101 protein-coding genes and 1 pseudogene (2 of these 102 only partly in view) are annotated in these 113,758 nt (G+C 71.3%); 49 read left to right on the plus strand and 53 right to left on the minus strand.

Annotated features, from left to right (window positions below):
• The 3 genes from ACFY36_RS30640 to ACFY36_RS30650 form a co-directional block, all read left to right on the plus strand.
• Positions 1–576: the 3' portion of a nitroreductase family protein gene (locus ACFY36_RS30640; protein WP_499749380.1), read on the plus strand. Its footprint begins 57 nt before the window's first position; only the last 576 of its 633 coding nucleotides appear in the window; its start codon lies beyond the left edge, outside the window; the stop codon is at positions 574–576.
• Positions 573–905, plus strand: a complete 333-nt coding sequence (locus ACFY36_RS30645) for a VOC family protein (RefSeq protein WP_498700457.1) — start codon at positions 573–575, stop codon at positions 903–905. The genes ACFY36_RS30640 and ACFY36_RS30645 overlap by 4 nt, the downstream gene beginning before the upstream one ends.
• A gap of 66 nt (positions 906–971) precedes the next feature.
• The gene (locus ACFY36_RS30650; RefSeq protein WP_499749381.1) at positions 972–1,622 is read left to right on the plus strand and encodes a hypothetical protein; all 651 of its coding nucleotides are present in this window, start codon (positions 972–974) and stop codon (positions 1,620–1,622) included.
• On the opposite strand, the gene ACFY36_RS30655 is transcribed toward ACFY36_RS30650, so the two are convergent.
• The gene (locus tag ACFY36_RS30655) at positions 1,609–3,375 is read right to left on the minus strand and encodes an ABC transporter ATP-binding protein (RefSeq protein ID WP_499749382.1); all 1,767 of its coding nucleotides are present in this window, start codon (positions 3,373–3,375) and stop codon (positions 1,609–1,611) included. The genes ACFY36_RS30650 and ACFY36_RS30655 overlap by 14 nt on opposite strands.
• Positions 3,376–3,459: 84 nt before the next feature.
• On the opposite strand from ACFY36_RS30655, the gene ACFY36_RS30660 reads away from it, so the two are divergent.
• A complete protein-coding gene (locus ACFY36_RS30660) occupies positions 3,460–3,879 on the plus strand; it encodes a MarR family winged helix-turn-helix transcriptional regulator (RefSeq protein ID WP_499749383.1) in 420 nt (139 codons plus the stop codon).
• Here the strand turns inward: ACFY36_RS30660 and ACFY36_RS30665 are convergent.
• The 6 genes from ACFY36_RS30665 to ACFY36_RS30690 all read right to left on the minus strand — a co-directional run bounded on the left by ACFY36_RS30665 (position 3,834) and on the right by ACFY36_RS30690 (position 9,459).
• Positions 3,834–4,709 carry a tetratricopeptide repeat protein gene (locus tag ACFY36_RS30665; RefSeq protein ID WP_499749384.1) on the minus strand — a complete coding sequence of 292 codons (876 nt, stop codon included), beginning with the start codon at positions 4,707–4,709 and terminating at the stop codon, positions 3,834–3,836. The two genes, ACFY36_RS30660 and ACFY36_RS30665, sit on opposite strands and share 46 nt — an antisense overlap.
• Positions 4,710–4,762: 53 nt before the next feature.
• Positions 4,763–5,530, minus strand: coding sequence for a cytochrome c oxidase assembly protein (locus tag ACFY36_RS30670; protein WP_499749385.1), 768 nt, complete (start codon positions 5,528–5,530; stop codon positions 4,763–4,765).
• A complete protein-coding gene (locus tag ACFY36_RS30675; RefSeq protein ID WP_499749386.1) occupies positions 5,527–6,006 on the minus strand; it encodes a DUF2243 domain-containing protein in 480 nt (159 codons plus the stop codon). Before ACFY36_RS30675 ends, ACFY36_RS30670 begins: the two co-directional genes overlap by 4 nt.
• Positions 6,007–6,071: 65 nt before the next feature.
• Entirely contained in the window at positions 6,072–8,264 is a 2,193-nt protein-coding gene (locus tag ACFY36_RS30680) for an FtsX-like permease family protein (protein ID WP_499749387.1), read from the minus strand.
• Complete coding sequence (locus tag ACFY36_RS30685) at positions 8,261–8,938, minus strand: ABC transporter ATP-binding protein (protein WP_499749388.1); 678 nt, start codon at positions 8,936–8,938, stop codon at positions 8,261–8,263. The genes ACFY36_RS30680 and ACFY36_RS30685 overlap by 4 nt, the downstream gene beginning before the upstream one ends.
• On the minus strand, positions 8,935–9,459 hold the full coding sequence (locus tag ACFY36_RS30690; RefSeq protein WP_499749389.1) for a PadR family transcriptional regulator: 525 nt from the start codon (positions 9,457–9,459) through the stop codon (positions 8,935–8,937). Before ACFY36_RS30690 ends, ACFY36_RS30685 begins: the two co-directional genes overlap by 4 nt.
• A 138-nt stretch (positions 9,460–9,597) precedes the next feature.
• Here ACFY36_RS30690 and ACFY36_RS30695 point away from each other — a divergent pair, with 138 nt between their 5' ends.
• A complete protein-coding gene (locus ACFY36_RS30695) occupies positions 9,598–9,783 on the plus strand; it encodes a hypothetical protein (RefSeq protein WP_499749390.1) in 186 nt (61 codons plus the stop codon).
• A gap of 26 nt (positions 9,784–9,809) precedes the next feature.
• Here the strand turns inward: ACFY36_RS30695 and ACFY36_RS30700 are convergent, their stop codons facing one another.
• A complete protein-coding gene (locus ACFY36_RS30700; RefSeq protein WP_499749391.1) occupies positions 9,810–10,289 on the minus strand; it encodes a MarR family winged helix-turn-helix transcriptional regulator in 480 nt (159 codons plus the stop codon).
• A 73-nt stretch (positions 10,290–10,362) separates the two neighbouring features.
• On the opposite strand from ACFY36_RS30700, the gene ACFY36_RS30705 reads away from it, so the two are divergent.
• Positions 10,363–12,354, plus strand: a complete 1,992-nt coding sequence (locus ACFY36_RS30705; RefSeq protein ID WP_499749392.1) for an MMPL family transporter — start codon at positions 10,363–10,365, stop codon at positions 12,352–12,354.
• Here ACFY36_RS30705 and ACFY36_RS30710 read toward each other — a convergent pair.
• Positions 12,323–13,234: a LysR family transcriptional regulator gene (locus ACFY36_RS30710; protein WP_499749393.1), complete on the minus strand. Its 912-nt coding sequence runs from the start codon at positions 13,232–13,234 to the stop codon at positions 12,323–12,325. The two genes, ACFY36_RS30705 and ACFY36_RS30710, sit on opposite strands and share 32 nt — an antisense overlap.
• 68 nt (positions 13,235–13,302) lie before the next feature.
• Between ACFY36_RS30710 and ACFY36_RS30715 the strand changes: the two genes are divergently transcribed.
• Positions 13,303–14,196, plus strand: a complete 894-nt coding sequence (locus tag ACFY36_RS30715) for an EamA family transporter (protein ID WP_499749394.1) — start codon at positions 13,303–13,305, stop codon at positions 14,194–14,196.
• Here ACFY36_RS30715 and ACFY36_RS30720 read toward each other — a convergent pair.
• The gene (locus tag ACFY36_RS30720; protein WP_499749395.1) at positions 14,135–15,286 is read right to left on the minus strand and encodes an LLM class flavin-dependent oxidoreductase; all 1,152 of its coding nucleotides are present in this window, start codon (positions 15,284–15,286) and stop codon (positions 14,135–14,137) included. The genes ACFY36_RS30715 and ACFY36_RS30720 overlap by 62 nt on opposite strands.
• 48 nt (positions 15,287–15,334) lie before the next feature.
• On the opposite strand from ACFY36_RS30720, the gene ACFY36_RS30725 reads away from it, so the two are divergent.
• Positions 15,335–16,597, plus strand: coding sequence for a sulfite oxidase (locus ACFY36_RS30725; protein WP_499749396.1), 1,263 nt, complete (start codon positions 15,335–15,337; stop codon positions 16,595–16,597).
• A 374-nt stretch (positions 16,598–16,971) separates the two neighbouring features.
• On the opposite strand, the gene ACFY36_RS30730 is transcribed toward ACFY36_RS30725, so the two are convergent.
• From ACFY36_RS30730 to ACFY36_RS30755, 6 genes are all read right to left on the minus strand, one after another.
• Positions 16,972–17,850 carry a hypothetical protein gene (locus tag ACFY36_RS30730; RefSeq protein ID WP_499749397.1) on the minus strand — a complete coding sequence of 293 codons (879 nt, stop codon included), beginning with the start codon at positions 17,848–17,850 and terminating at the stop codon, positions 16,972–16,974.
• A complete protein-coding gene (locus ACFY36_RS30735; protein ID WP_499749398.1) occupies positions 17,847–18,722 on the minus strand; it encodes a hypothetical protein in 876 nt (291 codons plus the stop codon). The genes ACFY36_RS30730 and ACFY36_RS30735 overlap by 4 nt, the downstream gene beginning before the upstream one ends.
• Positions 18,723–19,038: 316 nt before the next feature.
• Entirely contained in the window at positions 19,039–19,923 is an 885-nt protein-coding gene (locus ACFY36_RS30740; RefSeq protein ID WP_499749399.1) for a TauD/TfdA dioxygenase family protein, read from the minus strand.
• A complete protein-coding gene (locus ACFY36_RS30745; protein ID WP_499749400.1) occupies positions 19,920–20,831 on the minus strand; it encodes an ABC transporter ATP-binding protein in 912 nt (303 codons plus the stop codon). The genes ACFY36_RS30740 and ACFY36_RS30745 overlap by 4 nt, the downstream gene beginning before the upstream one ends.
• On the minus strand, positions 20,818–21,843 hold the full coding sequence (locus ACFY36_RS30750; protein WP_499749401.1) for a taurine ABC transporter substrate-binding protein: 1,026 nt from the start codon (positions 21,841–21,843) through the stop codon (positions 20,818–20,820). Before ACFY36_RS30750 ends, ACFY36_RS30745 begins: the two co-directional genes overlap by 14 nt.
• A gap of 13 nt (positions 21,844–21,856) precedes the next feature.
• Positions 21,857–22,705 carry an ABC transporter permease gene (locus ACFY36_RS30755; RefSeq protein ID WP_499749402.1) on the minus strand — a complete coding sequence of 283 codons (849 nt, stop codon included), beginning with the start codon at positions 22,703–22,705 and terminating at the stop codon, positions 21,857–21,859.
• A gap of 52 nt (positions 22,706–22,757) precedes the next feature.
• Here ACFY36_RS30755 and ACFY36_RS30760 point away from each other — a divergent pair, with 52 nt between their 5' ends.
• Complete coding sequence (locus tag ACFY36_RS30760; RefSeq protein ID WP_499749403.1) at positions 22,758–25,949, plus strand: hypothetical protein; 3,192 nt, start codon at positions 22,758–22,760, stop codon at positions 25,947–25,949.
• Here the strand turns inward: ACFY36_RS30760 and ACFY36_RS30765 are convergent.
• Positions 25,912–26,769, minus strand: coding sequence for a glutathione S-transferase C-terminal domain-containing protein (locus ACFY36_RS30765; protein ID WP_499749404.1), 858 nt, complete (start codon positions 26,767–26,769; stop codon positions 25,912–25,914). The two genes, ACFY36_RS30760 and ACFY36_RS30765, sit on opposite strands and share 38 nt — an antisense overlap.
• Positions 26,770–26,907: 138 nt before the next feature.
• On the opposite strand from ACFY36_RS30765, the gene ACFY36_RS30770 reads away from it, so the two are divergent.
• Positions 26,908–27,261, plus strand: coding sequence for a YciI family protein (locus ACFY36_RS30770; RefSeq protein WP_499749405.1), 354 nt, complete (start codon positions 26,908–26,910; stop codon positions 27,259–27,261).
• On the opposite strand, the gene ACFY36_RS30775 is transcribed toward ACFY36_RS30770, so the two are convergent.
• On the minus strand, positions 27,258–28,439 hold the full coding sequence (locus ACFY36_RS30775; protein WP_499749406.1) for an RNA polymerase sigma factor: 1,182 nt from the start codon (positions 28,437–28,439) through the stop codon (positions 27,258–27,260). The two genes, ACFY36_RS30770 and ACFY36_RS30775, sit on opposite strands and share 4 nt — an antisense overlap.
• A gap of 25 nt (positions 28,440–28,464) precedes the next feature.
• Here ACFY36_RS30775 and ACFY36_RS30780 point away from each other — a divergent pair, with 25 nt between their 5' ends.
• A complete protein-coding gene (locus tag ACFY36_RS30780) occupies positions 28,465–29,175 on the plus strand; it encodes a nucleotidyltransferase family protein (protein WP_499749407.1) in 711 nt (236 codons plus the stop codon).
• Here the strand turns inward: ACFY36_RS30780 and ACFY36_RS30785 are convergent.
• Positions 29,114–30,229, minus strand: a complete 1,116-nt coding sequence (locus ACFY36_RS30785) for an LLM class flavin-dependent oxidoreductase (protein ID WP_499749408.1) — start codon at positions 30,227–30,229, stop codon at positions 29,114–29,116. The genes ACFY36_RS30780 and ACFY36_RS30785 overlap by 62 nt on opposite strands.
• Positions 30,230–30,303: 74 nt before the next feature.
• Between ACFY36_RS30785 and ACFY36_RS30790 the strand changes: the two genes are divergently transcribed.
• On the plus strand, positions 30,304–32,472 hold the full coding sequence (locus tag ACFY36_RS30790) for a putative bifunctional diguanylate cyclase/phosphodiesterase (RefSeq protein ID WP_499749409.1): 2,169 nt from the start codon (positions 30,304–30,306) through the stop codon (positions 32,470–32,472).
• A gap of 6 nt (positions 32,473–32,478) precedes the next feature.
• Here ACFY36_RS30790 and ACFY36_RS30795 read toward each other — a convergent pair whose 3' ends face one another.
• Positions 32,479–34,884, minus strand: coding sequence for a phosphoketolase family protein (locus ACFY36_RS30795; RefSeq protein WP_499749410.1), 2,406 nt, complete (start codon positions 34,882–34,884; stop codon positions 32,479–32,481).
• A 133-nt stretch (positions 34,885–35,017) separates the two neighbouring features.
• Between ACFY36_RS30795 and ACFY36_RS30800 the strand changes: the two genes are divergently transcribed.
• Genes ACFY36_RS30800 through ACFY36_RS30815 form a run of 4 tightly spaced genes read left to right on the plus strand, consistent with a single transcriptional unit; the run spans position 35,018 to position 40,518 of the window.
• Positions 35,018–36,670, plus strand: coding sequence for a sulfatase-like hydrolase/transferase (locus tag ACFY36_RS30800; protein WP_499749411.1), 1,653 nt, complete (start codon positions 35,018–35,020; stop codon positions 36,668–36,670).
• A gap of 4 nt (positions 36,671–36,674) precedes the next feature.
• The gene (locus ACFY36_RS30805) at positions 36,675–37,553 is read left to right on the plus strand and encodes a nucleoside hydrolase (protein ID WP_499749412.1); all 879 of its coding nucleotides are present in this window, start codon (positions 36,675–36,677) and stop codon (positions 37,551–37,553) included.
• Positions 37,554–37,592: 39 nt separating this feature from the next.
• The gene (locus ACFY36_RS30810; RefSeq protein WP_499749413.1) at positions 37,593–38,960 is read left to right on the plus strand and encodes a transaminase; all 1,368 of its coding nucleotides are present in this window, start codon (positions 37,593–37,595) and stop codon (positions 38,958–38,960) included.
• Positions 38,961–39,000: 40 nt separating this feature from the next.
• On the plus strand, positions 39,001–40,518 hold the full coding sequence (locus ACFY36_RS30815; protein WP_499749414.1) for a methyl-accepting chemotaxis protein: 1,518 nt from the start codon (positions 39,001–39,003) through the stop codon (positions 40,516–40,518).
• Positions 40,519–40,892: 374 nt separating this feature from the next.
• Here ACFY36_RS30815 and ACFY36_RS30820 read toward each other — a convergent pair whose 3' ends face one another.
• A complete protein-coding gene (locus ACFY36_RS30820) occupies positions 40,893–41,525 on the minus strand; it encodes a helix-turn-helix domain-containing protein (protein WP_499749415.1) in 633 nt (210 codons plus the stop codon).
• Positions 41,526–41,754: 229 nt separating this feature from the next.
• Between ACFY36_RS30820 and ACFY36_RS30825 the strand changes: the two genes are divergently transcribed.
• Positions 41,755–41,967, plus strand: a complete 213-nt coding sequence (locus ACFY36_RS30825; protein ID WP_499749416.1) for a hypothetical protein — start codon at positions 41,755–41,757, stop codon at positions 41,965–41,967.
• A 79-nt stretch (positions 41,968–42,046) separates the two neighbouring features.
• On the opposite strand, the gene ACFY36_RS30830 is transcribed toward ACFY36_RS30825, so the two are convergent.
• Positions 42,047–43,627, minus strand: a complete 1,581-nt coding sequence (locus ACFY36_RS30830; RefSeq protein WP_499749417.1) for a methyl-accepting chemotaxis protein — start codon at positions 43,625–43,627, stop codon at positions 42,047–42,049.
• A 264-nt stretch (positions 43,628–43,891) separates the two neighbouring features.
• On the opposite strand from ACFY36_RS30830, the gene ACFY36_RS30835 reads away from it, so the two are divergent.
• On the plus strand, positions 43,892–46,999 hold the full coding sequence (locus ACFY36_RS30835) for a hypothetical protein (protein WP_499749418.1): 3,108 nt from the start codon (positions 43,892–43,894) through the stop codon (positions 46,997–46,999).
• Between the two features lie 7 nt (positions 47,000–47,006).
• Here ACFY36_RS30835 and ACFY36_RS30840 read toward each other — a convergent pair whose 3' ends face one another.
• Positions 47,007–47,579: a TetR/AcrR family transcriptional regulator gene (locus ACFY36_RS30840; RefSeq protein ID WP_499749419.1), complete on the minus strand. Its 573-nt coding sequence runs from the start codon at positions 47,577–47,579 to the stop codon at positions 47,007–47,009.
• Between the two features lie 87 nt (positions 47,580–47,666).
• On the opposite strand from ACFY36_RS30840, the gene ACFY36_RS30845 reads away from it, so the two are divergent.
• Together ACFY36_RS30845 and ACFY36_RS30850 are read left to right on the plus strand one after the other, a co-directional pair.
• A complete protein-coding gene (locus ACFY36_RS30845; protein WP_499749420.1) occupies positions 47,667–48,539 on the plus strand; it encodes an SDR family oxidoreductase in 873 nt (290 codons plus the stop codon).
• A 9-nt stretch (positions 48,540–48,548) separates the two neighbouring features.
• Positions 48,549–48,974, plus strand: coding sequence for a MarR family winged helix-turn-helix transcriptional regulator (locus ACFY36_RS30850; protein WP_499749421.1), 426 nt, complete (start codon positions 48,549–48,551; stop codon positions 48,972–48,974).
• Here ACFY36_RS30850 and ACFY36_RS30855 read toward each other — a convergent pair.
• On the minus strand, positions 48,971–49,255 hold the full coding sequence (locus ACFY36_RS30855; RefSeq protein ID WP_499749422.1) for a hypothetical protein: 285 nt from the start codon (positions 49,253–49,255) through the stop codon (positions 48,971–48,973). The two genes, ACFY36_RS30850 and ACFY36_RS30855, sit on opposite strands and share 4 nt — an antisense overlap.
• 26 nt (positions 49,256–49,281) lie before the next feature.
• Positions 49,282–49,995: an acetoacetate decarboxylase family protein gene (locus tag ACFY36_RS30860; RefSeq protein ID WP_499749423.1), complete on the minus strand. Its 714-nt coding sequence runs from the start codon at positions 49,993–49,995 to the stop codon at positions 49,282–49,284.
• 80 nt (positions 49,996–50,075) lie between these two features.
• Between ACFY36_RS30860 and ACFY36_RS30865 the strand changes: the two genes are divergently transcribed.
• The 5 genes from ACFY36_RS30865 to ACFY36_RS30885 all read left to right on the plus strand — a co-directional run bounded on the left by ACFY36_RS30865 (position 50,076) and on the right by ACFY36_RS30885 (position 55,419).
• Positions 50,076–51,191, plus strand: coding sequence for an NAD(P) transhydrogenase subunit alpha (locus ACFY36_RS30865; protein ID WP_499749424.1), 1,116 nt, complete (start codon positions 50,076–50,078; stop codon positions 51,189–51,191).
• Positions 51,188–51,472: an NAD(P) transhydrogenase subunit alpha part 2 gene (locus ACFY36_RS30870; protein WP_499749425.1), complete on the plus strand. Its 285-nt coding sequence runs from the start codon at positions 51,188–51,190 to the stop codon at positions 51,470–51,472. Before ACFY36_RS30865 ends, ACFY36_RS30870 begins: the two co-directional genes overlap by 4 nt.
• On the plus strand, positions 51,469–52,854 hold the full coding sequence (locus tag ACFY36_RS30875; protein ID WP_499749426.1) for an NAD(P)(+) transhydrogenase (Re/Si-specific) subunit beta: 1,386 nt from the start codon (positions 51,469–51,471) through the stop codon (positions 52,852–52,854). Before ACFY36_RS30870 ends, ACFY36_RS30875 begins: the two co-directional genes overlap by 4 nt.
• A 72-nt stretch (positions 52,855–52,926) precedes the next feature.
• On the plus strand, positions 52,927–54,081 hold the full coding sequence (locus ACFY36_RS30880; protein WP_499749427.1) for an alpha/beta hydrolase-fold protein: 1,155 nt from the start codon (positions 52,927–52,929) through the stop codon (positions 54,079–54,081).
• Positions 54,082–54,165: 84 nt separating this feature from the next.
• Positions 54,166–55,419, plus strand: a complete 1,254-nt coding sequence (locus tag ACFY36_RS30885) for a methyl-accepting chemotaxis protein (RefSeq protein ID WP_499749428.1) — start codon at positions 54,166–54,168, stop codon at positions 55,417–55,419.
• A 12-nt stretch (positions 55,420–55,431) separates the two neighbouring features.
• On the opposite strand, the gene ACFY36_RS30890 is transcribed toward ACFY36_RS30885, so the two are convergent.
• The gene (locus ACFY36_RS30890) at positions 55,432–56,334 is read right to left on the minus strand and encodes an RNA polymerase sigma factor (protein WP_499749429.1); all 903 of its coding nucleotides are present in this window, start codon (positions 56,332–56,334) and stop codon (positions 55,432–55,434) included.
• Positions 56,335–56,383: 49 nt separating this feature from the next.
• Positions 56,384–56,983 (minus strand): TetR/AcrR family transcriptional regulator, encoded by a 600-nt coding sequence (locus ACFY36_RS30895; protein WP_499749430.1) that lies wholly within the window; start codon positions 56,981–56,983, stop codon positions 56,384–56,386.
• A gap of 60 nt (positions 56,984–57,043) precedes the next feature.
• On the opposite strand from ACFY36_RS30895, the gene ACFY36_RS30900 reads away from it, so the two are divergent.
• The 12 genes from ACFY36_RS30900 (at position 57,044) to ACFY36_RS30955 (ending at position 73,411) form a co-directional block, all read left to right on the plus strand.
• The gene (locus tag ACFY36_RS30900; protein ID WP_499749431.1) at positions 57,044–58,207 is read left to right on the plus strand and encodes an acyl-CoA dehydrogenase family protein; all 1,164 of its coding nucleotides are present in this window, start codon (positions 57,044–57,046) and stop codon (positions 58,205–58,207) included.
• Positions 58,197–59,411, plus strand: a complete 1,215-nt coding sequence (locus ACFY36_RS30905) for an acetyl-CoA C-acetyltransferase (RefSeq protein WP_499749432.1) — start codon at positions 58,197–58,199, stop codon at positions 59,409–59,411. The genes ACFY36_RS30900 and ACFY36_RS30905 overlap by 11 nt, the downstream gene beginning before the upstream one ends.
• A complete protein-coding gene (locus ACFY36_RS30910) occupies positions 59,411–61,444 on the plus strand; it encodes a 3-hydroxyacyl-CoA dehydrogenase NAD-binding domain-containing protein (protein WP_499749853.1) in 2,034 nt (677 codons plus the stop codon). The genes ACFY36_RS30905 and ACFY36_RS30910 overlap by 1 nt, the downstream gene beginning before the upstream one ends.
• Positions 61,445–61,472: 28 nt before the next feature.
• Positions 61,473–62,546: a CaiB/BaiF CoA transferase family protein gene (locus ACFY36_RS30915; RefSeq protein ID WP_499749433.1), complete on the plus strand. Its 1,074-nt coding sequence runs from the start codon at positions 61,473–61,475 to the stop codon at positions 62,544–62,546.
• Positions 62,547–62,636: 90 nt separating this feature from the next.
• Entirely contained in the window at positions 62,637–63,677 is a 1,041-nt protein-coding gene (locus ACFY36_RS30920) for a diguanylate cyclase domain-containing protein (RefSeq protein WP_499749434.1), read from the plus strand.
• 61 nt (positions 63,678–63,738) lie between these two features.
• Complete coding sequence (locus tag ACFY36_RS30925; protein WP_499749435.1) at positions 63,739–65,298, plus strand: methyl-accepting chemotaxis protein; 1,560 nt, start codon at positions 63,739–63,741, stop codon at positions 65,296–65,298.
• Positions 65,299–65,394: 96 nt separating this feature from the next.
• Positions 65,395–66,513: an ABC transporter substrate-binding protein gene (locus tag ACFY36_RS30930; protein WP_499749436.1), complete on the plus strand. Its 1,119-nt coding sequence runs from the start codon at positions 65,395–65,397 to the stop codon at positions 66,511–66,513.
• The gene (locus tag ACFY36_RS30935) at positions 66,506–67,399 is read left to right on the plus strand and encodes an ABC transporter permease (RefSeq protein WP_499749437.1); all 894 of its coding nucleotides are present in this window, start codon (positions 66,506–66,508) and stop codon (positions 67,397–67,399) included. The genes ACFY36_RS30930 and ACFY36_RS30935 overlap by 8 nt, the downstream gene beginning before the upstream one ends.
• Positions 67,387–68,193, plus strand: coding sequence for an ABC transporter permease (locus ACFY36_RS30940; protein WP_499749438.1), 807 nt, complete (start codon positions 67,387–67,389; stop codon positions 68,191–68,193). Before ACFY36_RS30935 ends, ACFY36_RS30940 begins: the two co-directional genes overlap by 13 nt.
• Positions 68,190–69,212, plus strand: a complete 1,023-nt coding sequence (locus ACFY36_RS30945; protein ID WP_499749439.1) for an ABC transporter ATP-binding protein — start codon at positions 68,190–68,192, stop codon at positions 69,210–69,212. Before ACFY36_RS30940 ends, ACFY36_RS30945 begins: the two co-directional genes overlap by 4 nt.
• 55 nt (positions 69,213–69,267) lie before the next feature.
• Positions 69,268–70,059, plus strand: a complete 792-nt coding sequence (locus tag ACFY36_RS30950; RefSeq protein ID WP_499749440.1) for a M15 family metallopeptidase — start codon at positions 69,268–69,270, stop codon at positions 70,057–70,059.
• 79 nt (positions 70,060–70,138) lie between these two features.
• Entirely contained in the window at positions 70,139–73,411 is a 3,273-nt protein-coding gene (locus tag ACFY36_RS30955) for an NACHT domain-containing protein (RefSeq protein ID WP_499749441.1), read from the plus strand.
• A 384-nt stretch (positions 73,412–73,795) separates the two neighbouring features.
• Here ACFY36_RS30955 and ACFY36_RS30960 read toward each other — a convergent pair.
• Both ACFY36_RS30960 and murJ read right to left on the minus strand, forming a co-directional pair.
• A pseudogene (locus ACFY36_RS30960) lies at positions 73,796–74,578 on the minus strand (MFS transporter); the annotation flags it as partial.
• A 47-nt stretch (positions 74,579–74,625) separates the two neighbouring features.
• Positions 74,626–76,092 (minus strand): murein biosynthesis integral membrane protein MurJ, encoded by a 1,467-nt coding sequence (gene murJ, locus ACFY36_RS30965; protein WP_499749854.1) that lies wholly within the window; start codon positions 76,090–76,092, stop codon positions 74,626–74,628.
• Positions 76,093–76,130: 38 nt separating this feature from the next.
• Between murJ and ACFY36_RS30970 the strand changes: the two genes are divergently transcribed.
• Positions 76,131–77,972, plus strand: a complete 1,842-nt coding sequence (locus tag ACFY36_RS30970; RefSeq protein ID WP_499749442.1) for a glycoside hydrolase family 15 protein — start codon at positions 76,131–76,133, stop codon at positions 77,970–77,972.
• On the opposite strand, the gene ACFY36_RS30975 is transcribed toward ACFY36_RS30970, so the two are convergent.
• The gene (locus ACFY36_RS30975; protein ID WP_499749443.1) at positions 77,953–80,787 is read right to left on the minus strand and encodes a helix-turn-helix transcriptional regulator; all 2,835 of its coding nucleotides are present in this window, start codon (positions 80,785–80,787) and stop codon (positions 77,953–77,955) included. The genes ACFY36_RS30970 and ACFY36_RS30975 overlap by 20 nt on opposite strands.
• 75 nt (positions 80,788–80,862) lie before the next feature.
• On the opposite strand from ACFY36_RS30975, the gene ACFY36_RS30980 reads away from it, so the two are divergent.
• A complete protein-coding gene (locus ACFY36_RS30980; RefSeq protein ID WP_499749444.1) occupies positions 80,863–81,168 on the plus strand; it encodes a putative quinol monooxygenase in 306 nt (101 codons plus the stop codon).
• Here the strand turns inward: ACFY36_RS30980 and ACFY36_RS30985 are convergent.
• Entirely contained in the window at positions 81,152–81,631 is a 480-nt protein-coding gene (locus ACFY36_RS30985; protein WP_499749445.1) for a DUF1877 family protein, read from the minus strand. The two genes, ACFY36_RS30980 and ACFY36_RS30985, sit on opposite strands and share 17 nt — an antisense overlap.
• 139 nt (positions 81,632–81,770) lie before the next feature.
• Here ACFY36_RS30985 and ACFY36_RS30990 point away from each other — a divergent pair, with 139 nt between their 5' ends.
• Entirely contained in the window at positions 81,771–82,649 is an 879-nt protein-coding gene (locus ACFY36_RS30990) for a hypothetical protein (protein ID WP_499749446.1), read from the plus strand.
• Here ACFY36_RS30990 and ACFY36_RS30995 read toward each other — a convergent pair.
• Complete coding sequence (locus tag ACFY36_RS30995; RefSeq protein ID WP_499749447.1) at positions 82,616–83,896, minus strand: hypothetical protein; 1,281 nt, start codon at positions 83,894–83,896, stop codon at positions 82,616–82,618. The genes ACFY36_RS30990 and ACFY36_RS30995 overlap by 34 nt on opposite strands.
• A gap of 80 nt (positions 83,897–83,976) precedes the next feature.
• Entirely contained in the window at positions 83,977–84,294 is a 318-nt protein-coding gene (locus tag ACFY36_RS31000) for a hypothetical protein (RefSeq protein WP_499749448.1), read from the minus strand.
• 179 nt (positions 84,295–84,473) lie between these two features.
• Between ACFY36_RS31000 and ACFY36_RS31005 the strand changes: the two genes are divergently transcribed.
• Complete coding sequence (locus tag ACFY36_RS31005) at positions 84,474–84,917, plus strand: hemerythrin domain-containing protein (protein WP_499749449.1); 444 nt, start codon at positions 84,474–84,476, stop codon at positions 84,915–84,917.
• On the opposite strand, the gene ACFY36_RS31010 is transcribed toward ACFY36_RS31005, so the two are convergent.
• The 7 genes from ACFY36_RS31010 to ACFY36_RS31040 form a co-directional block, all read right to left on the minus strand.
• Complete coding sequence (locus ACFY36_RS31010) at positions 84,914–86,521, minus strand: PAS domain-containing protein (RefSeq protein ID WP_499749450.1); 1,608 nt, start codon at positions 86,519–86,521, stop codon at positions 84,914–84,916. The genes ACFY36_RS31005 and ACFY36_RS31010 overlap by 4 nt on opposite strands.
• A gap of 48 nt (positions 86,522–86,569) precedes the next feature.
• The gene (locus ACFY36_RS31015) at positions 86,570–87,169 is read right to left on the minus strand and encodes a DUF4304 domain-containing protein (protein ID WP_499749451.1); all 600 of its coding nucleotides are present in this window, start codon (positions 87,167–87,169) and stop codon (positions 86,570–86,572) included.
• Positions 87,170–87,176: 7 nt separating this feature from the next.
• Positions 87,177–87,743 carry a DUF2087 domain-containing protein gene (locus tag ACFY36_RS31020; protein ID WP_499749452.1) on the minus strand — a complete coding sequence of 189 codons (567 nt, stop codon included), beginning with the start codon at positions 87,741–87,743 and terminating at the stop codon, positions 87,177–87,179.
• 48 nt (positions 87,744–87,791) lie between these two features.
• Entirely contained in the window at positions 87,792–89,990 is a 2,199-nt protein-coding gene (locus tag ACFY36_RS31025; RefSeq protein WP_499749453.1) for a glycoside hydrolase family 9 protein, read from the minus strand.
• Positions 89,991–90,045: 55 nt separating this feature from the next.
• Positions 90,046–90,408: a UBP-type zinc finger domain-containing protein gene (locus ACFY36_RS31030; protein WP_499749454.1), complete on the minus strand. Its 363-nt coding sequence runs from the start codon at positions 90,406–90,408 to the stop codon at positions 90,046–90,048.
• Between the two features lie 30 nt (positions 90,409–90,438).
• Positions 90,439–90,903 carry an aminoacyl-tRNA deacylase gene (locus ACFY36_RS31035; protein ID WP_499749455.1) on the minus strand — a complete coding sequence of 155 codons (465 nt, stop codon included), beginning with the start codon at positions 90,901–90,903 and terminating at the stop codon, positions 90,439–90,441.
• Between the two features lie 63 nt (positions 90,904–90,966).
• Positions 90,967–91,308 (minus strand): hypothetical protein, encoded by a 342-nt coding sequence (locus tag ACFY36_RS31040; RefSeq protein ID WP_499749456.1) that lies wholly within the window; start codon positions 91,306–91,308, stop codon positions 90,967–90,969.
• Between the two features lie 188 nt (positions 91,309–91,496).
• Between ACFY36_RS31040 and ACFY36_RS31045 the strand changes: the two genes are divergently transcribed.
• Complete coding sequence (locus tag ACFY36_RS31045; RefSeq protein WP_499749457.1) at positions 91,497–91,874, plus strand: DUF427 domain-containing protein; 378 nt, start codon at positions 91,497–91,499, stop codon at positions 91,872–91,874.
• On the opposite strand, the gene ACFY36_RS31050 is transcribed toward ACFY36_RS31045, so the two are convergent.
• Together ACFY36_RS31050 and ACFY36_RS31055 are read right to left on the minus strand one after the other, a co-directional pair.
• Positions 91,835–91,975: a hypothetical protein gene (locus ACFY36_RS31050; RefSeq protein ID WP_499749458.1), complete on the minus strand. Its 141-nt coding sequence runs from the start codon at positions 91,973–91,975 to the stop codon at positions 91,835–91,837. The genes ACFY36_RS31045 and ACFY36_RS31050 overlap by 40 nt on opposite strands.
• Positions 91,976–92,026: 51 nt before the next feature.
• Entirely contained in the window at positions 92,027–93,043 is a 1,017-nt protein-coding gene (locus tag ACFY36_RS31055; protein WP_499749459.1) for a sulfotransferase family protein, read from the minus strand.
• A gap of 174 nt (positions 93,044–93,217) precedes the next feature.
• Between ACFY36_RS31055 and ACFY36_RS31060 the strand changes: the two genes are divergently transcribed.
• Positions 93,218–94,168 carry an alpha/beta hydrolase family protein gene (locus ACFY36_RS31060; RefSeq protein ID WP_499749460.1) on the plus strand — a complete coding sequence of 317 codons (951 nt, stop codon included), beginning with the start codon at positions 93,218–93,220 and terminating at the stop codon, positions 94,166–94,168.
• On the opposite strand, the gene ACFY36_RS31065 is transcribed toward ACFY36_RS31060, so the two are convergent.
• Positions 94,126–95,109: a TIGR03617 family F420-dependent LLM class oxidoreductase gene (locus ACFY36_RS31065; RefSeq protein ID WP_499749461.1), complete on the minus strand. Its 984-nt coding sequence runs from the start codon at positions 95,107–95,109 to the stop codon at positions 94,126–94,128. The two genes, ACFY36_RS31060 and ACFY36_RS31065, sit on opposite strands and share 43 nt — an antisense overlap.
• A 22-nt stretch (positions 95,110–95,131) precedes the next feature.
• Positions 95,132–96,403: a hypothetical protein gene (locus tag ACFY36_RS31070; RefSeq protein ID WP_499749462.1), complete on the minus strand. Its 1,272-nt coding sequence runs from the start codon at positions 96,401–96,403 to the stop codon at positions 95,132–95,134.
• Between the two features lie 61 nt (positions 96,404–96,464).
• On the opposite strand from ACFY36_RS31070, the gene ACFY36_RS31075 reads away from it, so the two are divergent.
• Positions 96,465–97,379 carry a pyridoxamine 5'-phosphate oxidase family protein gene (locus tag ACFY36_RS31075; RefSeq protein WP_499749463.1) on the plus strand — a complete coding sequence of 305 codons (915 nt, stop codon included), beginning with the start codon at positions 96,465–96,467 and terminating at the stop codon, positions 97,377–97,379.
• 449 nt (positions 97,380–97,828) lie between these two features.
• On the opposite strand, the gene ACFY36_RS31080 is transcribed toward ACFY36_RS31075, so the two are convergent.
• The gene (locus ACFY36_RS31080; RefSeq protein WP_499749464.1) at positions 97,829–98,476 is read right to left on the minus strand and encodes an RICIN domain-containing protein; all 648 of its coding nucleotides are present in this window, start codon (positions 98,474–98,476) and stop codon (positions 97,829–97,831) included.
• 46 nt (positions 98,477–98,522) lie between these two features.
• On the opposite strand from ACFY36_RS31080, the gene ACFY36_RS31085 reads away from it, so the two are divergent.
• A complete protein-coding gene (locus tag ACFY36_RS31085) occupies positions 98,523–100,505 on the plus strand; it encodes an AfsR/SARP family transcriptional regulator (RefSeq protein WP_499749465.1) in 1,983 nt (660 codons plus the stop codon).
• On the opposite strand, the gene ACFY36_RS31090 is transcribed toward ACFY36_RS31085, so the two are convergent.
• Together ACFY36_RS31090 and ACFY36_RS31095 are read right to left on the minus strand one after the other, a co-directional pair.
• The gene (locus ACFY36_RS31090; protein WP_499749466.1) at positions 100,484–101,116 is read right to left on the minus strand and encodes an SRPBCC family protein; all 633 of its coding nucleotides are present in this window, start codon (positions 101,114–101,116) and stop codon (positions 100,484–100,486) included. The genes ACFY36_RS31085 and ACFY36_RS31090 overlap by 22 nt on opposite strands.
• Positions 101,049–101,474 carry an ArsR/SmtB family transcription factor gene (locus tag ACFY36_RS31095; RefSeq protein ID WP_499749467.1) on the minus strand — a complete coding sequence of 142 codons (426 nt, stop codon included), beginning with the start codon at positions 101,472–101,474 and terminating at the stop codon, positions 101,049–101,051. The genes ACFY36_RS31090 and ACFY36_RS31095 overlap by 68 nt, the downstream gene beginning before the upstream one ends.
• A 120-nt stretch (positions 101,475–101,594) precedes the next feature.
• Here ACFY36_RS31095 and ACFY36_RS31100 point away from each other — a divergent pair, with 120 nt between their 5' ends.
• A complete protein-coding gene (locus ACFY36_RS31100; RefSeq protein ID WP_499749468.1) occupies positions 101,595–102,434 on the plus strand; it encodes an alpha/beta fold hydrolase in 840 nt (279 codons plus the stop codon).
• Between the two features lie 93 nt (positions 102,435–102,527).
• Entirely contained in the window at positions 102,528–102,905 is a 378-nt protein-coding gene (locus tag ACFY36_RS31105; RefSeq protein ID WP_499749469.1) for a VOC family protein, read from the plus strand.
• A 40-nt stretch (positions 102,906–102,945) separates the two neighbouring features.
• Here the strand turns inward: ACFY36_RS31105 and ileS are convergent, their stop codons facing one another.
• Together ileS and ACFY36_RS31115 are read right to left on the minus strand one after the other, a co-directional pair.
• The gene (gene ileS, locus ACFY36_RS31110) at positions 102,946–106,047 is read right to left on the minus strand and encodes an isoleucine--tRNA ligase (protein WP_499749470.1); all 3,102 of its coding nucleotides are present in this window, start codon (positions 106,045–106,047) and stop codon (positions 102,946–102,948) included.
• Between the two features lie 589 nt (positions 106,048–106,636).
• Positions 106,637–107,260 (minus strand): hypothetical protein, encoded by a 624-nt coding sequence (locus tag ACFY36_RS31115; RefSeq protein WP_499749471.1) that lies wholly within the window; start codon positions 107,258–107,260, stop codon positions 106,637–106,639.
• A 91-nt stretch (positions 107,261–107,351) separates the two neighbouring features.
• Here ACFY36_RS31115 and ACFY36_RS31120 point away from each other — a divergent pair, with 91 nt between their 5' ends.
• Both ACFY36_RS31120 and ACFY36_RS31125 read left to right on the plus strand, forming a co-directional pair.
• The gene (locus tag ACFY36_RS31120; protein WP_499749472.1) at positions 107,352–108,446 is read left to right on the plus strand and encodes an epoxide hydrolase family protein; all 1,095 of its coding nucleotides are present in this window, start codon (positions 107,352–107,354) and stop codon (positions 108,444–108,446) included.
• Positions 108,447–108,533: 87 nt separating this feature from the next.
• A complete protein-coding gene (locus ACFY36_RS31125; protein WP_499749473.1) occupies positions 108,534–109,100 on the plus strand; it encodes an NADPH-dependent FMN reductase in 567 nt (188 codons plus the stop codon).
• Between the two features lie 6 nt (positions 109,101–109,106).
• Here the strand turns inward: ACFY36_RS31125 and ACFY36_RS31130 are convergent, their stop codons facing one another.
• The 4 genes in view from ACFY36_RS31130 to ACFY36_RS31145 are tightly spaced (at most 17 nt apart) and all read right to left on the minus strand, a layout consistent with a single transcriptional unit that may run on beyond the window.
• Positions 109,107–110,480: an ABC transporter substrate-binding protein gene (locus ACFY36_RS31130; RefSeq protein ID WP_499749474.1), complete on the minus strand. Its 1,374-nt coding sequence runs from the start codon at positions 110,478–110,480 to the stop codon at positions 109,107–109,109.
• Positions 110,477–111,415, minus strand: a complete 939-nt coding sequence (locus tag ACFY36_RS31135) for a carbohydrate ABC transporter permease (RefSeq protein WP_499749475.1) — start codon at positions 111,413–111,415, stop codon at positions 110,477–110,479. Before ACFY36_RS31135 ends, ACFY36_RS31130 begins: the two co-directional genes overlap by 4 nt.
• A gap of 12 nt (positions 111,416–111,427) precedes the next feature.
• On the minus strand, positions 111,428–112,324 hold the full coding sequence (locus ACFY36_RS31140; protein WP_499749476.1) for a carbohydrate ABC transporter permease: 897 nt from the start codon (positions 112,322–112,324) through the stop codon (positions 111,428–111,430).
• A gap of 17 nt (positions 112,325–112,341) precedes the next feature.
• A protein-coding gene (locus ACFY36_RS31145) for an alpha-galactosidase (RefSeq protein ID WP_499749477.1) crosses the window boundary here: on the minus strand, positions 112,342–113,758 show its 3' portion. It continues 656 nt past the right edge of the window; the window shows 1,417 of its 2,073 coding nt (coding positions 657–2,073); its start codon lies off the right edge, out of view; its stop codon occupies positions 112,342–112,344.

Genomic DNA, 113,758 nt, shown 5'->3' on the forward strand with positions numbered 1-113,758 from the left:
CTGTCCACCGAGCCGATCAGCGACGAGATCGTCCGGGCGATCCTCGACGCCGCGATCCGCGGCCCCAGCGGCGGCAACCGGCAGGGCTGGGCCTGGATCGTCGTGCGCGACGCCGAGACGAAGAAGCGGATCGCCGGCTGGTACCGCGAAGGCTGGGAGGCGGGCTACGGGTCACGGCGCGAGGAGATTTTGACCAGCGACGACCCGAACGGGATGAGCGCGGCCAGCTTCCGGGCCGCCGACCACCTCGCCAGCCACCTGGAGGAGGCGCCGGTCTGGATCTTCCCGGTGCTGCTGGGCGCCGCCGCCAGCAAGAACCCGCGGCTGGGCTCCTCGATCTACGGCGCCGTGCAGCAGCTGATGCTGGCCGCCCGCGCGTACGGCATCGGCTCCACGCTGACCACCCTCTACATGGGGCACGAGAAGGACGTACGAGAGCTGCTGGGTCTTCCCGAGGACGCGCTGACCATGGCCCTCATCCCGCTCGGTTATCCGGCCCGGGGCAAGTGGTCGCAGCCGAAGCGGCGTCCGCTGGACGAGGTCGTGTTCGAAGAGCGCTACCGTACGGAGTCATGACGTACGTCAAGAGCATCACCTTCGATTGTCAGGACGCGCTCGTGGTGGCCCGCTTCTGGGCCGGCGCCCTCGGCGGCGAGCTCGACGAGGACTCGACGAGCGACAAGGCGTACGTCGAGGCTCCCGGCTGGGGCGGGCCCAACCTGTGGTTCCAGCGCGTCCCCGAGCCCAAGACGGGCAAGCTGCGCATGCACTTCGACCTGCGCGCGGCCGACATCCCGGCCGAGCGCAAGCGCCTGGAGGAGCTCGGCGCCACCTTCGCCTGGGAGGTGAACGGCCTGATCGTCATGCGTGACCCGGAAGGCAACGAATTCTGCGTGGAGAACTGACTCAGGTTCGCGCCGCCGTACCCGATATCCGTGGTCACAAGACCGCTGATCGAGGAGGACCCACGGATGGGTCAGACGACGCTGCGCGCGATGCCGGTGCGCGAGGACCGCTGGAAACCGCAGGACCGCATCTACGAGGGCATCCTCGAACGCTGCGTCGCCAACGCCGAGGACGACGAGGCCCGTGACGGCACGGCGGAGATGATGGCCGGCGGCCTGATCATCGTCGTGCTGTTCCTGATCATCATGGCCGGGGCCGACAACGCGACGGCCGCCCTGATCGTCTGCGGGATCCTGGCCGGGGCCGGCTTCCTCTACATCGTGAGCGCCGCCAAGCCGGGCAAGGGCAACCGGGCGCTCGCGCTGCAGGGCATCGGCGGCCCGGGCCGGCTGCCGGCCGGATATCTGGTGCACCCGACGGCGTGGAAGGCCGGCATGGCCGAGCACGTCGCCGGCGTACCGGAGTCGCAGCTGCTCGCCGCCTCGCAGCTGTGCCACATCTTCCCGGGCACCGTCGACGACCTGATCTCGTTCGTCGGCCACGTCGCCATCCACGTGCCGGTGACGCAGGCCCAGACCGCCGAGGACGTGCAGCGGCGGGCCAAGGAGCTGGTCCGGATCGGCAAGCCGATCGTCGTGGACTACGCCAAGAGCGCGCCGCCCCTGCCGGTGCCGGGTGAGCCCGGCGGCAAGAAGGGCAAGGCTAAGAAGAAGTGAGTACGGCGTAACGGCCACCCTCGCCGAGCAGGGTGTCGTGGGTGCCGGACTCGAGGATCCGCCCGTGGTCGACCACGGCGATCTGGTCGGCGTCGCGGATCGTCGACAGGCGGTGCGCGATGGTGACCGTGGTCCGGCCCCGCGACAGCTCGTCGAAGGCTTTCTGCACGGCGCGCTCGGTCTCGTTGTCGAGCGCGCTCGTCGCCTCGTCGAGCACGAGGATGCGCGGGTCGCGCAGCAGGGTGCGGGCGATGGCGATGCGCTGTTTCTCGCCGCCGGAGAACCGGTGGCCGCGGGAGCCGACCATGGTGTCGTAGCCGTCGGGCAGCGCGGCGATCACGTCGTGGATCTGCGCGGCCCGCGCGGCGGCTTCGATCTGGTCGTCGGTCGCGTCCGGTTTGGCGTAGCGCAGGTTCTCGCGGACGGTCGTGTGCAGCAGGTACGTCTCCTGGCTGACCACGCCGACGGCCGAGGCCAGGTCGGCGAAGGACAGGTCGCGCAGGTCGACGCCGTCGATGGTGACCCGGCCCGAGGTGGGGTCGTACAGCCGGGCGATGAGCGCCGCGAGGGTGCTCTTGCCGCTGCCGGTCTCCCCCACCAGCGCCAGTGAGCTGCCGGCCGGCACGTCGAGGTTGACGCCGGCGATGGCGGCGGTGCCGCTGTTGGCGTACGAGAATGTGACGTCCTCGAAGCGCAAGTGGCCCCGCGCCGCCGTCAGCCGCACGGGCCTCGCCGGCTCCTCGACCTCGACCGGAAGGTCGAGATAGTCGAAGATGCGCGCGAACAGCGCGAGGGAACTGGTGACCGTGACCTGCACGTTGAGCAGGCCCATGAGCGGGCGGAAGATGCTCGACTGCAGGGCGGTGAACGCGACCAGGGTGCCGATGCTCATCGAGCCGGCGCTGAACGGCAGGCCCGCGGCGAGGTAGATGACGGCCGGGATGGCGGCGAAGACGATGCTCATCGAGGCCATCCGCCAGCGGCCGGCCAGCTCGGAGCGCAGTTCGAGGTCGATGAGCCGGTTGGACGAGGCGGTGAACCGCTCGACCTGGGCCGGGCCGGTGCCCATCGTCTTCGACAGCTGCACGCCGCCGATGGACAGGCCCTCCTCGATGATGACGTTCAGGTCGGCCAGCTCGCGCTGGCGCTGGGCGGTGATGGCCCGGCGCATGGTCGCGACGCGGCGCGTCAGCCAGATGGCCGGCGGCAGCACGACGAGCGTGACCAGCGACAGTTGCCAGCTGAGGGCGGCCATGGCGACCGCGGTGGCGACGACCGTGGTGAGGTTCGAGGCGATCGAGGTGGCGGTGGAGGTGACCACCGACTCCATGCCGCCGATGTCGTTGGTGATGCGCGACTGCACCTCGCCGGTGCGGGTGCGGGTGAAGAACCCGATCGACTGGCGCTGCAGGTGCGCGAAGACGTCGACGCGCAGCCGGTGCATGACCTTCTGGCCGATCGCGGTGGAGATCCACGTCTGCACGACGCCGAGGGCGGCGGTGACGGCGGCGACCACGACCATGCCGATGACCAGCCAGACCAGCAGGCGGACGTCGTTGTGCGGGAGCGCGACGTCGATGACCTCGCGCAGCAGGAACGGGGAGGCCAGGCCCACGAGGGACGAGGCGATGATGGTGAACACGACGACCGTCAGGGGCCAGCGGTGTCCGGTGAACAGGGCGCCGATGCGGCGCAGGGAGACGTTCTTCGCCTGCGCGATCTCGGCCTGGGTGGGTTTCTTGCGGCTTGCCAAGTGCGACCTTCTCTCATGCCGTACGGATTACTGAGGTTACCTCAACGTGAGGCTACAACGGTAATCGCTGGTACGGTATTCCCCGTGCAGCACGAGGAGGAGAGTCTGTCCGAGGCCTTCTGGGCCGTGGCCCGGCGGCTGCGGCACCGGACGAAGGTCGCGCTCGAGCCGTGGGACCTGTCACCGTCGCAGGGCCGGGCCATGAACGTGCTGGCCCACCACGGCGACCTGCGGCTGAGCAGCCTGGCCGAGCATCTGCGGATAGCGCCGCGCTCGGCCACCGAGGTGGTCGACGACCTGCAGGAGCGCGGTCTGGTCGAGCGGCGGCCCGACCCGGCCGACCGCCGGGCCGTGCTGGTCACCCTGACCCCGCACGGCACGGCGGTGAACACCGAGATCCAGGCCGCCCGGCAGGCCGCGAGCGCCCGGCTGTTCGCCGCGCTCGACCCGGCCGACCGTCAGGACCTGTCGCGGGTCCTGGAAAAGCTGCGCGAAGACGGCTGACGGCGCCGGGTGACGGCGGTCAGGCAGGCCGCGGAACCGGCGATCGCGAAGACGGCGATCAACAGCGGCATCGGCACCTCGGCCCCGGCCAGGCGGATGAGGACCGCGAGGACGACCATGGTGGCCAGGCTGACGCCGAAGGTCACGGCCGCGACGTGCGCCAGCACGTCCCGGGCCGGTCCCGGCTGAGGACGGCCACCGGCCGGCACGCGCAGCGCCTCGGCGAACTCGTCGCACACCCGCACCAGCGAATCGGCGTCGGTGATCCGCCGCTCGGCCGCCGTGAGACGGCGGAGCTCGGCCAGGGCCACGGCGTTCCCAGGATCGAGGTTCAGGGCCTTCCCGTACGCCTCGCGAGCGCTCAGCGGACGCCCGGCGGCGAACAACGCCATGCCGTACGCCACCTGGAGCTCCGCGTCGTAATGGGCGAACTCGGCGTACGCGGCCAGGACCAGCTCGGCCTCGGCGACACGCCCCGCCGCGAGCAGGGCCCGCCCGTGGCGCTCGGCCAGCCGCGGGTTGCCGGGGTCCTCGTCGCAGGCGGCGGTGGCCGCGGTGACGGCCAGCTCGTGCCGCCCCATGGCGGTGTAGGAGGCGCTCACCCAGTACAGGGCGTCGATCCCACCCGGGCGCAGCCCGAGAGCGACCCGGGCCGCTTCGAGAGCGTCGGCCGGGCGGCCCAGCGCCAGGTGGGCCCGGGCCAGCAGAAGCCAGGCGCCGGCGTTCTCCGGCTCGGCCCCCACTACGGGCGCCAGCAGGGACGCGGCCTGACCGGCACGCCCGCTGCCGAGCAGGTCACCGGCACGATCGAGAACGAGTTCGCTACGCACACCCTCCGAGATCGGTGGCCCACGGTTCCCGGTGGAGTAGCCGTGGGGTGCGGTCAGGGAGTCACCGCGGCCGCGCGTCTGTGGTCGTCATGCGGACGCGGTCGGCGGCGGGGGCGCCAGCCGGTGACCAGGGCCGCGGCCAGCAGGAGCTCGGCGATGTCGCCGCCGTAGTACATGAGCTCGGCGCCGCCGAGGCGCTGGTCGGCCGGGATAGGCAGGTCGATGACGCCCGCGTACATCAACTGGGACAGCACCGAGTGGAAGGCGATGGCCACACCGAGGATCACGAGCCGGGCCGGCACCGAGGGGCGTCTCGGCGCGGGGTCCGGGCCGGCGATCACCCAGGCGAACAGATAGCCGGCCAGCAGGAAGTGGACGTGGACCAGCAGGTGCAGGGCCGGTGAACGGGTGGTCGCCGCGTACAGCGGGGTCAGGAACAGCACTGCCAGGCCGCCGAGGTTGAGGGTAAGGGCCACCACGGGGTTGGCCACGGCGTGGACGAACCGGTTGCGCAGAAGGCGGGCGGTGGCGCGGGCGGCCGGCTGTGGAAGCGTACGCAGAAGGAGGGTGACCGGCGCGCCCAGAACGAGCCCGAGCGGGGCCAGCATGCCGATGAGCAGGTGTTGCTGCATGTGGGCGCGGAAATCGGGTGGCCACGGGGAGAATCCGGTGGCCAGCGCCGCGCAGCCGGCGAGGAAGAAGGCGGTGCGCCACCAGGGCCAGGGCCGCCGCCCGATCGTCGCCAGCAGCTCGTAACCGAGCGCGGCGGCCACGACGGCCAGTGGGATCAGGCCGCCGTCCGCCTGGTGGGTGTGTGTCACACCCGGTCGAGGACCGGGGCGCGGCGCCGCAGCAGCCAGCCGGCGGCGATCAGGACGGCGCCGAAGGCCAGGAAGCCCAGGTCCCAGGCGAGCTGGTGAGGTCCGGTGCGGACGTGGTGGATGCCGAGGATCTGGTGGTCGATGAGACCCTCGACCAGGTTGAACACGCCCCAGCCGACCAGGATCCAGCCCCACAGCGCCCGCGAGGCCCACGCGCGGGCGCGGTTCGAGGTCACGCGGGAGTACAGCAGGCCGATGCCGATCAGCACGGCCAGCCATGTGAACGTGTGGAACAGGCCGTCGGCCAGGGTGTTCATCTTCAGGCCGTCGACGGTGCCGGCCGGATAGCGGCCCGTGCTGGTGAGCAGGTGGTGCCATTGCAGCACCTGATGGAGCAGGATGCCGTCGGCGAAACCGCCGAGGCCCACGCCCAGCACGATGCCGGGCAGGGCGAGTTCGCGGGCGCCATCGTCCATGTGAAGACCCTCCTCGCAGCGATGCGCCCGGGGCATACCCCGGGCGCACGGCGATATGCGGGGGTCTATTCGTTGCGGGCGGTCTCGGGGCCGGTGATCCGGCGCAGCAACGGCATCGTGGAGGCGATCAGGGCCAGGGAGACACCGAGGCCCAGGGTCACCAGCGCGTAGTACGAGGCCGAGGGGGCGACCAGGTTCTCCTGGAGCTGCGAGCGCAGGAACAGGTGAGCGGAGAGGAAACCGGCGGCGGTCGCCACCACCGACACGGCCAGCAGCGGGACGACGCTTTCCAGGGTCACGACGCGGCGGAGCTCGGCCAGGCGTACGCCGGTCAGGCGCAGCAGGCTGAAGGGGCGCTTGCGTTCGTTGAGGCCGCCGGTGACCGCGACGGCCAGGGCGCAGCCGGCGATGACCAGGCTGGTGATCACGACGATGTCGGCCAGGCGCTGGAACTGGATCAGGGTGCGGGCGAAGTCGCTGTTCCACTCCCGGTCGGTCAGCGGCGGGCGCAGGGCCGGGAAGGCCGACTCCATGAGCGTGCGGGAGCGTTCGATGGCCGCCGGCGAGCCGTCGGTGAGGACCACCAGCGACAGCACGGGCCGCTGCGTGAGGGACGCCGCGCTCACCGGGGCCGCCTCCCAATGGGTGGGTACGCCGTCAGGGGCGCTCAGGTCGGAGAAGACCCGGGCCACCTCGGCGCCCGGCGGGCAGGCGCCGTAGTCGCGCAGGGCGGCCAGGTCGGCGCAGGAGATCAGGCCGGGCAGGCCCGGCCCGGCCCGGCCGTCGTCGTAGCGCACCACCCGCACGTGCTGGACGCCCGGGACCGAGGGCAGGGACGCCGGGATCGCGGCCGTGGTCAGGCCCTTCTCCCCCGGCGCCAGGTCCTCCGGGAAGGCGGTCATGGCGAGCTTGGCCGCGGAGGCCGGCCGATGGTCCTGCGCGGACACCATCGTGCCGATGACACCGGTGGCGACGCTGGTGACGAACAGGGCCAGCATGAGGCCGCTGACCGCCCGGAAGCCGGCGCGCGGGTCGTCGGCCAGGCGCCGGCCGGCGATCAGGCCGGCCGGGTGGCGCGACCAGCGGGCCAGCGCCCGCGAGCCGAGCAGGGTCAGGTACGGCCCGGCGACGACCAGGCCCACCATCACCACGAAGATCCCGGAGAGGTAGGCGAGGAGCTGCCCGTTCGAGGTGGACGGCCGCCGGCCCACGAAGAAGGCCAACTCGGCCAGCCCGGCCGCCAGCGGGACGAGGCGCCACGCCCGCGGCGGCCGTGGGGTGACCCGGCGGGTCACGCCGAGCGGCGAGACGCGCACCCGGCGCAGGGCGAGCCGGGCCGCCACAGCCGCGCCGAGCGGCACCCCGATCATCACGGCCACGATCTGGGCCCAGGTGAGCGTCAGATGGGACGCGTGGAAGCGCTCGCCCGTGAAAGGAATGTGCGCGAGGCCCCACCGTACGGGCAGATAGAGCCCGAACCCGGCGACGGCGCCCAGCGCCGCCGCGACCGCCGACTCCACGGTGGCCAATGTGGACACCTGGCGGGGTGTCGCGCCGAGCAGCCGCATCGCGGCGAACCGCTGTTCGCGCCGGGCCGCCGCCAGCCGGGTGGCCGTGCCGACGAACATGAGCAGCGGGAAGAGCAGCGCCACGCCGACGACGCCGAGGATCAGGGTGATCGCCTCGCCGCCGATGCCGATGTAGCAGCCGTCGCACGACGACGGCGAGACGGAGACGATCCGGTCGATCCGCACGGCGCCTTCCCGCGCCTGAACCTCGGCCACGGGCAGGCCGACGACGATGATCAGGGCGTCCGGCCCCGGGAGCGCGGACGAGCCGATCACGCCGGCCTGGCGGCCGGGGAACCGGGCGCCGAGCTGATCGTGCGGAGTCTCGGCCAGGAGGCGGGACAGCGCCGGCGACGCTAAGAACGACCCGGCCGGCGGCAGTGCCGGCATGCCCGGCGGCACGGGCCCGGACGGCCCGGTCACGCCGACGTCGATCCGGATGATCGAACGGCCGTGGAAGTAGTCCTGGCGCGGCGCCCACCAGGCCGGGTCGTCGGCCGCCGGGCCGGTCGCGGCGCTGGTCACGCCGCTGTTGAGCCAGGAGTAGCGCTGGTTCTGGGCCTGCACGGCGTTGACCCCCGCGAGCACGCCGAGCAGCATGGCGACGCCGATCGCGACGGCGCCCCCGATCAGGCCGAGGCGGCCCAGGCCGTCGCGGCCGAGCGCCATCCGCAGGCCGAGCCGGATCACGACGACCCCACCGGGGAGGTCACGCGGCCGTCGCGCACCATGACCTCGCGGTCGGCGTACGCCGCCACCCGCGCGTCGTGGGTGACGATCACGACCGTGGTGCCCTGCTCGCGGGCCGTGCCGACCAGCAGGTCCATCACCTGCTCGCCGGTGAGCGAGTCGAGCGACCCGGTCGGCTCGTCCGCGAAGATCACCCGGGGTTGCGCCACGAGGGCGCGGGCCAGGGCCACCCGCTGGGCCTGGCCGCCGGACAGCTCGCCCGACCGGCGGCCGCCCAGGCCTTCGAGCCCGACCTTCGCCATCTCGGCGGCGGCCCGCTCCAGCGCCCTCGCCCGGCGGACACCGGTGAGCAGCAGCGGAAGCGCGACGTTCTCCGCGGCCGTCAGCTCGGGGACGAGCTGGCCGAACTGGAAGACGAAGCCGAACCGGTCGCGGCGCAGCGCGCTGCGCGCGGCCTCGCTCATGGTGTCGAGACGCTCGCCGTCCACGTGGATCTCCCCGGCGTCCGGCACGAGGATGCCCGCCAGGCAGTGCAGCAGTGTCGACTTGCCGGAGCCGCTCGGGCCCATGATGGCGACGATCTCGCCGGCGCCGGCCTCGAACTCGGCCCCGCGCAGGGCCGGGGTGTCGCCGAAGGACAGCGAGACGTCGGTGGCGCGCAGCATGGCGCTCATGACCTCACCTGCTCACGGAGCGCGTCGAGGCGGGCCGCGGTCGTGTCGATCCAGCGCAGGTCGGCCTCGAGGTGGAACAGGCCGTGGTCGGCCAGCAGGGCGTCGACCAGGCCGCCGGTGCGCTTGATCTCGGTGAGCTCGCGCATGCGGGCCAGGTGGGCCCGGCGCTGGGTGTCGAGATAGTCCTCGGCCGGGCGGTCGAGCATGAGCGCCAGCACCACCTTGGCGAACAGGACGCTCTGCAGGTGGGGCTCGGCGGCGACCGGCTCGGTGAGCCAGGCGTTCACCTCGGTGGCGCCGGCGTCGGTGATGACGTAGCGCTTGCGGTCGGGGCCGCCGCCGGCCGCGATCTCGTCCATCACGACCTTGCCGTCGCGGGCCAGGCGGGCCAGCGTCGAGTAGACCTGCCCGAACGGCAGGGCCTTGCCGCGGCCGAAATACGTGTCGTAGTCGCGCTTGAGGTCGTAGCCGTGGCTCGGCTCGCGTTCGAGAAGACCGAGCAGTGTCAATGGGACGCTCATGACCTGGGACCCTACACCGGAGGTATACACCGGGTATATAGCGGTCCGGAAAGTGGCACAGACCACGGGAGCGGGGCTCAACCGGAGCGGACGGCGTCCGATCTAGGCGGTTGCAAATGTGGAGCGAAAGGAATCGCCATGAGCATGAGCATCGGCCCCTCCCCCTGGGCCACCCACGCCACACTGGTTCACCTGCGCAAGGACTGCCTGCAGCTGACCACGGACGTCGTCGCCCGCGCCGACCGGAAAGTCATCGCGGCCGACCGCGCGGCCGTCATGGACAGCCGCCGGGTCCTGAAGGGCCACCTCGACGTGACCGTATAGAGGATCGGCCGCCGGCCGGGTGCAGGTCAGGCGTCGCCGGTAGGCGTTAGGGAGCGATGATGCTCCGAGACCGCCTCGAGCATCCCGGTCAGGAACCGCCGGACCATCGCCAGGTCGTCCACGCTGAACTGGTCCATCACCGCGTGGCTGCGGGCGCCCAGCGGCTCGAAGAACTGCCGGGCCAGGGCCATCGCCGGCGCCGAGTAGCGGAGATGGACGACCCGGCGGTCGGCGCTCTCCCTCGTACGCCGCAAATGCCCGACCTTCTCCAAGCGGTCGATGACCGCCGTGGTGGCCCCCGACGAGAGCCCCAGCTGCTGACCGAGGCGGCCGGGGGTCAGCGGGTCACCACGGCGCTCGGCGTGCATCACCGCGGCCAGGGCCTGGAGGTCGGTGTGGTGCAGCCCCTGGATATGCGCGAAGGCGTTCGCCACGTGCTGCGCCTCGATGCTGTAGAGGCGCAGCAGGTCCACCAGTTCGGCCTGCAGCTGTTTCCGATCATCCACCGTGTCAGTGTTGCAGATTTCTCCCCCGTGGGTAAGACTCTCGATTGTCGAGATACTTAACCATGGAGGATTCATGCGACGCGCCTGGCTGACGCTCGTGGTCGCGGTCTTGCTGGGGGGTGCCGTCCTCGGGTTCGCCGGCCCGCTCGAGACGGCCAACGACCCCACCGCCACCCTGCCGTCCTCCGCCGAGTCGACGAAGGTCGCCGAGCTGGAGAAACAACTCCCGTCCGGTCAGGTCAACCCGGCCCTCATCGTCTTCGCCAAGGACACCGGACCGTTCACCGAGCAAGAGCTCAAGACCATCGAGAGCTTCGGTACGCCGATCCTCGCGCCCGAGAAGGACGCGGCGCTGGTCTCCAGGCCCCTGCCCGCCTCGTACTCGGCCGAGCAGACGGTGGACGCTGTCACACAGTTGCGTGACAAGCTCAAGGCGGAGACCCCGCCCGGCGTGAGCGCGCAGGTGACCGGCGGCGCCGGCTTCACGGCCGACCTGGCCGACAGCTTCTCCGGCGCCAACACCAGGCTGCTGATCGTGACGGTCGTCGTGGTGGCCCTGCTGCTGCTGGTGACGTACCGGAGCCCGATCCTCTGGCTTGTCCCCCTCGCCGTGGTGGGCCTGGCCGACCGGCTGAGCAGCTCGGTCGTGGCCCTGCTGTCGCAGCACACGAGCCTGGCCATCGACGCGTCGACGAACGGCATCATCACGGTGCTGGTGTTCGGCGCCGGCACCGACTACGCGCTGCTGCTCATCTCGCGCTACCGCGAGGAGCTGCACCGGCACGAGGACCGCTTCGAGGCGATGCGGGAGGCGCTCAAGGGCGCCGGCCCGGCCGTGCTGGCCAGCTCGGGAACGGTCGTGCTGTCGCTGCTGACGCTGCTGCTGGCCAGCCTGGGCAACAACGTGGCGCTCGGCGTGGCGGGCGCGGCCGGCATCGCCATCGCGGCGATCTTCGCGCTGCTGGTGCTGCCGCCGGCGCTGCTGGTCTGCGGTCGCGGGCTGTTCTGGCCGTTCATCCCGCGCGTCGGCCAGGCCGGCGTCGAGGCCGAGCGCGGCGTCTGGGCCCGGGTCGGCCGTGGCGTCGCCAAGCGGCCGGTGGCGGTGCTGCTGGCGTCGGTGGTCATTCTGGGTGCGCTGGCTTCGGGCCTTTTCGGTACGCGGCTCGGGCTCTCGCAGACCGAACAGTTCCGGGTGCAGGCCGAGTCGGTCGACGGCCTGGAGACGGTGAGCAAGTACTTCCCGGCCGGCGCCACCGACCCGGCCACCATCATCACGACCCCGGCCCGCGCCGAGGAGGTCCTGGCGCTGGTCACCAAGACGCCCGGCGTCGCGTCGGCCCGCATCGGCGAGCAGACGGCCTCGCTGTCCAGCATCTCGGCCGTGCTGGAGGCGGCGCCGGACACCGGCGCGGCCTACGACACGATCACCGCCCTGCGTGACCGGGTGGGCAGCGAGGACGCGCTGGTCGGCGGCAGCGTGGCGGCCAACCTGGACGACCGGAACGCGGCCCGCCGCGACTTCAAGGTGATCGTCCCGGTGGTCCTGGCGGTGGTGCTGCTGGTGCTGATCGGCCTGCTGCGCGCCCTGGTGGCTCCCGTGCTGCTGCTGGTGACGGTGATCGCCAGCTTCGGGGCGGCCCTGGGCGCGGGTTCGTGGTTGTTCCGGAACGTGCTGGATTACGGGGCGCTGGACACGGGCGTACCGCTGCTGTCGTTCCTGTTCCTGGTGGCGCTGGGCGTGGACTACAACATCTTCCTGGTGACCCGGGCCAGGGAGGAGACACCGGCCCGCGGGACGAAGGACGGCATGGTGCACGCCCTGGCCGTGACCGGCGGCGTGATCACCAGCGCGGGCATCCTGCTGGCGGCGGTCTTCGCGGTCCTGGGCGTCCTGCCGGTCATCACGCTGACCCAGATCGGCATCATCGTCGGCATCGGCGTCCTGCTGGACACCCTGCTGGTCCGTACGGTGCTGGTCCCGGCCCTGGCCACCATCTGCGGCGACCGCTTCTGGTGGCCCGGCCGCCCGGCGGTCACGGCTCCGAAGGAGAAGGTGTCCCTGTAGGCACCTTTCGTGGGCGCGCCCGGCTGGCGGCGCGCCCACTCACCTTCCGGGCGAGGGCGACGAAATCCGGTACGGCCGGATGGATCGGGGGCTGCCTCCAGGCCAGGTGGACCGGGACGGCCGGTACGCCGATGAGCGGGAGGTAGGCGACGGCGGGGTTCGGATAGGTCGCCGCGGTGGCGGCGGTCGTGACGCCGGCCGCCTGGCCGGCGGCGATGGTGGCGATCCAGTCGTCGGTGTTGGCCACCTCGATGATGTCGCCCGGCGTCTCATCCCAGAGGCCGAGGGCCGCGGCGCCGGTGATGGCGTTGACGGCGATCGGCTCGGCGGTGAGATCGCGCGGGGTGAGCCGGGCCTTCCGGGCCAGCTGGCTGTCGGCGGCGACGGCGGCGACGCGCGGCTCGTCCATGAGGACCACGGTGTCCACCTCGGCCGGCAGCCCGGCCTCGCCCCGGATGACGGCGACGTCGACGGCGCCGCGGGCGAGACCGGCGGTGCGCTCGTCGACGCGCAGCAGAAGCAGGGGTGTTTCCGGGTGTTCCCGCTTCCAGCGCCGCAGCACCGGCGTGGTGTGCTCGCCCAGCGCCGACCAGCAGTGGCCGACGCGCAGGGGCCAGGTTCCGGCGCGTGCGGGGTCGAGGGCCTCGTCCACGGCCGTGACCGCGGCGGCGGCCCGCGGCTGGAACGCGTGCCCGGCGGCGGTGAGCCGCAGATGATGGGTGGACCGGTCGACCAGGCGGGCGCCGAGGTGGTCTTCCAACTGGCGCAGGGTGCGGGACAGCGCGGGTTGCGTCACGTGCAGCCGGGACGCGGCCCGGGTGATGGTGCCTTCGGCGGCGATCGCGAGGAAGGCGCGCAGATGCCGCAGCTCCACGGTCATAAACGCAGAGCATAACCGCGGCTGATTCGGCATTTCCCCGGCCGAACGGTGATTTCTACGGTCGACGCATGATCAGGACACGGCGGGCCGGAGCGGTGGGGCTGGTACTGGGAGCCTTGGTGTCGGGACCGTTCGGCGGCGCGGTCGCGGCCCTGCTGTTCCCCCGGGTCGGGGTGAACGGGGTCGTGACGTTGCGGCTCACGATCGCGGCGCTCCTGCTGGTGGCGGTGTGCCGGCCGCGAGTGCGGGGACATCGGCGCGCGGACTGGTTGCTGATCGGCGGATTCGGCGCGGCCCTCGCCGGCATGAACACGCTGGCCTACCACGCGATCGCGCTGATCCCGCTCGGCACCGTGGTGATGCTGGAGGTGCTCGGGCCGCTCGTGCTGTCGGTGGTGACGGCCCGCCGCGCGGCGAGCTGGCTGTGGGCCGGCCTGGCCGCCGCCGGGGTGGCGTTGCTGAGCGGCGCCGGACTCGATCGGCTCACCCCGGCCGGCGTCGGCTTCGCGGCCGCGGCGGGAGCGGTCTGGGCCGGATACATCCTGGCCGGCGCGCGGGCCGGGCAACGCTTCCCCCGGGCCGACGGCCTGGCCCTGGCGATGACCGTGGCCGCGGTCATCACCCTTCCCCTCGGCGCCGGCACAGCGGGGACCACGCTGGTGCGGCCTGACATCCTGGCCCGGGGCGCCGCGGTGGCGCTGTTGTCCTCCGCGCTGCCGTACACCCTTGAGTTGCTGGCCCTGCGCCGCATGCCCACCACGACCTTCGCCGTGCTGATGAGCCTCGGGCCCGCCGTCGCCGCCGTCGCCGGCTACGTCGTCCTGCACCAGCGGCTCACCCCGGTCGAAGGGCTGGCCATCGCGCTGGTGATCGCCGCCAACGCCGGCGCCGTGCGTGGCACTACGACGGTGAGGGGGCCACGGCGGGCACTCCCGCGAACGGGATCGCCGTCGTCGCGCTGACGGTGCCGCCCGCCGGATGCTGCCAGACGCCGCGACGGGCCAGCTCGGGCAGGACGCCCTCGCCGAACCAGTACGCCTCCTCCAGGTGCGGGTAGCCGGACAGGATGAACTCGCTGATACCCAGCTCGGCGTACTCCTGGATGCGGTCGGCGACCTCGGTGTGGCTGCCGACCAGGGCGGTGCCGGCGCCGCCGCGGACCAGGCCGACGCCCGCCCACAGGTTGGGCGCGACGACCAGGCCGTCGCGGTTGCCGCCGTGCAGCTCGAGCATGCGGCGCTGGCCCTCGGACTCGCTCTTGCGCAGGCCCGCTTGCACGGCTGCGATCGCGCTCTCGTCGACGTTCTGCAGAAGCCGGTCGGCCTCGCGCCACGCCGCCTCGGAGCTGTCACGGCTGATCACGTGCAGGCGGATGCCGAAGCGCATGTCCGGCTTCAGCTGCCTGATCCAGTCAAGCTTCTGTTTGACTGAGCTCGGCGGCTCACCCCAGGTCAGATAGACGTCGGCATGAGCGGCGGCCACCGGGCCCGCGGCCTTCGAGGAGCCACCGAAGTAGATCTCCGGAGCGGGGTCGGGCAGTTTGGTCAGCCGGGCCCCCTCCACTTGCAGGTGTTCGCCGGTGAAGTCGACGGTCTCGCCCCGGAAGAGGGCTCGCACGATCGCGAGGAATTCGGCCGTACGGGCATACCGGGAATCCTTGTCCAGGAAGTCGCCGAACTGGCGTTGTTCCTTCGACTCGCCGCCGGTGACCACGTTGAGCAGCAGGCGGCCGCCGGAAAGCCGCTGGAAGCTCGACGACACCTGCGCGGCCAGGGTGGGCGAGATCAGACCGGGACGGAAGGCGACCAGGAACTTGAGCCGCTCGGTCACCTCGCTCAGCATGGCCGTGGTGATCCAGGCGTCCTCGCACCAAGCGCCGGTGGGGGTGAGCGCGCCGACGAAGCCGAGCTGCTCGGCGCTGCGCGCGATCTGCCCGAGGTAGCCGATGGTCAGCGGGCGCACGCCACCGGCCGCGCCGACCGGCACGCCGTGGCCGCCGCCGACGATGTCCCGGCTGTCGCCGTTGGTCGGCAGAAACCAGTGAAAGTCCATGCGCTTCACCCTATCCGCATCTCCTATAGTGCCGATAGGGTAAAGGCCATGGATGAGCTTGAATACGACTCTCTGCGGCTGCGCCAGTGGCGCTCCGGGCAGGCCCGGGGCTTCTCGCGGCGGTCCTTCCTGGCCCTGACCGGCGCGGCTTCGGTCGCCGCCTCGGCCGCGCTCGCGGGCGCGGCCTCGTCCGCCCGCGCGGCTTCAGCCGGGGTCGATTCCGGCGCCGGGCTTGCCGCCGGGCCGATCGTCAAGCCGCTGCCGGCCGAGCTGTTCAAGGTCTTCGGGACCAACGCGGAGACGCGCTGGTCGGCCCTGAAGGACGTCGGCTACCACGTGCCGGTGGACCGGTTCTTCGTCCGCAACCACACAAGTACACCGCTGATTGACAGTGCCACCTGGGCGCTTGAGATCTTCGGCGCGGGCCTGCGCGGCGGCCCGCGCAGCTTCTCCCTGGCCGACCTTCGCCGCCTGCCCTCGGTCACCCGCTCGGTCGCCGTCGAGTGCGCCGGCAACGGCCGCGGCTACTTCGCCTCGCAGCAGGGCCAGACCGTCTCGGGCACGGCGTGGGGCCTGGGCGCGGTGGGCGTCGGCCGCTGGCGGGGCGTACGCCTGTCGACGGTGCTCCGCCAGTCGGGCATCGGGCGGCACGCGGTGGACGTGCAGGCGTCCGGCCTCGACCCGAACTTCGTCAGCGGCGGCGTCGACCTCGGCCCGGTGCGCCGCCCGATGCCGGTCAGCAAGGCACTTGACGATGTCATCCTGGCGTACGAACTGAACGGCGAGCCGCTGCCGCCGGATCACGGCCACCCCGTACGGCTGGTGGTCCCGTCCTGGATCGGCAGTTCCTCGATCAAATGGGTCGGGCGGATCGAAGTCTCGGACGAGCCGCTGTTCTCGCCGTGGAACACGCAGTTCTATCGCCTGTTCGGTCCCGAGTTCCCGGCCGAGGGCCTGCCGTTCGACCGGCAATCCATCAAGAGCGCGTTCGAGCTCGACCCGGGCGCCGTCTTCCCGGCCGGCGCCTCCACCCGGCTGACGGGCCGCTCGTGGTCGGCAGCGGGCCGGATCAAGCGCGTCGACGTCTCCACCGACGGCGGCACCACGTGGCGGCGCGCCCGTTTCACCGGCCGTTCGATCAACGCCGCCTGGCAGCGCTGGCAGCTCGACTGGCGCCCCACAGCGGGTGACCACGTCCTGCTGGCCCGGGCCACCGACGTCCACGGCAACACCCAGCCGGACGTGGCCCGCTTCAACACGCTGGGCTACCTCTTCGACGCCGTCGTCAGGGTTCCGGTCACCGCGGCCTGACCCCGGATCACGGGCCGCGGCGATCCCGCCCCGGTCACTGCGGCCCGTCCACCAACCCGGTCACCACGGGCCGCCGCGGCGGCCCGTCCAGCGCCCCGGGTCGGCGTGGCCCGTCATCGCGGTCCGTCCACCGCCCGCATCCACGCTCGTGGTCGGCCGCTGCCCCACCATCGGTCGCTTGCGGTCCGGCCACGACTCTCCACCGCGATCGCGTGCAATGGCCCGGCCCCGAGTCTCCGCGTCCCCGCCCGACAACGGGGCGGCGGGGACTCATCGAAGACTGCCGGGGTCAGCTCGGATGGCGCCATCCGCATGTCGCTGGGCCGGGCCGGGGCGCGCGGGGCGGTCCAGGCCGCACGCGGTGTCGCGGGCCTCTATGGCGTTAACACCAGGGGTACCGGCTGGCCCTGCTGGACGTCGAGGATGGCGCGCTCACCCAAAGGCTCGGTCAGTTCCACCGTTGCGGTGCGCGAGAAGCCGATCATCGGGCAGATCTCGTCGCCGTCGTGGGGCTGCTCTTCGATGATGACGACCACGGCGTGGGGTGACTCGACCGCGCGGGCCGGGTAGTCGGCGCCGCAGGGCTCGCTCGCCGGGGCGCGGGAGCCGGTGAACCTGAGCGTGACGGCTCGGCCCGACGTGGTCGCCGACTCGGCGGCCGGGCCGCCGGACGTGCCCGCCGGAGGTGTGTAGGTCAGCGCCTTCGACGGTGCCACCGCGACCCGGGTGATCCGGAAGGTGCTGTCCTTGAGCGTGAACTCCCAGGCCGGGACGGTTGCCTCGCCGCGGGTGGTCGGGATCCGGGTAGTGGCCAGCTTCGCCCCGGTCACCGGCACCGGCGTACACCCCAAGCAGTCTCCGCCGTTTTCGGCGATCACCTGTTCGAGCGCCTCGCCGGCGTCGATCAGCGGCACCGGCAGGCGCTCGCCGCCGGGCCAGATCACCGAGCCGGCCTTTCGAGGCGCGGCCGGCAGCGTGGTGGTCGCCTCGATCCGCCCGGCGCCGATCGCCGCCTTGTAGTGCTCGTTCTCCGGCTCGAGCCCGCCGATGTGACCGGTCAGCCCGCCCGCCGGCACGAACCGCGGGCCCGCACCCGCCGCCCGGACCGCCTTGTCGTAGCTTGCGAGCATTTCCCGCGCCCGCTGATCCGCCGGAACCGCCGTCGCCTCTTCGACGGGCCCCGCGACCGGCTCCGTCGTCGCACATCCGCCGATCGCCATCACCGCCACTACCCCGGCGAGCCGGCGCTTCACCTCGTCGCTCCCTCTTTCAGCGGTACGGGCGTGCCGTACTCGACGTCCAGCACGGCCCGCCCGGCAAGCGGCGCACCGAGTTCCACCGCCGCCGTGCGTGTGTAGCCGACGGCGTCACAGCTTTCGAAACCCCGGTTGTGCTTCTTCTGGGAGATGACGACGACGACCGCGTTCGGCGATTCGACTGTACGGGCTGAGTAGTCGGCGCCACACGCCACGCTCGCCGGCCCTTCGGCCCCGACGAACGTCACGGTCAGCACATCGCCGGCCAGAGTGGCCGACTCGGCCGTGGGCGTACCGGAGCTTCCCGGCGGCGGCGTGTACCGCACGGTGCCGCCCGGGGCGACCGCCACCCGCGTGACGCGAAAGGCGCTGTCGTCGAGCGAGAACTCCCAAACCGGCACCACGGCGGACCCGCGGCTCGTGGCGATCTCAGCCGTGGTCAACCGCGCCCCGGAGACAGGCACCGCCACACACTCCGGGCATTCGGATTCGTCGCCTTCGGCATTCACCTGATCGAGCGCCTCGGCCGCCCCCACGAGCGGCACAGTGAGCGTCTCGCCCGACTTCCATTTTACGGAGCCGGTCGAAGCGCCCCGCGGGAGAAGCCCATCGGCGGCTTCGAGCCGTCCAGCCGCAATGCCGTTCTGGTACGCCTCGTGACGCTGCTCGATCCCTCCGACGTACCCGGTCAACGGCTCGGCGGGCACCAGCCGGGGCCTATCACCGCCCGCACGGGCCGCTTCGTCGTAGAGCTCCAGAATCTGCCGAGCCCGCTCGTCGACCGGCACCGGAGCGTCGGCGCCCGTCCCCGCCCCGGCACATCCTCCGATCGCCATCGCCGCCACTACCCCGGCAATCCAGCGCACCATGCCGCCGCCTCTCCCCCGATCCCGGCCCGCGCCGCTCAGACGCTAGATCACGCCGACCGGTTCCCGCCGCACGAGTGAACAGCAACACGCGGCCCGCGGCCCGCGGCACGCGGCAGCGCGATCCATCGGCAGGGCGGCACTCGGCAGGCGCGGGGCGCGGCAGGCGACCAGAGCCGAAGCAACCGGCCACCTCGATCCCCACGTCGTCGAGACGTCCGCCGGGGAGGGTGGCTATGGGATGTGCGACCGCCGCCGGGCCGGAAGCCGGACCGGCGGCGGGTGGGCCGCATCAGCCACGCGGAGAGGATAACTGAGATCAGGGAGTGGGTCCTACCGGGACGTCACCCCGGAGCGTGATCCGGTGCATGACCCGGCGGGCGTCCCCATAGTCCCGGTTCGCGTAATGAGCCGTGCTGCGGTTGTCCCACATGGCCACGTCTCCGGGACGCCACCGGTGCCGGACGATGTGCTCCGGCTTTGTCAGGTGGGCGTACAGCAGGTCGAGGATGGCCCGGCTCTCGAACTCGGACACCCCGGTGATGTGCGACGTGAAGCCCGGGTTGACGAAGATGCCCTTCCGGCCGGTCTCAGGATGCACCCGGATCACCGGATGCTCGACCGGGTCGAGGCGCGTCACCACCTCGCCGTCCCACTCGTTGCCCTTGCCGCCCCGGCGCTGGGCCAGGTAGTAGCCGAATTCACGGGTGCCGTCATGCACTGCGGTGAGCTTGTCAACCAAATGCTTGACCGGGTCGGACAGGGAGTCGTACGCCAGTTGGCTGTCCGCCCAATTGGTGTCGCCGCCGGTCGGGGGAAGGGTCACGGCCCGCAGGATCGAACCGAGCGGTGGGCGCCGCATGAACGTGACGTCCGTGTGCCAGACGTCGGCGAAGCCGTTGTCGGTGCTGTCCAGGGCGTACACCTCGGGGTGGGCCTCGTCGACCCCACCGACCACCGGATGTGAGGCGGTGAGCTCGCCGATCCGGCGCCCCAGGGTGACCTGGGCGTCGTCGTCGAGGGTCTGGTCGCGGAAGAACAGCACCTTGCGCTCGACCAGCGCGGCCCGGATCCCGGCGATCTCCTCGTCGGACGCGGCCGCCAGGTCGACGCCGTGCACGACGGCGCCGAAGTGCGGGCCGAGCGATTCATACTCCGCGCCATGCACGACGGCGCCGGAATGGGAGCCGAGCGACTTGATCATGCGGGTGCCTCCTCGTATCTCGATCGGACGGCGGCGCCCACCTCGGCCCGGAGCGCGGCGAAGCGGGGCAGGCCGCGCAGCTCGTCGGGGGTGAGCCCGGTGCGGGGCAGGTCGATGGGCAGGTCCAGGGCGACGCGGCCGGGGCGCGGGGTCAGCACGATCACGCGGCTGCCGAGGAAGACCGCCTCGTCGACGCTGTGGGTGACGAACACGCACGTACGGCCGGTCTCGTGGCTCACCCGCCGCAGATCCTCCTGGAGCCGTTCGCGGGTGAGCGCGTCCAGCGCCGCGAACGGCTCGTCGAGCAGCAGCAGCGGGTTGTCGACGGCCAGCGCCCGGGCGATGGCGACCCGCTGCTGCTGGCCGCCGCTGATCTGCCAGGTGCGGCGCTTGGCCACGTCGTGCAGTCCGACGCGCTCAAGCAGTTGGTTGACTGTGTCAGGCGTGGCCGGCAATCCCGCGTACCGCAAGGCCAGCGCGACGTTGCCGCCCACGCTGCGCCACGGAAAGAGCCGCGGCTGCTGAAAGACCAGCCCGGCCCCCCGCCCGGGCACCGGCGCCGAGAGCGCGCCACCGGCCGAGCGCGACCCGGCCGAGCGCGACCCGGACGAGCGCGACCCGGACGAGCGCTGCCCGGACGACGGGGCGCCCGGTGAGCCTGGCGCAGATGACGGCGCATCCGGTGAACGGGGCTCAGGTCGCGGCGCGCCGGCGGTGCGGACCGAACCCGTCGTCGGGCTTTCGAAGCCCGCGATCAGGCGCAGCAACGTGCTCTTGCCGCAGCCGGACGCGCCGACCAGTACGAGGAACTCGCCGCGGGGGACGGTGACGTCGATCGGGCCGACCGCGGTCACGTCGCCGTAGCGGTGTTCGACACCGTCCAGGACGACCGCCTCAGCTGAGGACATCGGGAAGGCCCTTCACGTAGATCGCCTTCTGCACGTCGGCCAGCGCCGGCACCGCGTCGATCTTCTGCTGGGACTTCAGGAACTCGGCCGCGCTGACCAGGTTGTCCGCCAGCTTGCCGACCGCCGCCTCCGTGCCCAGCCACTCCGGCGAGGACAGGTCGGACGGCTTCAGGAACACGCCCTGCGAAAGCTGGTCCTTGGCGTCGGCCGGGCTCAGGTTCAGCTCGGCCCCGACCGCCTTGGCCGCGGCGTCCGGGTCGCTCGCGATGATGTCCAGGGCCTGCGCCTCCACCTTGCGCCACGCGTCGACCGCCTCCGGGTGCGCGTCGGCGAACGCCGTCGACACCACGCCCAGGTCGAGGGTGGGCTTACCGGCCGTGGCCAGTTCGCGGCTGGCGATCAGGACCTTGCCGGTCTTCTTGATCTCGGCCAGCGACGGCAGCCACGTATATGCCGCGTCCAGGTCGCCGCGGGTCCACGCCGCCTGGATGTCCTGCGGCTCCAGGTCGACGATGTCGACCTCCTTCTCCGGCACGCCCGCCTGTTCCAGGGCCGCGAGCAGCGAGTAGTGCGCGGTCGACGCGAACGGTGTCGCCACCTTCTTGCCCTTCAGCGACGCCACGTCCGTGACGCCGCTGCCGTTGCGGGCCACCAGCGCCTCGTTGTCGCCGGCGACGTCCAGGACGAAGGCCACCTTGTACGGGATGTTCAGCGGCGCCGACAGTCCACGCGCGACCGGGCTCGACCCGATCGCCGCGATGTCGACGCTCTTGGCGACGAAGGCCGTGTTGATGCTCGCCCCGGAGTCGAACTTGGTCCACGTGATCTGGTAGTCGGGCAGGGCCTTCTCGAGCAGCCCCTGGTTCTTGACGATGAGGTCGCCGCTCGGGAACGCCTGATAGGCCAGGCGGATCGTCTTCTCGTCGGCGCTCGCTCCCCCACTGGCGGCGCCGTTGCCGCAGGCGGCCGTTCCGATCGCCGCCACCATGAGAACCGCTGTCAACTTCTTCATGGGAAACCCCTGTCTATGCGCGGCCGCGCCACGGGATCAGCCGGTTCTCGGCCGTCCGCAGCAGGGCGTCGATGAGCAGGCCGGAGAGGCCGATGGCGAACAGACCGAGCACGACCACGTCGGTCTGCGAGTAGCGCTGGGCGTCGCGGACCATGCCGCCGATGCCCGGAACCCCGTTGATGGTCTCGGCCGCGACCACCGAGCTGTAGGCGACGCCGACCGCGAGCCGGACGCCGGTGAAGATCTCCGGCAGCGCGTGCGGCAGTGTCACGTCGCGGGTCACCTGCCAGCGGCCGGCTCCCAGCGCCCGGGCCGCCTCGACCAGGCCGGTCGGCGCGCCCTGCACGGCGGCGGCGGTGGCCACGGCGACCGGCGGCAGTGCGGCGATCGAGAGCAGCCACAGCTTCGGTGTCTCGTCGATGCCGAACCAGATGATGAACAGACTGAAGTACGCCAGCGGCGGCAGCGCCCGCACGAAGGTGACCACCGGTTCGGTGACGACCCGCAGCCAGGTGACGGTGCCCATCAGCAGCCCGAGCACGAGGCCGCCGGCCACGCCGATCACGGACCCGATCAGGATGCGGCGCAGGCTCACCGCGAGGTGCTCGGCGAGCAGGTGCCCGCTGTATCCCCGTACACCGTCATGAACGCTCGAGGTGACGACGAGCTGATGCCAGACAGCGCCGGGCGAGGGAATGAAAGCCGGATTCCGCGTCGTACGGGCGGCCAGCTCCCAAAGTCCGTAGAGGACGACAAGCGCGAGCACCCGCAGGGCGACGCGCCGTCGCCGCTCACCGGACGGCTTGGCAACCGGCTGCGGCCGGGCGACGGCGACGGGTGGCGCATCGAGCGATGTGGTCACGCCCTAATTCCTACTAGACCCATCGGTGATGGGCAAGTGGCATCATGGTCGGATGGTGTTCGGACGGCGCCCCGAGGTGCACGACACCGGCCAGGCCTGGGCCGAGGACCGGTCCGTGGCCAATTCGGGCGTCATCTACGGCGACGTCACGGTGGCCGGAGCGCCGCCGGCCCGCTCGGGCTACCTCCATCAGGTACGCAAAATCGCGCCGGAAGGGCTGCGGGACCGCGAGGCCGAGCTGACCGAGCTGGCCCGCTTCTGCGCCGGCGACGGCTCGAACACGTACGCGTGGTGGCGTGGCGACGCCTGGACGGGCAAGTCGGCACTGATGTCGTGGTTCGTGCTGCACCCGCCGCCGGGCGTGCGGGTCGTGTCCTTCTTCGTGACCGCCCGCTTCGCCGGCAACAACGACCGGGCCGCGTTCGCCGACGTGGTGCTGCTGCAACTGGCCGAGCTGCTCGGCCTGCCAGTTCCGGCCCATGTCACCGAGGCCACCCGCGAGGGCATCCTGCTGGACCTGCTCGACCGGGCCGGCGAGGCCTGCGCCACCGCCGGCGAACGCCTGGTGCTGCTCGTCGACGGCCTCGACGAGGACCGGGGCTCGACCGGCGCCGCCGACGCCCACAGCATCGCCGCCCTGCTGCCGCCCCACCCTCCGCACGGCATCCGCGTCATCGTCTCGGGCCGCCCGCACCCCCCACTGCCCGCCGACGTCCCACCAGGTCACCCTCTTGAAGACCCAGCGGTCGTACGCCCCTTGGCCCGCTCCGCCCGCGCCGTCGTCGTCCGCCGCGACGCCGAACGCGACCTGCGCCGCATGCTCGACGGCACCCCGGCCGAACAGGACGTCCTCGGCTTCCTCACCGCCGCCGCCGGCGGACTGACCACCGCCGACCTGGCCGAGCTGTGCGGCGCCCCCGAGTGGCGGATCCGCGACAACCTCGGCCGCGCCTTCCAGTCCCGCCCCGGCCCTCGCGACTCGAAGGTCTTCCTGCTGGCCCACGAGGAGCTGCAACAGGAGTCGGAGGGCTTCTTCGCCGAGACCGGCCTGGCGGCCTACCGCGCGCGACTGCACGACTGGGCCGACGCGTACCGCGCGCCAGGCTGGCCCGAGAACACCCCCGGATACCTTCTCGACGGCTACGCCCAGCTGCTGCATCAGTCCGGCGCCACCGACCGGCTCGTCCGGCTTGCTACCGACCCGGCCCGCCAGGATCGGTTGCTCGCACAGACCGGCGGCGACGCGAGGGCGCTGATGCTGCTCGCGACCGCCGAGGAGCTGATCGCCGGGGATGCGGTTCCCGATCTGGGCGCGCTGGGCCGCCTCGCCGTGCACCGCGACCGGCTCGCCCGCCGCAACAGCTCGCTTCCCGAGGATCTGCCGGTCGCTTGGGCCGAGTTGGGCGAGATATCCCGGGCCACCGAACTGGCACAGTCCCTGACGAGTCCCGGGGCGCGCATTCGGGTGCTGCCCGTGATGGCGACGGCTCTTGCGGACAGTGGCCAACCCGGACAGGCGGCCGAACTCGTCCGTTCGATCAGAGAGCCCCACATCCGCCTGACCGTCTTGTCGCGGGCGCTCCCGGCCTTTGACGCCGGCACGGTTCGCGCGATCGTCGACGAACTCACACCGGATCTGCGAGCCGCGGACCCGGTGGAACTCGCCCACATCGCGATCGCGCTCGGTGACACCGGCCCGGCCGACGCCATCATGCGGGAGGCGGCCGCGCCGGAGGACACCGAGGAAGCGCTTCTCGGCGCGACCCGCACCGCCGCCGTCCTCACGCAAGCGTTCTGGGCCTCGGGCGAGACCAGGCGGGCCTACGTCGCCGCCCGGCACTCCGCCGCGGCGGCCAAGGCGGCGGGCCGGTGGAGGAATCTCGCCCTGAGCACAGCCATCGAGGCCACGATCGCGGTCGGCGAGTTCAAGCGTGCGATGCGGCTCTGGAGGATGATGCCCGAGGGCGAACGGCACCGCTGGGTGGACGACATCGTGCCGTTGTTCTCGGCGGCCGGTGAGTTCGCCCGGGCCGCCGAGGTCAGCCGGGCAATGGGCCCGGTCATCAGACGAGCGGAGATACTCGCCGGCGTGGCGGAGGCCGCAGCCGACCGGGGCGCGTTCGATGACGCCAGGCGTTACCTGGCCATGGCCGAAGAACTCCAGGACTCGTCGCGCTACTCACCGTTCGCGCTGTTCGACGCCCGGCACGATATCGCCGGCGCCCAGCGAGCGACGGCGGGAGCGATCGCCGCTCTCGGTGACCTCGATGGGGCCGAAACCCTGGCCAGGCAGGCCGATTCGGACACCGGGAACGAAGCCACCGAGACCCTTGTGTCCATCGCGCGCAAGGCCATCGCTCAGGGCCACCCTGAGCGAGCTCGAAAGCTCCTCACCGAGATAGAGGTGACAAACCGGGGCCGGGCCCGCCCGGACATCGACGACTTGGCCCGCCTCCTGTACGCGTCGGCCGCGGCACGGGCGACGGGCCTCTTCTCGTCGATCGCCAGAGATCTGCTGCGCTTGGTCAAAGGATCGCAACGGCGCTGGCCGGTCACGGCGGCGATCGCCGATCTGGCCGGCGGCCTGGGCGACATCGATCTGGTCGGCGAGATCGACGGAATCGTGCGGGATCGCTACCGGGTGGGCGTGCGGTTCGAACGAGCCAACAGCCAGTTCGACGTTGTCGCCGCCATCGCGTGGGCATGGGTGGAGTTGGGCCGCCCCAATCGCAGCGAGGCGTTCACCCATGCGATGCAGTCCGGTCCGGTGCGCCGCCCCCATGCGACGGGCCCGCTGCTGATCGGTGCCGGAGCAGATGCCCTCATCCGCGCGCAGAAAGGCGATTGGGAGGGGGCCGAGGCGGCTGCGGCGGCGGTGCCCGATGCGATCAAGCGCGCCGAGGCGCTGGCCATGGTGGCGCTCCTCCCAGCCGGCGCCGAGATCGCCGCCCTGGCCGAACGGAGCGAGCGATTGCAGCACGAGCTCTTTTTGGGCGGCTTGTTCCGGCGCCCGCCCCCGTCCTCCGGCATCTCGACCGCCGGTGTCCCGGCCGGGGCCGACGTGCGGCCGCCCGCCGGTTGGGCGCGACGGCGACTGGTCGAAGCCATTCGGCTGAACGGGTGGCAGGCGGCGGCCGTGGCCATCGCGGCCATGGACCCGGCGGCCATCGTGTCGACGGCCGAGGAATGGCTGCGCCTGTTCGAGGTCAGTCCCAATCCGGGAGGATCGCGCCCGGGCGGGTGAACGCCGCGAAGTCGGTCGTGTCCCGGAAGGCGGGCAGGCGGTACAGGTTTCGGGCGTAGCGCCACAAGTTCGGGTAGACGTGCAGGCCCGGGTTGATGGTGCGGGCCGCGTTCGGGCCGGCGTCGTAGCGGACCAGCGTCACCCACAGCCGGATGTCGGCCTCGGTCAGCACGCCGCCGATCAGGTGGTCCTCGCCCGACAGGCGGGCGTCCAGGCGCTCGAAGGCGCCGAGCAGGGCGGCCCGGGCCTGGCCGTCGGTGGCCGCCGCGTCGGCGCCCTGGTTCACCGCGGGGCGCAGCCAGCGGTCCAGCTCGTCGATCTCGTCGCGCAGGGCCGGTGGGTACGTCTCCACCGGCGCCGCGGCCAGATGGCGGAAGCGGGTCGCCAGGTCGACGCCGATCGCCGTCGGGTCGTTGCTCACCACCCTGGTGGTGAAACGGTCCCACAGGGCCGGCACGCCGGCATGACCCGTGAAGCCCTCGACCGTGGCCTCGTACGCCTCGCTCAGCAGCGTGAAACCGTTGACCGGGTCGGGGCCGTTGAGGGCGCGGAACGCCCATCCTCGGCCGTCGCGCTGGTTGTCGACGTACGACATGGTGACGATGTCGTGCAGACCCGCCAGCTCGCGGGTGATGGCGAGCCGGTGGGTCCACGGACAGAAGCGGCCGCCGTAGACGTGGTAGCGGAACGGCCGGGCGGTGAACTCGCCGTCCGCGGTGATCCGGCCGGTGAAGGAGACTGGCGTCCGGGGCCGGTATTCGCCGTAGGCCGCGACGTCGACGGGGGTGGCCAGGTGGGTTCGGGCGGACAGGTGCGGCACGGGGGCCTCCTCCGGTCGGATCGGCTCACCATAATTCCTATAGGCAGACTAGGCAATAAGACTTTTTCCGGCCGGCATGTCGATTCCGCGGCGGGCCGATCGTCATCCGAGGACGGATCCGAGAAGAAGGAGCGCGGCATGCGGTACGTGATGATCATCGTGGGTGACGAGACGGCCTGGTACGAGCCGAAGCTTCCCGACGGGCTCATGGACGAGGTCGGCGCCTGGTGGGGCAAGTGGTTCGAGGCCGGGAAGATCGCTGATGGCGGTGCCGAGCTCCAGCGGACGGAGACGGCCAGGACGGTCGGCGCCGGCGACGGCGGCCGGCCCACCGTGACCGACGGGCCGTTCGTGGAGCTCAAGGAGCAGATCGGCGGCTTCATCCACCTGGTCGCGGACGACATCGACGACGCCGTGGCGGTGGCCGCGACCTGGCCGGGCATCGCGGCGGTCGGCGACCGGGTCGAGGTGCGGCCCGTGCTCGAGCGCTAGAAGGCGCCGAGTTTCCGGCGGAGCAGCTCACGCTCCGCCGGATTCGCCGCCAGGGCCAGGGCGCGCCGGGTCGCCTCGACGGCCTCCCCGGCGCGCCCGAGCCGGCCCAGCAGGTCGGCGCGGGTGGCGTGCCACAGGCGATAGCCCACCAGCCGGTCCTCCAGGGCGTCCACCTCGTCCAGCGCGGCCGCCGGGCCGAGCACGAAACCGGTCGCCACGGCGCGGCTCAGCGACACGACCGGCGACGGCTGGAGCACCTGCAAGCTGTCGTAGAGGGCGCGCACGGCCCGCCAGTCGGTCTTCTCGTACGAGGACGCCAGGGCGTGCTGGGCCGCGATCGCGGCCTGCAACTGGTACGGCCCGGGGCGGTCCCGCCGAGCGGCGAGCGCCAACCGGCGTACGGCCGAATGAATGGCCTGAAGGTCCCACAGCGACCGGTCCTGATCCTCCAGCAGCACGATGCGGCCCTCGGCGTCGAACCGGCCGGCCGAGCGCGCCTCGTGCAGCTCCACCAGCGCGGCCAGACCGGCCGCCTCCGGTTCGGCGGGCATCAGAGCGGCCAGTTGCCGCGCCAGGTCGAGGCCCTCGCGGGCCAGCTCGGGCCGCCGCGCGGTGTAGCCCTCGTTGTAGATCAGATAGAGCACGGTCAGCACCGCGGGCAGACGGGAACCGTACTCCCCGGCGGCCGGCACCTCCACCCGTACCCCCTGGTCCCGAAGGGTTTTGCGGGCCCGGACCAGACGCTGGGCGAGAGTCGCCCTCGGCAGCAGGAACGCCGCGGCGATCGCGTCGGCCGGCAGGCCGGCCACCGCGTGCAGGGTGAGGGCCATACGGGACGGCTCGGGCAGGGCGGGATGACAGCAGGCGAAGATCAGCGCGAGACGGTCGTCCGGTGCCGGTTCGGGCGGGGGCGTACGGGCGAGGACCGCCAGCTTCGCCCGGCCGCCCGCCTCCCGGCGCATCGCGTCGACGGCTTTGCGCCACGCGGTGGTGACCAGCCACCCGGCCGGATTGGCGGGAACGCCCTCGTCCGGCCAGTGCCGCAGGGCCGACGCGGTGGCCTCCTGCAGCGCCTCCTCGGCCCGGTCGAGGTCGCCGAGCCGCCGGGCGAGCACCCCCAGCATGCCGGCGGCGTCGGACCGCCAGGCCCGGTCGAGAGCCTCCCGCACCTCACCCACCCCGCAAGTCTGCCAGGATCACCGGATGGAACCGGTGGACGTCGCCCGCGAGATCGTCGAGGACCGCTTTCCGGGGGCCGACTGGGCCCTGCTCACCGGCAGCGTGCTCACCGCCGCGCGGACGGCCGGCTCCGATCTCGACATCGTCGTGATGCTTCCCCCGGGCGGGACGGCTCATCGCGAGAGCCTGCGTCACCGGGGCTGGCCGGTGGAGCTGTTCGTGCAGACTCCGGAGCGGCTCACCGAGTTCCTGGCGCGGGAGCTGGCCGCGCGCAAGCCCAGCACCCATCGCATGCTGGCCCGCGGCGCCGTGCTCGTCGGCGACCCGGGTGACCTGCCGGCGCGCTGCGCCCGGGTCCTGGCCGACGGCCCCGGCCCGCTGCCCGCCGGCGAGCGCGACCGGCTGCGCTACGGCCTGACCGACCTGCTCGACGACCTCGGACACGCGACCGACCCGGGCGAGCGTCTCGTCATCGCCGCGACCGTGTGGACGGAGGCGGCGCGGGCCTGTCTGGCCTTCGCCGGGCGCTGGATCAGCCAAGGCAAGTGGCTGCTGCGGGAGCTGCGCGAGCTCGACCCGGGGCTGGCCGAGCGCTGGCTGGCCGCCCGCGACGAGCCCGCCGCCTTCACGGCCGAGGTGCTCGACCGCAACGGCGGGCCGCTCTTCGAAGGATTCAGCTCCATTCCTTCGCCAGCAGCTCGAACGAGCGAACCCGGTCCGCGTGGTCGTACGTGATCGTGGTGACCAGCAACTCGTCGGCCCCGGTCACGCGCTGGAGGGTCCGCAGGCGCTCGGCGACCGTGGCCGGAGAACCCACGAACTGGGTGCGCACCCGGTCGTCGACCAGGGCCCGCTCCTCGCCGGTCCACTCGTGGGCCAGGGCGTCCTCCACGCTCGGGTACGGGATGGCGCCCTTGCCGCTGCGGACGCTGGCCACCCACAGACCGAACGGGGCGGCCAGCCGCCGCGCGGTCTCGTCGTCGCCGGCCACCAGGACGTCGGCCGACACCATGACGCGGGGCTCGCTCAGCCGCGGCGAGGGCTTGAAGGCGGCACGGTACGCCTCGACGGCCTCCAGAACCTTGGCCGGCGCCACGTGATAGTTGGCCGCGAAGGGCAGCCCGCGCTGCCCGGCCACCCGGGCGCTCTCGCCGCCGCTCGAACCCAGCAGCCAGATCTCGAGGTCGGCCCCCTCGCCGGGCACGGCCCGGGCCTCGTTGCCCTCGGCGTCGGTGTACGGGCCCGCGAGCAGCGCCCCGATCTGGTCGAGGATCTCGTCGAGCCCGGGCGACTGGGCGCCGGGCTGGGACAGCAGCGAGGCCAGCAGGGCCGAGCGCGAGGAGACGTGGATCGGCGCCCACGAGAAGTGCGCGGGGATGAGCAGGCCGTCGACCACCCGCTCGGGCGCGGGCTCCCTGACCGCCGCGATCTCGGAGACCGCCTCCTTGCGCTGCTGGCCCGACCGGCCCAGCCCGAGGTCGAAGCGCCCCGGGTACAGGGCGTCGAGCAGGCCGAACTGCTCGACGATGGTCAGGGCCGTCTGGTGCCCGGTCTGCACCGCGCCCGACCCGAGCCGGATCCGCTCGGTGGCCGCCGCGATCTGCCCGAGCAGCAGGGCCGGCTGCGAGCTGGCCACGCCGGGCGTGAAGTGGTGCTCGGCCACCCAGTACCGGTGATAGCCGAACCGCTCGGCGTGGCGGGCGAGGTCGATGGTGCGGCGCAGGGCGTCGCCGGCGGTGCCACCGGCGACGAGCGGGCTGAGGTCGAGGATCGACAGGGGAACGGCCATCCCTATTTCCTATCGCCAAACTAGGTTTTAGACAAGACCTCAAGTTTCCCGGCGCCCGGCCGAACAAGCGGGGAGTGAGCCGGGAACGGGTGTGGTGCTGGTGGCTCGCGGCCGGAGTGCTCGCGATCATCGGTCAGTACGTGCTGCCCGTGGACGGGCTGGCCGCTTCGCTGCTGTACGACGCGATCGGGCTGGCGTCCGGGCTGACGGTGCTCGCCGCCGTGCGCCTGCACCGCCCGGCGCGGCCCGCCATGTGGTACTGGTTCGCGGCCGGCCAGCTCACCTTCGTGCTGGGTGACTTCACCTACGAGTACTACCAGCACGTGCTGCATCTGGAGCCGTATCCGTCTCTCGCCGACGTGTTCTACCTGGCGTCGTACCCCATGCTGGCCGTCGGTCTTCTCCTGCTCGTGCGGGGCAGCCGCGGCAACCTGATCGACGCCGCGATCGTGGCCATCGGCCTGGGCCTGGTCTACTGGGTGTTCGTCGTCTACCCGGTCGTCGTCGGGGACGCCGACTCGGCCTTGGAACGCTTCACCAGCACCGCCTATCCGGCGGCTGATGTGCTCCTGCTGGCCCTGCTGGCGCGGCTGCTGACCGGTGCCCGCATCGCCAGTCCCAGCGTGTGGATGCTGGCCGCCGCGGTCACCCTCATGTTCGCCGCCGACACCGGCTTCGCGCTGCTCAGCGACACCCACCCGGCGGACCCGGCGTTCCTGCTGTCGTACGTGGTGTGGGCCGCCGCCGCGCTGCACCCGTCCATGCGCCGCGGCTACACCGCGGGCGAGACCCCGGGGGTGGGCCGCGGCCGCCTGCTGCTGTTCGGCGCCTGCTCGCTGCTGTCACCGGCCCTGCTGTTCATGCCCACGGTCCGCGACGAGCAGCACGACCTGATCTCGGTGGCGGTCGCCAACGCCGTCCTGTTCCTGCTGGTGATCACCCGGATGGCCGGTTTCGTCAAGCAGCTCGACCGCGCCGCCCTCACCGACGACCTGACCGGCCTGGCCAGCCGGCGCCGCGTCGTGCAGGCCCTGCGCGAGGCCGGGCGCCCGCAGCTGGCCCTGCTCGGCCTCAACGGCTTCAAGAACGTCAACGACGAGCTGGGCCGCCCGGTCGGCGACCGGGTGCTGACCCTGCTGGCGGCCCGACTGCGGTCCGGCGCCCCGGCCGGCGCGGTGGTGGCCCGCATCGGCGGCGACGAGTTCGCCGTCCTGCTCCCCCACGCCACGGCCGACGAGGCCCGCGCGCTGGCGGCCCGGTTCTCGGACACGCTGCGCCACCCGGTCACGGCCGGCGGCCACGAGCTGTACGTGGGGGTGGCCATCGGGCTGGCCGGCGGCACCGGCGTGGACGCCGAGGAGCTGCTGCGCCAGGCCGAGGCGGCGATGTACGCGGCCAAGCAGACCGGCGATCCGGTACGCCGGTGGACGCCCACCCTCGACGAGCGGGCCGGCGAGAACGCGCGCCTCGGCGGGGAGATCCGGGCCGCCCTGGACAGCGGCCAGTTCCGGGTCGTCTACCAGCCGATCGTCGAACTGCCCACGGGCCGCGTGGCGGCGGTCGAGGCGCTGGTCCGCTGGGAGCATCCGCTGCGCGGCATGGTGAGCCCGGCCGACTTCGTGCCGGTGGCCGAGCGCAACGGGCTCATCGTCGAGCTGGGCGAGTGGATCCTGCGCACCGCCTGCCACCGGATGGCGGCCTGGCGCGAGTCGCTGGGCCCGCTGGCCCCGGACCGGGTCAGCGTGAACGTCTCGGCCCGCCAGCTGGCCCGGCACGGCTTCGCCGCCACGGTGGCGGCGGTGCTGGCCGAGACCGGCCTGCCGCCGCGATGCCTGGCGGTCGAGATGACCGAGACGGCGGTCTTCGAGGGCGGCCAGGCGGTGGTCACGCTCAACGAGCTGCGCGCGCTGGGGGTGCGGATCGCCCTGGACGACTTCGGCACCGGCCACAGCTCGCTGAACCTGCTCCAGACGGTCCCGGTCGACATCCTGAAGGTCGACAAGTCCTTCGTGGACAACATCACCGAGGCCGGCCGGCACACGGTCATCGCCGAGGCCCTCATCCAGGTGAGCCAGGGCCTGGGCCTGGCCGCCGTGGCCGAGGGCGTGGAGACGGCAGCCCAGGCCGAGACCTTGCACCGCCTCGGCTACCGCCTCCTGCAGGGCTACTATTTCGGCCGCCCGGTCGCCGACCCCGACTTCGCCCTGTCCACGGCCGTCGCGGTCACACCGGTGAAGAGCTGACGGCGCTCAGGACCGCGTCGCCCAGTCGCCCAGGGTCCAGTCGCGGACCTCGGGCATGTCCTCCAAGTGCTCGACCACGTACGCCTCGTGGCGGGCCAGCTGGGACTCGCACCACTTCTTCAGGTCCTCGGCGCCGCGCGGGAGGCGCTTCGCGTTGTTGATCGCGTCCATCACCAGGTGGTAGCGCGACGCCTTGTTACGGACCGTCATGTCGAACGGCGTCGTCGTCGTGCCCTGCTCGATGAAGCCGCGCACCCGGAACCGGTCGGCGTCCGGGCGGCCGTGCACCAGCTGGTGGATCGCCCCGGGGTAGCCGTGGAAGGCGAATACCACGTCCACCGTGTCGGTGAACAGCTCGGTGAACAGGGTCTCGCTCATGCCGTGCGGGTGGTCCTTCGGGCGGGGCAGCGTCATCAGGTCGACCACGTTGACCACCCGCACGCGCAGGCCGGGCAGCTTGTCGCGCAGGATCTGGGCCGCCGCCACCGTCTCCATCGTCACCACGTCGCCCGCGCAGGCCAGCACGATGTCCGGGTCGCTGTGACCGTCGTCGGTGCCCGCCCAGTCCCACACGCCGGCGCCGCGGGTGCAGTGCTCGATCGCCTCGTCCATGGTCAGCCACTGCAGCTGCGGCTGCTTGTCGATGACGATCAGGTTGACGTAGTTGCGGCTGCGGAAGCAGTGGTCGGCCACCGACAGCAGGCAGTTCGCGTCCGGCGGCAGGTAGATGCGGCTCACGTCGCCGCGGGCCGTCAGCACCACCTGGATGAGGCCGGGGCCCTGGTGGCTGAAGCCGTTGTGGTCGTTGCGCCACGCCGTCGAGGTCAGCAGCACGTTCAGGCTGGGCACCTTGGCCCGCCACGGCAGGTGGTTGGCCTCCTCCAGCCACTTGCTGTGCTGCACCGTCTGCGACGCGCTGACCATGGCGAACGCCTCGTATGTGGCGAACAGCCCGTGCCGGCCGGTCAGGTTGTAGCCCTCCAGCCACCCGTGGCAGTTGTGCTCCGAGAGCACCTCCATGACCCGCCCGTCCGGGCCGATCGCCACGTCGTCGCCGGTGACGTGCTCCATGAAGGCCCGGTCGGAGACCTCGAACACCGCGCCGAGCCGGTTGCTGTTCGTCTCGTCGGGGCTGAACAGCCGGAACCGGTCGGGGTTGCGGCTGTACATGTCGCGCATCATCTCGCCGAGCCGCCGGGTCGACTCGACCCGCTCGGTGGCCGGCTGGTCGACCTTCACCGCGTAGTCGCGGAAGTCGGGCAGGTCGAGGTCGCGGGTGATCAGGCCGCCGTTGGCGTGCGGGGTGGCGCTCATCCGCTTGTCGCCCTGGGGCGCGGCGCCGGCCACGACCTCGACCGGCCGGCCGTCAGCGTCGAAGAGCTCTTCCGGCTTGTACGACTTCAGCCACTGCTCCAGCAATGCCAGATGCTCAGGGTTCTCGCGCACCCCGGCCAGCGGCACCTGGTGCGCGCGCCACGTGCCGGCGACCTGCACTCCGTCGACCGACGACGGGCCGGTCCACCCCTTGGGGGTTCGCAGCACGATCAGCGGCCATCGGGGGCGGGCGCCGTCCCCGTGGCCGCCGGACCGGGCCGCCTGCTGGATGGCGCGGATGCGTGAATAGGCCGAGGCGAGCGCCTCGGCGAAGCGGGTGTGCATGCCCGGCAGGTCGGAGCCCTCGACCTCGATGACCTCGTAGCCGTGGCCGCTGAGCAGCTCGCGCACCTCGGCCGGGTCCTTGCGGGCCAGCACGGTCGGCCCGGAGATCTTCGCCCCGTTCAGGTGCAGGATGGGCAGGACCGCCCCGTCGTGCTTCGGGTTGAGGAACGAGATGCCCTTCCACGAGCCCTCCAGCGGGCCCGTCTCGGCCTCGCCGTCGCCGACCACCGCGATCGCCAGCAGATCGGGGTTGTCCATCACCGCGCCGAACGCGTGCACCAGGACGTAGCCCAGCTCGCCGCCCTCGTGGATCGAGCCGGGGGTGGTCACCGACACGTGACTGGGGATGCCGCCGGGGCTGGAGAACTGGCGGAACAGCCGCAGCATGCCCTCCTCGTCCTGGGTGACCTGGGGATAGATTTCGCTGTACGTGCCCTCGAGATATCCCGCCGCGACGAGCGCGGGACCGCCGTGGCCGGGGCCGGTCAGATAGAGCGCCTCCTGCCCGGTGTGGCGGATGAGCCGGGAGACGTGGGCGTAGACGAACGACAGGCCGGGGCTGGTGCCCCAGTGCCCGAGCAGCCGGGGTTTGATGTGCTCGGCCTTGAGGGGTTCCCGCAGCAGGGGGTTGGCCTGCAGATAGATCTGGCCGATGGTCAGGTAGTTGGCGGCACGCCACCAGGCGTCCATCTGGGCGATTTCCGCCTCGCTGGGCGCGGCTAGCAGGTCCGAGGTCGCCGTCGGCACGGGCATGTCCTCTCACTTCGCGGTCGTTGGCTTGAACCTAGGCCTACCCACTGGGCGGCCATAGAGTCTTTGGTACTGCTCCGAAGTGACTTTGGAGTGTCGGTGAACCGTCCGGCCCTGTGAATCCGTTCCCCCTGGCGTGCCGCTACGCGTTCGTGCCCTCTTCCGCCACCCCCGGTTCCAGCTCGCGCTCACCGTTCTGGCCGGATTGCTCCTTTTCTCCTTTCTGATCTTCCCCAACATCCTGTCCCGGCTGACTCCTGGGGCATTTGTCCGCATCCCGATCGAGGCGGCGTTCGTCGTCGCGATCCTGATGTTCCTGCCGACGAGAGCGCGGCGCGTCGTCGCCGTCGTCACCGGCGTGCTCCTGGGCTGGCTCGTCATCGAGAAGTGCCTGGACATGGGCTTCTTCGAGGAGCTGAACCGCCCGTTCGACCCGGTGCTCGACTGGGTCCTGTTCGACGACGCCTTCAGCTTCGTGGTCGACTCCTACGGCCGGCCCGCCGCGATCGGCGCCGTCGCCGCCATCCTGCTGCTGGTCGGCGCGGTCCTCGCGCTCACCTGCTGGTCGGTGCTGCGGATCGGCGCGCTCGCGGCCCGGCACCGCCGCCGCTCGGCGGTCGCCGCCGGCGGCGTACTGGTGGCTTGGGCTTTGACTTTCTCTCTCGGTGTCTCGGTGTACGGGGCCGTGCCCGTCGCCGCGCGCAGCAGCGCCACCTACGCCTGGGACCGCGCCCACCAGGCCCGGGCCGGGCTGCGGGACGAGGCGAACTTCGCCAAGGAGGTCGCGAACGACGCCTTCCGCGCCGTCCCGGCCGACCAGATCCTGTCCGGGCTCAAGGGCAAGGACGTCATCTTCACCTTCGTCGAGAGCTACGGCCGCAGCGCCGTCGAGACGCCGGCCCTGGCCGAGCTGGTCGACCCGGTCCTCGACAACGGCACCGCCCAGCTGACGAAGGCCGGCTACGCGGCCCGCAGCGGCTGGCTCACCTCGCCCACTTTCGGCGGCGGCAGCTGGCTGGCCCACTCCACCTTCGAGTCCGGGCTGTGGATCAACAACGAGCAGCGCTACCGCAACCTGGTCTCGACCGACCGGCTCACCCTGACCCGCGCCTTCAAGAACGCCGGCTCCCGCACGGTCAGCGTCATGCCGGGCGCCACCCGGGCCTGGCCCGAGGGCAACTTCTACGGCTACGACCAGGTGTGGGACTCGCGCAACCTCGGCTACAACGGGCCGAAGTTCAGCTGGGCGCCGATGCCCGACCAGTACACGCTCAAGCAGCTCAACACCATCGAGTACAAGAAGCCGGGCCGCGGCCCGCTGATGGTGGAGCTGCCGCTGGTCTCCAGCCACACCCCGTGGGCGCCGATCCCCGACTATCTGCCCGACTGGGATCAGGTCGGGGACGGTTCCGTGTACGCCAAGATGGTCGCCGACGGCACCAAGCCCAAGGCGCTGTGGGCCGAGCCGAAGAAGGTCCGGGCCGAGTACGGCAGGTCCATCCAGTACTCGCTGACCACGCTGATCAACTGGATCACCCTGTACGGCGACGACAACCTGGTGATGGTGTTCCTGGGCGACCACCAGCCGTCGCCGATCGCGGCCGGGGCCAACGCCAGCCACGACGTGCCGATCACCATCGTGGCCAAGGATCCGAAGGTGCTCGACCGGATCACCGCCTGGAACTGGGCCGACGGGCTGCGGCCCCTGCCGGCCACGCCGGTGTGGCCGATGAACGCGTTCCGGGACCGTTTCTTCGCCGCGTTCGGGACGCCGGCTCCCGCATCATGAGGGCATGATCTTCTATCTCGACTGTGACACCGGCATCGACGACGCGATCGCCATCGCCTTCCTGCTGGCGAGCCCGGGCGTCGATCTGGCCGGCATCGGCACGGTCAACGGCAACACCGCGGCCGGTCAGGCCGCGCGCAACACCCTGGGGCTGCTCGCCCTGGCCGGCCGCGACGACATTCCGGTCGCGGTCGGCGAGGGCGAGATCAAGCGCGGGGCGAAGGCCGTGCACGGCGGCAACGGTGTCGGCGGGGTGGCGCTGCCCGAGGGGCGACGGCCCGACCCTCGTACGAGCGCGGAAATGCTTTCAGACCTTTCCCGTGAGTACGCCGGTGAGCTGCACCTCCTGGCCACGGGACCGTGCACGAATCTCGCGCTGGCGTTGCGGCGGGACCCCTCTCTCCCGTCGAGGATCAAGACGGTCACGGTGATGGGCGGCGCGGTCCGCGTGCCCGGCAACGTGACACCCCGGGCCGAGGCCAACATCGGCGACGACCCGGTCTCGGCCGGCGAGGTCCTCCAGGCCGCGTGGCCGGTCACCCTCGTGCCGCTCGACGTGACCTTGCAGCACCGGTGGACCGAGCAGGACCGCGCTTCGCTGGCGGACACCCCGCTGGGCCGGGCGCTTTCCGGCATGCTGCCGGCTTATCTCGATTTCTATGAGGGCCGTACGGGGTCCCGGGCTGTCCCGCTGCATGATCCCCTCGCCGCCGCGATCGCCGTCGGCGCGCTCGAGCCCACCGACGCGCCTTCGCTTCCGCTGCGCGTGGCCGCCGACGGTCACATTTCCGAGACGGGCGACAAAACGGTCCGGGTCGTCCTGGCCGCTCCCGCCGCCACCTCCATGATCATTCTGCGGCGGATCAACGGAATCAGCGGCTGAGCTATCGCGCAAACAACAGATCATTAGTAGCATCGCGCCATGCCGACGGAATCCGGAGTTGATCGCGGGCGTCTCGCCCAGCTGGCCACCCGCGAGCGGGCCGCCTTCGCCGAGCGCAACCCCCGCTCGGCCGCGGCCTACCAGCGGTCCGGCCACCTGTTCGGCCGCGTGCCGATGACCTGGATGAACAAGACCGCGGCGGGCTTCCCGCTGTACGTCGCCACGGCCCAGGGCAACCGGATCACCGACCTCGACGGCCACGACTACCTCGACTTCGCCCTCGGCGACACCGGGGCCATGGCCGGGCACTCCCCCGCGCCCGTGGTCGAGGCGGTCACCCGCCGCCTCGCCACGCTCGGCGGCGCCACCACGATGATGCCGACCGAGGACGCGGCGATCGTGGCGGCCGAGCTGGCCCGGCGCTTCACCGTGCCGTACTGGAGCTTCGCCCTGACCGCGACCGACGCCAACCGCTGGGCCATCCGGCTGTTGCGGGCCGTGACGGGCCGGTCGAAGATCCTGTTCCACAGCTACTGCTACCACGGCTCGGTCGACGAGTCGCTGATCGTGGTGGGCCCGGACGGTCAGGGGCAAAGCCGCGAGGGCAACGTGGGCGCGCCGACCGACGTCACCGCCACGAGCCGGGTGGCCGAGTTCAACGACCTGACCGGCCTCGAGCGCGAGCTGGCCCACGGCGACGTGGCCGCGGTGCTGATGGAGCCGGCGCTGACCAACATCGGCATCGTGCTGCCCGAGCCCGGCTACCTGGCCGGGGTCCGCGAGCTCACCCGCAAGTACGGCACCTACCTGATCAACGACGAGACCCACACGTTCTCGGCCGGGCCGGGCGGCGCCACCGCCTTCTGGGGCCTGTCACCGGACGTCGTGACCATCGGCAAGGCCATCGGCGGCGGGATACCCGTGGGGGCGTACGGCCTCTCCGAAGATCTCGCGACGGCCCTGACCGGCCGCACGGACCTGGACCTGGTCGACATGGGCGGCGTCGGCGGCACACTGGCCGGCAACCCCGTCTCGATGGCCGCGACCCGCGCCTGCCTGGAGGAGGTCCTGACCGACGGCGCCTTCGCCGGCATGATCGACACCGCGACGGCCTTCGCCGGCGGCATCCGCAAGATCATTGAGACGTACGCCCTGCCGTGGTCGGTCAGCCAGCTCGGCGCGCGCGTGGAATATCGCTTCGCCGACCCCGCCCCGCGCAACGGCACCGAGTCGGCGGCCCACGCCGACGGCGAGCTGGAGGACTTCCTGCACGTCTACCTGGCCAACCGCGGGGTGCTGCTGACCCCGTTCCACAACATGGCCCTGATGTCACCGCAGACAAACACCGAGGACGTCGACCGCCACCATGAGATCTTCAACGAGGCGTTGCACGAACTTACGTCGTAAACACCCGGAAAACCGGCATTTCACTCCGTAGCCTGATCCCATGGGCCTGTTCGGCAACCGGCAACAGCAATCCGAGCCCGTCGCGCGGCGCGAACCACCGCGCGACATCGAGGCGCTCGAGGAACTGGTCACCAACCTCGAAGCCGCCACCGGCGAAGGCAGCACCTGGCGCATCTACGCCTCCACCTACGTCGAGTTCTACGACATGGAGTACGGGGCCGTCTGGTGCGTCGAGAACGGTGCGCTGCGCCTGGAATACGAGCTGGGCCGCCTCAAGGGCCAGATCACCGGCCCTTCCGGCCTGGCCCAGCAGGTTCTTCGCGGCTCGCAGCCCGTCTACGCCAACGCGGACTCGTCGACCACCGACCCGCGCTTCCAAGCGGCGATCCGCGGCGGCGCCAAAGCCGGGATCGCGGTGCCGGCCGTACGCGGCAACAAGCTCGTCGCCGTCATGGAGTACTACGGCAGCAACCCGGTCGCCATGGACGCCGCCCTGATCAGCAAGTGGGGCGCGATCGGCCGCCTCGCCGAGCAGATCCGGGTCGCCGCCCTCGCCGCCTACCACACCCGGCAGGTCGCCGACGACCGGCTCGCGGTCACCAGCGTGGTCACCGCGCTCGGGCACACCGACAACTCGGCGGTGGCGCTGAAGGCGGCCCTGGACGCGGTCCGCACGGCCTTCCACTGGGCGTACGGCTCCTACTGGGAGATCGACGACCAGGAGAACGTGCTGAAGTTCCGCGTGGAGTCGGGCAACGCCGGCGACGAGTTCCGCAAGGTCACCCTGGCCGCCACGTTCGCCGAGGGAGTCGGCCTGTCCGGCCGGGCCTGGCGCCAGCGCGACCTGGTCTTCGTCCGCGACATCGGCGAGCTGACCGACTGCGTCCGGGCCCCCGCGGCCCAGCGCGCGGGCGTCCGCTCCGGCGTCTGCTTCCCCATCTCCAGCGGCGACCGCATCATCGGCACGATGGACTTCTTCACCACCGAATACGTGGAGCTGTCCGACTCCAGGGCCGACGCCCTGCGCAACGTCCAGCAGCTGGTCTCCCAGCGCCTGGAGGTGGTCCGGGCGGCCGAGGCCTCGGCCGCGAACGCGAGAGCACTGCTCGACACGGTCGACCGCCTGCGGGCCGCCACCGCCGACGCCACCCGCGTGGCCGACGAGGCGGTAAGCAGGGCTTCGGCGATGACCGGCGACGTGAACGCCTTGGGCAACGCCTCAGCCGCCATCGGCGACGTCATCCAGATCATCTCCTCGATCGCCGACCAGACAAACCTCCTGGCCCTGAACGCCACCATCGAGGCCGCCCGGGCCGGCGAGATCGGCAAGGGCTTCGCGGTGGTCGCCGGCGAGGTGAAGGAACTGGCGCGGGAAACCGCCGAGGCCACGAAGAAGGTGTCGGAACAGATCGCCGCCCTCCAGGAGAGCGCCGAGTCGGTGGCCGGCGGCATCCGCGACACCAGCGAGACCATCCACCAGCTCGACTCGGTACAGACCCGCATCGGCGAGGTTCTGGAGGAACAGGCCACGATGGCCCACGCCCTGGAAGCCTCGTAACGCGCGTGTGGGACGCACGCGATCGGTACGTCCCACACGTAGCCGCCAGGCTTACACTCGAGCCGTTCCTTTGTTATCGCCAGGGTTCTTTATCCCTGACTTCTACCGTTTCAGGCGTAACAGATCATGTCGGTAGGACGGACTATCTCATCATCTCGAAGAGATGTCGGGCGCTCGTGGGATCATTACCGCTTTCGCTCGGATCCTAGTCTCTGAACCTTGCTGGCCACTCGGGCGTCAGCCCTCCATGCCAGCCTTGGCTGCCGGTTACCCGTCCCCGGGCTTTCCGGCAATTCACCCGATTTGCATCCGGCATTCGCACGCCGGAGGGCCTAGTTCAAGCCAACCTGGCAGACACACTCCCCTCGTCCCATCTAGTTGCTGGACACGAGAAATCGACGATCGATCACATACGCCAAGCTACGCCGGCCACTCTCCAAGTGATAAACAGCGAGGCTCGTGGTGCCGAGAAGTGCACCCAGCAAGGGACCCAAGGCTATCGGCCCTTTGTAGAAAAGATTCAGACGGGACACGCGAGCGTCCGGCCACTGTCGAACCTGATCGCGGATCGTCACGGCTAACTGCTGGAAATCGTCCGGCCCGACGTACCCCTCGTAAACGAACTGACCGACGAACTCGGCGTCCTCCAAAGACAGTTCCGGCAGAGCGGCTTCGACGCTCTGCCGGATGGACCGCCCCCCGATCGAGACGACGGCGACGCCTTGGCCGGCGCCCGATCCGGGCCTCCCCATGCGCGCACTCGAAGGGCGTCCGCTCCCGACCTCCACTAGTTCGGAGAGAGATACCCCGAGAGCCTGCGCCAAGGCCACCAGCTCCTCCGAAGCGACCGACTTCCGTACTCCGGATTCAATCTTGGCGATGGTGCTTCTGGTCAGAGACGGCATACCGGCACGCGCGCATCTCTCGGCGAGTTGTTGAGCGGTCCACCCCTGCCCGCGTCTCAGTCGTTTGACGATCTGCCCTGTGGAGTCAGCGGATTCGCTCATCGCTTCAGCCTCGTGCTCCGCTCTATCTTAATGCTCCGTATCGGAGCAAACGGAGCATAGCGATTGCGCATTGCTCCGTCAATCGGCACGATGAGCGTCGTCCGGCCACCGCGGACGTTCGGATGCCCGCGAGGAGGACGATGTGACAAGCCGCCGAACGAAGACCGGGAATGCTGCACGCTGCGGAAAGCCGATGAGCCGGGCGGCACCTCCGACATCATGGCGCTGGGTGGCCGTTGCGGTCGCAGGCGTCTCGGCACCGGCGACGGCCCTCATGTTCGAGCCGCCTTTCTGGGCTCTGATTCTTGTGGCGCCGCCCGTGGCCATCGGGAGCGTGGTCGCGGCACTGGGGGCGGCGATGGTGCCGCAGGAGTCCGGCGACCGCCTGGAATGGTGGCGCGAGTGGCTGCGGCACCGTGAACGCATGGCCGACCGGACTTGACAAATAGTCCTTGAACGCGGAAAGGAGCCCATCCAACTTGGACGGGCTCCTTCTCGGACTGCGGCAGTATCCGTGCTGCTCAGTAGCGGAAGCGGGACACCACGGCCTGCAGCTGGCCCGCGGTGACGGCCAGGTCGTCGGCGGCGTGGCGGGTGTCGCCGACCGTGTCCGTGGTGCGCCGGGTGGCGTCGGAGACGGTGCCGATGGTGGCGGCGATGTCGCCGGCGCCGGCCGCGGCCTCAGACAGGGTGCGGTTCATCTCCTGCGTGGTGGCCGTCTGCTCCTCCACCGCTGAGGCGATGGTCATCTGGATGCCGTTGATGCGCTCGATGATGGCCGAGATCTCTCCGATCGCGGTGACCGCGCCGTCGGTGTCGGTCTGGATCGCCGAGACGCGGCGGGAGATGTCCTCGGTGGCCTTCGCCGTCTCCTGGGCCAGGTCCTTGACCTCGCCCGCGACGACCGCGAAGCCCTTGCCCGACTCGCCGGCCCGGGCCGCCTCGATTGTGGCGTTCAGAGCCAGCAGGTTGGTCTGCTCGGCGATCGAGGTGATCACCTTGACCACCGAGGCGATCTCGGACGACGACTCGCCCAGGCGGGCCACGATCGCGTTCGTCGCCGAGGCGACCTCGACCGCCTGCACCGCGACCTCGGACGCCTCCGTCGTGGAGACGCTGATGTCGCGGATGGCCGAACCCATCTCCTCCGAGCCGGCCGACACGACCTGCAGGTTGTTCGACACGACGTCGGCCGCCGCGGCGACCGTGCCGGCCTGCGACGACGCCTCGTTGGCGGCCGACTCGACCTGGCCCGACACGCTGGTCAGCTGACCGGCCGCGGCGTTGAGCGTGGTGGCGTTGCCGGCCAGCTGCACGACGTCCTCGCGCAACCGGGCCACGGCCTGGTCCATCGCCGCCGCCATCTTGCCGACCTCGTCCTGCGTGGTCACCCCGGACGTACGGGTCAGGTCACCCTCGGCCAGCCCCTCGGCCACCCGGGACACCTCGCGGACCGTGCCGCGCACCCGGCCCGCCACCCGGAACCCGAGCAGCGTGCTGATGACGACCCCGACGACCAGCAGGATGCCGACCGTCCAGGTGGCTTTGTTGGCGGCCGACTCCGCGCTGGCGATGGCCTCCTCCGACAGCTGCTCGGCCCGCGTGGTCAGGGCCGTCTGGTCTTCGCCGAGCGCCGTGTAGATCGTGTTGTAGTCGGTGACCGCTTGCTGAAGCTCGGCCGCCGTGGCGTTCGTGAAGTCCTTCTTGTTGAAGTCGATGTAGTCCTGCCAGTCGCTCGCGGCCTTGGTGACGGCCGCGGTGCCGGTCGCGTCGCCGGCGAACGCCGAGTTCAGGTCCTTCAGCGCCTCGTCGACCGCGTCGGCGTTGGCCTCGCGGTTCTTCGTCAGCGCGTCCTTGAGGCTCGGGTAGAGCTTCAAGGCGGAGGTGTTACCGCTGTACGCCTCGATGTTCTTGCTGAACGTGCCGACCGCGCTCTCCAGCACGACGGTGCGCCGCTGTGAGTCCGCGGCGTCCGTGTTCTGCGTGCGCAAGGTGGCCAGCGCGACGCCGCCGACGACGATGCCGCTGACCGTGCCCACCAGGACCGCCGCGCCGATCTTCGTCCGCAGCGACCGGTTGTCGAACGCTGATGTCAGTCCCATCCCCGATGCCTCTCCTGTCCGTATTTCGCAACCGCGCAAATCGGCATCCAGGGCGGTGCGGATAAGAAGTCACGGGCAGGTTCCGCCGAGAATGTTTCACGATCACGGTAATGCCCCTTCCGGGGGAACGATGGCGATTTCGCCGCATGTGCCCGCCCGCACCACGTTCCTGGCGTCCTAGGAGGCTAGGTCCCCTCGATGGCGGCGGGTACGAATGTGGCGGAATCGGGGCGGAGAGGCTCGAGTGGTCGCTACGTTCCCCTCATGGCCACGGCTACCGAGAAACCCGCCGACCGGACCCGGCCGGCGCCGACCCGCCAGCCGGCCTACGACCAGTTCCTCCAGCTCCTGGAGGAGGGCGACGCCGACGACGTGGCCGACGCCCTGCTGCACCTCGACGAGCAGCGCCGCCGCGCCCTGGTCCCCCGCATCCGCGCCACCGACCCCGCCGCCCCACCGGCCGGCAGCCCTTCGACCAGGCGCCGCCGCCCCGTGACAAGCACCCTCACCGGTCCGAGCGAGACCGGTCCGACCAGAACCGGGCCGTACGCAACCGGGCCAAGCGCAACCGGGCCAAGCGCAACCGCGCCGAGCGCAACCGCGCCGAGCGTTACCGGGCCGAGCCTCAGCGAGCCGAACACCCCTCCCAGCCGTCTCCGTCGCCCGCCGACGGCCGCTCCCGACGAGCGCGCCCGCCGCGAGGGCGCACTGCTGGTGGCCGGCGCCGGCTGCCTGCCCACCAGCGACGACGTCGTCGCGTGGCTGCGGTCGCCGCGCTTCAAGGGCGACTTCCCCGCCCGTACGATCGCCGCCGTCATCCGCGTCCTCCAGGCACCCGGCCGCCCCGGCCTGGCCACCGTCGCCACCGACCTCGCGGCCCAGCTCAAGCACCGCGACCACGACCGCGGCGAATGGGCCCTGACCGCCGCCACCCTGCACGCCGCCGGGCTGCCCCTGCCCCGGACCGAGCCGGTGCTGCGCGGATGGGTACGCCAGTTCTCCGCCGCCACCTCACCCGGCGCCCTGGCCGCCCGCCTGGCCGAGGACCCGTGGCTGGAGACGCAACTGCCGGCCCTGCTCGCCACCCCGAAGGTCGCCACCGACCTCGACGACATCTGGCCCGCCGCCCTGGCCCTGCTGGCCGCCGGCAAGCGCATCGACCGCCGCGAGCTGATCGCCCTGCTCGTCGGCCGCCTCCGCTCCGGCGACCGGGGCGCCGCGTTGCGCCCCACCTTGGAGACCTTCCGCCACCTCGATCCCACTGTGGAGGAGCGCGCCGCCCACCGCGCCGACTTCCTGGCCATGCTGGCCGAGCCCAACGGCCCGGTCGCCGAGCTGGCCCAGCGCGTCCTGCGAACCTTGGACGACGCCGGCCACCTCGACGCGGACACGGTCACGGCCGCCATGCGCGCCGCTTTCGCCCGCACCGAGAAGAAGCTGATCCGCGCTCAGGTCGCCTGGCTCGACCGCGCCGTCACCCGCCACCCCGCGGCCGCGCCGGCCTTGCTGGAGACCGCCACCGCCATCCTCGACAGCGACGACCCGGAGGTCGCGGAGCGCGCTCTGCGCGTCGTTGGCCACCATTCCGCCGGCCCGGAAGCCCTTCGCCCCGCCGCCGGCGCCTTGGCCGGAGATCTCCGCCGCCAGGCCGATGAGATCATCGGCCAGCCGTCGATTCCTCCAGGTCCGCGGTTCCCTCCCTCTCCTTTGGTGTACGTCCCGGAGCCCATGCCGCCGGCCATCAGCTCCCTTCCGGAGCTGTCGGCAACCCTCGCCCGAACCCCGTTGACCCCGGTCGACCTGGAACGGGTGCTGGCCGCCATCGCCAAGTTCGCCGCCTCGGCCCGCCCCGACCTCGCATGGGCCCTGGCCGCACACGCCGCGGACAAGACCTCACCACTGGCCGAGCTCATCGAGGCCCTGGTCCCACCCGAGCTGGCCGAGGCCGCGGCCACCCAGGCCGCCGCCCGCGCCACAGGCGCCGCCACTCGCCGCTACGCCCCGCTGGGCGCCCGCCGCACACCGGCCACCCCGCCGTCCCCGACGACGCCCGCCCCGGCCAGGACCGCCATCCGGGCCGACCAGGGCACGATCGCCCCCGCCCGAACCGCCATCCGGGCCGACCAGGGCACGACCACTCCCGCCCGATCCGCCACCCCTGCCGGTCCGCGATCACTCGCCGCGGCCAAGGCCGCCGGCTACCGGCCCCTTCCCGCGCCGCAGGAGATGTGGCGGCTGCGGATCCGCGAGCTCGCCGGCCAGCTGACGCGGGGCGAAGGACCACCCGCCCTGCTGGCCACACCGGCCACACAGGACGGTCACGTCGACCCGGCCCGCCTGCTGCTGCGCCTGGCCTCGGCCGAGCGCGCCGGCTGGCAACCCGGCCCGTACGACCTGGCCCAGGCCCTCCTGCGCCTCCCCCGCGAGACGCCGCCGTCGGTACTCACCGCCGCCGCGCGTCTCAACTCCACCGCCGGACGCCGCTTCGCCGCGTGGCTGCGCACCGGAGGCCTGCCCGATCCGGCGATCACCGTGGTCACTCCCCCCGCGGGTCCCGCACAGCGCGGCGTCGCCTTCGCTCCGCTGGACGCCTCGGGTCTTGCCCTGCCTCCCGGTTTGCTGGCCATGCCCGCCGACCGGCCTCCCCTTCCTCATGCCGACCTGTCGTGCTGGCCCATGGTCCTGCCCAGCCATCGCGAGATCATCGCCGCTCACGTCCTGCATTCCCGCCTCGCGGAAACCACAACCGCCCTACCCGCGGAACTCATCGCGGAGAACGCCGCCGAACACCCCGCCACGATCCCCACGAACGTCCAGAGTGGAGGGCCTGCCGCGGCTGATGGCCCCCCGCACCCGCCGGTTCCGGCCGAGGAGCAACCAAATGCGGCCGCTGCCGAGGCGGAGGTTCTGACGGCGCTCGCCCACTCGTCCGGGCCCTTCGGGCCCGCGATGGCGATCGTGCTGGCCCAGGCGCTGGCCGCCGGGACCGAGCCCGACCGCCGGGACGCTGTCGCCGCCATTGCGCACCTCGCCCGCTGCGGCGGCCTGGACGCGGGACTGCTCGGCCGTGAACTGGCCCTGCTCCTCACCACCGGCCCCGACGACCTGCATCCCACCACCGACGCCCTGGCCGACCTGGCCCGGGGCGGCTCCCAGCACGCCGTCTGGGCGATCCTGCACGCCGTCGTCCCCGCCCTGCTGCGCCGGGAACGCCCTCCGGCCGGCCTGCCCGACCTGCTGGCCCTGGCCACCGCCGTCGCCGCCGCGATCAACGCCCGCGCTCACCTGCCCGAGGTCGCCGCCGCGGCCGCCCGCCCCGAGCGCACCCGTCTGAAGAACGAGGCCGCCCGCCTGGCACGCACCCTCGCCTGAGAGCGACTCACCCCAAGGTGGCGGCGACCTCGGCGGTGGCGGTCAGTTCCTCGTGGGCCAGGTCGGTGAAGTCGCGGTCGTTCGATGGGGCGATCCAGCGCGCGAACGCCGCCCGGAACGCCAACGTCCCCAGCCCGGCCGTCACCGCCGCCTCACGAGGGGACAGGCCGCGGGCTTGCAGCGCCGTCGTCATGGCCTCGGTCATCGCCGCCTGTTTGAGCAGCTCGCGTTCCAGCAGCTCCGTGTTCGCCGCGATCACGGTCTGGCGCTTGACCACCCAGTCCCGCCGGTCGGCGTTGAAGGGGTGGGCCGCCGCCCCCAAGGCCGCCTCCACCAGCTTCAACGGCGCCGTCCCGGGCGGGCACGACCCGATCGCCGTGACGAAGGCCTCGCTCAGCAGCTCGCCGCCGGCGAACAGGACCTCGCGCTTGTCGGTGAAGTGGCGGAAGAAGGTGCTCTTGGCCAGGCCGGCCCGGGTGGCGATCTCGGCCGCCGTCGTCCCCTCGTAGCCGCGCTCGACGAACAGGTCGAGCGCGGACGCGGCCAGGCGCTCGCGCGCGTTCGGTTCCCAGCGTGCCATGAGGCCGATCCTAGCGTGATGGGACTCGGTCTCATCGCGTGCTACGGTGATGAGACCAAGTCCCATCACAGGCCAGGAAGTCCTCTCATGCGTATCTTCGTCACCGGCGCTTCCGGCTGGACCGGGTCGGCCGTCGTCCCCGAGCTTCTGGCCGCGGGCCACCACGTGACCGGCCTCGCCCGCTCGGACGCCTCGGCCGCGGCGCTCACGGCGGCCGGCGTGGACGTCGTCCGCGGCGACCTCGACGACCTCGGCGCGCTGCGCGCGGGAGCCGCGGACGCCGACGGGGTCGTCCACCTCGCCTTCAAGCACGACTTCTCGGTCTTCGAGCAGAACATCCTGGACGACCGGCGGGCCGTCGAGGCGATGGGCGCGGTCCTCGAGGGCACCGGCAAGCCCCTGGTCATCACCGCGGGCACGCCGGTCGTGCCGGGCGCGGTCGCCACCGAGCGGGACACTTTGAAGTCGGCCGACGGTCGCGGCCTCACCGCGACCATCGCCGCCGGCATGGCCGAACGGGGTGTGCGCTCGTCGGTCGTCAACCTGCCCCGCACGGTGCACGGGCCGGGCGACAAGGGCTTCATCGCCATGCTGGTCGGCGCGGCCCGGCAGTCCGGCGTCTCCGGCTACCCCGGTGACGGCTCGCAGCGCTGGCCGGCCGTGCACCGGCTCGACGCCGCGCGGCTGTTCCGGCTGGCCGTGGAGGAAGCGCCGGCCGGTTCGATCCTGAACGCGGTCGGCGACGAGGGCGTTCGGATCGCCGATGTCGCCGCGGTGATCGGGCGGCACCTCGGCCTTCCGGTGAAGCCGCGGCCGGCCGAGGAGTTCGGCTTCCTGGGCATGGTGCTCTCCGTCGACCAGCCCGCGTCCGGCGCCGCCACCCGCGATCTGCTCGGCTGGGCGCCTCACCACCCGGGCCTGATCGAGGACCTGGAAAAGGGGCACTACTTCGAGGGATAGGGTGCCGTCATGGCACGCAGCGCCCGGCCCGCGGATCTCGGCATGCTGGCGGCCCGGCTGCTGTTCGGGCTCCAGTCCGAGCTGTTCCGGCGGAGCGCCGAGGCGGGCTTCGGCGACCTGCGGCCCCGGCACGGGGCCGTGGTCGCCCACCTCGACGAGGACGGCCTGCGGCAGAACGATTTCGTACGGCTGGCCGGGCGCAACAAGCAGACGATCGCCACGATCGTCGACGAGCTGGAGGCGCTGGGCTACCTGACCCGGGTGCCCGATCCGAGCGACCGCCGGGCCAAGCTGATCATGCCGACCGAGCGCGGGCGGAAGCTGATGGAGCTGTCCGACCGGGTCGTGGCCGACCTCGAGGCCGAGTACGCCGCGAAGGTCGGCCGCGACGCGTACGACAAGTTCTTCGGAACCTTGAAAGCGATCACCGATTAGGCCAGCTCGCCCTCCTCGGCGCTGACCAGGGAGTCGATCGCGCCGAAGAAGGCGGCGATGCCGGGCCGGTTGGCGCCCTTGGCCCGCGACGCGGCGAAGTCCTCCGGGCTGCGCCAGGTCACGATGTCGAGCCACTCGCCGTCCGGGAGGCGGACCAGGCGGGCGTCGACGAAGCCCTCGCGATCGGCCTGGAAGTCGGCCAGCATGCGCGGCCGGGCGCTCAGCAGCTCGGCGACCCGGGCCGGGTCGACGCGGAAGCGGGTCAGTTCGATCGTCGTCATGACGCGAATATAGTCCAGCTTCTTGACTAAATCGCGTGCCACTCCCCCAGCGGCCCGCGCAGCGACGACGCGTGCACGGTCAGAAGGGGCCGGTTCACCATGCCCAGCGCCGCCATCCGTCGCGCCATCGGGTGTTCTCCCAGACGTACGGAGAAAGAACCGCGACCCAGACGCACGCCGGACAGCCGCATTGGCACCCGGCCGCGCAGCAGCCGGCCCGCCTGGGCCCCGTGATCGAGATAGGACCAGGCGGGCAGCGACGAACGGACGCCGAACGGCAGGCGCAGCCGGCCGTGAGTGAGGGACGCCGACATCACGTGTGTGTCACCGTCGGTCACCGTCACGTCGGTCGCGGTCTCGCCGAAACGGAGCGTGGAGGTCATCAGCCATTTCGGCAGGGCCCAGAAATCCTGGCCGGCCTCCCGCGTGAAGGCGCCGGTCACCGGCAGGTCCAGGAGAAAGAGCCCCGGCCGGCGCCCGGGACCCAGAGCCAGAAGACCGACACCCACTTCGTCGTACGTCTTCAGCGCCCACTCACCGTAATGAATGCACATGAGCAGCCCGAAAGCGCGGCCGAAGGCCGTGAAGGGCCTGAGCGGCAGCCCGGCCAGCAGCTCGCGCGCGGCCGGGGCCGGTGAGGTGAAGACCGACGCCGTGATCCTCGCGTCGATGATGGTCACCGGAAGCGTGACGGTCTCACCCTGAAGGGACCACACGCCGGCGCCGATCCGTTCCGCCATGCGGCGACCCTACCGCCGGTGGGGTGGCCGAGCCGAGGGTCGAGGTGGTACAGCATCGATATCGATGCGAGGGGATGCCGATGACGATCGTCGGAGTACTCAGCGAGACCCCGGTGCGCGAGCGCCGGGTGGCCCTGACCCCGGACGCGGCCGGCCGGTTGCGATCCCGGTCGATCCGCGTCCTGATCGAGGCGGGCGCGGGCCGGGGCGCCTGGTTCGGCGACGCCGACTTCGAGGCGGCGGGGGCCGAGGTCAGGACCAGGTCCCAGGTGTACGCCGAGAGCGACATCCTGCTGTGCGTCCATCCACCGGACGACGTGGCCGCCCTGCCCCCGGGCCGGGTGCTGATCGGGCTGCTCGATCCGCTCAGCCATCCGGGGCGCGCGGAGGAGCTGGCCACGGCCGGCATCACCGCGATGAGCCTGGATCTGCTGCCGCGCACGCTGAGCCGGGCCCAGGCGATGGACGCGCTCACCTCACAGGCCAATGTGGCCGGGTACAAGGCGGCGCTGCTGGCGGCCGAGGCGTACGGCGGCTTCTTCCCGATGCTGGTGACCGCGGCCGGCACCTCACGGCCGGCGCAGGTGCTCGTCCTCGGCGCGGGGGTGGCCGGCCTCCAGGCGATCGCCACCGCGCGGCGGCTGGGCGCGCTGGTCACGGGCTATGACGTGCGGGAGGCCGCGCAGGCCGACATCGCCTCGCTGGGCGCGAGCGTCCTCCGCAGCGACACGGACAAGTCACAGGACGACGGATACGCGGGCCGGCTCACCGGCGACGAGTCGAGTGCTCAGCAGCGCTCGCTCCGCGAGGCGGTTCCCCGGTTCGACGTCGTGATCACGACGGCGAAGGTGCCGGGCGCGGCCTCGCCGCTGCTGGTCGACGAGGAAGCGCTGAAGGCGATGCGCCCGGGCTCGGTGGTGATCGACATGGCCGTGGGGAACGTCGCGGGCTCGGTCGCCGACACCCGGCTCGTCACCGACGGGGGTGTCACCGTGATCGGCGCCCCCGATCTGGCCGCCACGGTGCCCGTGGCGGCCTCCACGGCGTACGCCCGCAACGCCGTCGCCCTGCTCACCCACCTCATGCCCGACGGGGTTCTCACGCTGGAACCGGCCGACGAGGTGCGGGCCGGCGTGCTGGTCTGCCACGGCGGGCAGGTCGTGCACCCCCGGCTGCCGAAGGAGATCCGCTCATGAGCGCGCTGCTGCTCGCCGACCTGACCGTCTTCACCCTGGCCCTGCTCGTCGGCTTCGAGGTGATCAGCAAGGTGCCGGCGACCCTGCACACGCCGCTGATGTCCGGCGCCAACGCCATCCACGGCGTGGTCATCGTCGGCGTGATGCTGCTGGCCGCCTCGGTGTCCTCCCTCGCCGGATACGTGCTGCTGGGGGTGGCCGCGTTCTTCGCCGCCATGAACGTGGCCGGCGGCTATCTGGTCACCGACCGGATGCTGGCGATGTTCCGGAGCCGGTCGTGAGCGCCTTCGGCACCGTCACCCACCTGGTCTACCTGGCCTGCGCGACGGCCTTCGTGATCGGCCTGCACCTGATGAACACGCCGGCCACGGCCCGGCGCGGCAACCAGGTCTCGGCCGGCGGCATGGCGGTCGCGATCGTCACCACGCTCGTGGTCCTGATCCACGACGGTGGCGTGGACGCGTACGCGGCGTGGGCCCTCGGGATCGGCGCGGCCGGGGGCGCGGTGGCCGGGCTGGTCGCCGCCCGCGTGGTCCGGATGACGGCCATGCCGCAGCTGGTGAGCCTGTTCAACGCGGTCGGTGGCGGCGCGGCGGCGCTGATCGCGCTCGGCCATCACCCGGCGACCACGGCGGCCGAGGTGACCGGCGTCCTCGACGTGCTGATCGGGGCGGTCACCTTCAGCGGGTCGTTGATCGCGGCCGGAAAGCTGGCGGGGCGTGTGCCCGGGCGGCCGCTCGTGGTGCCGTACGGCCGCCTGCTGTCGGTCTTTTCAGCGGCCGTGACCGTCGCGCTCAGCGTGCTCTTCGTCGGTTTCGAGACCTCGACGTGGGCGCTGATCGGGATCGCGGTCGCCGCGCTCGCCGCCGGGGTGCTGCTCACGCTGCCGATCGGCGGGGCCGACATGCCGGTCGTCATCTCCCTGCTCAACGCGTGCACGGGCACGGCCGTGGCGATGGCCGGCTTCGTCCTGGAGAGCACGCCGCTGATCATCGCCGGGGCGCTGGTCGGCGCGGCCGGCGCGATCCTGACCAAGCTGATGGCCGACGCCATGAACCGGCCGATCGGCGCGATCATCGCGGGCGGTTACGGCACGGGCGACGCGGTCCCGGTCACCACGGGCGGGACCCAGCAGGTACGGGAGGTCACCGTCGACGACGCCGCGATCCAGCTGGCCTACGCGGGCCGGGTCGTGATCGTCCCGGGCTACGGGCTGGCCGCGGCGCAGGCCCAGCACGAGGCGGTGGCGCTGGCCCAGGCCCTGACCGAGCGGGGCGTCGAGGTCAGCTACGCGATCCACCCGGTGGCCGGCCGCATGCCGGGCCACATGAACGTGCTCCTGGCCGAGGCCAACGCCCCGTACGAGCAATTGCAAGATCTTGAAGAGAGCAACCCCGGCTTCGCCCGTACGGACGTGGCGCTCGTCATCGGGGCCAACGACGTCACCAACCCGGCCGCGCGCCGGCCGGGGAACCCCGTCTCCGGCATGCCCATCCTCGACGTGGATCACGCGCGCTCGGTCATCGTGATCAAGCGGTCGCTCGGGCACGGCTACGCGGGCATCGACAACGAGCTCTACACCGACCCGCGCACGGCGATGCTGTTCGCCGACGCCAAGGCCGGTCTGGCCGCGCTGCTCTCGGGGCTGCACGCCTACGCTTGACACCCTCACACTCCACTTGCGACGCTCGGTGGCGGCCCGAATACTATCGGCGACCATCTATGGAGTGCTGTCGTGCAGAGTCCGCAGATCGCCCGCCTGCTCGCCGACCCGTCGCCCCACGCGGTGGACTCGTTCTGGGCGCGGGCCGCCGAGCGCGGCACGCCGCTCATCGAGCCGTGGGACGACGCCGGCCGCCTCGTGACGTTCCTCTGGCGCGGGGCGGCCCGCTCGACCCGGGCGTGGTGGGGCGTCGACATCCCGCTCGAGAGGATCCCCGGCACCGATCTGTGGTGGGTGACGCGGGTGCTACCGGCCGATCTCCGCACGGTCTACTGCCTGCTGCACGACGGCGCCGAAGAGCTGCCGCGCGACCCGGGCGGATGCGGGCCGGCCCACGTCGACGCCCTCAACCCGCGGCGGTTCCTGGTGCCCGGCGACCAGAACTACTGGGCCTCCGTGCTGGAACTCCCGGACGCCCCGGAAGAGCCGTGGATCCTCCCGCGACCGGGCGTCGCCGCCGGAACCGTCACCGCTGTCGTGCCCGGGGGATCACGTGCCGTCCACGTCTATCGGCCGGCCGGCGTCCCGCTCACCGGCCTGCCGGTGCTCGTGCTGTTCGACGGCTTCCAGGCCCGCACCGTCCAGCGCGTTCCCACGATCCTCGACAATCTCATCGCGTACGGCCTGACGCCGCCCACGATCGCCATCTTCATCAGCAGCCGCGACGAGACGCGCGACGCCGAGCTCAGCCCCACGTCGGCGATGCACGGCTTCGTCACCAGCCAGGTGCTGCCATGGGCACGCGGTCACCTGGGCGCCGGAACCGATCCGGGCGGCAACATCATCGCCGGGGTCTCGCGCGGCGGGCTGGCCGCCGCGCACATCGGTTTGAGGTCGCCGGAGTGCTTCGGCGCGGTCATCTCGCAGTCCGGCAGCTTCTGGTGGCCCAGCCCCGACGAGGGCGAACCGGGCTGGATGATCCGCGAGGTGGCCCGCCGCCCACCCGCCGGCGTGCGCTTCTGGATCGACGTCGGCTCGGCCGAGACCCTGCCCGGGCCGGGCGGCGCCCCGGACCAGCTCACCGTCAACCGGGCCATGCGCGACGCGCTCCGTGAGCACGGCCATGACGTCACCTATTCGGAGTTCACCGGCGGCCACGACTACCTGAGCTGGCGGCGCACCTTCGCCGACGCGCTGATCGCCGTCTCCCGCGTCCGGACGGCCTGAATTCGCCGAATCCCCCCACCCGGGCCGCCGACGGTGGAAATCTGAACCCGTGGTGCTGGTTGCTCTTCCCTCGGGCCGCGCCGCGTGACCGTGCTCTGGATCGCCGCGCTGCTGCTGGCCGCCGCCTGCGCCTATGTGGTGGGCGCTCGCCGGCAGAAGCGGCGTGACCTGCGGGCGGTCCGCGACTCGCTGGGCGACCTGCTCGACTCGGCCTCCGCTCCGCTGGCCGTGCAGCCCTCCTCCCCCGGCCTGCCCACCGGCGACTTCGCCGCCCAGCGGCCGTTCGGCGTCCTGGAGTTCCACGACCAGCTCGCCGCCCTGGCCGCGCTCATCGACGAGGGCCGGGCCGAGCTGGAGGGGATGCGCACCGAACGCGAGACCCGGCTGCGCGAGACCGAGCAGGAGCAGCGCCGCGTCAACCACCGCCTGCGCCGGCGGGCCAAGGAGGCCATCGACGACACGGGAACGGTCATCAACGAGCGCCTGCGCGATGTCGTCACCCAGGTCGGCGCGGCCCGCGAGGCCGCGACCGCGACCCATCACCGGGTCAGCGAGACCGCGTCGGCGGCGGGTTCGATGGTACGGCGGGCCCGCAGCGCCGACGAGGCCGCGACCACCCTGAACGAGAGTCTGCGCCAGGTCGCCGGCATCGCCGGCGTCATCTCCGAGATCGCCTCGCAGACCCGCATGCTGGCCCTGAACGCCACCATCGAGGCGGCCCGGGCCGGCGCCGCCGGCGAGGGCTTCGCGGTGGTCGCCGACGAGGTGAAGAGCCTGGCCGACACGACGGCCAGCTCGACCGAGCAGATCACGGCGACGATCGCCACCCTGGAGACCGACATCGCCCAGATGGGCGGCACGCTGAGCGCGATCGTCCAGGAGGTGGCCGACATCGAGGCGGCCATGGGCACCCTGAGCGGCATCGCCGACGACCAGCACGAGATCGTCGAACGCCTCAACGCCACCGTCGACGCCACCATGGCCAGCATCCAGGACCTCTCCGAGGTGGCCGAACGCCTGGAACGCCGCCGCCACGACCGGGTGGCCACGACCGGCCCGGTGACGGTCCGCGTCCCCGGCCGCCCCGACCAGCCCGGCACCCTGATCGACGTGTCGACCGAGGGCATCGGCTGTCTGCTGGCCGCGAACACCCCCGTCTCCGTGGGCGACCGGGTGGTGGCCGACCTCCAGCTCCCGTCCGGCCCCTGCCGGGTGAACGCCCAGGTGGTCCGCCGGGCCGCCCGTCCCGACGGGGCCGAGGTGGGCATGCAGCTCATCGAGGCCGACGCCGAGGCGCAGTCCCGCATCGAGGCCGCGGTCAACGCGGCCTTCGAATGATCGGGTCTCTCCTCAGACGACGAGCGTCGGCGTCACCACCGGCGGCCCGCCCGACGCGGGCCGGACGAGGATCTGGGCCAGGCCGTGCGGCACCTCGTCGAAGACGAAACGGCCGGTCTCGCCGGCCGTGACCACGCGGGCCGGTGCGGGCCCGGGGAGGCGCAGCTCGACCTCGGCGGCGCCGGGTGACAGCCGGCCGTCGACGCGGACCAGGCCGCCGGCGCGCTCGGCCACGGTGATCGTCACCGTGCGGCTGTCGGCGTCGAAGACGACGGCACGCGAGCCCGCCCCCGGCACCAGACGGGCCACCTCGGCGCCCAGCGCGCCCGGCGACAGGGCGAACAGCACCTGGTCGTCGAGGCCGGACGGCGGCGGGTCGAACCGGGCCACCCGCTCGAGGATCTCCCGGTCGAGGTCGCCGGTCACGGGCGCACCCCACGCGGGGTCGGCCAGGAGCATCTCGCGGAGCCGGGCCAGGCAGCCGTCGCGGGAGAGGCCGAACGTCCCGGAGATCAGGTCACGGTCGAGGCCCGGGCTCTGGGCGACGACGCCCAGCAGGTCGCGGCCGCGCTGAGGCAGGCGGTTGAAGTGGCGCCACAGGGCCTGGTCGCGGTCGCCGGCCGGCGGGCGGTGATCCGGCGGCGGGCCCGGGTCGGCCACGTCGAGCTGGGCCGACTCGCCGTCGGGAAGGTGGCGGCGGGCCCGTTCGCGGCGGTGCCAGGCCTCGCGGCGGGTGGCGGTGATCAGCCAGGCTGTCGCCGCCCGCGGCGTGGCCGCGTCGTGCGGGTGGCGCAGCAGCTCGAGCCAGGTGGTCTGCACGACGTCGGCCGCGTCGCCGGAGGCCAGGCCCTGGCCGCGGGCGACCCGCCACAGCACCGGGTTCAGCTCGGGGACGAGGTCCGTGGTCGACCGCATTCATCCATCTTCGTCACCGGGTGGGCCCGGCACAGCCCGCCGAACGGTCCTACTCGTCGCCGAAGACCGAGGTCACCATGGTCAGCAACGTCAGCGACAGCAGGCGGTGGACCTGGGCGCGGGTGAGCACGCCGCGCTCCAGCCACTCCCGCGCGGTCGAGGTGGCGAGCCCGACGTAGGAACGCGCCATGGCGTGCATGGCCGGGGTGACCGCGGTGAAGCCGACGGCGGTCAGCACGGCGTCGGCGGCCGCGTCGATGGCCTTCGAGATGGCCCGGTCGACCTCGGCGTCACCGGCCATGCCACCGGCCGTGATCGCCGCCAGCCACGACTGGCTGTGCCGCGACACCACGTCGAGGAACCAGCCGACGATGGCGTCGATCCGGGTCGGCAGGTCGCCGGCGGGCAGCGAGGCGAGGGCCACCGGCGGTACGGTCAGCATCACGTGGATGACCTCGAGGTAGAGGTCCTTCTTGGTGCCGAAATAGTGGTTGATCAGCCCGCGGGCGACGCCGGCCTCCCGGGCGACGTCGGTCGTGGAGACCTCGGCATAGCCGCGCTCGCCGAACAGCCGCACGGCGACCGACAGGATCTGTTCCCGCCGGGCGTCCGGCGAGAAGCGGCGGCGCTGTCCCACGTCGATGCTCACCCGTTGACCTTAAGGCACGAGCTTGTTGACAGTCCGCCAACAAGCCGGAAGAGTTGACCCATGCCGACCCCAGGACTGGACGGATACACCCCGGCGTGGCTCAAACCCGAGCACGACGACCTCGCCGAGCTGGCCCGCGCCTTCTTCACCAAGGAGGTCGTGCCCCACGCGGCGCGTCTCGAGGCGCAGGGTCATCCCGACCGCGAGCACTACCGCCAGGCGGGTGCTCTCGGCCTGCTCGGCCTGTCGGTCCCGGAGGAGTACGGCGGTGGCGGCGGCGATTTCACCCACGAGGCCGTGCTGATCACCGAGCAGACCTTCAGCGGCGAGGGCAGCCTCGGCCTGGCCGTGCACAGCGGCATCGTCACGGGCTACATCGCGGCCTACGGCACCGAGGAGCAGAAACAGCGCTGGCTGCCCGGCCTGTGCGACGGCTCGCTGGTCGGCGCGATCGCCATGACCGAGCCCGACGGCGGCTCCGACCTCCAGGCCATCCGGACCAGGGCGATAAGGGACAACGACGAGTACGTCGTGACCGGCTCCAAGACCTTCATCACCAACGGCGGCCTGGCCGACCTGCTCATCCTGGCTGTCAAGACCGACACCTCCCAGGGCGCGAGCGGCATCAGCCTGATCGTCTGCGAGCTGGCGGACGGCGCGCCCGGCTTCCGCCGAGGCCGGCTGATCGACAAGATCGGCCTGCACGCGAACGACACCGCCGAGCTGTTCTTCGACGACTACCGGGTGCCCACGGCCAACCTGCTCGGCACCGAGGGCGGCGGCTTCTTCCAGATGATGGCCCAGCTTCCGCAGGAGCGGCTCGTCATCGGGGTCGGCGCCGTGGCCGTCATGCAGCGCGCGGTGGAGCTCGCCACGGCGTACGCCAAGGAACGCCAGGCCTTCGGCAAGCCGCTGATCGGGCATCAGAACACGCGCATGGTGCTGGCCGAGTGCGCGACGCGGACGAGGGTGGCCCGCGTCTTCCTGGACGACTGCATCGAGCGGCATGTCCGGGGCGAGCTCGACGTCGCGACCGCCGCCATGTCGAAATACTGGCTCACCGACGGTCAGTGCGAGGTCGTCGACCGCTGCCTGCAGATCTTCGGCGGCTACGGCTACACGACCGAATACCCGATCGCGCGCATGTACGCCGACGCGCGCGTCCAGAAGATCTACGGTGGCACCAACGAGATCATGAAGGAGCTGATCGCCCGTGTCCTCTGAGGCTTATGTGTACGACGCGGTGCGCACGCCGCGCGGACGAGGCAAGAGCAACGGCGCGTTGCACGGGGTGAAGCCGATCTCGCTGGTCACCGGCCTGATCGACGCCCTGCGCGAGCGCAACCCCGGCCTCGACCCGGCCCGCATCGACGACATCGTGATGGGCATCGTGACGCCCGTCGGGGAGCAGGGCGGCGACCTGCCCCGCGCCGCGGCGCTGCTGGCCGGTCTGCCCGACACGGCCGCCGGCGTACAGCTCAATCGTTTCTGCGCCTCGGGCCTGGAGGCGGTGAACCAGGCCGCGGCCCGCGTGCGCAGCGGCTGGGACCAGCTGATCCTGGCCGGCGGCGTCGAGTCGATGTCGCGCAACCCGATGGGCTCCGACGGCGGCGCCTGGTTCCTCGACCCCGAGACGTCGCTGGCCACCGACTTCGTGCCGCAGGGCGTGAGCGCCGACCTGATCGCCACCATCGAGGGCTTCAGCCGCGACGACGTCGACGGCTACGCGCTGCGCTCGCAGGACAGGGCGGCCAAGGCCATCGCGGGCGGCCACTTCGCCCGCTCGATCGTGCCGGTCCGCGACGGCAACGGCCTCGACGTGCTGGCCACCGACGAGCATCCGCGGCCGGAGACGACCCGCGAGGCCCTGGCCCGGCTCAAGCCGTCGTTCGCGGCGATCGGCGCCGCGGCCGGTTTCGACGCGGTCGCGCTGCGCAAATACCACTGGGTCGAGCGGATCGACCACGTCCACCACGCCGGCAACTCCTCCGGCATCGTGGACGGGGCCGCCCTGGTGCTGATCGGCTCGGAAGAGATCGGGCGTTCGCTCGGCCTCACCCCCCGCGCCCGCATCTCGGCGGCCGCCGTGACGGGCTCCGATCCGACGATCATGCTCACCGGTCCCATCCCCGCGACGCGAAAGGCGCTGCGCACCGCCCAGCTCGACGCGTCCGACGTGGACCTCTTCGAGATCAACGAGGCGTTCGCCTCCGTGGTGCTGAAATACCAGCGCGACCTCGAGCTCGACCCCGACACGGTGAACGTCAACGGCGGCGCCATCGCCCTCGGCCACCCGCTCGGCGCGACCGGGGCGATGCTGCTCGGCACCGCGCTCGACGAGCTCGAGCGGCGCGACCAGCGCCGGGCCGTGGTCACGCTCTGCATCGGCGGCGGCATGGGCGTCGCGACCGTCATCGAGAGGCTGTGATGATCGAATATCAGCGGGACGACTCCGGCGTGGTCACCCTGACCCTCAACGACCCGGACCAGTCCGCGAACACCATGAACCAGCGGTACGTCGACGCGATGAGCGCCGCCCTGGACCGGCTCGAAGCCGAGCGCGACCAGGTCACCGGCGTCATCGTCACCAGCGCGAAGAGCACGTTCTTCGCCGGCGGCGACCTGCCCTCGATGATCCAGGCCCGGCGGGAGGACGCCCCCGCGCTCTTCGAGCTCCTCGGCACGATCAAGCGCGATCTCCGCCGGCTCGAGACCTACGGCCGGCCGGTGGTGGCCGCGGTCAACGGCGCCGCGCTCGGCGGCGGCCTGGAGATCGCCCTCGCCTGCCACCACCGCGTCGCGCTCGACAAGTCCAGCACCCGGCTCGGCTTCCCCGAGGTCACCCTCGGGCTGCTGCCCGGGGCCGGCGGCGTCACCCGCACGGTCCGCATGCTCGGGCTCGCCCCCGCGCTGATGGCCTGGCTGCTCACCGGCCGCCGCTACAAGCCGGCCGACGCCCGCGACAACGGCCTGGTCGACGAGCTGGCCGCCACCCCGGAGGAGCTGATCGAGAAGGCGCGGGCCTGGATCGCCGCCAATCCGGAGGCGAAGCAGCCGTGGGACCGCGACGGCTACCGCATGCCCGGCGGCACCCCGTCCACGCCCAAGCTCGCCGCGCAGCTGCCGGCCTTCTCGGCCACCCTGCGCAAGCAGCTCAAGGGCGCGTCGCTGCCGGCGCCGGAGAAGATCCTGGAGACAGCGGTCGAGGGCGCCCAGGTCGACTTCGAGACCGCCCAGGTCATCGAGACCCGGCACCTGATCACGCTGCTCACCGGACAGATCGCCAAGAACATGATCGCCGCGCTCTTCTTCGACATGCGCGCGATCAACGGCGGCCTGGCCCGGCCCGAGGTCGAGGTGCCACCGGCGGCGAAGGTGGCGGTGCTCGGCGCCGGCATGATGGGCGCCGGCATCGCGTACGCCTGCGCCCGCGCCGGCCTCGAGGTGGTCGTCAAGGACGTGACCGAGGAGACGGCGGCCCGCGCCAAGCAGGACGGCGACCCGGCGGTTCTCGCGCGGATCACCACCACGGCCGACGCCCAGGCCCTGGCCGGCTGCGACGTGGTGATCGAGGCCGTCTTCGAAGACCCGAAACTCAAGCACGCGGTCTTCGCCGAGGTCGAGCCGGTGCTGGCGCCGGGCGCGCTGCTCGCCTCGAACACGTCGACGCTGCCGATCACCGGCCTGGCCGAGGGCGTGTCCCGCCCGGCCGACTTCATCGGCATGCACTTCTTCTCCCCCGTCGGCAAGATGCCGCTGCTGGAGATCGTGGTCGGCGAGAAGACCAGCGACGAGGCGGTGGCCCGGGCGTTCGACCTGGGCCGGCGCATCGCCAAGACGCCGATCGTGGTCAACGACGGCCGGGGCTTCTTCACCAGCCGGGTGATCGGCCGTTTCATCGACGAGGCGATCGGCATGCTGGCCGAGGGCGTCCCCGCGGCCTCGATCGAGCACGCGGCGCTCCAGGCCGGCTATCCGACCGGCCCGCTGGCCCTGGCCGACGAGGTCAGCCTGTCCCTGGTCCAGCGGATCCGCCGCCAGTTCGAGGCGGCCGCGGGCGACTCGTTCGAGCGGCTCCCGTCCCACGCCCTGGTCGACAAGATGGTCGACGAGCACGCCCGCCCCGGCCGGGCCGCCGGCCAGGGCTTCTACACGTACGACAACGGCAAACGCACCGGCCTGTGGCCGGGCCTGGCCGGCCTGGCCACCGACGAGGGCCGCGCCGTGCCGCTGCCCGACCTGCAGGACAGGTTCCTGTTCGCCGAGACCCTGGACGCGCAGAGGTGCCTGGCCGAGGGCGTGCTGCGCACCGAGGAGGACGCCAACATCGGCTCCATCCTCGGCATCGGCTACCCGGCCTGGACAGGCGGCGTCCTGCGCTTCGCCCACCAGCACACCGACTTCCGAGCCCGGGCCACCGAGCTGGCCAAGCGCTACGGCGACAGGTTCCTCCCCGCATGAGCCCCCGCGCGGTCGAGGGAGGGCCGGCGTGAGCGGGCCGCTCGAAGGCATACGGGTGGTCGAGCTGGCCGGGCTGGCGCCGGGGCCGTTCGGGTGCATGGTGCTGGCCGACCTCGGCGCGGACGTGGTGCGCGTCGACCGGCCCGGCGGGCAGTTTCCCCCGCTGGGGCCGCTGGGGCGGGGGCGGCGCACGATCGAGCTCGATCTCAAGACGCCGGACGGGGTGGCCGAGCTGCTGCGGCTGGCCGAGCGGGCCGACGTGTTCGTCGAGGGCTTCCGGCCCGGTGTCGCCGAGCGGCTCGGCTTCGGCCCCGAGACGCTCTCCGAGATCAACGCCGGCCTGATCTACGCCCGGATGACCGGCTGGGGCCAGGACGGCCCCCTGTCCGCCCGGGCCGGCCACGACATCGACTACATCGCGATCGCCGGCGCCCTGGAACCGCTCGGGCGCGCCGGCGAACGTCCCCACGCCCCGATCAACCTGATCGGCGACTTCGCCGGCGGCGGCATGCTGCTGGCCGTAGGCGTCCTGGCCGCCCTGCTGGAACGCTCCCGCTCCGGCCGCGGCCAGGTGGTGGACGCGGCCATGGTCGACGGTTCGGCCCTGCTCATGACCTTCGTGCACGGCATGGCCGCGATCGGCCAGTGGGGCACCGCCCGCGGCGAGAACCTCCTGGACGGCGGCGCCCCGTTCTACGACACGTACGAGACGTCCGACGGCGCTTTCATGGCCGTAGGCGCCCTCGAACCACCCTTCTACCAGGCCCTCCTGGACGGCCTGGGCCTCTCCTCATCCGATCTGCCGCATCAATACGACAAGTCGGGCTGGCCCACGCTGCGGGCCCGTTTCGCGGCGGCGTTCGCCGCCAGGTCCCGCGACGAGTGGACGACCGTCTTCACCGGCTCGGACGCCTGCGTGGCCCCGGTCCTCTCCCCTTTCGAGGCGCCCGACCATCCACACAACGCCGAACGCGACACCTTCATCACCGTCGACGGCGTCAGCCAGCCCGCACCCGCCCCGCGCTTCTCCCGCACGGCCGCCAAACACCCCGAGCCCGAAACACCCACAACCGTCCCCGAGGTCCTGGCCGCCTGGTCCTGAGCCCCCGCCGCGCCGCCCGCCCTCCGCGCGAAGCCTATGAGCTTTCTTTGAAGGCTCAGGGGCGCGCTGCCCCGGCCGATTCAACGGCGGATGAACGCGACCACTGACCACTCCGCCTGGCGGCGGCGGCGGACCGTTGAGGCCAGTGCCTTTCTGGCTCGGGTGGCCGGGGTGCTGGCGACCGCGGTTTTCCTGTCGGGGCTGACCGGGCTGCCGCCTGAAGCGCACGTGCATCCGGCCATGCGGCTCGCTTGTGACACCGGCATTGTGCTCATGGTGCTGGCCAACGTGCTTGCCGCGGTCAACTTCCACCGGCCCGGTGATCGGTGGTACGGGGCGCTCGGCACCCTGCAGACCGTCTGCGACGTGATCGCCATCGGCGGGATCGTTGTCGGTGTCCAGGCGTACAGCATGCAGACCACCTGGCCCCTGCTCGCGCTTCCCGTGCTCGTGGCGGCTCTGCGGCGGCGGCTTCCGGGTGCGCTCATCGCCTGGCTCGGCACCAGTTTCATCCTGATCTTCGCAGCCGCCCGCTACGGCGAGAGGTCCTTCCACCATGGCGACGTGACCATGGCGATCCTGGTCAACCTTCTCATCGCCGCGCTCGGCGGCACCCTCGCCACCGCCTACGGCCGTCAGGTCAAGGAGCTCCAGGCCATCCGGCGGCAGCTCGACCACCAGGCCACCCACGACTCGCTCACCGGGCTGCCCAACCGGCAGCGGCTGACCACCTACGCGGCCGAGCTGGACGGGCAGGCCATGGCCGTTCTGCTGCTCGATCTCAACGGCTTCAAAGCCGTCAACGACACCCTCGGGCACGCGGCCGGGGACGAGCTGCTCTGCGTGGTCGGCGCCCGGCTGACCTCCCACCTGCGGGCCGGTGATCTCGCCGGGCGGCTCGGCGGGGACGAGTTCGTGGTCGTGCTGCCCGGCGCCACGCTCGCCGACGCGGAAAGCCTGGCCGACCGGCTGCGGGACACGATCCGGCAGCCCATCTCCGTGCGGGGCCGCACGGTGACCGTCGGCGTCAGCATCGGCGCCGCCTGGCGCGGCGCGAGCGAGTTGTCCGACTTTTCGGAATTGTCTTCTGCGGCGGACGCTGCGATGTATCGGGAGAAAGCCGCCCGATAGATCTCATGTCCGTTTCGGGGCGGCCGATCGAGCACGGCAACATCGCGAGCTCGGAGGGCATATGCGGAAACTTCAGGACATCGGCATCGCCAAGAGGCTGGGGCTGATCGTCGGAACCGGCGCGGTGCTGATGAGCGCCCTGGCCGGGCTCACCCTGGCCGGCGAGGACAGCCTGGCCGACCAGAGCGATCGGATCACCGGGCTCGAGGCGGGGCTGGCGGCCCTGAACCACCTCGACACGCGGCAGAGCGAGCTCAAGGCCGACGCCTACCGCGCCGCCCTCGGCATCGACACCACCACGGACACCGCCGACGACGTCAAGGCCTCCGAAGAGGCCCAGGCCGCCGTGCTCACGGCCGGGCTTCCGGCCGATCTGCTGGCCACCTTCAGGAAATCACAATCCGACTTCAGCTCGTTCAACGACTACATCGAGTCGTTCGTGAAGGCCGCCGTCGCCGATCCGGCCTCGGTCAGCGCGAGGATCGGCGAGATCGCCGACCGCAACGGCACGACCGACGACGCCCTCGGCGCGCTGGTCGATCAGGTCACCGCCGCCGTCGCCCAGGAACGCGCGGACATGACCAGGACCGAGGAGTCGACGCAGCTGCTGGCCATCCTCGTCGCCGCCGGCGGCCTGGCCCTGCTCATCGGCCTCGCGGTCCCGCTGGTCCGCTCGATCCTCAAGCCGGTCCGCCGGCTCGGCGAGGTGGCCGACGCCCTCGCGCACGGCGACCTCACCAAGCGCAGCGGCATCACCAGCCGCGACGAGCTCGGCGTGATGGCGGCCCACCTCGACGGCGCCCTGGAGAAGTTCCGGGTCTCGCTCGAGACCGTGGCCAAGGACGCCGACAAGCTGGCCGGCGCCTCGGCCGAGCTCTCCGCGATCTCCGGCACCATCGCCGACGCGGCCGGCGACACCAGCGCCCAGTCCTCGTCGGCGGCGGCCGAGGCCGAGGAGATCTCCCGCAACGTGCAGACCGTCTCGGCCGGCTCGGACGAGATGGGCCTGGCCATCCGCGAGATCTCCCGCAACACCAGCGAGTCGGCCCAGATCGCGGCCGTCGCCGTGAGCGAGGCCGCCCGCGCCACCGAGACCGTGCGCCAGCTCGGCGACTCCTCGGCCGAGATCGGCAACGTCATCAAGCTGATCACCTCGATCGCCGAGCAGACCAACCTGCTCGCCCTCAACGCCACCATCGAGGCCGCCCGGGCCGGCGAGGCCGGAAAGGGCTTCGCCGTGGTCGCCTCCGAGGTCAAGGACCTCGCTCAGGAGACGGCCAAGGCCACCGAGGACATCGGCGCCCGCGTCGCCGCCATCCAGCACGACACCACGGGCGCGGTCGAGGTCATCTCCCGGATCTCCGAGGTCATCGCGCAGATCAACGACTTCCAGACGACCATCGCGTCGGCCGTCGAGGAGCAGACCGCCACCACCGGCGAGATGAGCCGCAGCATCGCCGAGGTGGCCAACGGCTCCTCGCGCATCGCGACCAACATCGCCGATGTCTCGGCCGCCAGCGCCGCCTCGGTGCAGGGCGTCGAGCAGACCCGGCAGGCCTCGGGTGAGGTCGCCCGGACCGCCGACGAGCTCCGCCAGCTGGTGAGCACCTTCAAATTTTGATCTTCGGCCGGGCGCTTGATCGTTCCCGCCCGTTCACAAAACCCTCTCATGATCACCCGGCGCGCACCGGCACGGTGCGCCCAGAGAGGGAAAACGGTGCGTACATTCAAGCGCTCGGTCGCCGTCACACTGGCGGCCACCACGATTGCCGCGATCGCGGCCTGCTCCCCGCCTGAGAAGGAGAGCGAGTCGTCGTCGAGCAGCGCGGCGACCGCGGCCAGCGCGGCCGACCTCGGCGGAATGGACGCTTTGGTCGACGCGGCCAAGAAGGAGGGCGCGCTCAACGTCATCGCGCTGCCGCCGGACTGGGCCAACTACGGCGAGATCATCAAGGCGTTCGGCGACAAGTACGGCATCAAGGTGAACTCGGCCCAGCCCGACGCCGCCAGCCAGGACGAGATCAACGCCGCCAACCAGCTCAAGGGCCAGGACAAGGCGCCCGACGTGTTCGACCTCGGCGGCTCGGTCGCCTCGGCCAACACGGCGCTGTTCGCCCCGTACAAGGTCAGCACCTGGGCCGACGTCCCGGACAGCCTGAAGGACGCCAACGGCGCCTGGACCAACGACTACGGCGGCTACATGTCGATCGGCTACGACAGCGCCAAGGTCCCGGCCCCGACCAGCGTGGCCGACCTGCTCAAGCCGGAGTACAAGGGCAAGGTCGCGCTCAACGGCGACCCGACCCAGGCCGGTTCCGCCTTCGGCGGCGTGCAGATGGCCGCCCTGGCCAACGGCGGCTCGGCCGACGACATCGCCCCCGGCGTCGACTTCTTCGGCAAGCTGAAGAAGGCCGGCAACTTCCTGCCGGTCGACCCGACCCCGGCCACCATCGAGTCGGGACAGACCCCGGTCGTGTTCGACTGGGACTACCTGAACGTCGCCCAGGCCGCCAAGGTCAAGACCTGGAAGACCTTCGTCCCGAACGGCGCCGTCCTCGGCTCGTACTACGTGCAGGCCATCAACAAGGACGCCCCGCACCCGGCCGCCGCGCGCCTGTGGCAGGAGTTCCTCTACAGCGACGAGGGCCAGAACCTGTGGCTCAAGGGCGGCGCCCGCCCGGTGCGCGCCGAGGCCATGCAGAAGGCCGGCACGATCGACAAGACCGCGTACGACGCGCTCCCCAAGATCGAGGGCACCCCGGTGATCCCGACCGAGGCCCAGAGCACGAAGGCCAAGGAGACCCTCACCGCGAGCTGGGCCAAGGCCATTGGCTGAGGTCGTCGCGGCCGCTCCGCAGCGCGTGGCCACCCGGCCACGCCTGCGGGGCACCGCCCTGCTGGGCACGCTTCCGTTCTTCGCGTACGTGGCGATCTTCCTGATCATCCCGACCCTGGTCGTGGTGATCGGCGCGTTCGCGAGCAACGACGGCGGGGCCACGCTCGAGAACATCAAGGCGCTGGGCAACGAGTACATCCTGGACGCCTTCGGCCGCAGCATCGCGCTGTCGGCGATCAGCGCCATCGTGGGCGCGGTCCTCGGCGCCGTGCTGGCGTACGCCCTGGCCACCGCCCGCCCCGACGGCATCCTGCGCCGCGTGGTGACCGCCGCCGCCGGCGTACTGGCCCAGTTCGGCGGCGTGACCCTGGCCTTCGCCTTCCTGGCCACCATCGGCCTGTCCGGCTTCGTCACGGTCTTCCTGCAGGATCACGGCATCGACATCTACTCGGGCGGCGTGTGGCTGTTCGAACTGCCGGGTCTGACGCTGGTCTACACGTACTTCCAGATCCCGCTCATGGTGATCGTCTTCCTGCCCGCGCTCGACGGCATCCGCCCCCAGTGGCGCGAGGCGACCGAGAGCCTGGGCGGCACCACCTGGCAGTACTGGACCAAGGTCGCCGGTCCGCTGCTGGGCCCGGCGTTCCTCGGTTCCACGCTCTTGCTCTTCGCCAATGCTTTTTCGGCGTACGCCACCGCGGCCGCCCTGGTCAGCCAGGGCAACCCGATCGTCCCGTTGCAGATCCGCAGCGCCCTGACCAGCGAGGTCATCCTCGGTCAGGCCAACGTCGGCAAGGCGATGGCGCTCGGCATGGTCATCGTGGTGTCGGTCGTGATGGGCCTGTACACCCTGCTGCAGAAGAGGACGGCGAAATGGCTGGGGTGATCGCGAGACGCGCCCGCAAGCAGCGCGCCTTCCGCTGGGCCGTGCTGATCGTGCTCGGCGTCTTCTTCCTGCTCCCGCTGGTCGCCATGGTCGAGTTCTCCACGCGCGACTCCGACACGTGGTCGCTGTTGGTGGACTGGCCTCGCCTCTCGTCGACGTACCCCGACCTGTCCGACGGCATCGTGGCGTCGCTGCTGCAGGCGGCGCTCACCGCGGTGCTCATGCTGCTGCTTCTGGTGCCGACCGCGGTGTGGGTACGGCTCCGGCTCCCCCGCCTGCGCCGGCTGGTCGAGTTCCTGTGCCTGCTGCCGCTGACGATCCCGGCCATCGTGCTGGTCGTCGGGCTGGCGCCGGTCTACGCCTGGGTGAACTACTTCCTCGGCGGCTCCTCAGTGACGCTCGTGTTCGCGTACACCATCCTGGTTTTGCCCTATGCCTATCGCGCGATCGACGCCGGCCTGTCCGCCATCGACGTGAAGACCCTGGCCGAGGCCGCCCGCGGCATGGGCTCGGGATGGGCCGGCGTGATGTGGAAGGTCGTGCTGCCGAACATCCGCTCGGCCGTCCTGTCGGCCGCGTTCCTGACCGTGGCGCTGGTGCTCGGCGAATACACCATCGCGTCGCTGCTGAACCGGACCAACCTGCAGGTCGCGATCGCGTTCCTCGGCAAGAGCAGCGCCACGATGTCGGTGGCCGTGTCGCTGACCGCGCTGCTGCTGGCCTTCGTCCTGCTCCTGCTGCTGTCCCTGTTCGGCGAGCGCCGATCCTCCCGTCGTAAGGAATCCACGTCATGACCGGCGTCGCCGTACATCTGTTGGGTCTGCGCCGGACTTTCGGTTCCGTGCACGCCCTGGACAATCTGGACCTGTCGATCGCGCCGGGCGAGTTCATCGCCCTGCTCGGCCCGTCGGGCTGCGGCAAGACCACCGCCCTGCGCGTGCTGGCCGGCCTCGAGGACGCCGACAGCGGCGAGGTCCTCGTGGGCGGCAAGGACGTCACCGCTCTGCCGGCCAACAAGCGCGACATGGGCATGGTCTTCCAGGCGTACAGCCTTTTCCCGCATCTGTCCGCTCTGGACAATGTGAAGTTCGGGCTGAAGCTGCGCGGCCGCAAGGCCTCCGCCAACCGCGCCGGGGACATGCTCGACCTGGTCGGCCTGACCGGTTTCGAGAATCGCTTCCCGCACCAGATGTCCGGCGGCCAGCAGCAGCGGGTCGCCCTGGCCCGCGCCCTGGCCATCGAGCCGAGCGTGCTCCTGCTCGACGAGCCGCTGTCGGCCCTGGACGCCAAGGTCCGCGTGCAGCTGCGCGACGAGATCCGCCGCATCCAGACCGAGATCGGCACGACCACCCTGTTCGTCACCCACGACCAGGAGGAGGCCCTGGCCGTCGCCGACCGGGTCGGCGTCATGCGCGCCGGCAAGCTGGAGCAGCTCGCCTCCCCGGCCGAGATCTACCAGGCCCCGGCGTCGGCGTTCGTGGCCGAGTTCGTCGGCCTGTCCAACCGCCTGCCCGGCACGATCGTCGACGAGCACATCGAGGTCCTCGGCCACCGCCTCCCGCTGATCGGCCCGTCGTCGTCCTCCACCGGCGCCACGGCGCTCGTACGCCCGGAGTCGGTAACGGTCGAGCCGCACGAGGAGGGCGAGGGCCGGGTCGTGACCACGAGCTTCCTAGGCCCGATCAGCAAGGTCACGGTCGCCGTGGGCGAGGTCCTGGTGGTGGCCCAGATCGCCAGCGACCGCCTGGCCACCCTGCCGGCCGGCGCCCCCGTCCGCGTGACACTGGCCCCCAGCCCGGTCGCGTTGGCCTGACGTTTTTTCGCGTTTCCCTGCGGCTCGCCGGGATCTCTTCGTACGGTCGGAAACCGTGTTGAAGAGATCCCTGGCCGCCCTGTTCGTCTTCTCGTGCCTTGCCGTCTTCCTGGTGAAACCGGCCGCCGCCGCCCCGGCCTGGCACGTGGTCCGCCCCGGCGACACCCTGGCGAGCATCGCCCGCATGTACGGCCATTCGAAGGCCACCCTGGCCCGCTGGAACCAGCTGCCGTTGACCACCACGGTGCAGGTGGACGGCGTGATGCGCCTGAGCAGGCCCACGGTCCTGCTCCCGCCGTGGCGTACCCACATCGAGCAGGTGACCCCCGGCATGGTCAACTGGAACCCGCTGCGCCGCTGCCCGGTCCTGCCGACCGGCCTGCGCAAGGTCTGGGTCTCCTACATCGACTTCACCGGCGCCCACCACGACGGGAGCATCGTGGTCCGCACCGAGGCCGCCCGCCGGGTCCAGAACATCTTCCACACGCTGTACAACTGGCGCTTCCGCATCATGGGCATGGCGCCCATGCGGATCAACGCACCCACACAGCGGAACATGGCCACGGTGACGGCCGGCTACAGCTGCCGCAACGTGGGCGGCACAAAGGTCTTCTCGGAGCACGCGTCAGGCGTGGCGATCGACATCAACCCGTTCCAGAACCCGATGATCAGGGGCACGAGCGTCTCCCCCGCCAACAGCGCCTTCTATCTGAACCGCAACCGCTACCTGATCGGCATGCTGCACGCCGAGGGCGCGGCAAGAGCTTTCCTGTGGAACGGCTACCAGTGGGGCGGCTATTGGCGAAGCCTGAAGGACTACATGCACTTCAGCCTGACCAACCGCTGAGGACGCCGCCGGCGCCAGCCAGACCGCCTCCTCCGAACGGCCACGGCAGCAACCGATCCGGGCGCGTAGGGTCGCGGACGTGCCCCTTGTAGAGACGGCGGCCTCGGCTCTGGGGAAGACTGTTGCCAGCACCCTCGCGGCCGGCTGGCTCGGCCACCGGCGTCAGCAGCGCGACGCTCCCCTCGACCTGTCCGCGCTGATGGAGACGAGCATCCGCGACCGGTTCGTCCGGCGGAAGTTCTCCCTCCAGATCGCCGGCATCGCCAACGACATGGCGGAAAAGCTCGAGACGTCCTTCCAGCATGAGATTGGCTTGCTGCCGGAGAGCGAAGTGGCGGCCGCTCTGAACGTGGTGAACGAGATCCTGGTCCGGCACGCGAGCTCGGACGAGGAGCTCTTCCGGGCCGACGCCGACGCCGACAACCTCGTCGCGGCCGTGATGCCGGATCTGGACCGGTCGCTGCACGACGCCGACATCGTGGACGGAGCGCGGTTCCTGGCCCGGCGGGTCATGGAGTACTGCCTGAGGTGCCACGTCGAGCTGGTCCGCTACAACCCCCAGTTCGGCAACAGGGCCGCCCAGGAGTCACTCGGGCGCCTGACGAGGCTCTCCGAGGACGTCGCGACGCTCCTGGATCGCGTTCCGGCCGAGGCGGACCGGCGCCGCAACGCCGCGACGTTCAAGGATCTGTACTGCGGCCTGGTCTCCACCCACTTCGACCAACTCGAACTCTTCGGCGTCGACGTGCGCAACTACAGCCCGGAGATGACCCTCTCGATCGCGTACCTGGCGCTGCGAGTCTCGGAGACCCGGCATCGGTCCAGCCGGGTGCGGTCCACAGTGGCGCGCGACTTCGGCGCGTCACGCCGTCAGGTCGCGGAGACCGAGGACGACGCCGCCGGATCAAATGTCGAAACCGCCCTGGCCAACGCGAACCGGATCCTGATCCGCGGGGACGCGGGCTCCGGGAAGAGCACTCTGCTGCGATGGATCGCGATAAACGCGGCCCGCGCGTCCTTCAAGGAGGCCCTGTCCGGCTGGAACGGCCGGGTCCCCTTCCTCCTGAAGCTCCGGCATTACGCGGACCGGCTGCTGCCACCGATCGGGCCCTCCCTCGGTGAGGCGCTGGAGATGCTCTCCGGCGAGGTGCCCGACCGGTGGGTCACCGACGTCTTCGCCTCCGGAGAGGCTCTGCTGCTGGTAGACGGCGTCGACGAGCTGGTGTTCGCGCAGCGGGCGATGGTCCGCACCTGGCTGCGGAAGATCATCGCGCGATATCCCTCGATCGTCGTCATCGTCACCTCCCGGCCGGCCGCCGCGTCGGACCGGTGGCTGGCGGCCGACGATTTCACTCCTTTGATGCTCGAGAGGATGACGCCCGCGAGCATCTCCAGGTTCATCCGGAAGTGGCATGAGGCGATCGGCTACGCGACATATCTGCCCTGCGACCGGTCGGCGATACCCCGGTACGAACGGCGGGTACTGAGCCGGCTGGAGTCCAACCCGCATCTGCGGGATCTGGCCACGAACCCGCTCATGTGCGCGATGCTCTGCGCCCTCAATCTCGATCGGGCCGACGACCTGCCCCACGATCGCATCGCGCTGTACAAGGCCGCGCTGGACATGCTGATCGAGCGCCGGGACGCGCGGCGTGACGTGCCGGCCTATCGGCAGGTGGCGCTTGCGGCCCAGTTCACCACCTCGCTGCTGCAGGAGATCTCGTGGCGGCTGACGATCGGAAACCGGTCCGAGCTCGCGAAGAGCCAGGTCCTGGACTCGATCACACGACGTCTCAAGACCATGCCGCGGGTCGAGCACGAACCGGACAAGGTTCTGGCCTATCTGCTCGACCGCAGCGGCGTGCTGAGGGACGTGGCCGAGGATCGCGTCTCGTTCATCCACCGCACGTTCCAGGAATTCCTCACGGCGATGGAGATCGCCGAGGCCGACTACATCGACGCCCTCATCGATCACGCGCATCGGGACATGTGGCGCGAGACCGTGATCATGACCGCCGGCCTGGCCAGCAACGAGTACCGCTCACGCTTGATCGACGGCCTCCTGGACCGGGCCGAGAGCGGCCCGGCCCGGTACACCCGCCGGCTTCGGCTGTTGGCCGCGGCCTGCATCGAGACCGCTCCCGCGCTGCCGGAAAGGCTGATCGCGCGCATCGACGCCAGCCTCGAACTCCTCGTCCCGCCCCGCAATCGGGTCGAGGCGCAATCTCTGGCGCTGGCGGGCCAGCGCGTGATCCGCTTCCTTCCCGACGGCGGCGCGGCGGAAGGAGCGCTCAGCGAGTCCGTCGTGGCCGCGATCATCAGCACATGTGCCTACGTCGGCGGACCGGCGGCCCTCAAGAAGATCGAGAGTCACCGGGCCGACGACCGGCCGAAGGTGATGACGGAGCTGCTCGCCTCGGCCGACTTCTTCGATCCCGAAACCTACGGGCGGGTGGTTCTCGCGGATTCCCCGCTCGAGGACGGCTGGGTAAACGCCGACGCCTGGCGGGCTCCCATGCTGAAATCACTGACCAAGCTGTACGGGGTGAGGACGGAAGAGACCGACCTGGCTCCCGTTCTGGCCGGTCTCACGAACCTGCGCGGGCTCAAGGCCTGGACCGGCGACATCCCGGCCAAGCTGGACAATCTCGGCGTTCTCCGGGAGATGCCGCTGCTGGAAGTCCTGGAGATCGGTCCGGAGATCCAGCTGGATCAGTTGCCCACCGAGCTGCCCGAGCTGCGCAATCTGAACATCATGCTCAAGGTTCAGTCGTTGTCGTGGCTCGAAAGATATCCGGAGCTCGAAGATCTGTCCCTCTATCCGCTCGAGGGGAGCGTGATCCGGGACGCGACCGTCCTGAGCCGTCTGAGAAAGCTGCGCGGACTCGTGGTGTACGGCCGTGCGTTGAGCGACCTCCGATTCCTCCGGAATATGGAGTCACTCAAGCACCTCCGCCTGAGCACCTCCAGCTCAGCCATCTTCCGATACATCGGAGCGGGCGCCCGAAACCTGGAGGCATTGTGGTTGGAGAACCACTCCACCGACGTCATCGATTTCGCTCCGCTCCAGGCCGTGAGCCTGCAGTCCTTGACCATAAGCAATCTCGCGCGCCGGGCCGACGTGTCGTCACTCGCCGGCCATCCGAGCCTGCGTGAGGTCGTCCTGAGGACGTCGGCCGGGCTGGACGGCATCGGCGCGCTCGCCACTATTCCCCACCTCGAACTCGCCGATCTCCACGGGAGCCCGAAGGTCGATCTGACGGGCTTCTCCGGCCGGAGCGGCCTCCGCGTTGTGGTCGGCGAGTCCTGCGAGGTCGTCAACGGGGACGGTGTCACGGTGGAGGTCCTCTGACGCTCCGCCGCCGATGGTGAGTACTGCCACGGCGACCGCGGGTGCGGCGATGAGGGCGAAGCAGACGGGAAGCGGGACGTGGCCGATCAGCAGGCCGATCGAGGCGGCGCCGAGGGAGTTGGCCGTGTTGTGGGCGGTGTTTACCCACGTGCCGGCCCGCACACGGGCGCCCGGTGGGGCGGCGTCGTCAGCGAGCAGATAGGCGGTGGTCAGGGCCGGCGAGAGGAACAGGCCGGCGACGCCGACCAGGGCGGCGAGTACCCACAGGTTGCCGGCCAGGCCGGCGACGGCGAGCGACGCGCCGAGGGCGGCGGCCAGCAGGGGCAGGCGCCGGGCGGCGGGCACACGCCAGGTGACTGCGCCGTACAGGAGACCACCGGCGACGCTGCCCATGGCGAGGGCCGCTTCCAGCCATGCGACGGCGGCGAGGTGGTGGTCGCGGTCGGCGAACGCGACGAGCAGCAGGCTCAGTGCGCCGAGACCGGCGCCGACCGCGGCCGACACCAGGATCGGGCGGTGGATGAGGGCGAGACGCATCGGCGGAGCGGGGATACGCGGCCCGGGTCGGGGCGCGGAGGGAAGGCCGGCGGCGGGCGCCCTGGCCAGCAGGAGACTTCCGGTCAGGACCAGGGCGGCGCTCACCGCGACACCCAATGCGGGATTCTCCACGGCGAGGAGGCCGGCCAGCAGGGGGCCGGTCACGTACAGCAGTTCCTCGCAGACCGTGTCGAGGGAGAAGGCCCGCTGGCGCAGCTCCGCCGACGGCATGATGTCCGTCCACAGTGCCCGCATGATGGGGCCCAGCGGTGGTGTCAGGGCGCCGGCCGTGACGGCCAGCGTCCACAGCACCGGATACGGCGTGCCGGGACGCCAGGTGGCGGCTGCGATCAAAAGCAGGAGCAGGGCGTACGCCGATGCCATGGCCGGCAGCGTGCGGCGCGGGCCGAAGCGGTCGATCAAGCGGGAGCGCAGCGGGGACAGGAACGAGCTCGTCAGCCCGAACAAGGCCGTGAACAGGCCCGCGACGGTGTAGGAACCGGTGGCCCGGGTGACCGCCAGGACGAGCGAGAGGAAGACGACGCCGTACGACAGACGGCCGATCAGGGCGGCGCTGAAAGCGCGCGCGGCGTGGGGTGTGCGCAGGACAGCACGATACGACGAAGACATGGTTGTTCCTCGGGAGAGCAGGGCCGCGGCTGGAGAAGCGGGCCCGTCTACGCACGGAGGAACGACATGCCGGTGATCCTATACAGCTGGCGGAGCTCACCCAAGCGCACCAGCTTGGCGACTCCCAGATAAGCGGCCGCGCCCAGGACGACCGCGATCGGCGCCCAGTCGCTCAGCGGGAGGACGAGCAGGCCGGCGGCGCCGGTGGCCACGGCCACCTTGGCGTGGGTGCGGAGCAGGCGGTGGCCGTCGAGGCGGCCCAGGCGACGGCGCAGGACGGCCGCCGACGCGATGAGGCCGGTGGTGTACGCGACCGCGTACACCCAAGGAAGCGCGACCACGACGAGAGCGGAAGGCAGCGTCGCCCCCGCCACCAGGCAGCCGAGCACGCCGACGGCCGTCACGCCGGTGGTGATCAGGGCGGGGGTCCGCGTGTCCTGCAGGGCGTAGAAGCCGCGCTGGAGGATGGCGTACGCGGTGAAGGGCACCAGGGCCAGGCCGAAACCGGCGACCACGAGGCCGAGCTGGGTGACCGCGGACCCGGAGCTGTTGCCGTGGGCGAACAGCAGGGTGGCGATCCGCGGGCCCAGCACCAGCATGGCGGCGGCGATGGGGGCCAGGATCACCACGGCCAGGCGGATCGCGCGGGACAGGTCGTCGGTGACGCGGCGCAGGTCGTGGCGGGCCGCGTTGCGGGACAGCCGCGGCAGGACGACCGTCATCACCGAGAGGGCGATCACCGCGTACGGCACCTGGAAGATCGCCGAGGCGTTCTGGTAGACGCTCACGCCGCCGGGGCCGCTCAGCGAGGCCGCGCGGGTGGCCACGGCCAGCAGCACCTGGGCGGCGGCGACCGACAGCAGCATCCAGGCGCCGAGGCGGGCGATCCGGCGCAGGCCGATGCCGCGCAGGTCGAGCCGCAGGCGCAGGGGGAAGCCGCTGCGGCGTAGCGCCCACACCACGAGCGCCATCTGGGCGAACACGCCGGCCGTGGTGCCGGCGGCCAGCAGCGTGAAGCTGGGCACGGCCAGGTACAGCAATCCCACGGCGATCACGACGACGCTGTTGACCAGCGGAGCCCACGCCGGCGCGGCGAAGTGGCCGCGCGTGTTGAGGATGGCGCCGGCGATCGCGCTCACGCCGTAGAAGAGGATCTGCGGGAGGAAGAAGCGGGCGAAATCCACGGCCACGTCGCGCTGGCCCGCCGAGAAGCCCGGGGTCAGCACCGAGACGAGCCAGGGCGCCGACAGCATCGCCGCCACGGTGACCGCGCTCAGCCCGTACAGAATCAGGGAAAGCAGTTTCTGGGTCTGCGGCGTGCCGTCGGACCTGGCCAGCAGCGGCACGATCACGCTGGCCATGGCACCGCCGACGACGATCTCGAAGACGGCGTTGGGCAGCGTGTTGGCCACGTTGTACGCGTCCAGGAGCCGGCTGCCCAGGCCGAGAGCGGACGCCAGGACCAGAACCCGGACGAAACCGGCGGCCCGGGACACCAGGGTCGCCACCGCCATGCCGCGGCCGGCCTGTCCGAGAGAAGTCATCGCCGGTCATGGTAGGTGGGCGCCGCACGCGGGTATTCACTGCGACTATGGCTCTGCCGATCGAGGACTACGCGATCATCGCCGACACCCAGACGGCCGCTCTCGTCGGGCGCAACGGCACCATCGACTGGCTGTGCGTGCCGCGCTTCGACTCCGGGGCGATCTTCGCGGCGCTGCTGGGCGACGAGGAGAACGGGCACTGGAGCATCGTGCCCGAGGGCGATTACACCGTCCGGCGGCGCTACGTCGACGAGACGCTCGTGCTGGAGACCGAGTTCGAGACCGCCGGCGGCGTCGTGCGCCTGACCGATTTCATGCCGCCGCGCGACAACCAGGCGCCCTCGGTCGTACGGATCGTGACCGGCGTCCGCGGGCGCGTCGACATGACGATGGTGCTGCGCCTGCGCTTCGATTACGGGCACGTGGTGCCGTGGGTCTATCAGGAGCAGGGCGATCTGGTCGCGGTGGCCGGGCCGGACGCGGCCTGGCTGCGCACGCCGGTGGAGACGCGCGGCGAGAACATGGCGACCCGGGCCGAGTTCACCGTGGGGCCGGGCGAGACCGTGCCGTTCGTGCTGACCTGGCGGCCGTCGCACCTGCCGCCGCCGGAACCGGTCGACCCGGTCAAGGAGCTGGGCGTCACCGAAGGGTATTGGCGGGGCTGGGTCTCCGCGTGCACCTATGAGGGCGAGTGGCGGGACGCCGTCGTACGCTCGCTGCTGACCTTGAAGGCTCTGACCTACGCCCCGACGGGCGGCATCGTCGCCGCGGCCACCACCTCCCTGCCCGAGAAGCTCGGTGGCGTGCGCAACTGGGACTACCGGTTCTGCTGGCTGCGCGACGCCACCATCACCCTGCAGTCCCTGCTCTTCTCGGGTTTCCAGAGCGAGGCCACCGCCTGGCGCAAATGGCTGCTGCGGGCCATCGCGGGCAACCCGGCCGAGCTCCAGATCATGTACGGGGTGGCGGGTGAGCGGCGCCTCGACGAGTACGTCGCCACGTGGCTCACCGGATACGACGGCAATCCCGTGCGGATCGGCAACGCCGCCGCCGAACAGTTCCAGCTCGACGTCTACGGCGAGGTGATGGACGCCCTGCATCAGGGCCGGCGAGCCGGCCTGAAGGCCGACGACCCGGCCTGGGGCCTGCAGTGCAAGCTGATGGAGTTCGTCGAGGAGCACTGGCGCGACCCGGACGAGGGCATCTGGGAAGTGCGCGGCGGCCCGCAACAGTTCGTGCACTCCAAGCTGATGGCGTGGGTGGCGGCCGACCGCGCGGTCAAGGCGATCGACGATTTCGGCCTGCCCGGCCCCCGGAAACGCTGGGTGAAGCTGCGCGACGAGATTCATGCCGAGATTCTGTCGAAGGGGTACGACAAGAAACGGCGGACCTTCACGCAGTACTACGGCTCCGAGGAGCTCGACGCGGCTCTGCTCATGGTGCCGCTGGTCGGTTTCCTGCCCGCCGGCGACGAGCGGGTCGCCGGCACGGTGGCCGCGATCGAGGAGAACCTGCTGGTCGACGGGTTCGTGCAGCGCTACACGCAGCATCACGGCACCGACGTGGACGGCCTGCCGCCGGGCGAGGGCGCGTTCCTGGCCTGCACGTTCTGGCTGGCCGACAACTACGCGCTGATGGGCCGGGAGCAGGAGGCGCGCGAGACGTTCGCCCGCCTGCTGGCGTTGCGCAACGACGTGGGCCTGCTCTCCGAGGAGTACGACACGGAGGCCGGCCGCCTCGTCGGCAACTTCCCGCAGGCGTTCAGCCACGTCCCGCTGATCGACACGGCCCGCACGCTGACGACGGCCCTGGCCCCGACCGAGGCCCGGGTCAGGGAAGGGCTGAAGTGAGCTCCCGCCGTGACGTGATGCCGAGCTTGGTGAACACCTTGCGCAGGTGCCACTCGACGGTGCGCGGGCTGAGAAAGAGGGCACTGCCGATCTCGGCGTTGGTGCGCCCGGCGACGGCCAGGCGCACGATCTGCTCCTCCTGGGCGGTGAGCTTGCCGGCGCTGTCCGAGGCTTTCCGCCGTACGGCCTCACCGGCGGCCGCCAGCTCCCGGGCGGCCCGGTCGGCGAACGCCTCGGCGCCCATCGAGGTGAAGGCCTCGTACGCCTCCCGCAGCTCACCCCGCGCCTCGGTGCGCCGGTTCTCCCGCCGCAGCCACTCGCCGAGCAGCAGATGGGTGCGGGCGGCCTGCATGACCCCGCCCGCCGCGGTGAAATGCCCGAGCGCGGCCCGGAACCGCTTCTCCACGTCGCCGGCCGGCCCGGTCAGCGCGTCGGCCACGGCTTGCACGCCGAGGGCCCAGTCGGTGCCGGCGATCGCGGTCCGCTCGGCCAGCCGTCCGGCCGCGGCGGCCGCCTCCTCGTGGTGCCCGGCCCGGGCGGCCGCCTCGACCAGCTCGCTCAGGGTCCAGGCGTAGACGGCGAGATCTGGATATTCGGCGGCTTCCCGGGCCGCCCGGTAGGCGCCTTCGAAGTCGCCGAGCCCGTTGGCCAGGGCGGCCCGGCCGAAGCCGGCCACGCCCAGCGACCGCCCCTCGGCTCGCGCGTTCGCGTCCCGGACGACCTCGTCGGCGAGTTCGGAGGCGTACGGCTGAAGGCCTCGATAGGCGGCCAGCGTGACCGACGCGGATGGTTGAAGCGCGCTGCCCAGGGCTTGCCGCAGGGCCCCGGCCTCGTCGGTGAGGCTGGCGGCGTCAGCCAGCCGGCCCATGTAGAGCAGGATCCCCGACCGGAACGCCAGTGCCGTGGGAAGCAGCGACAGGGAGCCGGTCGCCCGGGCCGCCCGCAGTCCCTGCTCGGTGATCGGATCCCACACGTCGTGCCGGAACATCTCATGGGCCACCGGGGCGGCCAACCACAGAAGCCCCGGCTCCGGTTTCTCCACGAGCACGTCGAGCGCCCGGTTGAGAGTCGGCGCCGCCGCCGCATAACCGTCCAGGATCCAGGTCGTGATGCCAATGAGCAGCAGCCCGGCCGCGTCGTCGCCGATCGTCCCGCCCGCCGCGCCCGCCGCGCCCGCCGCGTTGTCGAGCGCGGGCGCGGGCGCGGTGCCGGGTGCAGGCGCGGTGCCGGGCGCGGGCGCGGTGCCGGGTGCAGGCGCGGGCGCGGGCGCGGTAGCGGCTGTTGGGGCCTCGGTGGCGGCTGCTCGAGCCACGTCGCGGAGGAAGGCGTCGTCGAGACGGCCCGCGTGCAGGGCGGCGCCCACGGCCGCGAGGTACGTCTCGCGGGCGGCGGCCGGGTCGAGGTCGCGCAGCCGGCGGGCGGCCGCGAGCAGCGGCGGGCCGGCGGCGCGGCCCGGGTTGAGGATGAGGGCCAGGTGGGCCCGGAGGCGTTCGGCGCGGGCGCGCTGGAGAGCGTCCAGGTGGCTCATCTCGGCCACAGCCAGCAGCTCGGGGACCTGCGCGAACGAGCCGGCGTCGGCGTGGGCCCGCGCGGCCGAGATGAGCAGATCGGCCCGGCGGGCCCGGTCGAGGGTGAGCTCGGCGGCCCGCTCGAGGAAGGCCGCGGCGGCCGACCGGCCGCCCCGGGCCAGCGCGCGGCCGGCGGAGCTCTCCAGCTCGGTGGCGACCTCCTCGTCAGGGCCGGAGACCGCGTGCGCGCGGTGCCAGGCCCGCCGGTCCGGATCTTCCCCCGGATCGGTGGCCTCGGCCAGGGCGGCGTGCACCTCGCGCAGATCGTCGGCGTGCCCGGCCCGCCAGGCGGCCGAACGGACGAGCGGATGCGGGAAGCGCACCCGCCGGTTGAGGTCGATGAGCTGCGCCGACTCGGCCGGCGCGGCCGCCTCGGGCCCGATGCCGAGCCGTCGCAGGGCCCGCCACAGCAGCGGCACGTCGCCGACCGGCTCGACCGCCGCCGCCAGCAGCACCATGCGGGTCTCGGCGGGCAGGGCCGCGATGCGCCGCCGGAACGTCTCCTCGACCCGGCCGGCCAGCGGCGTGGAGCTCAGCCCGCCGAAGCCGAACGCCAGTTCCGCCGCCGTGAGCCCCTTGGGCAGCTCCAGCAGCGCGAGCGGGTTCCCGCGCGTCTCGAGGACGATCCGATCCCGTACGCGGGAATCGACCGGACCGGGAAGAACGGAGTCGAGCAGCTCACGCGCCTCGGCGTCGGGCAGCCCGCCCACCGGAAGCTCGGGCAGCCCGGCCAGGACCCCTTCGTCACCCGGCGACCGCACCGAGAAGATCAGGGCCACCGACTCGGCACCGAGCCGCCGGGCCACGAAGGTCAGGATCACCTCGGACATCCGGTCGAGCCACTGAACGTCGTCGACGATGGCCACCAGCGGCTGCTCGTCCGCGCTCTCGGCCAGCAAGCCCAGCACCGCCAGCCCCACCAGAAGCGGCTCGGGCGGGCTGCCCGCGCTCAGCCCGAAGGCGGTGGTGATCGCCTCCCGCTGATGCTCCGGAAGCCGGTCGAGCGACCCCAGCAGAGGCGCACAGAGCTGCTGAAGAGCGGAGTAGGCGATCTCCGACTCGAGTTCGACCCCGGCCGCGCGAGTGGTCCGTACACCCGAACCCGCCTGTTCCGCGAGATAGTCGAGCAGAGCCGTCTTGCCGACCCCGGCCTCACCGCGAAGCACCAGGACCCGGCTGTTACCGGCCGCGATGTCGCGCAGCAGCCGGTCGAACGTCTCACGCTCGCGCCTGCGCCCTTGCAACACGTGATCATCCTCCCGCCCGGGAGCGTACCCGCCGCCCGATGGTTGACCTGGCAACGTTCATGTGAGGATGTCGGAATGCCGTACGGATACATCGCCTCCATGAAGGCCCAGCCCGGCCACCGCGACGAGATCATCAACCTCCTGGTGAGCGGCGCCGACGGCCTGCGGGCGGCCGGCTGCCACCTCTACGTGGTCAGCGCGGCGGTCACCGACGACGTCACCATCTGGGTGAGCGAGGTCTGGGAGTCGAAACAGCATCACGACGACTCGCTGAAGCTCCCCGAGACCCGGGCCGCCATAGCCAAGGCCATGCCAATGTTGACCGGCGACTTCTTCAGCCAGGAGACCGAGGTGCGAGGAGGCCTCACTGGTCGACCGTGAAGATGACCGACCGCCCGGCCCCGGCCGCGCGTTTGTAGAAGTCACGGACCTCGGTCAGGTACTGCCACGTGTACTGGAAGTCCTCATCGCCGAGCACCCCTTGGTAGTCGCCGGCGTCGATACGGTCGTACCGTTCCCGCAGCCACGCCTCACTCACGGTCTCCAGCGCCGCCGCAACCGCCGGCACCTGATCGGCGAGCACATGGGCGACGATGTAGTCCTCCCCTTCGTGGTGATGGCCACCGCCGAGCAGCGCCAGTTCCAGAGCTTCGCCGGTACGCCGCCCGAGCTGAAGGGTGCCGTCACTCAGGCACCGGTGCATGGCGTCCCAGGATTTGTCCACTTCGCACAGCCAGTCCCCCGCCCAGGCCTCCTCCACCTCTTCGACGAACTCCATCACTTCGTCGTCATCGCGCGTGGCGCCCAGAGCAGCATCCTGAGCCCCGGTCAACGCGAACAACACCCCACGGCATCCCATGGCCATGGAGTATGCCGAGGGGGTACGACATTCGAGGCTTCCAGGAGCTCAGGTCCGGTCCAGGCCGACCGATCAACGCACGCGGAGTGGTCGGGTCGAACGTTCTGATCAGAATGGGGCTTCCGTGGCACGTATCTCGGTCGAAGGTCGTGACGTCTATACCAAGACGCAGGGGAACCAAACGGTCCGTATCTGCACAGCGCAGAACATTCGCAAGGAATGGGAATGGGAGTTCGAGCTCGCCGCGGGTCGGCATGTCACGCCGGACGAGATCGCGGCCCACCAGACCGTGGCTGGTCTCGTCGAATGGCTGCGCGCACGTGGTGCGCGGCGCATCGTCACGGGCTCATCGGTGGCGCGCCCGAATCCCGTGGCGGAAACGCTCTGCGTCGAGCCCGATCCCGATTGGCTCAGCCAGGCCGTCCCAGCGGTCGAGCAGGCCATCAATGAGCTGGTCCTGGAGTTCGTGGAGCACCCGTACCTGCACCGCGTCGAACACTCCCTCCACGTCCGCCTGTACCAACTGCTGGCGTCCCACCCAGTGCTCGGCTCGAGAGTGTCGATCGGACGTAGCGGATACCGCACTCAGCTCATCCACAAGGAGTGGCCCGAGACCACGCGACGCGGTGAGAAGAATGGCCGGGGCAACAGCGACCTGGCCATCCTCAGCCCGAACCAATTGGCCGAGGCGACCCTGCCGGAGTACCGCAACGGACGAGTTGCCGCGGCGATCGTGATCGAGATGGGTCTGGACTACGGCTTCAGCCACCTCGACGGCGATCACAAGAAGCTGGTCAACAGCGAAGCCGGACTCGGCTACCTGGTCGACTTCCGCCGAAGCGGGAGGCCGGACCCGGGGACACGCCGCCTGATTCTTGACCCGGAGCCTCCGATCAGGTCCGCGTACGTTCACCATCTCTCTGAAGGCATCGCCTTCAAGTCTGTCGGCGATCTCGAACTGCGCTACCGTCAGCCCGCCGCCGGCTTGCGGTCGATTGTGTAGTGCAGGACCAGGAACGGGAAGCCGTACAGGGAGAACGCGTGGTCGGCGCGCAAGGTGCCGTCGTCGGTGTAGACGTCCAGCTGCTCGGTGAAGCCATGAACGGCCAGTGTGGTCAGGTCCCGGGACTCGGCGTCGACGTACGTCAGGTAGTGGCCCGGGTGGGGCAGCGGGCTGCGGCTCGTCAGGACCAGGCCTCCGCCGGGGCGGGGCTCGGGGAGGAGGGTCGCGGTGAAATTTCCTTGGGGTACGGGGAAACCGACGCTCACGTAACCACGGCCGTCATGCCGGTACGTGGTGTAGATGCCGACGTAGATCGGCTCGTCCGTGTCGGCGAAGGAGCGGATCCAACCCCGTACGCCAATGAGGTCGGTGTCCTTCGGGGTGATGGTGTCGATGCGGCTGCGGACGCCGCGCAGGGTCTCGCGCTGGTTCATCGGCACGTTGGCCTGGCCCAGCGGGCGCGCCACGAAGGTGCGGTAGAGCAGGTAACCCGGGCGCACCCAGAGCCGCCACTCGGGCACGATGTCGAGCCGGAAACGGGTCGTGTGCTCGTAGAACTCCCGCACCAGGGGATCGACGCCGGCCGGGTCGAACTGCGGGCCGGCCAGGTCGTCGAGTGACGCGACGATGCCCACGTCGTCGGCGTCGGCCTGGTACGTGCCGCCGAGCACCTCGGCCAGCTCCCGCACGTAGCCGGTGCCGACGTAGCCGGCTCGGGCCTCCAGCGGCACCACGAACGGAAGGTCCTCGGCCCGGACCCCTTCGGCGAGCAGGCCGACCTGGGGATCGCGGAACAGGAGCGCCGCCAAGGCCCGGTAGCCGACCACCGCGGTGGCGGCCACCGCGGCCGGGGGCGCTGCGTTCGAGGCGGCCAGACGCCACGCGGCCCCGGCGGCGGCTCCGGCGACGGGGCCGAGCGCGACCTTCTGCGGGCGCATGCCGAGCGCGCCGGCGACCGCACCCGCCGCCGCGCCCACGGCAACGGGGCCGGCGCCGGTGACCCGGCCGCCCAGCCAGCCGGCGGGCGCCGCGAGCGCGCCGCTCATGACCACCCGCGACCACCAGGCCGGGATCTCCCCCGGTTTCTGCCGGGCCCGGGACACGGCTTCGGTCACGACGAGCGCGGCCGCGCCGATCGCCGCCCCACGACCACGCCGCCGGCCCGAGACGGCGGCCCCGGCCAGCGCCCCGGTGATCGCGGCGAAGACGAGCCCAGTGACGCGCTTGCCGCGCTCCTCCGCAGTCATGAACGCACCGTAGCAAGCCCCGCGCCGCGACAATCAGCGCCGCTCGAAGGGGCGCCGTGCGCGCCCATCGCTTGGCGCGTTCAGCGCTGCTCGACGAGGCGCCGCGCGCGCAGGAGGCGGGCCCACCACGGGCGCTTCGGGCGGGCGGCGCGCAACGGCGGGCGCGTGGAACGTTTGAGGCTGATCCAGCCGCCCGGCCCCATGGTGACGGAGCCGATGGCGGGCCGGCGGCGGGCCGCGAACCCGATCGCGACGCCGGTGACGGCCACCGCCGCCACCGTGGCCAGGGCGGTGACGTCCAGCGCGGGCACGAACCTCGTCCCCTGCGCGTCATCGGTGACGTAGGCGCCGATCTCCCGGCGACCACGACGGACCGGATTCACCTCTACCGTGGGCATGCCTCATTGGTAACCCCGGCCGGGATCTCGCGGGTAGGGCCGGACGACCCGGACGTACGCCGGGTTCGGGACTTTGGGCCCGGCATTGAAAGGACCTGCTCCCCCTGACCGGAACCGGTGGGCGGTCCAGGCTCAAGGCGAGTCCCCACGCGGGGCCACGGCCGAGAGGGAGTCCCATCATGTGCGAGTACTGCGGCTGCCAGTCGGTCACCGCCATCGAGGAGCTGACCCGCGAACACGACGAGGTCGTCAACCTGATCAGCGCCATCCGCTCCACGGCCGACACCAATCGCATGGCGGCCCTGACCCGCGAGATCACCACCGTGCTGACCCCACACACCGAGGTGGAGGAACACGGCCTGTTCCCGTTGCTGGCCAACGACTTCCCCGACCAGATCGGCACCTTGGAGTCCGAACACCGCCAAGTGGAAGCCGTCCTGGCCGAGTCCGCCCACGAAACCCCCGCCGACCCGGCCTGGCCCACCCGCCTGATCGAAACCCTGGACCTGCTACGCGACCACATCCTCAAGGAACAGGACGGCGTATTCCCCGCCGCCTTGACCACCTTGACCGGCACCGACTGGGACACCGTCGACAAGGTACGAGCGAAACAGGGAAGCTAGTAGCGGAACTTGTGCTGAGCGCTCCGCCGATTCACCCGACCCGGCAATTCGTCCATTTTGTCGCGTTGCGATCGCTGGTCGTGCCGGTCAGGGCTCAGCGGAAAATCCCGCATGGTCACCACGAACCCCTGGACCAGGCGGTCCTCTCGCAAGTCCCGGTACGTGACCTCGACCGGCACCTGGCTGCCGTCGGGCCGCAGCAACGAGCAGAACACCACGCCGTCGCCGGAGCCGCGGAACGCCTGGCGCAAGCTCGTACGGTCGTCCGGATGCACCAGGTCGCCGAGGGTGGCCAGCGGCGGCAGGTCACCCGCGCCCAGCAGGTCGCGCAGTGACCGGCTCGCGTATCGGATGCGCTGGTCCTCGTCGATCACCAGCATCATGTCCGTGCTGTTGCTGATCACCGCTCGCAGGTACAGGTCACTGTCGCGGCGGCCCACCGCCTCCATCAGGGAGATCCGGTCCAGTGCCAGCGCCGCCTGACCCGCCAGCACCTCCAGCGTGTCGCGCGTGGCCGTCAACGTGTCCCGGCGGCCCTGAAGGATCAGGGCGCCGCCACTCGGCCGGGCGACCGCCAGCGGCTCCAGCCAGAGCGGGCACACCAGCGTCGCGTAGTCGTCGTCCGCCTCCGCGATCCACCAGCTGCGGTGCGGCGGGCCGGCCTCCGGACCGGGCGCCGCTTCGAGCGGGACGTCGTCCACGGCGAAGACCGTGCTGCGGATCGCCTCCGATGGCATGAGCTGCGCGACCGCGGCCCGGACCGCCTCATCCACCGCCGGCGTGTCGGCGGCTGCCACCAGCGCGGCGCTCGCCTGCCTCAAACCGCGCTCGCGCGTCAGCGCCTGGCCGTTCAGGTTCACCGCGTCCATCAGCCGTGTGATGGTCAGGAGCAGGGTGATCGCACCGGCCACCGCGATCACCACGCCGTCGCCGACCGTGCCGTCGATCGCCTCGACCAGCAGGACGACCGGCGGGGTGGCCACCGAAATGCCCAGCAGCGTCGCCCAGCGGCCGAGCCACGGGCTCGGGCGCGGCTCCGCCGGCTCGGTGAGCCGGACCATCGACGGGTGCAGCGCGGCGGCGCCCCAGGACAGGTAGAGCACCACGAACCCCGACTCGCTGAGCCGTCCCGGCCACAGCGGCTGCACGATGTCACTGACCAGCACACCCACCGCGCCCACGACCAGCAGCACGGCCGAGACGTTCCGGCCCACGGCGACCAGCACACGGGCGACAACGGCGAGAAGCAGAAGGGCGCCGATGACGTACGCCCCGGAGACGCTCCCGATGCGGCCGGCGTCCCCGACGGCGAACACCCAGACCACCAGCAGCGCCGAACACGCGAACGCGAGCAGGTCGATGAGCCGGGCCCGGTCCACGAGAACCGCACCGACGCGGGTGAACTGCAGCAGGCTGGCGGCGACCAGCGCGAACATCACGTAGAAGCAGAGATCGGCGACACTCGCCCGGTCCAGCGCGGTCAGCACGTCACCGGCCGCGCTGGCCAGCAGGGCCCCCGCGAGCAGCAGCCAGGGCCCGATCCGGGCGGGCCGGTGCCGGCGTACGCCGTAGACGATGGCCCCCGCGCTACCGATTCCCAGCACAACCCATTCGATGACCCTCAGCACGACCAACTAGTACCAGCGGCGTTGCTATGTGTCTATGTCGTGGGACAGAGCCCAGGCCACGTACGGGTGGTCGGGCTCCTTCAGGAAGTGAAAGCCCTCGAGTGCGTTGGCCGGTGGTGGTGGCAGCCTCACCTCGCCGGCCCGAAGCGACTCGTCGATGCGACGGTAATGGCCGAGGATCTCCTCGAGGAACGGCAGCACGTGAGAGGGCAGTGCGGCGACGAGGAAGTCGCCGCACCGCTCCGCATCGCCGGTCGAGGTGAGCCGCCACGTGTCGCGGCGGACGCCGATGCCCGGCGCGTAGGAGTCGACGAACTCGGGAGGCGCTTCCAGGCGGTTCCACCACTGGCTCGCCATCGTGCGGGGCAGCCGGACCCCGTCCACGAAGCCACGGGTCTGCTGCCAGCGGAGCCAACCGCCGGTGGACACCGCCATGTTGATGTAGAAGAGCGATAGATCGCCGCCGCTGCTTCCGGAGCCCTGGAACTCGAGGATGACGGCGTCGCCGTCGCCGGAACGGAGGCGGAACGTGCCGGACGACCGCTGGAAGCCGGCGGCCTTCAGGGCGGGCCACACCCGCTTGGAGATCATTTCCAGGTACGCACGACGAACGGGGCGGTCCACGTCATGATCATATGAGTGGGGCCGGCAGGGGGCGGCCGGGACCGTATGTGGTGCCGGCGCGGTCGCGTTCCAGCCAGCCCGTGTCGACCAGCATGCGGCGGACGCCGGCCACGTCGTCGGTGACCTGGGACAGGCGCGTGTTGATGTGGTCCTCGTCGTAGAGGCCGTCCAGCGCCAGGAACCGCGCGAACAGTTCGCCGATCAGCTCGTAGCGCTCGCCCAGTGTCGGCGGCAGGCTGGTCAGGCGGCCGTGGGCGAAGTTGCCCCGTAGCTGGGGATAGTCGCGCAGCAGCGGGGCCATCGGCTGCAGGGCGTCCACCGCGGACGCGGCCTGTCGCAGCGCGCTCGGATCGGCCCGGTAGACGCCGTTTCCGGTGCCGGTGGCAAGGCCGGCCGCGACCAGGCGGGCCAGGGTCTCGCCGGCTTTCTGGACCGGGACGTCGATCGTGAAGGCCAGCTCGGCGATCGTGGCGCCCTCGGCGCCCCGGCGGACCAGCTCGGCGTACGCCGCCAGGCGTTGCGGGACGGCCAGCTGGCTGAGCATTTCGGCCGCGCGGGCGGCGTCGGCGGACATTCCGTCACCGTAGGGGCCGCGCGCCGTGACGCGCGACCCCATTTCCGGTCAGGACGCCGCGAAGGCCGAGATCCAGGCCAGCGGCGCGTTCCAGTTGATGGTTAGCTCGTTCGTGGACCAGCTCTGAATGTCGTCGATGTAGCAGAACTGGGCCACGCAGCCGGTGAGCTTGCTCTGGGCGTACGGGTCCTGGATGGCGCTGTTGGCGCCGCCGGCCAGCGTTCCCACCGGCGGGTTGGGCAGCGCCGGGTCCAGTTGCCGTGCGTACCAGCGGCTGTGCTGGTTGTGCGAGCTGACCTCGCCGTATCCGGTCACGTAGGACTGGTTGAGGGCGTTGCGGCCGAACATGTAGTCCAGGCCGGTCAGCACCGCGTCCCGGTAGACCGCGCGGCCGGTGATCTTGTGGCCGGCCGCCAGCACCACCATGTTGTTGAGGATGATGCTGTTCGAGCCCCAGTCCCACGCGTTGTTCGCCGGGGCGTACGGAACGCCGTACGGATGCTGTTTCTGAATGGCCAGATACTTCTCCGCTCCCCGGACCACCGACGCCTTGACGGCGGCCAGGCCGGGGAGACGGTTCGGCACCAGCGCCAGATCGAGCCTCGCCGCCGCGGCGGTGGAGGCCCAATCGAAGGCGCCGGCGCCGAACACGTCGGCGGTGTGCTCGGGCGACGAGAGCACGTCCGCCTGGTACCGCTTCTCCCCCGTGGTGAGGAACAGTTCGGCGGCCGCCCAGTAGAAGTCGTCGGTGACCTTGGTGTCGTTGTAGGCGCCGCCGCCGACGCCGTCGGACTCCGGCGCGAGCATGACCGGGTTGGCCTTGGCGGCCGCGTACGCGGTGCGGGCCGCGGAGAGCGCCCTGGCCGCGAACGCCGGGTCGTACTTCTTGTAGACGCGGGCCGCCTGCGCCGCCGAGGCGGCCAAATTGAGCGTCGCCGCCGTGGAGACCGGGTGCAGTTCGCGCGGCTGCGGGTCGAGGTGCGGCAGCAGGGGCAGGCCGGTCCAGGCCTGGTCGTGGATCTTGTGGTGGGCCATTCCGGCGTACGGCTTGCCCGCCGGCACCTGCATGGACAGCAGGAAGTCGAGCTCCCAGCGGGCCTCGTCGAGGACGTCGGGGGTGCGGTTCCCGCTCTCGGGGATCGTCAGGCCGAGCTTGCGCAGGGCCGGGAAGGTCTCGTACGCGCTGAGCACCTCCCACACCGAGATGCCGCCGTTGACGACGTACTTGCCGTGGTCCCCGGCGTCGTACCAGCCGCCGCGCACGTCGAGGGTGTAGTCGCAGACGCCGGGCTGGCACGGCACCGCGCCGTCGCCCTGGTTGGGCGCCACGTCGACGTGCCCGGCCGGGCGGCCGTAGCCGGGGCGCAGGTCATCGCGGATCTCGATGCCGCTGCGCTGCGTGTAGTAGAACTTCAAAGCGTCGGTCCGGAGCTTGTCGTACGCCCGTGGGTCGATGTCGAAGGGCCGGCTCGTCTCCCCGTCGGCGGTCAGGGTGTATCCGGTGCCGCGTTTGGTGTAGCGGCCGAAGTCGATCGTGTGCACGTTCTGCCCGGACGAGACGTCGACGCCGCGCGGTGTGGTGTCGCCCCGGGCGACGACCTTGCCGGCGGCGTTCGCGAGCTGCCACGGCAGTTTCTCCAGAGAGGTGGTCACCAGGGTGGCGGCTTTGGGGCCGTCCGGGAGGTACGCCACCTGGTTCACCCGCACGCGGGGGCCGGTGTCCGGGACGTACACCTCGGGCGGCACGCCGCCGACCAGCGACACGTTGTCGACGCAGAAGTTCCAGGGATCGGCGCTGCCGCCGAGCTGGAAGGCGACCTGGCCGATCGCGGTGTCGGCGGGTGCGGTGAACGTCCACGAGTAGTGCTGGAAGTCGCCGAGGGCGGGCGACTGCTCGAAGTACGTCGTGTACGGGTCGGCCCCGAGCCCGACGATCGCCCGCACCACCTTGCCGGCGTCGCCACCGGCGTCGAAGGAGAACCGGTAGGTCTCCCCCGCGACGAGATCGATGTCGTTCTGGCCGACGGCCACGTCCCACTTGTTGACCGTGCCGCCGGGCACGTCGACGCAGGCCCGGCCGCCGGTCAGCGTGAACGGCCCGGACGAGGACCAGAACGGGTCGGTGGTGCCGTCGAAGCCGCCGTTGACGACCTGTTCCACTTCCGCGGCGAATGCGGGCGCCGCGGGCACAAATAAGGCGGACACCGCCACCACGGCGATGATCCGGGAGCGCTCCCACAGAGACATGGAAACATATTGATCGATGCCGTAACGCTGTGTCAACGCTCCCGCAACACAACCGTCAGCGGTGCAGGTGCCTCTTCCAGTCGTCCGGCACGGCGCCGGCCGGGCCGGGGGCGGGCTGGTCGAGCGGGTGGCTGTCGGCCGGGGCCAGCCGCGGGCCGTTGCCGGCCTCCTCGGTGCTGAAGTCCCAGAACCAGTCCTCGCCGGGCTCGAACGACTGGATGATCGGGTGGCCGGTCTCGCGCCAGTGCGCGGTCGCGTGCTGCGACGGGGAGGAGTCGCAGCAGCCGATGTGCCCGCACTGGGCGCAGCGGCGCAGGTGGAACCACCATCCGTCGGCGCCGAGGCACTCGACGCAGCCGGTGCCGGACGGGGGAACGTGGGGCTGGATCGGGTCTTCGCTCGTCTTCTCGCTGCTCACGAGGAGCAACCTACCCGAGCGACACATGCGTCAGGCTGCATCCTCCGTCACATCGGCGAACTGGCCGCCCAGAGCGGCGACCGCCTCGTCCGCCTCGACCTGCAGGCCGGCCCCGCGCTCACCGGCGCCCAGGTTGATCGTGCGGCCGCGGGTGCGCTCGTCGGCGATCACCGGCCACGAGCCGGCCGCGCCGAACGGGGTGATGGTGCCGCGCTCGTATCCGGTGGCGGCCAGCGCGACCTCGGCGTTGGGCATCGAGAGGCGGTTCACGCCGAGCAGGGCCCGCAGCTTGGGCCAGGAGATCGACCGGTCGCCCGGCACCAGCACGAGCACATAGTCGTCGTCGCCACGCCGTACGACCAAGGTCTTGACCAGGTCCTGAATCTCGACACCCTGGGCCCGGGCGGCCTCGGCGACGCTGGCGACGGGACCGTGGCGCAGAAGCGCGGACTTCACGCCCAGCGCGGTGGCGGCGGTTTCGGCGGGGTTCGGCATGTGATCAACCGTAGACACGAAACAGGCCACATCCGAAGCGGATGTGGCCTGTTCTACGCGCGTTCAGTCGCGACCGCGGCGGTGGTCCCGCCAGTCGTCGTGGTCGTCCCGCTCGACCGTCAGCTTCCAGTCGCCACGGTGCGGGCCGCGACGGACGAAGTCACAGTCGAAGTCCTCCCACCAGTCGCGACGCTCGCCACGCCAGCCGGCGCGCTCACAGTCGCGGCGGTCGTCGTAGTAGCCGGCCACATCGTCGTCATCGTCGTCCCACGGGCGCACCTGCGTCTGCGTGGTGCCCTGCGAGGACGAGCCGGCCGTGGCCGCCTGTGCGGGACCCGCACCGATCGTCACGCCCGTGACCAGGCTCAGTCCGACGAGTGTCAGGATCCGCGTTGCCGCTTTCATGTCTCTACCTTCCTCGAGCCGGTTGATTCGCCCTAAGGTCATCACGGCCGTAAGCCGCATATGTGGCAACGGCCGCCTTTGGGGTGTTCGGGCGAGGAAGCCATGGATGACCGGCCGGATTTTGGACGATCGGCTGCGGGCGGAGAAACAATGTGCGTAAGGAATCGATCATGAACGAAGGAGGCCGCATGAGCGGCAAGCCCGTCCTGGAGCCCGGACCGGACCACCCGATCACGATCACGCCGAACCCGGCCCACATCGTGGTCACGGTCGCCGGCAAGGTCGTCGCCGACACCCGCAACGCTCTGACGCTTCAGGAGTCGACGTACCCGGCCGTGCCGTACATCCCGATCGGCGACGTCGACCAGTCGCTGCTCGAGGACAGCGCGACCGAGAGCTACTGCCCGTACAAGGGCGACGCCAGCTATTACTCGATCCCGGCCGGGGGCGAGAAGTCGGTGGACGCCATCTGGGTCTACCGCGACCCGCGCCCGGCGGTGGCCGAGATCAAGGACCACGTCGCGTTCTACCCCGACCGGGTCGACTCGATCTCGATCGAGAACTGAGCGCCGGGGGCGACGGTCGCGCCGGCGCGCTCCTCGGCGGCGAGCAGCGTTGACAGCACGGTCAGGATGAAGGCGGTGGTGACCGCCCTGGTGAACAGCACGGGTCAAGAAGATCCGTTCCGGCCCGGCTTGGCGATCAAGCCGGGCCGCTGTTACCTCGAAAGGGGTCGGCTGCCCAGCTGACCACTGGTCAGCCGAGCGGCCACGACCGGCTCGCGGTGCCCGGCGCGGACGGCGCCCCGGGCGTCCCCCGCGAGCTGCCGCAGCGGGCTCAGCCGGTCCCGGGCGGTGAGCAGGGCCCGGGTGGCGACCACGCCGGGCGTGGGAACGGGGCGGGTCGACGGCTCATAGCCGAACCGCTCCAGCCGCGAGCCGAGGACGGCCTCGCAGCGCACGATCTCCTCGGCGCTGAGCCGCTGCCGCCAGCTGCGGACCCGCTGGGTGGTCACGCTTTCGTGGGTGCGGGTGTGCCAGGTCTTGTACGACGGCACGGCCACCGCCGCGAGCTGGTCGGGCCGGGCCATGGCCGGGTCGTACTCCTCGCCCAGGAAGTCGCAGATCCGCCGCAGGTGCTCGGCCGGCTCGGCCACCAGGTCCTCGTAGCGCACCCGCAGGTAGACGTCGGGCCGGTAGGTGCGGGCGGCCCGCAGGGAGGCGTCGGCCGAGCGGGCCCACGTGTCGATCAGCAGGTCGAGCGAGTTCGCCGCCCAGGGCGCCTCCTTGAGCGAGGCCACGCAGTCACGCCCGTCGCGCACGATGTCGATGATCTGCGCGTCCGGGAACAGCCGCAGCAGTTGCGGCAGGTGGCGCAGATAGGCCGGGCGCTTGTCGCCCCAGCGCGGCTTGCCGAACCGCTCGGCGTAGAGCCGGAAGACCGTGCCGAGGGCCGATCCCAGCGTGGGCGGGGCGCCGACGATCGCGTCGATCACCCGGGCCTCCTCGAGGCCGAGATCGCCGAAGTTGTCGGTGGTGACGATCCAGGCGCCCAGGTCACGCCGCCGGTCCTTCTCGCGCAGGTCGCCGAACTCGTGGCGGCGCTGATAGGCCGGGAGCAGGAACCGGCTCTCCGGCGGCAGCGCGATCCGCGGGTGCGCGTGCAGCATGAGCTGGAGCATCGTCGTACCGGATCGCGGGCAGCCCACCACGAAGATCGGACGGTCGCTGAGCATCGGACAAATCACCCCAGTCTGGAAGAAAGCGTCGCCTACGGAAACGATCACCCGCCGACCTGGGCACGGCTTGGGAAACAGCTGTGATTCGTGAGAAAAGAGGAATCTTCACAGGTAGCGGCCCCACAGGGGCGGCATAGCGGGTACACAGGAACGCGAAGCACCGTGGCTCTGGTGCGCATCTCGCGAAGATCATTACTGCTCGGCGCGTCCGTCGTCTCCGGCGCTGTCGCCATGAGGGCCACGGCGGCCGACGCGGCGGGCCGCGGCACGAAGTCGGCCTCGCAGATCCTGTCCTCGGTCAAGACGTCCACGCTGTCGCCGCAGCCGGTCACGCCGTACGAGCCGCCCGGGGGCACGCCTCCGGCCGGGGTGAACTCGGTCGGGCGGGCCGACTACACGTTCACCCGCGACGGCCGGACCCTGGCGACCCGGGTCTGGTATCCGGTCGGTCCCGGCCCGTACCCGGTCCTGGTGTTCAGCCACGGCATGCTGTCGCAGCCCGACGACTACGCGGCGCTGCTGGTCAGCTGGGCCCTGACCGGGATCGTGGTGGCGGCCCCGCTCTATCCGCACACCTCGCTCGGCACGGCCGCGTTCAACGCGTACGACGTGGCCAACCAGCCGCTGGACGCCTCGCACGTGCTGACCGAGATCGCCCGCCAGAACACGGTGGCCGGCCCGCTGCGGGGCCGGATCGACGCCTCGCGGATGGCCGCGGCCGGTCACTCGGCGGGCGGGATCACCACCGTCGGCATGTTCAGCGCCTATCGCGACGAGCGCCTCAAGGCCGGCATCGTGCTGGCCGGCACCGACTTCCTGGCCACCCCGTTCAGCGGCTCCCCGGCCGCGATGCTGTTCGTGCACGGCCGTGAGGACGACACGGTCAGCTGGTCGGCCGGGCACACCGTCTTCGAGGCCGTGCCCTGGTCGCGGGCCATGCTGTCGTTCACCGCCGGCGGGCATCAGACCAGCACAGCCGAGTTCCCGCTGGTCAGCGCGGCCGGGGCGCGTTTCCTGCGCTGGTCGCTGTTCGGCGGCGTGCCGGCACTGTCGGCCGGCTCGCTCGGCACCGTCGAGGATCAGCTCCAGGCGGCCCGGGCCAGCGCCGGATCGACCTCGTAGGGGGTGTAGAGCGAGATCCGGTCGACGAGCCCGCCGAACCGTTCCCGCAGGTTCTTGCCGACGTCGCCGCCGACCGCGAAGGTGTCCAGGACGTCGTCGGTGATCAGCTCGGTCATCTCGGCCCAGGCCTGCCGCCGGGACAGGCCGTTGAGCCGGTCGGCCAGCTCGCCCCAGCCGTGCTGCTCCAGCACCGGGCGATAGGCGGGCGTCGACGCGTAGAAGGCGATCTGCCCCTTCACCGCCTGCTCCGCACGCGAGCGGGCCGCCTCGTCGGCGCCCAGCACCACCATGGCCGACAGCCCGATCGCGAAACCGTCCAGATCACCGCCGCGCGCCTCCCGCAGCGCCGGGCGGGTGCGCTCGCGCAGATAGGCGGCGCTGGTCAGCGGATGCGCGAGCAGCCCGTCGCCGACCCGGCCGGCCACCCCGGTCATCCTCTCCCCCACGGCGGCGATCAAGATCGGAGGATTGCCGTACGGATTCTCGCCCGGGCTGAAGAAGTCGGTCATCAGCGTGTGCCGGTAGAACTCGCCCCGGAAGGCCAGCCGGTCGCCGGTCGCCCAGGCGTGCCAGACCGCGCGGATCGCCCGCACGAACTCCTCCATGCGCGCGGCCGGGCGCCCCCACGGCATCGCGAAGCGGCGCTCGATGTGCGCCTGCACCTGCGAGCCCAGCCCCAGCTGGAAGCGGCCGGCCGAGATGAGCTGCAGGTCGTTGGCGAGCACGGCCACGCTCATCGGGTTGCGGGCGAAGGCCACCGCGATCGCCGACTGCAAGGTGATCCGCTCGGTGGCCCGGGCGGCCAGCGTCAGCGCCGGGAAGACGTCGTGCCGCGTCTCGGCGGCGGCGAACCCGTCGTATCCGTCCCGCTCCGCCGCCACGGCGGCCGCCTCCACGTCAAGGGGCGAGGCCGCGACGTCGGCGGCGAAGTCAACCAGCATGCAGTGTTCATAGCACCCGGGTTCACAGCACCTGGGACCGGATCCAGCCCACACAGGCCTTGTCGACCTCGGCGAACGGCACGCCGTACGCGTCACGCGCGGCCTGGTCGTACTCGTTGTCCTGGGTCAGCACGAGACGTACGAAGGTGAAGAGCCGCCGCTCGCCGAACCGCCGGGCCATGCAGTCGACCGCGAAATGGCTCAGCCCGTAGAAGGCGTCACCGGCCCGGTCCGGGGCGTCCGCCCCCGGCTTGACCGGGATCATCGACCGCGGCGCGGCGGTCCGCAGCTGCCACCGCACACTGTCACGGCGCAGGCTGCGGGCGGCCGTGCGCGGCGACCATCCGATGTATTCGGCGATGCCCTCGGACAGCCAGGTGTCGGCGGCGGCGTCGGCCCGGTAGGCACCGGACAGGGTGACGACGTGTCCCAGCTCGTGCTGAAGGGCCACCCGCAGGAACCGCGGATCGTCCTCGAGCTTGCTCATCCGCAGGACGACGTCGGTGGCGTACATGTTCAACGGCACGGCGAGGCCGACGGCCCAGTCGTTCTCCTCACCGCCGTACCAGGTCCGCCACTGTGGATCGCCGGCCAGGTAGATCCGGTAACGCGACTGCGGGGTGCCCATCAGCGCCGCGAACCGGTCGTCGGCCCGCGCGGCGGCCTCGGCCACCGGAAGCAGCCGGGCCAGGTGCTTACGCTCGCCGGGCGAGGCCAGGAGGGTGACCCGGGAACCGCGCAACACGGCCAGATCACCGTTCTCCCACGGCGCCGGATGACGAGGGTGCGGCTCGGGCGCGGCGGTGACGGCGCTGATGACGTACCGCTGACCCAAGGGTTTGAGGGTGAGTCTCTGCTCGACGCGCGGCGGCTGCTGCCAATGCGGCCCCGGGCGCCCCGGGCACATGTCGGTGCCGAGGCAGTACACGATCTCCACCCGGAACTCCACCGCGTCGCGATCGCCGCCGGCCGGCCGCCCCACCCCCGGCTCGTAGTCGAACCGGGTGACCTCGAGCGCCCGCAACGACCGGAACATGGCCCGGTAGCGCGGGTGCAGCGGCGGGGCGACGGCGGCCAGCCAGGCCCGCTCGTCGCCGCGAAGAAGCGCCGCCGACTGCTCCCGCAGCGAACCGACGGCCCGGTCGTAGGGCGCCGGGGGCTTGGGAGGAACGGCCCCGGCGGCGATCGCCGCGTGCTCCGGATCGGGCCGCGACGTGACGACGCCGAGCGTCAGAAGAACCACACCGGCAGCGATGCACGCGGTGAAGGCGGCGCGGCTGCGGGTCTGGCTCATGCCTCGGATCCAAGCAGATTGCGGGCGCAGACATCTACACCGGCCACTTAAGATCACCGCCATGCCACAACCGCTCACCCCTGTCAGCGACGTCCTGACCGCGTACAAGACGTGCGAGTTCGTCACTCTCTCGAAGGACGGAACACCACTGGCCTGGCCCACATCGGGCATCACCCGCCCCGACGGCACGTTCCTGCTGACGACATCGGTGAGCTATCCGCAGAAGGCGTTCAACATCCGCCGCGACGGCCGGGTGGCGTTGCTGTTCTCGGAGCCGTACGCCAGCGGGGTGGAACACCCGGAGCAGGTGCTGGTGACCGGAGAGGCCACCTGCCCCGACGAGATCCACACCGACCCGTCCGGCGACCTGGGCGACTTCTGGGCGAGGATCTTCACGCTCCAGCCCGGCAGCACGAAATATCTGGACTGGCCGATCAACCGCCTGACCGACTTCTACTTCTTCCGCCTCATGATCCGCATAACCCCGTCCTCGGTGGAGACGAGGCCCCTGCCACCGGCGGCCCCACCGGCCGAGTCCGCTCGGGTAGGCGGCGAGGTGCTGGCCGCCTACCCGACGGCGGTGCTGGCGGCCCGGGACGACACGGGCGCGCCGCTGCTGATCAGAACAAACGTGGTGAGCACACCATCGGGCTACTCAGTGGCGGTCCCGGCCGACCTGCCCGTGACGGCCGGCCCGGCAAGCCTGCTGGTACACCGCCACGACGACAAGCTCGACAAGCTGCACAGCGCCAGCGTCGTAGGCACGCTGGCCCCGTCCACGGACGGAAGCTGGCTGCTGACGCCGACAAGGCTGATCGAGCCTGGCACACGGCACAAGGGCAAGGTGTCCGACCAGATCAAGCTGATCCGCGGCTTGAGGGCAGCGACAGACCGCTATCTGACGCGGCGGGGCCTGACCCGGCCGTCGGTGCCGTGGGCCGCCTACCGCAAGATCCGCGCCGCCCTCCCGAAGTAGGCCGCGCCTCCCCGGATAGGCCGCCGACCCAACGCGGCGCACAACCAGCCGGACGTGCGCCGCGCGAGCGGAGCCCACCACGCAGCGCCCATCGTGCCCACCGTTCAGAGCCCGCCCTTGCAGATCCTGACCGGCCTTGCAGATCCTGACCGGCCGGGGCACGCGGACGGGTGTGGGCGGAGGGCGCAGGTTCAGGTGCGAGTGGGGGTGCCGGTCTGAGGCTGGGTCTGAAGGCGAGTAGGAGTGCCGGTCTGGGTGCGGGTCCAAGTGCGGGCGAGGATGCTCTGGGTGTAAGGGTTCTGGTCTGGCTGCCAGGACGGAGGTGGCAGTGCCCGGGTGGGCTCAGCGCTGCCGGATGGTCGCGATCGATCTGCTGCCATTCTGAGGAGAAGGGCGCCTGTGGACAACGCGCGGACCGTGGACAAAGCCGGGCGGGCGCCGATCTTGTGCTAGGCGCCGCCGAAGACGGGCAGGGGCAGGCTGAGGACTTTCACCGTCCAGCGCTGGGATGCCGGGCACGGCCTCTGTACGGCGGTGTCGCGGGCGACGGTGAGGCACTTGCCGCTGTGGACGTTCTGGATGCGGGCGGTCTCGCCGGTCGAGTCGCGCAGGCGCCACAGCCGGGAGTCGTGCCCGTCGCAGGTGTAGAGGTCGGCGCGCGCGTTGTCCCTCGTGCCGGCGCCGGCGATCGAGAGGCATTTGCCGGTGGCGACGTTGAGGACCTGGAGCGCGCCGCCGGTGTCGGTCGTCGGGCGCAGCCGCCAGCGGAACGCCCCGGCCCGCCCGCAGGGCTTCTGCACCAGCGCCGTGGTCAGGCACTGCTCGCTGGCCGCGTTGATCACCTGAAACTCGAGCCCGACCAGGTCGACCGGCCCCGGAACGCCGAACGCCGCCGTCCCGCCGCGGGTAACAGGCGCGCCGGAGGTCACCCCGTGTTCAGGGACTTCGAAGACCGCCGGAACTTCGGGACTGGCCAGGGCGCTGGAGACCACCGGGGCTTCGGGAGTGATGGGGGCGGCCTGCGCCGCGGAGACTGGTGCTGAAAGGCAGACTGACAGGGCGGTGCTCACGGCGAGGGCAGCGGCAAGTAGGCGCATGATGCCCAGTTTATCCGCTTTTGGGCAGTTCTTCTGTGAGGTGGGTGTGCGGGTCGAGCTTGGTGTCCTGGGGCCGGTGGTGGCCTGGTCGGCGCCGCCCGGAGAGACACGGGCGCCGATCGCGCTCAAAGGGCCGATGCACCGGGCCGTTCTGGCGCGGCTCGTGGTGGCCCGGGGGCGGGTCGTGCCGGTCGGGCACCTCGTCGATGATCTGTGGCCGGTGGCGGCGCCGGACGGGGCGGTTTCGGCCGTACGGACCTTTGTCGCGGCACTGCGGCGCGGCCTTGAACCGGATCGGCCCCGCCGGGCGCCGGCCTCGCTGCTGGTCACCGAGGGGCCTGGGTACGCGCTGCGGGCCGAGCCCGGCAGCGTGGACGCGTGGCGCTTCGAGCGTGTCGTGGCCGCCGACGAGGCGCTGAGCGAAGAAGCCCTGACGACCGCGCTGGGCTGGTGGCGCGGGCCCGCCTACGCCGACTTTCCCGAGGCGCCCTGGGCCCGCGCCGATCGGGCCCGGCTCGCCGAGCTGCGCCTTCGGGCCGTCGAACGGCTCGCCGAGGCCCGCCTCGCCGCCGGGCGGGCGGCCGCCGCCGTGGCCGACCTCGACGCGCACGTCACCGAACACCCCTGGCGTGAGGATGCCTGGCGCCTGCTCGCCCTCGCCCTCTACCGGGCGGATCGGCAAGGGGACGCCCTCGCCGTCCTCCGCCGGGCCCGCGAGCAGCTGGCCGGCCGGCTCGGCGTCGACCCCGGTCCGGGCCTGCGCCGCCTCGAGACCGACATCCTGCGGCAGTCCCCCGCCCCGCTCGGCGACCCCGAACGGCAGCAGGCCCGGGCGCACGACCGGCCCCGCCCGGCCATCGCGGACACCCAGACCGCTGCCGGGGAAGTCTGGGCCGAAGTCACCGCTGACTACGACCGGCTTGTCTCGGTGGGGGCCCGTGCCCGCCTCGACTCCACCGTCGGGCTGCTGCGAGGGCTCGCCGTCACCGGTGGCGGTGGACTGGTCGCCGCCCGGCGGCATCGGGTCGCGGCCATCGCGGCGGCCGAGGAGCTCGGGGATCCGGGGCTGACCGCCAGGGTCATCGGCTCCTACGACGTGCCGGCCATCTGGACCCGGTCCGACGATCCGGTTCAGGCCGCCGGCATCGTCGCCGCGGCCGAGCGCACCCTCGCCGCCCTGCCGCCGGACGACGTCGGGGCGCGGGCCCGGCTGCTGGCCACCGTCGCCGTCGAGTCGCGCGGTGCCCGCGACGAACACCCTCGCGCCTGCGCCCTCGAGGCCGAGCGGCTCGCGCGCGGGCTCGACGATCCGGGGCTGCTCGCCTTCGCGCTCAACGGGGTCTTCATGCAGAGCTGCCATCGCACCGGGCTCGCCCCCGAACGGGACGCGATCGGGGCCGAGCTCATCGAGCTGGCCTCCGCGCACGGGCTGGTCACCGCCGAAGTGCTCGGGCATCTGATCCGGATCCAGGCCCGGTCGGCGCTGGGTGACTTCGCCGCCGCCGACGTGCATGCCGGCGCCGCCGATCGGATGGCCGCCCGGCACGAGTTGCCCCTGGTCGCCGTCTTCACGACCTGGTACCGCGCTCTGCGCCTGGCCGCCGGTGGCGCGCCTCTCCCCGTGGCCGAGGCGGCCTACCGGCGGGCGGCGGCACTGCTCGACGGCGCCGGCATGCCGGGGCTCGAGGAGGGGCTCCTGCCCCTCGCCCTTCTGTGCCTGCGGGTCTGGCACCGCCAACCGGCGGTGGACGGCGACTACGGGCCGTACGAACCGTGGGCCCGCCCGCTCGTCCTGATCGCTCGGGGGCGCACGGCCGAAGCTCTGGAGAACACCCCCGAGCCTCCGGCCGGCCTGCTCGCCGAAGCGCTGTGGTGCCTGATGGCGCGCGCCGCCGCCCTCCGGGGTGACCGGGCCGCCGCCGAACGGGCCCGGAACGCCCTCGCCCCGGCCGCCGGGGAGATCGCCGGCGCGGCCAGCGGTCTCCTCACGGCGGGACCGGTCGCGGACTACGCCTCGGTGCCGGTGTAGAAGGCGTACGTCCGATCGGCCCTGGCCTTCGCCGCCTCCGGGTCGTCGCCCTGCGCGACCGACGCCGCCGCCCACGCGTCCGTGCTCAGCCGCATGAACGTCTGGCCCTCGGTGGTGGTGTGCCAGTCCTGCATCGTCGACGGGTCGGGCGCGCCCACCGGGTCCTCGATGTAGCCGGCCAGCCCGAACAGCCCCAGATCCCAGCCGACGCCGGTGGCGCCCGGGCCGTACACGTCCCAGAACTGGTCCTCCACATGCGCCACGTGCTCCAGCGTGAAGCGGGCGCCGCCGCCCTCGGCCGCCAGGCGCACCTCGATCCAGCTGACCTGCCCCCCGAACTCCCACGTCGCGTCGTAGCCGTGGGGCCGGTCGCAGCGGGAGATGGTGCCGCTGGCGTTGCCGGTCAGCTCGTAGCGGCCGCCCTCCTTGAGCTCGCCCGCGATCGGCAGGAACCAGCGCGGGATCCGCTCGGCGCTCGTGACGATCTCCCACAGATCGTCGATGTCGGTGTCGTACACCTGGCTGATCGTCATCACCCGGGCCTCACCGGCCTGAAGGACGCGGCTTCCGAGCGTGCGGCGCACCTGGCTGATCTGTTCCTTGACGTCCACCTTCGGTCCTTTCCCGTGTCTGCTCGCCGGAGAGCCGGCGCTGTCGTTTGCCGCGCGCCACCTCGGTGGCCATGGCGGCCAGATGAGGAGCCCAGAACCGCCGAAACCGCGACAGCCACGCGTCGGCCTCGCGCAGCGCGGTGTCGTCCACCGCGTACAGCCGGCGCGCCCCGTCGGGGCGAACCGTCGCGAAGCCGTTGTCCCGTAACACCTTCAGATGCTGCGAGACGGCGGGCTGGGAGATGCCGAACTCGGCCTGGACCACGCCGGTGATCGCCCCGGACGACTGCTCCCCCTCGGCGAGCAGCTCCAGGATCCGCCGGCGAACCGGGTCACCGAGAACATCGAACGCGTGCACGGGACGTACGTTATCAGCCTGTCCTTATATAAGCCAGAGCTTAGGGACTGGCGATTCTCGCGGTGGCCGAAGACGATCTCCGTCAGGCATGCTGGCCGGGACGGAAGGGAGGGCCCACCCGTGCCCGACGTGCGAGCCAACGGCATCGACCTGCGCTACGAGACGGTCGGCGACCCGGCCGGCCCCGCCCTGCTGCTCGTCATGGGCCTGGGCGCGCAGCTGATCGACTGGCCTTTCGAGTTCTGCCAGGCCCTGGCCGCCCGCGGCTTCCACGTGATCCTGTTCGACAACCGCGACGCCGGCCTGTCCACCTCGTTCGACGATCTGGGCGTGCCCGCCGGCCCACCGCCCTACCTGCTGTCCGACATGGCCGCCGACACCGCCGCCCTGCTCAAGGCCCTGGGCGTCGAGAAGGCCCACGTCGTCGGCGCCTCCATGGGCGGCATGATCGCCCAGCAGCTGACCATCGACCACCCCGAGCTGGTGGCCAGCCTCTGCTCCATCATGTCCACGACGGGCGAGCGCAAGGTGGGCCGCTCCACCCCCGAGGCCGCCGCCGCCCTGGCCCGCCCGCCGGCCACGACCCGGGACGAGATCATCGCCGGCGCCGCCGCCACGTCCCGGGTGATCGGCTCCCCCGCCTACCCCGCGACCGAGGAGTGGCTCCAGAAGCGGGCCGCCGCCAAGTTCGACCGCGCCTTCAACCCGGCGGGCACCCAGCGCCAGTACGCCGCGATCATCGCCTCACCCGACCGCACGCCGGGCCTGCGCCAGGTCACGGCACCCACGCTGGTCATACACGGCGCCGCCGACCCTCTCATCGACGTCAGCGGCGGCCGCGCAACCGCCGCCGCCATCCCCGGCGCCGAACTCCTGGTCATCGAGGGCATGGGCCACGACCTCCCGCAGGAACTCTGGCCCACGATCATCGACGCGATAACCACGAACACCGAGCGCTGAGAGGTACGGCGCTCTTGGCGACTTCGTACGTCATCTCGCACGATGCCGCTGCCGTACCGGTGCCTGAGCTGGTGGTGCCGATAGCGTGACCCCATGACCCGCTTCGGTGGACGAGACGACGTCGAACTGGTCGTCGTGGTGGACTGCGCCGACCTGGAACGCTCGGCGGCGTTCTGGTGCGACGTGCTCGGCTACCGCGCCGAGCCCAGCTCACCCGGCCGCTACCGCTCGTTGACGCCGCCCGGCCACCACGGCATCGAGGTGCTGCTCCAGCGCGTGCCCGAGCCCAAGACGACCAAGAACCGCGTCCACCTCGACCTGCGCGTGCCCGACCTGGCCGCCGAGACAGCCCGGCTGACCGCCCTGGGCGCCCAGCGCGTCACCGCCGAACCCATCGAGGAGGACGGCTGGCACTGGCACGTGCTGGCCGATCCCGACGGCAACGAGTTCTGCGTCCTCCAGGCGCCCTAGAGGCCGGCGAGGGTGTGCGTCCCCGCCGGCCCCGGAGGTGCTACTCGGCCTTGCGGAGCCAGAATGTCAGGCCCAGTGACTCGTCGGTGAAGGTGCCGGGCCAGTCCGCGCTTTCTCCCGCGTACGAGACCGCCAGCACCTCGTCCGCGACCAGAGCCGCGTGCTCGGCCAGCGCCTGCGCGGTCTCCGGGGACGTGGCCGTGTAGCGCAGGTCGATGCGGTCCGACACGTCCAGGCCGCTCGTCTTGCGGGCCTCCTGGATCTGGCGGATCGCGTCGCGGGCCAGGCCGGCCCGGCGCAGCTCGTCGGTCAGGTGCAGGTCGAGCGCCACCGTCGCGCCCGCGTCCGAGGCCACCGCCCAGCCCTCGCGCGGGGTCTCGGTGATGAACACCTCGTCGGGGGTGAGCGTCACCGGTTCCCCGTCGACGTCGATCGTCGTCGTCCCCGCGGAGCGGAGGTCGCCGGACAGGGCCGCGGCGTCGGCGGACGCCACCGCCTTGGCCACCTCCTGCACGCGCTTGCCGAAACGCTTGCCGAGCGTACGGAAATTGGCCTTTGCCGTGGTGTCCACGAACGAGCCCGCCACCGCCTCGACCGTGCCCACGTTGAGCTCCGCCGCGATCTCCGCCAGGAGATCGGCGGGCAGAGTGGCGAAGCCGGGCGCCGAGGCCAGGGCCCTGGACAGCGGCTGCCGGACCTTCATGCCCGACTCGGCCCGTGCCGCCCGGCCCAGCTCGACCAGGCGGCGGGTCGTGGCCACGTGCGAGGAGAGCGCCGGGTCGATCAGCGCCGTGTCGGCGACCGGGAAGGACGCCAGGTGCACCGACGACGGCGACGACGGGTCGACCGCGACCACCAGGTCCTGCCAGACGCGCTCGGTGATGAACGGCGTCAGCGGCGCCATCAGCAGCGTGACCGTGCGCAGCGCCTCGTGCAGCGTGGCCAGCGCGGCCGCGTCGCCCCGCCAGAAGCGGCGGCGGCTGCGGCGCACGTACCAGTTGGACAGGTCGTCGACGAAGGCGGCCAGCAGCTTGCCCGCCTCCTGCGTGTCGAAGGCCTCCAGGGCGGCGTCGACCTTGCGGACCAGCTCGTTCAGCTCGGACAGCACCCAGCGGTCGAGGACCGGGCGGTCGGCCGGGGCGGGATCGGACGGCGAGGGCTTCCATCCGGCCGTACGCCCGTAGAGCGCCTGGAACGCGACGGTGTTCCAGTACGTCAGCAGGGTCTTGCGCACGACCTCCTGCAACGTCGTGTTGCCGACGCGCCGGGCCGACCACGGCGACCCGACAGCGGCCATGAACCAGCGGACCGCGTCGGCCCCGTGGGTGTCCATCAGCGGGATCGGCTCGAGGATGTTGCCCAGGTGCTTGGACATCTTGCGGCCGTCCTCGGCGAGGATGTGGCCCAGGCAGACCACGTTCTCGTACGGGGACTTGTCGAACACGAGCGTGCCGACCGCCATCAGCGTGTAGAACCAGCCGCGCGTCTGGTCGATCGCCTCCGAGATGAACTGCGCCGGGAAGCTCTTCTCGAAGACCTCCTTGTTCCGGTACGGGTAGCCGAACTGCGCGAACGGCATCGACCCGGAGTCGTACCAGGCGTCGATGACCTCCTCGACCCGGGTGGCCGTCGCCGGGCACGAGGGGCAGTCGAAGGTCACGGCGTCGATGAACGGGCGGTGCGGGTCCAGATCCGACAAGTCGGATTTACTCAGGGAGGACAGCTCGGCGAGCGATCCGACGCACGTCAGGTGGCCGTCGGGGCAGCGCCAGATCGGCAGCGGGGTGCCCCAGTACCGCTTGCGGGACAGGGCCCAGTCGACGTTGTTGTTCAGCCAGTCGCCGTACCGGCCGTGCTTGACCGTGGCCGGCTGCCAGTTCGTCTTCTCGTTCTCGCGGATCATCTCGTCGCGCACCGCGGTCGTCCGGATGTACCAGGACGGCTGCGCGTAGTAGATGAGCGCGGTGTGGCAGCGCCAGCAGTGCGGGTACTGGTGCTCGTAGTCGTCCTTGCGGAACAACAGACCCTTCGCGCGGAGCTCTTCGACCAGAGGCCCATTGGCCGTACGGAAGAACAGGCCCCCGACCAGCGGAAGCCCTTCCTCGAAGGTCCCGTCCAGGCGCACCGGGTTGACCATCGGCAGCCCGTACGCGCGGCAGCTGGCCAGGTCGTCCGCGCCGAACGCGGGCGACTGGTGCACGAGCCCGGTGCCGCTGTCGGTCGTCACGTAGCCGGCCAGGATCACGTAGTGCGCGTCCGGCACCTCGACCAGGTCGAACGGCGGCGTGTAGGTCCACCGCTCCATCTCGCGCCCGGTGAAGCTCTCTCCCGTGGTCGTGAATCCCTCGGGCACAAGCTGCTCGGCGACCACGATCCGCTCGTTGCCGTCGGTCACCACCACGTACGTCACATCCGGGTTGACGGCGACCGCGGTGTTCGACACCAGCGTCCACGGCGTCGTCGTCCACACGAGCAAGCTCGTGTTCCCCGCGAGCGGCCCACCGGTCAGCGGGAAGCGCACGTACACGGCCGGGTCGACGTCCGTCTCGTACCCCTGGGCCAGCTCGTGGTCCGACAGAGTCGTCTGGTCCCGCGGGCACCACGGCGCCACCCGGAAGTCCTCGACCAGCAGCCCCTTGTCGAAGATCTGCTTGAGCGACCACCACACCGACTCGATGTAGCCCGGATCCATCGTCCGGTAGGCGTCGTCCAGGTCGACCCAGTAGCCCATCCGCTCGGTGAGCTCGGCGAACGCGTCCGTGTGCCGGGTCACCGACGCGCGGCACCGCTCGTTGAACTCGGCGACCCCGAACTTCTCGATGTCGAGCTTGCCGTTGAAGCCCATCTCCTTCTCGACGGCGAGCTCCACCGGCAGCCCGTGGCAGTCCCACCCGGCCTTGCGGGCCACGTGGTAGCCCTTCATCGTCCGGTAGCGCGGGAACACGTCCTTGAAGACGCGGGCCTCGATGTGGTGGGCGCCGGGCATGCCGTTGGCGGTCGGCGGCCCCTCGTAGAACACCCATTCGGGCCGTCCCGCCGACTGTTCCAGACTGCGGTGGAAGACGTCGTTGTCACGCCAGAAGGCGAGAACGTCATGATCGAGCGCGGGCAGGTCGACCTGGGCCGGCACCTGGCGGTACATCGTGTTCCTCCGTCGGATCGTTGCTCTTCCAACGGAGGGACGAGGCTCGGGAGCCCCGCGGTACCACCCTCCTTGACCGGGAGATCCCGGCCCACTCGAGGTGCTTGCAACCGGCTCTACTCGGCCTGGAACAGGCCTTTCCTCCGGCGGCTCCGGGGTGATCTTCGGGCCGCGCTCACCCCCGGGCTCACACCATCCCCGGGTCGCTCCTGGCTGCGTACGGCCGTACTCGTCCCCATCAACGCCTTGCGCGCAAAAGCCTACCGCGCCCGGTAGTCTGCGTCGCAATGCACCTGCGCCGAGCCACTACCACCGACGCCGAGCGCCCGCCGTGCCGAGTCCGCCTTCGCCTCCCCACCGGCCGGCAACCCCGCCAACCTCATCGGCACCCCCGGCAAATACCGCATGCATTGGCCGGATGTCCGGAGCGCTTTTTAGAGGTACGGAATTCTCAACCGGCCAACCGCAAGCCACGGCCACCGCCGAGGGGCCTACTCGCCTGCAACGAAAGGCCGCACGCCGCTTCCGGCCATGCGGTCACAAGACCACCGCGCATCCGTGCTGATCTTCAACACTGCGGGACGTCAGTTCAAGCGATTCGGCGTTCCGTTGGGCCGTTCGCGCCTCGATGATCTCGGACTATGACCTCACCGGGCCCGGCGACGTCCGCGCAGTAGGGACCGTGTACGTCGAGAGCCGCGATGTCAGTCGTGATGACGGACGAGTCGAAGAAGGCGGCATCGAGGTTGAAGATCACCCGTGTGCCGGCGCCTGCGGGAGGGCCGAACTCTGTGGGTGGCTCGGCCGGGCGCAAACCGACGAGTGTCTGGCGGAAGCCCCGGCCATCTCGCCAGATCTCGACAACAGTCTGCGTACTCACCGCTGCCGCGGCAGCGCTCGACCAGCGTTCAGCGGTCAGCAGCGACCCCTCGTAACCCAGCCGGGGCACGCCGGGCCCGGTGAGGGTGTCCGCCTGGTCGTCGGTCACCGCAAATGCGAGGTCCGCGGTGATGTCCGCGACGACGTGCGGAGTGTGGCTGGCGGCCACCCTGGCCGCCGGATGGAATGCGTGGCCGACGACCACGCAGAGCACTTCCGTTGCCAGGCGCGGGTCGTCGCGGCCGGCGCCGAAATACATGCCAGGCCGTGTGTGGACAGAGTCAGCCATCGTCAGGACCGTGATGTCCACCGCGCTGTAGGCATGCTCCGTCACCCACCAACGCTATACCGGAGAAACGTCGCGGCGGATCTTCCGCTGGCGTTTAGGACGGGAAGTGACCGGATCGCTTTCTAGCGTGGCGCGCATGACGACCAGCCCTTTCCGCATCGACATCTCTCAGGCTCAGCTCGACGACCTCAAGGCGCGCCTGTCCAACACCCGGTGGCCGGACGAGCTGCCCGGAGTCGGCTGGAGCCGCGGCGTTCCCGTCGGCCATCTGCGGAAGGTCGCCGAATACTGGCGCACCGGCTACGACTGGCGGGTCCACGAGGCGGCGCTCAACCGCTACCCGCAGCACCTCACCACCATCGACGGGCAGAACCTGCACTTCCTGCATGTGCCCTCGCCCTCACCGGACGCCACGCCGCTGCTGCTGTTGCACGGCTGGCCCGGTGGGGTGGCCGACTACCTCGATCTCATCGAGCCCCTGTCCGGCGCCTTCCACCTCGTGATCCCTTCCCTGCCCGGATTCGGGTTCTCCACCCCGCTGGCCGGGCCCGGGATGAACGCGGACCGGATCGCCCGGATCCTCGCGGCGCTGATGGCCGAGCTCGGATATGACCGGTACGGCGTGCACGGCTACGACTGGGGCGCCTGGACCGGCGCCAAGGTGGGCCGGCACGACCCGGAACGGGTCTCCGGCGTCCACCTCACCGCGCTGGTCACCGTCCCGGCCGGGGCCGACGGGGAGCTGGACGCTCTCAGCGAGGCCGACCAGCGACGCTGGCAGCGCGTGCTCAACTACAACGACGCCTACCTGAAGTGCAACAGCAAGCGACCGCAGACCGTCGGGTACGCCCTCACCGACTCCCCGGCCGGCCAGCTCGCCTGGATGGTGGAGGTCTTCCGGGAGCACACCGACCCGGCGGACGGCATCGATCTCGACCGCGTCCTCACCGAGGTGTCGATCTACTGGCTGACCGGCACCGCCGCCTCCGCCGCCCAGATCTACTACGAGGAGTTCTCCGCGAACCCACCCCGCGGCAGCGGGCGTGGCACCGTGCCCACCGGCGTCCTCGTCTCCGGTCATGACACGACGATCCGGCCCTGGGCCGAGCGCGACCACCACATCGTGCACTGGACCGAACTGGGCAAAGGCGGTCACTTCCTGGCCATGGAGGTGCCCGAGCTCCTGGCCGAGGACATCCTCGCGTTCTTCGGAAAGCTCCGAGGGGTGTGAAGAGCGCTACTTGCCGGTGTGGCGACGACGTGAGGGGGTTATGTTTGCTTACGCAAATAGTCTGTGTCTGAGGGAAATGGAACCGCTGTGAGTGATCTGAATCTGTTGGTGATCGTGGCCAGCACACGGCCGGGTCGCATCGGGCCCAAGGTGGCCGACTGGTTCGTCGACGAGGCCAAGGCGCACGGCGGGTTCCAGGTGAACGTGGCCGACCTGGCCGAGGAGAGCCTGCCCCTGCTGGACGAGCCGCACCACCCGCGGATGCGCAACTACCAGCACGATCACACCAAGCGGTGGAGCGAGAAGGTCGACGCCGCCGACGCGTTCGTCTTCGTCATGCCCGAGTACAACTACGGCATCTCGGCGCCGCTCAAGAACGCCATCGACTACCTGCACCAGGAGTGGGCCTACAAGGCGGCCAGCGTGGTCAGCTACGGCGGCGTCTCGGCCGGCACGCGGTCCGCGCTCGGGCTCCAGGTGCCGGCGTACCCCCTCAAGCTCTTCGTCGTTCCCGAGTCGGTGAACATCCCGTTCGTGAGCAACTTCCTCGTCGACGGGCAGATCCAGCCGAACGAGACCATGCGCAACGCCGCCACGACCGTGCTCGACGAGCTGGGCCGGGTCGCGGCGGCGCTCAAGCCGCTGCGCAAGTAACAGCCTCTACTGGGCGACCTCGAACAGCTTGTTCAGCTGGTCGTTCAGTGAGGTCAGGGACGATACGGGGGCGTCGCCGATGTAGACGGCGTCCATCCGGGGAATCATCAGCGCGGTGATGTCGGCCGCGTTGGTGGTCACCGGGAACAGGAAGGTCGTCTTCTGCTGGACCTGGTCGGTGAAGGGCGTGACGTCCAAGCCGCGCTTGTCTTTGTTGTACGCCACGGCGCGCGCCGTGCCCGACGGACGGGCCGGGAAGACCACACCCGACTCGCCGATGATGTTCTGGCACTCCTCCCCCGACATGAACTTCACCCACTTGGCGGCATTGGAAGGCTGCTTCGACAGGGTGGTCACCGAGTCGGCCAGGCCGTTGAACATCGAGGCGCGCCGGCCGGACGGGCCGATCGGGGTCGGCGCGATCCCGACCTTCAGCTTCGTGCCCGAGGCGTCGGTCAGGTTCGTGTACGTGGAGATCTTCCACGAGCCGTCCAGGGCCATGGCCGCCAGCCCGGACTGGATCTCCTTGTCGGGCCCGACCGGGTTGTTGCCGCCGATCTCGGCGAACGACGGCATGTATCCCTTGCCGGCCAGCCCGAAGTACCACTCCAGGGTCTCCTGGAACGCCGGCTGGTCGAGGTTGAAGCGGGTGCCCCACGGATTCTTGTCGGTCACCTGCCAGCCGGTGCTGCCGGTGAACGCGGACCATTGGGTCTGGCCCCAGCCGCCGCCCCCGGCCCCGTCCGAGCCGAAGCCGTACTGGCGGACGTTGTCCTTGTCGAATCCGGGCTCGTCGCCGCGGACGCCGTTCTTGTCGATGCTCAGGCGCGCGATGGTCTTCTCGAACGTGCCGCCGTCCCGCGGGTTCCAGGTCAGTGAGGACAGCGACGCCGGGTCGATCCCCGCCTCCGCGATGGCGGACGGGTCGTAGAACATCGCGATGGTGTCCCAGTCCTTCGGCGAGCCGTACCTCTTGCCGTCCTGGCCCTTCCAGAGCTCGGCCAGGCCCTCCTGATAGTCGCCGTCGTCGATGTCGCTGGTCGGGCCCAGGTCGTCGAGCGGCCGCAGCACGCCCAGGTCGACGAACTGCGCGAACTTGGCCAGGTGGTCGGTGAAGACGTCGGGCGCGGTGTCGGCGATGAAGCCGGCGGTCAGTTTGGACCAGTAGACGTCCCATCCGTACTGGGAGATCCTGACCCTCAGCCCGGGATTCCGCGCGGCGAACGCGTCGGCGCATTTCTGATAGCCCGGCTGCTGCCCCGAATCCCAGAGCCAGTACTCGATGGTTCCGCCGCTGCCGGTGTCGATGGTGTCCTCGCCGCTCCAGCCGCAGCCGGCCAGCAGGGCCACTGAGGTGGCAAAAGCCAGTAGGCGTCTCATTTGATACCACTGAATCCGATCGAGTTGACGATCCGCTTGGCGAAGACGAAGAAGAGCACCAGCATCGGCAGGGCCGCGACCAGGGTGGCCGCCATCAGGCCGGACCAGTCCGGGCCGGTCTGCGGGGTCTGCGACTTGAAGACGCCGAGCGCCACGGTCAGCACCCGCGAACGGTCGGTGTAGCTGACCATCAGCGGCCAGAAGTACTCGTTCCACGAGGTGATGTAGGTCAGGATCGCCAGCGTGGCGAGCGGCGCCGACGACATCGGCAGGATCAGGCGGAAGAAGACGCGCACCTTCGACGCGCCCTCGACCAGGGCCGCCTCCTCCACCTCGCGGGAGATGCCGAGGAAGAACTGGCGCAGGAAGAAGACCGCGAACGGGGTCATCAGCATGGTCGGCAGCGAGATGCCGAGCAGGGTGTCGACCAGGCCCAGCTCCTTGATCAGGACGAAGTTGGGCAGCAGCGTGAAGATGGCCGGGATCATCAGGCCGGCCAGGAAGAAGCCGAACACCTTCTCGCGGTGCCGCCATTGCAGGCGGGCGAAGGCGTACGCGGCCATGGCGCTGAAGAAGACCTGCCCGGCCGTGATGAGCGTGGAGACGATCACCGAGTTGGCCAGGTAGTGCCAGAAGTCGATGGGCTGGCCGGCGCCGCCCGCGTCGAGCGCCTCCTGCCCGGTCTGCAGCCCGAAGACCCGCTGGAAGCCGCCGAGGGACGGGTCGACCGGCAGCAGGCTGCCCGATCCCGCGTAGAGGGCGTTGTTGCTGCTCAGGGCGGTGCGCAGCATCCAGTAGAAGGGGAACAGCGACGCCAGGATCACGAGGATCATGAAGATCCAGGCGAGAACACGGCCGACGTTGAAGGGACGTCGAGGGCTGGGCGAAATGTCCGGAACGGAGCGAACCGCGTCAGCGGTGACGGTGGTGGCCATGACAGAGCCTCCTCAGGCCAGATCGGACGACGACGCCCGCGTGAGCCGGTACTGCAGGAAGGTGATGACGACGAGGACGACCAGCAGGCCGACCGACATGGCCGAGGCGTAGCCGAACTGGAAGCGGCCGAACGCCATGTCGTAGATGTAGTACTGCAGGACCCGTGAGGAGTCGACCGGCCCGCCGCGGGTGGTGATCGCGACGGTGTCGAAGACCTGGAACGATCCGACGACCGTGATGATCAGGACCAGGGCCAGGATCGGCCGCAGCAGGGGCAGCGTGATCCGCCGGAACATGGTGAGCTCGGACGCGCCGTCCACGCGCCCCGCCTCGTACATGGTCTCGGGAATGGTCTGAAGTCCCGCGAAGATCAGCAGGGCGGTGTAGCCGACGTGGCGCCACACGTTGATGGCCGCGATGGTCGGGATGACCCAGGCGCTGTCGGCCAGGAACGCGATCCGGTCCATGCCGATCAGCTCGAGCACCTGGTTGCCGATGCCCAGCTGGTAGTCGAGGATCCACAGGAAGATCAGGGCGGCGACCACATTGGAGACCAGGTACGGGGTGAGCACGATCCCCCGCAGCCACGTGCGCTTGGTGAGCCGCTGCATCATCACGGCGATCCCCAGCGCCAGCGCGGTCTGCAGCGCGATGTTGATCACCACGTAGTAGACGGTCACCTTGAGCGAGTTCCAGAAGACCGGGTCCTGGACCATGCGTACGTAGTTGTCGAGCCCTGTCCATTCCGGCGGGGTCAGCAGGTTGAACTTGGTGAAGCTCAGGTAGATGCCGCGCAGCGTGGGCCACAGCATGAAGACCACGAATCCGATGAGCGCGGGGGCGATGAACGCGATGGCGAGTCCGGTGTCGTCGGCACGTCTCTTTCGTACGGGGGTGACGGTAGCCATGGGGGTCGACTCCTAGGTCATAGGGCATCCGCTCGGTAGAGCACGACGGTGTCGGGGTGCACGCGCGGGCTCGCCACGCCCGCGTGCTCGAGCACCGCCCCGCTGAGGGTGAGGCCGCCGTCCCACCAGAGAGGCGGGTGGCCGACCGTCTGAAGGGGCTGGAGCCGGTAGAGCCGGTGCGGGTCGAGGCCGCGGAACCGCAGGGCCGCCGGCGGATCGGGGTACGGGCTGTCCATCGTCACCATGGCGATGATCGCCCGGGACCGGTCGGGCGCGACGACGCCGTGCACGAGGACGTCGTCGCCGTAGCCGTCCATGCGGACGAGGTCGCCGCCGAGCAGCAGGTCGCGCCAGTCTTTGTAGCGCGAGATCCACTCCGCCAGCTCGGACAGATCGGCCGGCGACGCTGTCGTGATGTCCCATTCGATGCCGAGGTGGCCGAAGACGGCGGTCGCGGCCCGGAAGGACAGGGAATGCCGCCGCCCGGTGGTGTGCGACCGGCCCGAGGCGATGTGCGACCCGAGGAACTCGGGCGGCACGAGCTGGGTGGTCCAGCGGAGCATCCGCTGGCGGTCGTGGGGGTCGATGTTGTCGGAGACCCAGACCCGGTCCGTACGCTCGAGGACCTCCAGATCGACCCGGCCGCCCCCGGACGAGCACGACTCGATCTCGAGCGTGGGGTGGGCCGCACGGATCTCGTCGAGCAGCCGGTAGAAGGCCGCGGTCTGCGCGTGGACGCCGGGCTCGCCGCCGGGCTGGGTGCCGGCGTCGATCAGGTCGCGGTTGTGGTCCCACTTGATGTAGTCGATCGGATATTCGGCGAGGATCGCCAGAATCCGGTCCCGGATGTGCTCGTAGGCCGCCGGGATGCCGAGGTTGAGCACCTGCTGAGTGCGCGACTCGACCGGCCGGTCCGCGCGCGCCGCCATGATCCATTCGGGGTGGGCGCGGGCCAGATCCGAGTCCGGGTTGATCATCTCGGGTTCGAACCAGAGGCCGAACTGCATGCCGAGCTCCCGGACCCGGCCGATCAGCGGGTGCAGCCCGTCGGGCCACACGTCGAGCGAGACCACCCAGTCGCCCAGTCCCGAGGTGTCGTCCCGGCGCGAGCCGAACCAGCCGTCGTCGAGCACGTAGCGTTCCACCCCGGCGGACGCGGCCAGCGACGCCAGTTCGGTGAGCCGGCCGAGGTCGTGGTCGAAGTAGACCGCCTCCCACACGTTCATCGTCACCGGCCGCCGCGGGCCGACCGGCCGGCCGCGGGCCCGCAGGTGCCGGTGGAACCGTCGCGCCACTTCATCCAGGCCCACGCCGAAACTGCCGTAGACCCAGGGGCTGGTGTACGCCTCGCCGCGCGCCAGCCGGACCTCGCCCGGCAACAGGAGCTCGCCGCCACCGATCCGCTGCTCGCCGGTGAAGACCCGCTCCGCGTAG

The sequence above is a fragment of the Actinoplanes sp. NPDC000266 genome (assembly GCF_042899005.1).
GTDB lineage: Bacteria > Actinomycetota > Actinomycetes > Mycobacteriales > Micromonosporaceae > Actinoplanes.

Excerpts from the sequence above, each read along its gene's own strand:
- ACFY36_RS30645 (WP_498700457.1), top strand. The coding sequence starts at position 573 with ATGACGTACGTCAAGAGCATCACCTTCGATTGTCAGGACGCGCTCGTG.
- ACFY36_RS30650 (WP_499749381.1), top strand. The coding sequence starts at position 972 with ATGGGTCAGACGACGCTGCGCGCGATGCCGGTGCGCGAGGACCGCTGG.
- ACFY36_RS30675 (WP_499749386.1), bottom strand. The coding sequence starts at position 6,006 with ATGGACGATGGCGCCCGCGAACTCGCCCTGCCCGGCATCGTGCTGGGC.
- ACFY36_RS30685 (WP_499749388.1), bottom strand. The coding sequence starts at position 8,938 with ATGAGCGCCATGCTGCGCGCCACCGACGTCTCGCTGTCCTTCGGCGAC.
- ACFY36_RS30690 (WP_499749389.1), bottom strand. The coding sequence starts at position 9,459 with ATGAGCGTCCCATTGACACTGCTCGGTCTTCTCGAACGCGAGCCGAGC.
- ACFY36_RS30695 (WP_499749390.1), top strand. The coding sequence starts at position 9,598 with ATGAGCATGAGCATCGGCCCCTCCCCCTGGGCCACCCACGCCACACTG.
- ACFY36_RS30705 (WP_499749392.1), top strand. The coding sequence starts at position 10,363 with ATGCGACGCGCCTGGCTGACGCTCGTGGTCGCGGTCTTGCTGGGGGGT.
- ACFY36_RS30710 (WP_499749393.1), bottom strand. The coding sequence starts at position 13,234 with ATGACCGTGGAGCTGCGGCATCTGCGCGCCTTCCTCGCGATCGCCGCC.
- ACFY36_RS30715 (WP_499749394.1), top strand. The coding sequence starts at position 13,303 with ATGATCAGGACACGGCGGGCCGGAGCGGTGGGGCTGGTACTGGGAGCC.
- ACFY36_RS30720 (WP_499749395.1), bottom strand. The coding sequence starts at position 15,286 with ATGGACTTTCACTGGTTTCTGCCGACCAACGGCGACAGCCGGGACATC.
- ACFY36_RS30725 (WP_499749396.1), top strand. The coding sequence starts at position 15,335 with ATGGATGAGCTTGAATACGACTCTCTGCGGCTGCGCCAGTGGCGCTCC.
- ACFY36_RS30735 (WP_499749398.1), bottom strand. The coding sequence starts at position 18,722 with ATGGTGCGCTGGATTGCCGGGGTAGTGGCGGCGATGGCGATCGGAGGA.
- ACFY36_RS30740 (WP_499749399.1), bottom strand. The coding sequence starts at position 19,923 with ATGATCAAGTCGCTCGGCTCCCATTCCGGCGCCGTCGTGCATGGCGCG.
- ACFY36_RS30745 (WP_499749400.1), bottom strand. The coding sequence starts at position 20,831 with ATGTCCTCAGCTGAGGCGGTCGTCCTGGACGGTGTCGAACACCGCTAC.
- ACFY36_RS30750 (WP_499749401.1), bottom strand. The coding sequence starts at position 21,843 with ATGAAGAAGTTGACAGCGGTTCTCATGGTGGCGGCGATCGGAACGGCC.
- ACFY36_RS30760 (WP_499749403.1), top strand. The coding sequence starts at position 22,758 with ATGGTGTTCGGACGGCGCCCCGAGGTGCACGACACCGGCCAGGCCTGG.
- ACFY36_RS30770 (WP_499749405.1), top strand. The coding sequence starts at position 26,908 with ATGCGGTACGTGATGATCATCGTGGGTGACGAGACGGCCTGGTACGAG.
- ACFY36_RS30780 (WP_499749407.1), top strand. The coding sequence starts at position 28,465 with ATGGAACCGGTGGACGTCGCCCGCGAGATCGTCGAGGACCGCTTTCCG.
- ACFY36_RS30785 (WP_499749408.1), bottom strand. The coding sequence starts at position 30,229 with ATGGCCGTTCCCCTGTCGATCCTCGACCTCAGCCCGCTCGTCGCCGGT.
- ACFY36_RS30795 (WP_499749410.1), bottom strand. The coding sequence starts at position 34,884 with ATGCCCGTGCCGACGGCGACCTCGGACCTGCTAGCCGCGCCCAGCGAG.
- ACFY36_RS30805 (WP_499749412.1), top strand. The coding sequence starts at position 36,675 with ATGATCTTCTATCTCGACTGTGACACCGGCATCGACGACGCGATCGCC.
- ACFY36_RS30810 (WP_499749413.1), top strand. The coding sequence starts at position 37,593 with ATGCCGACGGAATCCGGAGTTGATCGCGGGCGTCTCGCCCAGCTGGCC.
- ACFY36_RS30815 (WP_499749414.1), top strand. The coding sequence starts at position 39,001 with ATGGGCCTGTTCGGCAACCGGCAACAGCAATCCGAGCCCGTCGCGCGG.
- ACFY36_RS30820 (WP_499749415.1), bottom strand. The coding sequence starts at position 41,525 with ATGAGCGAATCCGCTGACTCCACAGGGCAGATCGTCAAACGACTGAGA.
- ACFY36_RS30830 (WP_499749417.1), bottom strand. The coding sequence starts at position 43,627 with ATGGGACTGACATCAGCGTTCGACAACCGGTCGCTGCGGACGAAGATC.
- ACFY36_RS30835 (WP_499749418.1), top strand. The coding sequence starts at position 43,892 with ATGGCCACGGCTACCGAGAAACCCGCCGACCGGACCCGGCCGGCGCCG.
- ACFY36_RS30840 (WP_499749419.1), bottom strand. The coding sequence starts at position 47,579 with ATGGCACGCTGGGAACCGAACGCGCGCGAGCGCCTGGCCGCGTCCGCG.
- ACFY36_RS30845 (WP_499749420.1), top strand. The coding sequence starts at position 47,667 with ATGCGTATCTTCGTCACCGGCGCTTCCGGCTGGACCGGGTCGGCCGTC.
- ACFY36_RS30850 (WP_499749421.1), top strand. The coding sequence starts at position 48,549 with ATGGCACGCAGCGCCCGGCCCGCGGATCTCGGCATGCTGGCGGCCCGG.
- ACFY36_RS30855 (WP_499749422.1), bottom strand. The coding sequence starts at position 49,255 with ATGACGACGATCGAACTGACCCGCTTCCGCGTCGACCCGGCCCGGGTC.
- ACFY36_RS30860 (WP_499749423.1), bottom strand. The coding sequence starts at position 49,995 with ATGGCGGAACGGATCGGCGCCGGCGTGTGGTCCCTTCAGGGTGAGACC.
- ACFY36_RS30865 (WP_499749424.1), top strand. The coding sequence starts at position 50,076 with ATGACGATCGTCGGAGTACTCAGCGAGACCCCGGTGCGCGAGCGCCGG.
- ACFY36_RS30870 (WP_499749425.1), top strand. The coding sequence starts at position 51,188 with ATGAGCGCGCTGCTGCTCGCCGACCTGACCGTCTTCACCCTGGCCCTG.
- ACFY36_RS30890 (WP_499749429.1), bottom strand. The coding sequence starts at position 56,334 with ATGCGGTCGACCACGGACCTCGTCCCCGAGCTGAACCCGGTGCTGTGG.
- ACFY36_RS30900 (WP_499749431.1), top strand. The coding sequence starts at position 57,044 with ATGCCGACCCCAGGACTGGACGGATACACCCCGGCGTGGCTCAAACCC.
- ACFY36_RS30910 (WP_499749853.1), top strand. The coding sequence starts at position 59,411 with ATGATCGAATATCAGCGGGACGACTCCGGCGTGGTCACCCTGACCCTC.
- ACFY36_RS30920 (WP_499749434.1), top strand. The coding sequence starts at position 62,637 with ATGAACGCGACCACTGACCACTCCGCCTGGCGGCGGCGGCGGACCGTT.
- ACFY36_RS30925 (WP_499749435.1), top strand. The coding sequence starts at position 63,739 with ATGCGGAAACTTCAGGACATCGGCATCGCCAAGAGGCTGGGGCTGATC.
- ACFY36_RS30940 (WP_499749438.1), top strand. The coding sequence starts at position 67,387 with ATGGCTGGGGTGATCGCGAGACGCGCCCGCAAGCAGCGCGCCTTCCGC.
- ACFY36_RS30945 (WP_499749439.1), top strand. The coding sequence starts at position 68,190 with ATGACCGGCGTCGCCGTACATCTGTTGGGTCTGCGCCGGACTTTCGGT.
- murJ (WP_499749854.1), bottom strand. The coding sequence starts at position 76,092 with ATGGCGGTGGCGACCCTGGTGTCCCGGGCCGCCGGTTTCGTCCGGGTT.
- ACFY36_RS30970 (WP_499749442.1), top strand. The coding sequence starts at position 76,131 with ATGGTAGGTGGGCGCCGCACGCGGGTATTCACTGCGACTATGGCTCTG.
- ACFY36_RS30980 (WP_499749444.1), top strand. The coding sequence starts at position 80,863 with ATGCCGTACGGATACATCGCCTCCATGAAGGCCCAGCCCGGCCACCGC.
- ACFY36_RS30995 (WP_499749447.1), bottom strand. The coding sequence starts at position 83,896 with ATGACTGCGGAGGAGCGCGGCAAGCGCGTCACTGGGCTCGTCTTCGCC.
- ACFY36_RS31000 (WP_499749448.1), bottom strand. The coding sequence starts at position 84,294 with ATGCCCACGGTAGAGGTGAATCCGGTCCGTCGTGGTCGCCGGGAGATC.
- ACFY36_RS31005 (WP_499749449.1), top strand. The coding sequence starts at position 84,474 with ATGTGCGAGTACTGCGGCTGCCAGTCGGTCACCGCCATCGAGGAGCTG.
- ACFY36_RS31020 (WP_499749452.1), bottom strand. The coding sequence starts at position 87,743 with ATGTCCGCCGACGCCGCCCGCGCGGCCGAAATGCTCAGCCAGCTGGCC.
- ACFY36_RS31025 (WP_499749453.1), bottom strand. The coding sequence starts at position 89,990 with ATGTCTCTGTGGGAGCGCTCCCGGATCATCGCCGTGGTGGCGGTGTCC.
- ACFY36_RS31035 (WP_499749455.1), bottom strand. The coding sequence starts at position 90,903 with ATGCCGAACCCCGCCGAAACCGCCGCCACCGCGCTGGGCGTGAAGTCC.
- ACFY36_RS31040 (WP_499749456.1), bottom strand. The coding sequence starts at position 91,308 with ATGAAAGCGGCAACGCGGATCCTGACACTCGTCGGACTGAGCCTGGTC.
- ACFY36_RS31045 (WP_499749457.1), top strand. The coding sequence starts at position 91,497 with ATGAGCGGCAAGCCCGTCCTGGAGCCCGGACCGGACCACCCGATCACG.
- ACFY36_RS31055 (WP_499749459.1), bottom strand. The coding sequence starts at position 93,043 with ATGCTCAGCGACCGTCCGATCTTCGTGGTGGGCTGCCCGCGATCCGGT.
- ACFY36_RS31065 (WP_499749461.1), bottom strand. The coding sequence starts at position 95,109 with ATGCTGGTTGACTTCGCCGCCGACGTCGCGGCCTCGCCCCTTGACGTG.
- ACFY36_RS31070 (WP_499749462.1), bottom strand. The coding sequence starts at position 96,403 with ATGAGCCAGACCCGCAGCCGCGCCGCCTTCACCGCGTGCATCGCTGCC.
- ACFY36_RS31075 (WP_499749463.1), top strand. The coding sequence starts at position 96,465 with ATGCCACAACCGCTCACCCCTGTCAGCGACGTCCTGACCGCGTACAAG.
- ACFY36_RS31080 (WP_499749464.1), bottom strand. The coding sequence starts at position 98,476 with ATGCGCCTACTTGCCGCTGCCCTCGCCGTGAGCACCGCCCTGTCAGTC.
- ACFY36_RS31105 (WP_499749469.1), top strand. The coding sequence starts at position 102,528 with ATGACCCGCTTCGGTGGACGAGACGACGTCGAACTGGTCGTCGTGGTG.
- ileS (WP_499749470.1), bottom strand. The coding sequence starts at position 106,047 with ATGTACCGCCAGGTGCCGGCCCAGGTCGACCTGCCCGCGCTCGATCAT.
- ACFY36_RS31120 (WP_499749472.1), top strand. The coding sequence starts at position 107,352 with ATGACGACCAGCCCTTTCCGCATCGACATCTCTCAGGCTCAGCTCGAC.
- ACFY36_RS31130 (WP_499749474.1), bottom strand. The coding sequence starts at position 110,480 with ATGAGACGCCTACTGGCTTTTGCCACCTCAGTGGCCCTGCTGGCCGGC.
- ACFY36_RS31135 (WP_499749475.1), bottom strand. The coding sequence starts at position 111,415 with ATGGCCACCACCGTCACCGCTGACGCGGTTCGCTCCGTTCCGGACATT.
- ACFY36_RS31140 (WP_499749476.1), bottom strand. The coding sequence starts at position 112,324 with ATGGCTACCGTCACCCCCGTACGAAAGAGACGTGCCGACGACACCGGA.